The sequence below is a fragment of the Marinovum sp. 2_MG-2023 genome (genome assembly GCF_030548265.1).
Taxonomy (GTDB): Bacteria; Pseudomonadota; Alphaproteobacteria; order Rhodobacterales; family Rhodobacteraceae; genus Marinovum.
Genome location: NZ_JAUOSD010000019.1, coordinates 1 through 87,862 on the forward strand (window position 1 = coordinate 1; position 87,862 = coordinate 87,862).

Annotated in this window: 83 protein-coding genes, 1 pseudogene and 1 riboswitch; of the genes and pseudogenes, 21 read left to right on the plus strand and 63 right to left on the minus strand. The window is 59.2% G+C overall.

Annotated elements, in window-relative coordinates:
* Window positions 1-129: 129 nt before the first annotated feature.
* The 6 genes from Q4577_RS18130 to Q4577_RS18155 all read right to left on the minus strand — a co-directional run bounded on the left by Q4577_RS18130 (window position 130) and on the right by Q4577_RS18155 (window position 7,919).
* On the minus strand, window positions 130-1,305 hold the full coding sequence (locus Q4577_RS18130; RefSeq protein ID WP_303471393.1) for a peptidoglycan-binding protein: 1,176 nt from the start codon (window positions 1,303-1,305) through the stop codon (window positions 130-132).
* 55 nt (window positions 1,306-1,360) lie between these two features.
* Window positions 1,361-2,086, minus strand: a complete 726-nt coding sequence (locus Q4577_RS18135; protein ID WP_303471394.1) for a hypothetical protein — start codon at window positions 2,084-2,086, stop codon at window positions 1,361-1,363.
* Between the two features lie 73 nt (window positions 2,087-2,159).
* A complete protein-coding gene (locus Q4577_RS18140) occupies window positions 2,160-3,473 on the minus strand; it encodes a DUF3131 domain-containing protein (RefSeq protein WP_303471395.1) in 1,314 nt (437 codons plus the stop codon).
* A 13-nt stretch (window positions 3,474-3,486) separates the two neighbouring features.
* On the minus strand, window positions 3,487-5,271 hold the full coding sequence (locus Q4577_RS18145) for a glycosyltransferase (RefSeq protein ID WP_303471396.1): 1,785 nt from the start codon (window positions 5,269-5,271) through the stop codon (window positions 3,487-3,489).
* Between the two features lie 12 nt (window positions 5,272-5,283).
* Window positions 5,284-6,774, minus strand: a complete 1,491-nt coding sequence (locus Q4577_RS18150; protein WP_303471397.1) for a sugar phosphate nucleotidyltransferase — start codon at window positions 6,772-6,774, stop codon at window positions 5,284-5,286.
* The gene (locus tag Q4577_RS18155) at window positions 6,774-7,919 is read right to left on the minus strand and encodes an acyltransferase (protein ID WP_336623650.1); all 1,146 of its coding nucleotides are present in this window, start codon (window positions 7,917-7,919) and stop codon (window positions 6,774-6,776) included. The genes Q4577_RS18150 and Q4577_RS18155 overlap by 1 nt, the downstream gene beginning before the upstream one ends.
* A 424-nt stretch (window positions 7,920-8,343) precedes the next feature.
* On the opposite strand from Q4577_RS18155, the gene Q4577_RS18160 reads away from it, so the two are divergent.
* Together Q4577_RS18160 and Q4577_RS18165 are read left to right on the plus strand one after the other, a co-directional pair.
* Window positions 8,344-8,868: an OmpA family protein gene (locus Q4577_RS18160; protein ID WP_303471399.1), complete on the plus strand. Its 525-nt coding sequence runs from the start codon at window positions 8,344-8,346 to the stop codon at window positions 8,866-8,868.
* A 196-nt stretch (window positions 8,869-9,064) separates the two neighbouring features.
* Entirely contained in the window at window positions 9,065-9,775 is a 711-nt protein-coding gene (locus tag Q4577_RS18165) for a family 16 glycosylhydrolase (RefSeq protein WP_303471400.1), read from the plus strand.
* Between the two features lie 11 nt (window positions 9,776-9,786).
* On the opposite strand, the gene Q4577_RS18170 is transcribed toward Q4577_RS18165, so the two are convergent.
* The 3 genes from Q4577_RS18170 to Q4577_RS18180 form a co-directional block, all read right to left on the minus strand.
* Window positions 9,787-10,491, minus strand: coding sequence for a hypothetical protein (locus tag Q4577_RS18170; RefSeq protein ID WP_303471401.1), 705 nt, complete (start codon window positions 10,489-10,491; stop codon window positions 9,787-9,789).
* 124 nt (window positions 10,492-10,615) lie between these two features.
* Window positions 10,616-11,998: a hypothetical protein gene (locus tag Q4577_RS18175; protein WP_303471402.1), complete on the minus strand. Its 1,383-nt coding sequence runs from the start codon at window positions 11,996-11,998 to the stop codon at window positions 10,616-10,618.
* The gene (locus Q4577_RS18180; protein WP_303471403.1) at window positions 11,998-13,569 is read right to left on the minus strand and encodes a DUF3131 domain-containing protein; all 1,572 of its coding nucleotides are present in this window, start codon (window positions 13,567-13,569) and stop codon (window positions 11,998-12,000) included. Before Q4577_RS18180 ends, Q4577_RS18175 begins: the two co-directional genes overlap by 1 nt.
* Before the next feature lie 320 nt (window positions 13,570-13,889).
* Here Q4577_RS18180 and Q4577_RS18185 point away from each other — a divergent pair, with 320 nt between their 5' ends.
* Together Q4577_RS18185 and Q4577_RS18190 are read left to right on the plus strand one after the other, a co-directional pair.
* Window positions 13,890-14,432 carry an OmpA family protein gene (locus tag Q4577_RS18185; protein WP_303471404.1) on the plus strand — a complete coding sequence of 181 codons (543 nt, stop codon included), beginning with the start codon at window positions 13,890-13,892 and terminating at the stop codon, window positions 14,430-14,432.
* A 3-nt stretch (window positions 14,433-14,435) separates the two neighbouring features.
* Window positions 14,436-15,191 (plus strand): caspase family protein, encoded by a 756-nt coding sequence (locus tag Q4577_RS18190; RefSeq protein ID WP_303471405.1) that lies wholly within the window; start codon window positions 14,436-14,438, stop codon window positions 15,189-15,191.
* Window positions 15,192-15,259: 68 nt separating this feature from the next.
* Here Q4577_RS18190 and Q4577_RS18195 read toward each other — a convergent pair whose 3' ends face one another.
* From Q4577_RS18195 to Q4577_RS18215, 5 genes and pseudogenes are all read right to left on the minus strand, one after another.
* The gene (locus Q4577_RS18195) at window positions 15,260-16,585 is read right to left on the minus strand and encodes a hypothetical protein (RefSeq protein WP_303471407.1); all 1,326 of its coding nucleotides are present in this window, start codon (window positions 16,583-16,585) and stop codon (window positions 15,260-15,262) included.
* Window positions 16,566-18,419 (minus strand): ATP-binding cassette domain-containing protein, encoded by a 1,854-nt coding sequence (locus Q4577_RS18200; protein WP_303471409.1) that lies wholly within the window; start codon window positions 18,417-18,419, stop codon window positions 16,566-16,568. The genes Q4577_RS18195 and Q4577_RS18200 overlap by 20 nt, the downstream gene beginning before the upstream one ends.
* Before the next feature lie 454 nt (window positions 18,420-18,873).
* Window positions 18,874-19,335: pseudogene (locus Q4577_RS18205) on the minus strand (C4-dicarboxylate ABC transporter); the annotation flags it as partial.
* 199 nt (window positions 19,336-19,534) lie between these two features.
* Window positions 19,535-20,218 carry a class I SAM-dependent methyltransferase gene (locus Q4577_RS18210; protein WP_303471410.1) on the minus strand — a complete coding sequence of 228 codons (684 nt, stop codon included), beginning with the start codon at window positions 20,216-20,218 and terminating at the stop codon, window positions 19,535-19,537.
* The gene (locus Q4577_RS18215; protein WP_303471412.1) at window positions 20,215-21,123 is read right to left on the minus strand and encodes an NAD(P)/FAD-dependent oxidoreductase; all 909 of its coding nucleotides are present in this window, start codon (window positions 21,121-21,123) and stop codon (window positions 20,215-20,217) included. The genes Q4577_RS18210 and Q4577_RS18215 overlap by 4 nt, the downstream gene beginning before the upstream one ends.
* Before the next feature lie 200 nt (window positions 21,124-21,323).
* Here Q4577_RS18215 and Q4577_RS18220 point away from each other — a divergent pair, with 200 nt between their 5' ends.
* A complete protein-coding gene (locus Q4577_RS18220; protein WP_303471413.1) occupies window positions 21,324-21,773 on the plus strand; it encodes an Rrf2 family transcriptional regulator in 450 nt (149 codons plus the stop codon).
* Window positions 21,774-21,865: 92 nt separating this feature from the next.
* Here the strand turns inward: Q4577_RS18220 and Q4577_RS18225 are convergent, their stop codons facing one another.
* Window positions 21,866-22,585: an SDR family NAD(P)-dependent oxidoreductase gene (locus Q4577_RS18225; protein ID WP_303471415.1), complete on the minus strand. Its 720-nt coding sequence runs from the start codon at window positions 22,583-22,585 to the stop codon at window positions 21,866-21,868.
* A gap of 68 nt (window positions 22,586-22,653) precedes the next feature.
* Between Q4577_RS18225 and Q4577_RS18230 the strand changes: the two genes are divergently transcribed.
* The 5 genes from Q4577_RS18230 (at window position 22,654) to Q4577_RS18250 (ending at window position 27,751) form a co-directional block, all read left to right on the plus strand.
* On the plus strand, window positions 22,654-23,280 hold the full coding sequence (locus Q4577_RS18230; protein WP_303471416.1) for a TetR/AcrR family transcriptional regulator: 627 nt from the start codon (window positions 22,654-22,656) through the stop codon (window positions 23,278-23,280).
* Window positions 23,281-23,674: 394 nt separating this feature from the next.
* Window positions 23,675-23,995 carry a hypothetical protein gene (locus Q4577_RS18235; RefSeq protein WP_303471418.1) on the plus strand — a complete coding sequence of 107 codons (321 nt, stop codon included), beginning with the start codon at window positions 23,675-23,677 and terminating at the stop codon, window positions 23,993-23,995.
* Window positions 23,992-25,491 (plus strand): sodium:solute symporter, encoded by a 1,500-nt coding sequence (locus tag Q4577_RS18240; RefSeq protein WP_303471420.1) that lies wholly within the window; start codon window positions 23,992-23,994, stop codon window positions 25,489-25,491. Before Q4577_RS18235 ends, Q4577_RS18240 begins: the two co-directional genes overlap by 4 nt.
* Window positions 25,492-25,637: 146 nt before the next feature.
* Window positions 25,638-26,543, plus strand: coding sequence for a LysR family transcriptional regulator (locus tag Q4577_RS18245; RefSeq protein ID WP_244690641.1), 906 nt, complete (start codon window positions 25,638-25,640; stop codon window positions 26,541-26,543).
* A gap of 110 nt (window positions 26,544-26,653) precedes the next feature.
* Complete coding sequence (locus tag Q4577_RS18250; protein ID WP_303471422.1) at window positions 26,654-27,751, plus strand: carbon-nitrogen hydrolase family protein; 1,098 nt, start codon at window positions 26,654-26,656, stop codon at window positions 27,749-27,751.
* Between the two features lie 89 nt (window positions 27,752-27,840).
* Here Q4577_RS18250 and glpK read toward each other — a convergent pair whose 3' ends face one another.
* The 8 genes from glpK to glpD all read right to left on the minus strand — a co-directional run bounded on the left by glpK (window position 27,841) and on the right by glpD (window position 37,062).
* Window positions 27,841-29,319: a glycerol kinase GlpK gene (gene glpK / locus Q4577_RS18255; protein WP_244690645.1), complete on the minus strand. Its 1,479-nt coding sequence runs from the start codon at window positions 29,317-29,319 to the stop codon at window positions 27,841-27,843.
* Between the two features lie 114 nt (window positions 29,320-29,433).
* A complete protein-coding gene (locus Q4577_RS18260; RefSeq protein WP_244690647.1) occupies window positions 29,434-31,149 on the minus strand; it encodes an ABC transporter substrate-binding protein in 1,716 nt (571 codons plus the stop codon).
* A gap of 82 nt (window positions 31,150-31,231) precedes the next feature.
* Window positions 31,232-31,504, minus strand: a complete 273-nt coding sequence (locus Q4577_RS18265; RefSeq protein ID WP_244690649.1) for a DUF2160 domain-containing protein — start codon at window positions 31,502-31,504, stop codon at window positions 31,232-31,234.
* A 24-nt stretch (window positions 31,505-31,528) separates the two neighbouring features.
* Window positions 31,529-32,356 carry a carbohydrate ABC transporter permease gene (locus tag Q4577_RS18270; RefSeq protein ID WP_303471427.1) on the minus strand — a complete coding sequence of 276 codons (828 nt, stop codon included), beginning with the start codon at window positions 32,354-32,356 and terminating at the stop codon, window positions 31,529-31,531.
* 3 nt (window positions 32,357-32,359) lie between these two features.
* Entirely contained in the window at window positions 32,360-33,229 is an 870-nt protein-coding gene (locus tag Q4577_RS18275) for a carbohydrate ABC transporter permease (RefSeq protein ID WP_244690654.1), read from the minus strand.
* Window positions 33,229-34,332, minus strand: a complete 1,104-nt coding sequence (locus Q4577_RS18280; protein WP_303471429.1) for an ABC transporter ATP-binding protein — start codon at window positions 34,330-34,332, stop codon at window positions 33,229-33,231. Before Q4577_RS18280 ends, Q4577_RS18275 begins: the two co-directional genes overlap by 1 nt.
* A 12-nt stretch (window positions 34,333-34,344) precedes the next feature.
* The gene (locus Q4577_RS18285; protein ID WP_303471430.1) at window positions 34,345-35,433 is read right to left on the minus strand and encodes an ABC transporter ATP-binding protein; all 1,089 of its coding nucleotides are present in this window, start codon (window positions 35,431-35,433) and stop codon (window positions 34,345-34,347) included.
* Window positions 35,434-35,469: 36 nt separating this feature from the next.
* A complete protein-coding gene (gene glpD / locus Q4577_RS18290) occupies window positions 35,470-37,062 on the minus strand; it encodes a glycerol-3-phosphate dehydrogenase (protein ID WP_303471431.1) in 1,593 nt (530 codons plus the stop codon).
* A 282-nt stretch (window positions 37,063-37,344) separates the two neighbouring features.
* A riboswitch (FMN riboswitch) is annotated at window positions 37,345-37,475 on the plus strand.
* A 79-nt stretch (window positions 37,476-37,554) separates the two neighbouring features.
* Here glpD and Q4577_RS18295 point away from each other — a divergent pair.
* Window positions 37,555-38,022: a 6,7-dimethyl-8-ribityllumazine synthase gene (locus tag Q4577_RS18295; RefSeq protein WP_303471434.1), complete on the plus strand. Its 468-nt coding sequence runs from the start codon at window positions 37,555-37,557 to the stop codon at window positions 38,020-38,022.
* Between the two features lie 62 nt (window positions 38,023-38,084).
* Here Q4577_RS18295 and Q4577_RS18300 read toward each other — a convergent pair whose 3' ends face one another.
* The 8 genes from Q4577_RS18300 to Q4577_RS18335 form a co-directional block, all read right to left on the minus strand.
* A complete protein-coding gene (locus Q4577_RS18300; RefSeq protein ID WP_244690661.1) occupies window positions 38,085-39,071 on the minus strand; it encodes an ABC transporter substrate-binding protein in 987 nt (328 codons plus the stop codon).
* A gap of 46 nt (window positions 39,072-39,117) precedes the next feature.
* Window positions 39,118-39,963, minus strand: coding sequence for an ABC transporter permease (locus tag Q4577_RS18305; protein WP_303471437.1), 846 nt, complete (start codon window positions 39,961-39,963; stop codon window positions 39,118-39,120).
* Window positions 39,960-40,880 (minus strand): ABC transporter permease, encoded by a 921-nt coding sequence (locus Q4577_RS18310; RefSeq protein WP_303471534.1) that lies wholly within the window; start codon window positions 40,878-40,880, stop codon window positions 39,960-39,962. Before Q4577_RS18310 ends, Q4577_RS18305 begins: the two co-directional genes overlap by 4 nt.
* A 138-nt stretch (window positions 40,881-41,018) precedes the next feature.
* Window positions 41,019-41,792 (minus strand): ABC transporter ATP-binding protein, encoded by a 774-nt coding sequence (locus Q4577_RS18315; protein WP_303471439.1) that lies wholly within the window; start codon window positions 41,790-41,792, stop codon window positions 41,019-41,021.
* Window positions 41,792-42,454, minus strand: a complete 663-nt coding sequence (locus Q4577_RS18320) for an HNH endonuclease (RefSeq protein WP_303471440.1) — start codon at window positions 42,452-42,454, stop codon at window positions 41,792-41,794. Before Q4577_RS18320 ends, Q4577_RS18315 begins: the two co-directional genes overlap by 1 nt.
* Window positions 42,455-42,460: 6 nt before the next feature.
* Window positions 42,461-43,915: a dihydropyrimidinase gene (gene hydA, locus Q4577_RS18325; RefSeq protein WP_244690669.1), complete on the minus strand. Its 1,455-nt coding sequence runs from the start codon at window positions 43,913-43,915 to the stop codon at window positions 42,461-42,463.
* Between the two features lie 46 nt (window positions 43,916-43,961).
* Complete coding sequence (locus tag Q4577_RS18330) at window positions 43,962-44,252, minus strand: GIY-YIG nuclease family protein (protein WP_303471443.1); 291 nt, start codon at window positions 44,250-44,252, stop codon at window positions 43,962-43,964.
* Between the two features lie 180 nt (window positions 44,253-44,432).
* Window positions 44,433-45,683 carry a Zn-dependent hydrolase gene (locus Q4577_RS18335; RefSeq protein ID WP_303471444.1) on the minus strand — a complete coding sequence of 417 codons (1,251 nt, stop codon included), beginning with the start codon at window positions 45,681-45,683 and terminating at the stop codon, window positions 44,433-44,435.
* A gap of 158 nt (window positions 45,684-45,841) precedes the next feature.
* On the opposite strand from Q4577_RS18335, the gene Q4577_RS18340 reads away from it, so the two are divergent.
* Window positions 45,842-46,480 (plus strand): TetR family transcriptional regulator C-terminal domain-containing protein, encoded by a 639-nt coding sequence (locus Q4577_RS18340; protein WP_303471447.1) that lies wholly within the window; start codon window positions 45,842-45,844, stop codon window positions 46,478-46,480.
* A 245-nt stretch (window positions 46,481-46,725) separates the two neighbouring features.
* On the opposite strand, the gene preA is transcribed toward Q4577_RS18340, so the two are convergent.
* From preA to Q4577_RS18385, 9 genes are all read right to left on the minus strand, one after another.
* On the minus strand, window positions 46,726-48,030 hold the full coding sequence (preA, locus tag Q4577_RS18345; protein ID WP_303471449.1) for an NAD-dependent dihydropyrimidine dehydrogenase subunit PreA: 1,305 nt from the start codon (window positions 48,028-48,030) through the stop codon (window positions 46,726-46,728).
* A 3-nt stretch (window positions 48,031-48,033) separates the two neighbouring features.
* Window positions 48,034-48,534, minus strand: a complete 501-nt coding sequence (locus Q4577_RS18350) for a hypothetical protein (RefSeq protein ID WP_303471452.1) — start codon at window positions 48,532-48,534, stop codon at window positions 48,034-48,036.
* Window positions 48,531-49,850, minus strand: a complete 1,320-nt coding sequence (locus Q4577_RS18355; RefSeq protein ID WP_303471454.1) for an NAD(P)-dependent oxidoreductase — start codon at window positions 49,848-49,850, stop codon at window positions 48,531-48,533. Before Q4577_RS18355 ends, Q4577_RS18350 begins: the two co-directional genes overlap by 4 nt.
* A gap of 214 nt (window positions 49,851-50,064) precedes the next feature.
* Complete coding sequence (locus Q4577_RS18360; RefSeq protein WP_303471457.1) at window positions 50,065-51,084, minus strand: ABC transporter ATP-binding protein; 1,020 nt, start codon at window positions 51,082-51,084, stop codon at window positions 50,065-50,067.
* Entirely contained in the window at window positions 51,081-51,830 is a 750-nt protein-coding gene (locus Q4577_RS18365; protein ID WP_303471460.1) for a glycerophosphodiester phosphodiesterase family protein, read from the minus strand. The genes Q4577_RS18360 and Q4577_RS18365 overlap by 4 nt, the downstream gene beginning before the upstream one ends.
* 11 nt (window positions 51,831-51,841) lie before the next feature.
* Entirely contained in the window at window positions 51,842-52,648 is an 807-nt protein-coding gene (locus Q4577_RS18370; protein WP_244690685.1) for a carbohydrate ABC transporter permease, read from the minus strand.
* Window positions 52,638-53,507 carry a carbohydrate ABC transporter permease gene (locus tag Q4577_RS18375; RefSeq protein WP_244690687.1) on the minus strand — a complete coding sequence of 290 codons (870 nt, stop codon included), beginning with the start codon at window positions 53,505-53,507 and terminating at the stop codon, window positions 52,638-52,640. Before Q4577_RS18375 ends, Q4577_RS18370 begins: the two co-directional genes overlap by 11 nt.
* Before the next feature lie 63 nt (window positions 53,508-53,570).
* Window positions 53,571-54,821: an ABC transporter substrate-binding protein gene (locus Q4577_RS18380; RefSeq protein WP_303471464.1), complete on the minus strand. Its 1,251-nt coding sequence runs from the start codon at window positions 54,819-54,821 to the stop codon at window positions 53,571-53,573.
* Window positions 54,822-54,895: 74 nt separating this feature from the next.
* Window positions 54,896-55,777, minus strand: coding sequence for a MurR/RpiR family transcriptional regulator (locus tag Q4577_RS18385; protein WP_303471467.1), 882 nt, complete (start codon window positions 55,775-55,777; stop codon window positions 54,896-54,898).
* A 232-nt stretch (window positions 55,778-56,009) separates the two neighbouring features.
* Here Q4577_RS18385 and Q4577_RS18390 point away from each other — a divergent pair, with 232 nt between their 5' ends.
* Window positions 56,010-56,351, plus strand: a complete 342-nt coding sequence (locus Q4577_RS18390; protein ID WP_303471469.1) for a DUF1801 domain-containing protein — start codon at window positions 56,010-56,012, stop codon at window positions 56,349-56,351.
* Here the strand turns inward: Q4577_RS18390 and Q4577_RS18395 are convergent.
* The 8 genes from Q4577_RS18395 to Q4577_RS18430 form a co-directional block, all read right to left on the minus strand.
* Window positions 56,348-57,112, minus strand: coding sequence for a DeoR/GlpR family DNA-binding transcription regulator (locus Q4577_RS18395; protein WP_303471471.1), 765 nt, complete (start codon window positions 57,110-57,112; stop codon window positions 56,348-56,350). The two genes, Q4577_RS18390 and Q4577_RS18395, sit on opposite strands and share 4 nt — an antisense overlap.
* Window positions 57,113-57,211: 99 nt before the next feature.
* On the minus strand, window positions 57,212-58,357 hold the full coding sequence (locus Q4577_RS18400) for an iron-containing alcohol dehydrogenase (RefSeq protein ID WP_303471473.1): 1,146 nt from the start codon (window positions 58,355-58,357) through the stop codon (window positions 57,212-57,214).
* A gap of 3 nt (window positions 58,358-58,360) precedes the next feature.
* Window positions 58,361-59,737 (minus strand): aldehyde dehydrogenase family protein, encoded by a 1,377-nt coding sequence (locus Q4577_RS18405; RefSeq protein ID WP_303471477.1) that lies wholly within the window; start codon window positions 59,735-59,737, stop codon window positions 58,361-58,363.
* On the minus strand, window positions 59,734-61,098 hold the full coding sequence (locus Q4577_RS18410; RefSeq protein WP_303471479.1) for a glutamine synthetase family protein: 1,365 nt from the start codon (window positions 61,096-61,098) through the stop codon (window positions 59,734-59,736). Before Q4577_RS18410 ends, Q4577_RS18405 begins: the two co-directional genes overlap by 4 nt.
* A 100-nt stretch (window positions 61,099-61,198) precedes the next feature.
* Window positions 61,199-62,236 carry a TRAP transporter substrate-binding protein gene (locus Q4577_RS18415; RefSeq protein WP_303471481.1) on the minus strand — a complete coding sequence of 346 codons (1,038 nt, stop codon included), beginning with the start codon at window positions 62,234-62,236 and terminating at the stop codon, window positions 61,199-61,201.
* Window positions 62,237-62,290: 54 nt separating this feature from the next.
* Window positions 62,291-63,613 (minus strand): TRAP transporter large permease subunit, encoded by a 1,323-nt coding sequence (locus Q4577_RS18420; RefSeq protein ID WP_303471483.1) that lies wholly within the window; start codon window positions 63,611-63,613, stop codon window positions 62,291-62,293.
* Window positions 63,610-64,194, minus strand: coding sequence for a TRAP transporter small permease subunit (locus Q4577_RS18425; RefSeq protein WP_303471486.1), 585 nt, complete (start codon window positions 64,192-64,194; stop codon window positions 63,610-63,612). The genes Q4577_RS18420 and Q4577_RS18425 overlap by 4 nt, the downstream gene beginning before the upstream one ends.
* Window positions 64,191-64,979 carry an N-formylglutamate amidohydrolase gene (locus Q4577_RS18430; protein WP_303471489.1) on the minus strand — a complete coding sequence of 263 codons (789 nt, stop codon included), beginning with the start codon at window positions 64,977-64,979 and terminating at the stop codon, window positions 64,191-64,193. The genes Q4577_RS18425 and Q4577_RS18430 overlap by 4 nt, the downstream gene beginning before the upstream one ends.
* 118 nt (window positions 64,980-65,097) lie before the next feature.
* On the opposite strand from Q4577_RS18430, the gene Q4577_RS18435 reads away from it, so the two are divergent.
* On the plus strand, window positions 65,098-65,952 hold the full coding sequence (locus tag Q4577_RS18435) for a MurR/RpiR family transcriptional regulator (protein ID WP_303471492.1): 855 nt from the start codon (window positions 65,098-65,100) through the stop codon (window positions 65,950-65,952).
* Here Q4577_RS18435 and Q4577_RS18440 read toward each other — a convergent pair.
* The 3 genes from Q4577_RS18440 to Q4577_RS18450 are packed head-to-tail and all read right to left on the minus strand — an operon-like array spanning window position 65,945 to window position 68,739.
* On the minus strand, window positions 65,945-66,865 hold the full coding sequence (locus tag Q4577_RS18440) for a BadF/BadG/BcrA/BcrD ATPase family protein (RefSeq protein WP_303471494.1): 921 nt from the start codon (window positions 66,863-66,865) through the stop codon (window positions 65,945-65,947). The genes Q4577_RS18435 and Q4577_RS18440 overlap by 8 nt on opposite strands.
* 45 nt (window positions 66,866-66,910) lie before the next feature.
* Window positions 66,911-68,014 (minus strand): Gfo/Idh/MocA family protein, encoded by a 1,104-nt coding sequence (locus Q4577_RS18445; RefSeq protein WP_303471536.1) that lies wholly within the window; start codon window positions 68,012-68,014, stop codon window positions 66,911-66,913.
* A gap of 14 nt (window positions 68,015-68,028) precedes the next feature.
* Window positions 68,029-68,739 (minus strand): GntR family transcriptional regulator, encoded by a 711-nt coding sequence (locus Q4577_RS18450; protein ID WP_303471497.1) that lies wholly within the window; start codon window positions 68,737-68,739, stop codon window positions 68,029-68,031.
* 99 nt (window positions 68,740-68,838) lie between these two features.
* On the opposite strand from Q4577_RS18450, the gene Q4577_RS18455 reads away from it, so the two are divergent.
* From Q4577_RS18455 to Q4577_RS18465, 3 genes are read left to right on the plus strand one after another with little or no spacing between them, the layout of a single operon-like run.
* Window positions 68,839-69,993, plus strand: coding sequence for an LLM class flavin-dependent oxidoreductase (locus tag Q4577_RS18455; protein ID WP_303471499.1), 1,155 nt, complete (start codon window positions 68,839-68,841; stop codon window positions 69,991-69,993).
* Window positions 69,993-70,883 carry an aldo/keto reductase family oxidoreductase gene (locus tag Q4577_RS18460; RefSeq protein ID WP_303471501.1) on the plus strand — a complete coding sequence of 297 codons (891 nt, stop codon included), beginning with the start codon at window positions 69,993-69,995 and terminating at the stop codon, window positions 70,881-70,883. The genes Q4577_RS18455 and Q4577_RS18460 overlap by 1 nt, the downstream gene beginning before the upstream one ends.
* Window positions 70,883-71,404, plus strand: a complete 522-nt coding sequence (locus Q4577_RS18465) for a flavin reductase family protein (protein ID WP_303471503.1) — start codon at window positions 70,883-70,885, stop codon at window positions 71,402-71,404. The genes Q4577_RS18460 and Q4577_RS18465 overlap by 1 nt, the downstream gene beginning before the upstream one ends.
* Window positions 71,405-71,498: 94 nt before the next feature.
* On the opposite strand, the gene Q4577_RS18470 is transcribed toward Q4577_RS18465, so the two are convergent.
* The 11 genes from Q4577_RS18470 to Q4577_RS18520 all read right to left on the minus strand — a co-directional run bounded on the left by Q4577_RS18470 (window position 71,499) and on the right by Q4577_RS18520 (window position 83,904).
* Window positions 71,499-72,668, minus strand: coding sequence for a mandelate racemase/muconate lactonizing enzyme family protein (locus Q4577_RS18470; RefSeq protein WP_303471505.1), 1,170 nt, complete (start codon window positions 72,666-72,668; stop codon window positions 71,499-71,501).
* A 12-nt stretch (window positions 72,669-72,680) separates the two neighbouring features.
* Window positions 72,681-74,108 (minus strand): aldehyde dehydrogenase family protein, encoded by a 1,428-nt coding sequence (locus Q4577_RS18475; RefSeq protein WP_303471507.1) that lies wholly within the window; start codon window positions 74,106-74,108, stop codon window positions 72,681-72,683.
* A gap of 128 nt (window positions 74,109-74,236) precedes the next feature.
* A complete protein-coding gene (locus Q4577_RS18480) occupies window positions 74,237-75,016 on the minus strand; it encodes an HpcH/HpaI aldolase/citrate lyase family protein (protein ID WP_303471509.1) in 780 nt (259 codons plus the stop codon).
* A 103-nt stretch (window positions 75,017-75,119) separates the two neighbouring features.
* Window positions 75,120-75,863 carry an SDR family NAD(P)-dependent oxidoreductase gene (locus Q4577_RS18485; RefSeq protein WP_303471511.1) on the minus strand — a complete coding sequence of 248 codons (744 nt, stop codon included), beginning with the start codon at window positions 75,861-75,863 and terminating at the stop codon, window positions 75,120-75,122.
* The gene (locus Q4577_RS18490; RefSeq protein ID WP_303471513.1) at window positions 75,860-77,485 is read right to left on the minus strand and encodes an SMP-30/gluconolactonase/LRE family protein; all 1,626 of its coding nucleotides are present in this window, start codon (window positions 77,483-77,485) and stop codon (window positions 75,860-75,862) included. The genes Q4577_RS18485 and Q4577_RS18490 overlap by 4 nt, the downstream gene beginning before the upstream one ends.
* Before the next feature lie 53 nt (window positions 77,486-77,538).
* A complete protein-coding gene (locus Q4577_RS18495; RefSeq protein WP_303471516.1) occupies window positions 77,539-78,660 on the minus strand; it encodes an ABC transporter ATP-binding protein in 1,122 nt (373 codons plus the stop codon).
* Between the two features lie 12 nt (window positions 78,661-78,672).
* On the minus strand, window positions 78,673-79,506 hold the full coding sequence (locus tag Q4577_RS18500; protein ID WP_244690733.1) for a carbohydrate ABC transporter permease: 834 nt from the start codon (window positions 79,504-79,506) through the stop codon (window positions 78,673-78,675).
* A gap of 13 nt (window positions 79,507-79,519) precedes the next feature.
* Window positions 79,520-80,467, minus strand: coding sequence for a carbohydrate ABC transporter permease (locus Q4577_RS18505; RefSeq protein WP_244690735.1), 948 nt, complete (start codon window positions 80,465-80,467; stop codon window positions 79,520-79,522).
* Window positions 80,468-80,536: 69 nt separating this feature from the next.
* The gene (locus Q4577_RS18510) at window positions 80,537-81,799 is read right to left on the minus strand and encodes an ABC transporter substrate-binding protein (RefSeq protein WP_244690737.1); all 1,263 of its coding nucleotides are present in this window, start codon (window positions 81,797-81,799) and stop codon (window positions 80,537-80,539) included.
* A gap of 34 nt (window positions 81,800-81,833) precedes the next feature.
* Window positions 81,834-83,006, minus strand: a complete 1,173-nt coding sequence (locus Q4577_RS18515; RefSeq protein ID WP_303471519.1) for a mandelate racemase/muconate lactonizing enzyme family protein — start codon at window positions 83,004-83,006, stop codon at window positions 81,834-81,836.
* A complete protein-coding gene (locus tag Q4577_RS18520) occupies window positions 82,999-83,904 on the minus strand; it encodes a dihydrodipicolinate synthase family protein (RefSeq protein WP_303471522.1) in 906 nt (301 codons plus the stop codon). Before Q4577_RS18520 ends, Q4577_RS18515 begins: the two co-directional genes overlap by 8 nt.
* A 98-nt stretch (window positions 83,905-84,002) precedes the next feature.
* On the opposite strand from Q4577_RS18520, the gene Q4577_RS18525 reads away from it, so the two are divergent.
* From Q4577_RS18525 to Q4577_RS18540, 4 genes are read left to right on the plus strand one after another with little or no spacing between them, the layout of a single operon-like run.
* Window positions 84,003-84,911: a 2-dehydro-3-deoxygalactonokinase gene (locus tag Q4577_RS18525; RefSeq protein ID WP_244690743.1), complete on the plus strand. Its 909-nt coding sequence runs from the start codon at window positions 84,003-84,005 to the stop codon at window positions 84,909-84,911.
* Window positions 84,908-85,279 carry a VOC family protein gene (locus Q4577_RS18530; protein ID WP_303471526.1) on the plus strand — a complete coding sequence of 124 codons (372 nt, stop codon included), beginning with the start codon at window positions 84,908-84,910 and terminating at the stop codon, window positions 85,277-85,279. The genes Q4577_RS18525 and Q4577_RS18530 overlap by 4 nt, the downstream gene beginning before the upstream one ends.
* Entirely contained in the window at window positions 85,267-86,151 is an 885-nt protein-coding gene (locus tag Q4577_RS18535; RefSeq protein WP_303471528.1) for a DMT family transporter, read from the plus strand. The genes Q4577_RS18530 and Q4577_RS18535 overlap by 13 nt, the downstream gene beginning before the upstream one ends.
* Window positions 86,148-87,584, plus strand: coding sequence for a sulfatase (locus tag Q4577_RS18540; RefSeq protein ID WP_303471530.1), 1,437 nt, complete (start codon window positions 86,148-86,150; stop codon window positions 87,582-87,584). The genes Q4577_RS18535 and Q4577_RS18540 overlap by 4 nt, the downstream gene beginning before the upstream one ends.
* Window positions 87,585-87,649: 65 nt before the next feature.
* On the opposite strand, the gene Q4577_RS18545 is transcribed toward Q4577_RS18540, so the two are convergent.
* The coding region (locus tag Q4577_RS18545) for an SDR family oxidoreductase (RefSeq protein ID WP_303471532.1) at window positions 87,650-87,862 on the minus strand (213 nt) is incomplete at its 5' end.

An 87,862-nucleotide genomic window follows, 5' to 3' on the forward strand; every position in this document is an offset into this window, starting at 1 on the left:
TGTCAGGCTTTGCTTCCAGGCCCCACGGTGACACTTCTGCTTTGCAAACCCGGTGACATTTCAACTTGGTTGCAACACGGCGAATTCCGATTTTGGAGCTGCCCATCCTGAGTCAACACTGCCGGCCGTTCACCCACCGCCGATGTATTCGCTGATGTTGCGATATCCGCTGGTGTCTGGCGTTCTGGCTGGCGCCACTGTCACGGTTTTTGGTTTTGGTTTTCGCTTTTTGGGCGCATTCAAGGCCGCAACGGCCTTTCGCAACGCCGCCAGCGTGTCAAAATCCGGGCGGCCGCTGGCGATCAGGCCGTGTTTGGCCTGAAACTGTGACAGAACATGTTTGGTGTTCGAATCCAGCCTGCCGGTCGGCGTGGTCGAGAGCCAGCCCAGCTCCAGCAGGTGTTGCTGGGCCTCACGGATGCTGGCAGCTTCGCCACTCAGGGCGTGTTTGTATTCCTTTCTGGCATTTTTGCGGGCGAGCGTTGTGTCAAGTGACAGGCATTCCCAATACGGCACCCCGGAAAAGCGACCCAAAAGTTCGATGGTTGCCAATTCTATCAGATTGCGCACCGCTTGCCCGTTGCTTTCCAGGCTATCAATCTGAAGCGTCAGGCCAAGCGTGCCCTTGGCAATTCTGCCAGTGAACCCGGAACCGAACCCCCGCTCGGTCACCACCATGGAATTGCTGACCGAGGCCCCGGGCAACACCTCACGCGAGGGATAGGCCACGAGGTGCAGATCGACGGAAACAACTGAATTCGAACGCCCGCCACTGGGCCGCACCGAGCTTAGGTCTTCGGACCCGGTGTCATCGGCATAATAGCTGCCGTTGTAAGATAGATCGCGCACCCCGTCGTCCAGTTGGCTGATAGAGCCGCGAATGTAATAATGCGGCCAAATGGCGTCGTCGCGCCGCTTGGGGTCAACGGTCTGCAATTCATAAAGCGACCCTTCGCGGATCAGGGGTTGATCCAGAAACACAAAGGCCCGGCTGCGGCGGTTCATCTGGTTCACCGCGCTGATAAGCATGTCGTCCGCCCCGACATATATGCGCTTTGTGTCATCGGAAATCGGTGTCGCCGACAGACGGATGCGTTTGCGCGGCTTGGCGGCAAGCAGGTTATCCATACATTGCAGCGAGGCCGAGAAATTGGTGATATTTCGGGCCACTGGCGTTTTGGGCTGGGCGGCAACCGGTGCCAATTTGTCGATTGTCGGTCCACAGCCGGCCAAAGCAACCGTGGTTGCGAAGGCGATTGAAGGCCAAAACCGACGCCAGGGGGCAGGACACGCAAATAATTTCATAGGGTTACCCATAGGGTCAAAGGCTTCGATACCGGCGGAACTGCTGCGTGCGGGGTCAACTGGAATTCGCCGTCTGCCAGTCGCTGACAAAGGCTTTGACCGCCTCTTCCAAAGCGCTGCGCGGGGTGTAGTTGCTGTTGGCCAGGTTTTCCTTGACCAGTTTCGACCAGGCATTGGCCGAGAGTTTCAGCGCCGGGTTGCGGACCATTGCGACCTCTTCCGAAATCGACATCGAGATTGAAAACGGAATGATGCAGCCGGCAGATTCGCTGCGCTTGGAGAAGCGGACCCGCAATTTGGGCCGCCCCGGCGTGACTTCCATTTCCGCTTCGGTCAGGATGCGAAATCCGGCCCGTTGCAATTCGGTGGCGACATAGGTGCCGAAGCCCGCCGTCGCCTCTGTGCCATCCAAAGATTCCGGGTCAAAATAGGCACCCGGATGTGCCACCAGCGGCGCCAGTTTTTCCGACATGGGAAGCGGGTGCAGAGTCTCGATCACTTGTGGTACCGACAATTGGCTTTGCATCGCCATATCGTCAGGAATGCCACGTATCGTCGCAATCTGGTTGAGAAACTGCGTGACCGTGTCGCGATCGGAATGCGACAGATAGGCCATATTGCGCGCCAGAAGCACCGAGCGGTCGATACATTCCACAGGTTGGCTGCATTGGTTCGGCACCCGTCGGGTTTCAATCAATAACCAGTCCTGCGCAGCGGCCGCTGGCCAATGTGCCATCACGACGACAAATGCGAGTCCCAAGGTTGCGGCCAGACGTACCATTCGAAATGAATCCTGTTTTTGCCAAGTATCCGCCAGTCGGGTTAACCGCCGGTGAACCGTCTGAAATATCTGTTCAGCGCGTTTGCCACAGGGGGCCGTAAACGGTGTGATGAATGGCCTCCAGAACCACGCCGTTGGTGTTCAGGGTATAGATATCGTTGACGGTGCCGTCGGCCTCATAGATCCCGGCCGGCCACCCGCGCGAAATGTCACCAATCCCTTCGATTTGGTTGCGCAGCAACTGGGTGTAATCATTGCCATAAATCGCGTCCCAGGCGATCGCGGCCTTGACGCTCAGGGTGCGCAGGTCCGGGTGGAAGGTGCCATTTTCCGTCACAACCGCCCAGGGCGTGCCATTGGAAAACACGGAATTGTACAAGAAATGTGGCGATTGATTGATGTGGTCTTCGGACACCATCGTCAGCACGCCGGTTTCGGAAAATCGTTGTTGTTGGGCGCGAAAAACCTTGTCCGCCAACAGGCGGGTTTCGCTGTCCAACCCCAGTTCGATCGCCAGAAGCATGTAGGGCTCGCTCAGGATCGGTGTGATCGCGCCAAACGCCACAGCGCGCCGCAGGTCCATGGGCACTTCGATGCCCTGGACATCGGTCCAGCCAAGTGCGCGGCGGGCCGAGATCGCCTGGGACACGTCCATCCCCCACATCGCCGCCGCCCGCGCGCCGTATTGTTCATAGCCGATGCGGCCCTCCTGGTGGTATTGGATCTTACCCTCGATCCGTTCAGCGCCCCAAAGTTCGCCTTCAAACGCCATGGCCGACAGATCCCAGCGGGCAATCACCGCCCGCACCCGCATGCCCCGGTCCGGGAAATGCTTTTCCAAAGCCCGAAACGCCATCAACATGCGGGCGATGTCCAGCGCCGACCACCCCAACCCGTCAGGGACCGGCGTGTTTTCATAATCCACCATTGCCAGCGTGCGGGTGTCATACGCCTTGTTCGGCAGCATGCCGTCAAAAAGCGGCAATTGGTCGAAACTGTTCAACAGCCGGTCGACGCGCGTGTCAAATTCCCCGGGCCCGATGATGCCCAGACGGGCGGCGGCCACCAATGCAAACACATAAGACCCCTGATCCCAAAGCGTGGTCGAGGGGAAATCACCGACCGAATTTACCAACCCGGTTTCGTCTTGTGTATAGCGGTCGAAATAGGTCCAGGCGCGTTGCGCCGCGGCACGGTTGGCCTCGGTCAGGGGGGCGGGTGCCCGCAATTCCAACGCGCCGGTGTCAGACAGATCAAGCGACAGCGTGCCGGCACGCATCTGGTAACGCCAACCGCCGTCAATGGCCACCGCGAGGACGGCCGCCAACGCGAGCCCAAGAATGAAGATCAAGCTGGATCGTTGCGCCGGGGATTTCACAAGCATCATGACATTCTTCCCTTTATTCAGCGGGTTGTAAGAGAGTTCCATCCGGCAAACGCGGACGCCAGAACGCGGATCGGATAACCCGCACCAGCGCCAATGCGTTGATACCCAGCCAAAAGTAATTCACCAGCAAGAGCGACAGACTGTGTGTTTCGGAGCCATGTTTGAAGGCCCAGAAGCCGTAAGTCGCCGACAGGATCATCGCCGCAAGCAGGAGCAGATTTGGCACGGCATAGCGCAGAGACGCAGACACCACCGGGGTTTTGGGGGTGGGTGGAAAATGTGGCTTGTGGCCTTGCAGGACCTGGATCAATGCCCGCCATTGGATGGTCAAGGTCGCGAGTGACAAAATGCGACCCGCATGGATGTCATGGCCTTTGGCCGCCACTGTCATCGCCAGTTCATTACAGGCCAATAGTGGCAGAAGATGCAGGAAAAACGTAATGGAATAGGCATCAACCGGTGCCAGCCCGGTGACCAGGGAAAACATCGGCGCCAGAAACAGGATCGGCACCCAAAAGACCCCAAGATAGGACCAATAGGTTGACAGGTAATGCAGCTTGGTTTGCCAGGGCAGGCCCCGGCGAAAAATCAGACCGGTGCGAAACATGATGTCATAGGTGCCACCGGCATATTTCAGTTTCTGCATGGCCCAGGCCTCGGCGGTCCAAGGTGATAACATGCGCGCCAGAGGCTCTGGGTGATATACCGATTTCCAGCCGTTGGATTGTTGTTGCAAGGAGGTAAAAATATCCTCGGAGACGTGATAGCGAAACGGTTGCATGTCGAGCCGGGGCAAGAGCGCCCGGCCAGTGTTTTCAGCCACCAACTGTTCGCTGTGCTTCAATTTTCGCCCCTGTTCGAGCATCGCATTGTGAAAGATTGCCTCACGCCGATGCACCGACCCGGCACCGCAACAAAACGAGGCGTTATGCCGGTTGCGCCGCCGTTGGATCACGTCAAAGAACATGGCAGGTTCCGACAGAAACGGGTCGGCCCCCACGGTTTTCCGCCCGGACAGAAATCGCATCACCGGGGCCAAAAAACCGGCACAGGGTATCGACATACGGTCCAGAACAATTCGCCAGGAGGTGCCTTCGGGAATGTCATAAAACCAATGTGGGGTCTGGACCCAGGCGATCTCGGAATCCCGGAAATAGCCAAGTGTTTCGGTCAAAAACTGGGGGAAAAGCTGGGTATCCGCATCGCAGATCACCACAAAATCGCCCTCTGTCTGAAACAGCGCATTGGCCAGATTGCCGGCCTTGTAGCCGCGGTTTTGATCACGGCGCAGATAGGATACCCGCTTGGCGCGGCACAGGTCCTGCATTTCCGCGCGTCCACCATCATCCAAAAGATGCACGGCCACCCTTGTCCCCAAGGGCGCAATCAAGTCCTTGGCGGCGTCGATTGACGGCGCGACGATTTCCGTACCTTCGTCATATGTGGTGATAAAGACATCGACCAGAATATCGCCGCCCCCGTCCAGCCCGGCGTCGCCCCGGTTTTCAGGTGGCGGTTGGGTTGGCGTATCGCCCTCGTCCCAGATGTTGAAATAGAAGATCAGCATACCAAGAAACGCCATGGTCTCGGCCAGGGCGACGGCAACGGAAAACACCAGTGCCTCGGTGTTGAGCGAGGCACTCCACCGCCAATGCAGATACCAAATGCCCAGCCCGATGGTGACCCCGGCCAACAAATGCCACAGCTGACGCGCAGGCCCCTCAAACCTGGTGACCTTTTCCGGGGTGCGATCCAGAAAGGCGGCGAAATACGGTTGGTCTGCCGGTCGAGAAGCCATTGCCGGGTCCATTCAGGCGGATTTGCGCAGTTCGGGCGCCGGTTGACGCATGTCCTGGCGCGGGGTGACATGGTCGCCTATTGATTTGTCCAGAACGGGATTGAAGGCCTGGTTTCGATCCATCGCCCAGGCGCCGCTCAGGATCTTGTGATCGCTCCAGGCGCCTTCGCAAACGCGGGTTTCCGGCAGGACAATGCAATCTTTCAGAAGGGTCTTACCCTCAACCTCGGCTCCGGCGCCAATGACGCAGCCGCCGGAAAGATGGGCCTTGGCGGAAATGATGGCATTGGCCCCAATGTGGCAAGGCCCGTCGATCCGGGCATCCGCCGCAACCTCTGCCCCCGGAAGGGCCCAGACATTGGGGCGGATTTCCAACCCCAGCGGGCGGGCAAATGGCAATTCCCCAGACAGGCAAAGCGCCGTCGCCCGCGCGTAATCCTGGCTGCACCCAATATCAATCCATTGAAATGACTGGGAAAAAACCTGCATATTCAGCCGCGCAGCCATGACCGCAGGTAACAGATCCGTGGCGATGTCCAGCCCGATGCTGTCTGATACCAGATCCAGCACGTCCGGCTTCATGATATAGATGCCGGTATTGACTAGCTGGTTTTCAGCGAGACCCAATCGCGGCTTTTCCGCAAACCCGGTGATCCGTCCCCCGACCGAGGTTTCGATGACGCCGTATCCATGGCCTTGCTCTGGCGCAATTGATTGCACGGCAATGGTCACGGCTGCACCACTTTGCCGGTGTTGGCGCATCATTTCGGCCATATCAATGTCAACCAAGGCGTCACCGCATAACACCACGAGATCGTTGGAAAATGCCGAGGATGTCACCTGAAGCCGTTTGAGCGTGCTGGCCGTGCCAATGGGATCGCCCCGCCATTGCCCCTGATGAAAACTGCCTTCGTTGGCGAATTGAATGCGATGATCTGGCCAGGCATGGGCGCGAACGTATTCGACAACCTGATCGCCGTGGTGACCGGGGTTCAAAATCACATCTCTCAGGCCAAAACCGGCCAGATGATCCATGATCCGGTGCAAAATCGGCCGACCCACCACATCCAGCATCGGTGTTGGTGTCACATCGGTCAGCGGCGCGGCCCGCCTACCCCGGTCGGCACAGAGCAATACCGCTCGCGTCCCGCATAGGCTGCGTCCGCGAAACTCTGGCGCTTTGCATGCCGTTTCCACATCCGGAAAAATCGGCAGGCCGCGGTCCAGCCCGGATTGGCTGACCATTCGGGCGATTTTCGCAGGCAGGGCGCAGAGACCGATATCCCATTTCGGATGCCGCGCGACCAGTTCCACCACCGCCGCCAACCCCGACATGTTCATCCGGCGCACCCGCGCCATATCGATCAGGATGCCACGACGCCCGCGTTGGTTCAGGTTCTCGCAGGCCTCTGTCAGCTTCCTCAGGGAAGAGGCATGCACAAGATCCCGCGACACTGAAACAACCGCCAGGCCGTCGTCAACAAGTTGGGTGGTCAGAAGCATCAAGCAGTCTCCTTTTTCACAAACGGCAAAAGCGTGGCAAATGGCAGCGGGCCAAGGCCGATGGTCCATGCCAGAGGCCGTATTCTGGCGAGCGCGACAACCAGCGCGCTGGTTGCGGACAATGTCACCAAAACCTTGATCCCGACCTGATAAATGGGCGGTAAGTCACTGTGTTTCAGTGCAATTTCGCAGAGGTCCAGAAAAATGGGGTGGCACAGATAGATCCCAAAGGCATAGCGCGCCAACCTGGAAATCGACCCCGGCCATCGACGATGCCCGAGCGCCAGACACAATGAAAACAGCAGAACCGGGAAAAGGAAATCTGCCCAATAGGCCGGTGTATAAGTGAATTGCCATTGCCCGGTTTTCAACGTGTTCCAGATCGCGATGAGTTTGAAAAGAAACAACAATCCAGCGACGAACAGGATCGGAGCCACCCAAGCCTGCCTGTCGGCCCCATGCGTGCGCCGCCAGATACCCAGCGCGGCGCCAGCAACCATGCCATACCCGGCATAGGTCAGGATCTTGATGGCGCGCACCAAATAACCCAGCGCCTCGGTTCCCCAGAAGTTGGCATAAACAAAACTGTCCAACTCCTTGCGAATCATCAGGAAAATGACGACCGACAACCCAAGTGCGGGATGTTTGACGGCCAGTTGGAACAATGGGTAAAGCAAGACCAGCCCAAACAGGGTCGGAAGGAAATGCATGTGGTATTTCACATCGCCAAGCAACAGATAGCGCAACCATGCGCCGGGGTCGGCCAGTTCTTGCCAGACGGACGGGGAATAGCCAAAGGCCTGGGCTTTGATCAGACCGTATCCGGCGAAAAACAAAGTCCAGAACAGAAACGGAATCAACAGCCTCCGGCCCTGCTCGGCAATGGTTGCGCCGTAGCTGCGCGGTCGGCGATCCAGGGCAAGCAGCAACAAGAAAATCGAGATGATCAAAAACAATTCGGTCCGGGCGATATAGACAATCGCGCGCAGCAAAAGCGGCGCAAACCGTTCGCTTTCACTATAGTTGACCCAAGGCAGCCCATTTGGGTCCGCAGTGCTGTGCAACACCAGCATCGACACGCCCGCGATCAACCGCAAGCAATCAATCCAAATGTATCGTTCCGACCGCGACATATCGTGCCCCATTCCAATTCATATCGAATGGTATCGGCGGATCAGGTCAACAATCGGTAAGTTTTCTGCAGAAAAATTCTCGGCGGTAAACGGAACGTGAAGCGTAGAATGCGCCAAAATCTCGGTCGGGGATTTCTGTCCAATTCGGCGATTACATGGGTGAAATGTTGCGATTGACCATATTTATATAGGGGATCTTGCGTTTGTCTCGCGCCCATTCGTTGGGTGCTATATTTTATCCGTGCACGGGTGGGGCTAAATAGCGCACAAATTATATAAAGATTTACATGGTTTCTTGTGCGGGCAGTATATCCATCCGCATTTTAGCAAATTTTTAATGTGTTTCTCTTTTTCACGGAAAAATTTGAAACCACGGATCGGCGAAGTTAGGCGCTTATTAAGAACAATTGCGTAAATCGTGATGAGAAGGGTAAACATGCCAATGAAACTTGTTGTCGGAATTTTCCTTATGTCTGCATCTGCGGTAAGCGCGCAAAGCTTGACGCCCGCGGAATGTGATGAAATCCAAGCGATTTATCAGATTGTGCCCGCTGCCTGTGCCGGTACACCGCAACCATCGGCCACCGCAGCCGGTGCACCGACGCAAAAACAACTGGAAAGTAATATCTTTTTTGTGTCGGGTGGCGCCAAATTGGATCAGAAGGCGCAAGAGCAAATTGCCCGTCTTGGCCGCGTCCTGAACAGCAGGCCCATGCAAAATGCGTGTCTGCGGTTGGAGGGGCATTCCGATACCAGCGGCAGTGCGGATGTGAACACTGACCTTGCTGCCCGCAGGGTCGAGACGGTTCGCACCGCCTTGTCTCGGTTCTTGTCAGATCCGGGCCGCATTTCCGAGGTTGTCATCCGCGGAGAGGATGCGCCGTTGGCCAATATCGCTGGAAACAGCCCCTGGCAACGTCGTGTGACGCTCTGGGCGCGGACCTGTCAACACAATTCCTGAATTCTGACGATTCCAAGAATATTGCAGTCGGCTTCTGAGCTAAGGCGGAGCTTTGCCTTTCGCATCATTAGATAAAATTTTAAATTAACCAACTTTAATAATTTTCGCCCCTTTTTGTTAACCCCTTGTTAACCTTCCCCGGAAGCAACGCTTTGGGGACGTGATGTGGGGTCGCATTCTTGTACTGTTCAGTTCAATGACATTCGTCGGCGCGGTAGCTGTGGCAGAACCGACTGCTTTCAAAGAAGATTTTTCGACGATCAGTGATGATTGGCATGTGGCGCATTACGATTTTTCGCATCCGGCCTTTGATACTGATTGGCGCCGTGCGCAGGTTCAGACCGACGGTGGCCTTCTTCTGAAACTTTCGCCACAGGCCGGTGATGGCAATCGGTTCATCGGCGGGTCGATCCGGCGGAACAAGGCAACGCAATACGGGCGATACGAGGTCGTGATGCGGGCCGCGCGTGGCGAAGGGCTGGTGACCGGATTCTTCACCTATTCCGGTCCCCACTATGGAACCCGTCATGATGAGATCGACATTGAGTTTTTGGGAAAAGATACCACAAAAATGCATGTGGCCTGGTTTGTTGATGGGGAATTAACCAACAAATTCATAGACTTGGGGTTTGATGCGGCGGAAAGGGAACGCGCTTTTGCATTCGAATGGCAACCCGATCAGTTGCGGTGGTATTCCGAAGGAAAATTGATTTTCGAACATCACGCACGAGATGGGAAAATCCCGGAGGTGCCTGGCCGATTGTTCGTCAATCTTTGGGCCGCGCATCCCAGTATTTCCGAATGGGCCGGCACAACGCCGGCAAAAATTTCGGCGCAAGCCCGGGTTCAAGAAGTTCAATTTCGGCCGTTTGACACCGTCAACGATCCCCCTCGCCCTGGATTTTGAGGCGTTTGACCTCAATATCCGGCCCGACCGTTCGGGGAATAGAATGTGTCGCCCGATTGGGCCCGAACTGCAAATTCGATTTGCGGTTTGGTGGCTGGCACCAATTGTCGTTGCGCTTCCAATCTGCGGCGTTGCATGACCTGATATCGTTCGAGAACGTCCGGCGTCATGTTGTCGGTTTGCAACGGTTCGTTTTTGGGCCAAAGGCGGGCATCGCGTAATGTGCGCGCGGTTTCGCTGTTGATCCAGGCCAGATACCCGGCAACATGGGCGATCCCGGTCGTTTGCGCCCTGAGGACAACCGTGCTTTGCTCTTCGATGACCAAAAACGTGTTTTTCTGGGACAATTGCGCCAATGTATCCGCCGACAATGGGCGCGACAGGATTTCCGGCGTGTCGCGCGTATAATTTCGGGTTTGGACCGACTTTCGCGCGCCTGGATGGCTGGCGGCAATCAACCAGTGTGCGCCGTGGTCGTCGACGCGCAGGACAAGCCCGGGCGCGCGCGCCACACAACCGCGCAACGGTTGGCGGCAATCCACGGACCACAATTCACGCCGGAGGTCCTTGTCAATTTCATAGAAAATTGCCGGTCCGTCGATCGCAATTTCATCCAGGATGCGGGCGTTTTGCGGCGTATCCGGTTTGGATAAATTTGGAATCAAATTGAACGTCGCAATTGCCAGTACAAACACAAGCACCAATTTCCAGACCATAACGCACCCCCAATTCTATGGAAGGTAATTCTGGACCCACATTAGGGGCAAATTGCGTCATGAGAAGAGCAGGAATGCGTGAGAAACCAACGGTTTTAGACGAAGTGTCTCGGCATCGGTCTTGTTACTGCTGTGCCGCGACAGATTGGAAATAATCGCTCAGGATCTGAAAATCTTGCGGGTTTTCGGGTTGCGACACGGGCGTTGGCACCGTGGTGTCGGGGCTTGTGACCTGGGTCCGCAATTCTTCCAGGATGTTTTCGATAACCTGATCGTGGTTTTGGGCTGAAGCCTCTTTATAGGTGGGGTCAGATGCCGCATTTGCATGTTGCACCACCATAAGCGCCACATCCGGCGCGAGGCCAATCTCACTCATAAGGTATTCAAGCTGTCGGGCCAGACGACTTGTGTCGCCGCCCGATTGTTGCATCGGCATCGGGGGGGACACTGGGGCCGTCACCCCGGCTGAAATTGTTGGAACCTGCAAGGTTCCCGCCGCCGGTGCCGGCATTTGTGCCGCCGGGGCCCCTGGCCCTTGCAGTCGCGCAATTTCTTGCAGCAATTCGTCGGCGATCCCCTGCAACTCTGCAATGCGTGCGGCAGAGCCAGCCGCCGGAAATTCGGAACCGGTGGTCCTTTGTTGTGATGAGCCTGTTTGGCGATCCATCAACATCTCGCGCAGCACGCTCAACTCGCCTCTGACCTCGGCCACTTCGGTTTGCACACCTGAGAACGCAGGTTGCATGCGCTGGTTGGCCGGGGCGATCGCGGAAGGTTGCGGCATCGGGGATTGCCAGCTTTGAGTCTGCGTCAAGCTTGGCTCTGATTTGCCATAGCCGGAATTTGGCACCGGCCAGCCACGTGGCAATACGGTATAGTCTTGTTGTGCCGCGACCCAACGCAGGTAGGTGGTGACGGCAAACAATCCCGCCAGAGACGTGCGGCTGATTTCATTGTTTCGGCGCCGCACAATCAACTCGCCCCCCGATCCCAACAGGGTTTCGGCGCGCGATTCCAGTGGTTGCAAGATGGTGCGGGGCAAGGGAATTTCATCAATCCCCTCGGCCAATGCGAATGTGTCAGCCTCGACAACCCCTTCGATTTGCAACTGCATTTGGCCGCGGTTGGTCAAGGTGACCTGTATGGGCCCCTTGCGCCCCATACAAATAAAGGTGCGTGGGCGGCAAATCACCTCAAATACATCGGTGTCCAGACGCGGTGTTGGCGAGAACCGGGCATACCCATCCGGATCAAACCGGAAATAGACGCCCTCAACCAACCCTTCCTGAAAGGTTGGCCAGCCAAAAGCGCCGCGCAATTCCTGGCGTGCCTCATGGGCGCCAATCGCAAAAAGGATCGACGTGTCCAGCACCGCATTTTCGGATGCAAAGGAATCCTCGGGTGCCGTGAACTGTCCTTGTTGCTGCGCTTGTGCGGAAGGTACGGCAAAGCCGAAAGTTGCGCATGTCGCGAAGGCAAGTAAGATATTTGAAATTTTACGAGCCATCAGAAATCTGCCTCTCTTTGTATGGAATGACGTAGCGCCGGCAACCAGTCGTCGCGTTGCGGGGGATCCGGGTATTGTCGGCGTTCCCGAATATCCTGATCGCGATAGGCCGTGTACCACACCTCGGTTTCGCCGGTATAGGGCGTCAGGATCTTGCCCTGAACCTTGTGCAGCAGGCTGGTCAGGATGATGCCGTTGTTGTTGGCGGTATAGATTTCAACCCGGCCCTGCCCGCGTTCATACAGCCCCTCATACATGCCGTTTTCGGGATTATAGAGTTCGATGATCGCCTCGTAGAGGACATCGGTATATTCGGTGTCCCACAGCGCCCAAAGCCCAAGCGCAGCCTTGGAGGCGACGGCGGCATGATCCGGCGTGTAATCGCCGCGCGGTGTGACCGTGTTCCACGGATAGCCATCCGAAAAAATCGTGTCATAGGTAAAATACGGCGGCCCCTTGACGTTATGTTCCGAACGGGCAGTCATGAACCCGGTCCGGCGCCAGCGATTTTCCTGAACCTGATACACCCTGTCGGCAAATTCCGCCCGCCAACCATCAGACGACAGCCAATCCGGGGAATGATCGTCATGCGGCAGATCAAATCCCAGCTCCAGGCCATCCTGCAAATAGGATTCGGTAACAACGTAGTTCTGGGAATGAAACACCCTTGGATCGCGGCCATCATAGGGCACCTGGACGCCGAAAATCGACGCGGTCAGAAACGGTTCTGCCCGATGCGCGAGGATTGGCCGGAACCCCCAAAGTGCAAACCCTTTGGCGGCATATTCCTCATACCCCAAACGGCCCTCTTGCGCATAAACCGTTTCGCCGCTTTCCTTGTCAACATAGGTGCCGAACATCAGGCCTTCTTTGGAAATGATATTCGAAAAATCCCATTTCAGCAGGACGGCATCAATTGTATTGCCGAGATGCGGATAGCGGTTTTTCAGAATGCGCATCCAGACCAGGAAACGGCCAATATCAAGCGCAGAAAAGCCGATTTCGCCAGGTTTGTTGGTATAATCGACCTTTGCGCCGGTCTTGGTATGATACACCTTGTTGGGCATCTCGTCACGGAACAGGTCCAGACCCTTGATCGTGGTCAAAAGCTGGGTCATCCGGCGATCGAACTCGGGCTTTTCAATGATGCACAGCTCATAGGCTGCGGTGGCGCCGGCCATGTAGGACGCCGTATCCCACATGGTTGTGGACGGATAATTGCCGACGGAATTTGCCAGGCCGGTGGTCTCTTGAGTAAAATTCTCAAAATATTTCCAGGCCACCTCGGCGGCGCGCATTTCACGTTCGTTCAGGAAACCCCGACGCGGTCGAAATTTGCGCACATATTCATTGCGTCTGGTATAGCCGCTTTCCCGATCACGCCCCTGATCGAGGGCTGTAAAGTAATTGTCCGGCATTTCACACATGCGCGGCGGTTTGCTACGCTTTGGTTCATTGTAGAACACGCTGGTGGTGACATTCGGCACATTGCCGCGCATCAACGCAGGCAAATCATCAAGATCGCCCCCGGCAATGATGGGATCCACCTCGTCCTGTGCCTGCAGGAACATGTCACGGGCCGCCGTACCGACGCTGCCCGTCAATGCGATCGCGACCCCACCTGCCCCTGCGAGCAATAGTAGACCTGCCCATATCGGCTGTCGGCTTCTGCCTCTTTCGACCCGTTTCCTCACCAAATTCACCGTTTCTATGCTCGGAACTGGAAACAGACTTAAAGTAAGGTGATTAACAAATAGTCACGGACAACTCATTGTGGGACGTGGTCGATATAGCTTCAATATTCTAAAATTTTTCCCGAAACCTCACATATTCCATTAATAACTTTGCGATATTTCTCAAGCCCAGAGTCCAATAGGTTGCGAGACATCCAATGCGGTTATTATTGACGGCTGTTTTCGCTGTTTTGATCTCCGGATCGTCGGCGATAGCACAACCAAATCTTGCCAGTCTGCCGATCGACGCAGACCGCTGTGCTATTGCGTTTGCACTGACAGGAAAGGCGCTGACCGGCTGTGCGCCCCCCCCCGCGCCGCAGGGCATCTTTCGCAGCACGCCACCGAACGATGGCTATATGGTGCAATTTTCCTTTGATTCCGAATCGCTTTCAAAACCCTCACGGGCGCATTTGGACCGGCTTGCCGGGCTTTTGAACGGTCCGTTGTCGGACCTTTGTCTGATGTTGGTTGGTCATGCCGATAGCGTCGGCGCGGCGTCCTATAATCAAGCGCTGTCCAACAAACGCGCCGCAACGGTCCGGCTCTACATGGCGGGGCCGGGATCGGTGGCCGCGGCGCGGATTCACACCGGTGCCAAAGGCGAAAGCCAGCCTTTGCCTAATCTTGACCCCGCCGATGGTCGCAATCGTCGGGTTGAGATTCTGGCGCGGCCGCGTGGCGACGGTGGGTGTGGATAAGGGATGCATCGACGTTCCCTGCTCGCCAGACTCGCCGCGTTGCCGTTGTCGGCGGCAGCGGCGCGCGTGGTGAATGCCGCGCCGCGTCGGAACATCGCCGCGTTGTCGGTCGGGATTTCATCGTACGCACATGGCCCTGCCCTGCCCTCCGCCAATCGGGATTCGCGCCTGATGGCGGCGACATTTTTGCAATTGGGCTATGAGACCGAGCATATATCAGACCCAAGCCACCAGGAATTTCTTTTGTCTCTTGCACGGCTTCGGGTTCGGGCGGAGGCCGCCTGGACAGTGGTAATTTATGTGGCCGCGCATGGGCTTATGCGTGGTGGTGAAAGTGTCATTTTCCCCCGGGACGCAGATTTCGCCAATGCACCCTTGTCCCAGGCAGTGCCGGAAACGGTGTTGTTGCGGGCGGTGTCCGATAAACCCCGGCAAAAGGTTCTGTTCCTGGACACATGTCGCGAAGTGCCGGGATTATCCGGGTGCCCGGCTGGGGATTGCGGGGTCTATGCACCGGGTTTTTTGGCGGGAACCCATGTCAGCTATGCCACGCAACCCGGCGCCGGATCGTTGGACGGCGGTGATGGCTATAGCCCGTTTGCCCGCGGTTTGCGCGAAACACTGACAGTGCCCGGTTTGGACCTGGCGGAAGTGTCGCGGCGGGTACGGTCGGACGTCATTCGGTCGACGTCCGGATTGCAAGTCCCTTGGGACCGATCATCATTGCTTGAACCAATTGTTTTGAATGCCACCGGATAATCGAGTTTTATTTCTACTTGCGAATGCAGGTGGAAATTTTGCATAAAATTTCGAACGAATTCCAGATACTACTTTGGCCGGGTCGTCGCGAACTGCCCCTTTTCCGCGGGTTGAATGTCGGTCACCCGCGCCGCTTTCCCCGCGTCCAACATGGGATTATTGGCGGAATTTCCGCGCCTTGCAGAAATGGTACTCTGCATCATCGTTTCCCAGATGGGCAGATCCCCCAGGCGCACTTTGACCTGTGTCGCGGTCGCGCGGCCAAACAGGGCAAGCCGGTCGCTCAGTTCTAGCAAGTGCAGCTGACTTTCTGAATCCAGCGCGACGCTGATCCGAATGTCATTTGCGCCCAGAGCTTGTAAATCGGTGATTTCGCCCTGCAATGAGCGATGGGTTTCAAGTTGTCCAACAATTTTCACCGAAACCGGTCGGCCCAATGTGATGCCATTTATTTGTGACTGAGGCACATCGAAATAGGCCTGGAACTGATCACTTTCAGGCGGGCGCATTTGAATCAGGTTGATATCCGATTGCGCGGGTCCGGTTTGAACCAGATTGCGCACGCGCACGATCTCACCGTCAAAGGGTGCTGCAATCCGGGGGGTGTCCATGTGCAATTTCAGGATCTTTTGCAAATTTCGTTTGCCCTGGATCTCTTGCTCCAGTTGCTGAACGCGGTCGAGCCGCTTTGACCGAAGACTGCTTAATTCCGCGCGCTGTTCCAGTTCGTTTTCCGCCAGTTGCGAATCGAGATCTGCGCGCACCAGCGCCAGTGCCAGGGCGCGGCGCGCATCGTCTTCGCGCCGTACTTTGTCTTGATTGTCCTTGGTTGTGGTCAATACACGAATGTAATCCTCGACCAGTTTTCGTTTGCTGAGCAACGCGTCGCGATGGGTGCCAAACCGCACATGCACCTCGACCCTGTCATCTGTGAAGCCGCTGCATTCCTGCACGGCCAGTGACACCGCCGTTTGCTGATCCTCTGTGACACCTTTGATGTCCGGGGTGCCGGGTTTCTGCGTCGAAAGCAGACAATCGCGCAGAACCGTGTGATGCAACAGGCCTGCCTGAAGCTCCTTGACCGCTGCCGACATCGCCGCTTTGTCCAGGGTTGCGAGGGTCTGGCCCTGGACAATTGTGTCGCCGGGCGCAATCAGGACTTTTTCCAGAATTGCACCTTCCAAAAGGTAGATCGGCAAGGGGTCCACTTCAGGGCGCAAGGTGCCTGAAAAACTGCGATACGATCCGATGGTTGCACCCGAAACCATCGCCACGCCAAGACTGACGCCGGCGGCCATTGCGCCTGCGCCGACGGCCAGCCAGAACAATCGTTTTGGCCGAACAAACCGTTTTGGCACCGCTGTATAGCGGATTTTAGCTTTCCGGGCTGGCATTCAACGCCCCCGGTTTCGACCCTGATTTTCGTGGATCGTATGTTTCTATCTTGGCCTCGATCCAGCGATCTTCGATTTGATTGCCCATTTCAACCTCAAGACAGTGACGGCAAATCATCGCGAGGGGCGTTAATTTGGCATCGGGCATGTCGCTTTCCGATTGCTCTTTGGCCAATTTCAACTGGGCATCGGAAATCGGGGCGTCGCTGTCGTGCATGCGCAGGATGCAATGGCCGACAAAATGTTTGAACGTGAAATGTACAGGCCCGGGCATGACCGGATCCGCCGACTGGCACGACAATATCAACATGTTGGAGGCCACGACGCCAACCTTGCGACGGTTTCCATCGTCCCCACTGCGGTTGAAATTCGACCGAACCCAGAGCCGGAGACTGTCATCGCTGGTCAGCGAGCGATTGGCGATCATGCGCACCCAGCCAGATCCCAGGCGGTCGCGGACATCCTGACCATCCCCGAAATCCATCACCCGGCCATTTTGCAGCGAAATAATGCGATCGCATTTTTCGAGAATGGCACGGTCATGCGTCGCGATCACAAAGCTGCGGCCAAGTTTGGCTTCATGTTCGATCCGGCGGATCAAGACGCCGATCTGACGTGGCGGCAAACCGGTTTCCGGCCGATCCAACAGATAAAGTTGCGGACCAAGCGCAAAGAGCCGGGCCAGTACCAGCGCCTTGCGTTGCATATACGGCAAATCGCCGGCCTGCTCAGCCGCGCAGATGTTTTCCACCAGATCGGTGGAGAACAGAAATTGTTCCAGCATCCATCGTGCGCGTTCCAGAAAAGGTCCATCGTGAAAACAGGACAGGTTTTCCGCCCCGGATGCCGGCAGAATGATCAATTCTTCCGGCAGCAGCGCGGCTGACACTGTTTGCTCTTCTGCGCGGCGACGCCACAGGTCATTGCCATTCAGCCGCACCCCGCCGGCCACTTCCATGTCATTGAGCGCAAAGGGATCAATCAGGGTTTGCAACAACAGGCTTTTCCCCGCCCCGCTGTCCCCCAGAACACCGGTGACCGTGCCGGGATCGACCGAAAAGTTGATCTGCGACAGCAGGGTCGTGCCATGTTGATTGCGCACGCTCAGGTCGTGCACTAACAGGCCGGGGTGGTCTTCGTCCAGATTGACGGTGTCGCCGCTGCGCACCTCTGTGGCGGGGATCAAATGGGCCTCTCGCCGGTAGGCCCATTCATGCGCATAGTCCAAAAGCGCCTCGACCGCCCAAAGAGAGCCGATCAGAACCGGCGCCAGGGCGGCCATGCTGACATGTTCCACCGCAATGAAATAGCTTGTCGCCGCAAGCGACAGGACAATTGCCAATGCCCGCCCGGCGCGCTGCACCGTTTCGGACATTCCATGGTCGGTCGACCTCTTTTGCGCCATACGCTTGCCGATGGCGTCGCGCCCCGCCATGATGGACACCGCTTCTGATTGCAGAAAATCCCAGGCCGGTTCCCAAGAGAAATAGCGTGCCAAAACGTAATGTGCCGCGGCGCCCAGGCCGGCGGCCAGCGGCACCGCAGCACCGATCAAGGGATGCATCAAGCCGAGGCAAAGACATAGGATCAGCGCCACACCGGCCCGCCCCCGCAAGGCCATTTTGTGTCGTGCGTTCCGATGTCCGGCCAGCGCCCGCGTATAGGTATACCCCAACATCACCATGCCAAGGACAAGCGACAGCCCAACCGCAACCAGCGGCGCGATCATGTTCACTTCGCCGTTTTGGGCAACGACCGAGGCGAAGACCACACTGATCACTGCAACGGCCAGAAAACACAGCATTTCCCCGACGGAAAAAAGTGTCGCGATCAAGGAGAGCCAGCCTTCGAACGATCTGTCGCGAAGGGGCAATTGTATTTCTTGCGGCGCCGAAGCGGCCGTCTCTTCGCCGTCGCGCGTGTTCTTAAGCTCCGGGAAGTGGCGCATTATGCAGTCCCATGGATAGTTTTCCGGGACCTGAGTATCGCAAGCAAATTAATAAATTGCTTCTGTCCCCCGGCATCACGCCATCATTTGGCGATCTTGGTCAGAACAGGTGGATTTTTTGACAGCAAAAGCAGGGCCGGGTGCCCCCGAACCCCGCGATCCCGTCACATATTGGCGAAATTGCCGCCCTGGCGCTGATAGCCAAGCGTGCCCGGCTGGAACAACACCAGATCAGCAGATTGATCGACAACAAGAAGGCCAGCGGCGAAATCTTGAGATCAACCAACACGGAAGCCATCATCGACGCGATGTTGTCCGAAGCGACGATGAAGTTCAGGATCAGCGCGGTATAAACCTCGGCAAAAGACATTGGCGTCGGGTTGGCCCCCAATGCGCGCCCTAGGAACTGCCATACGTCGGTGCCCGGCATCCGCAGGCTTACACCCGCCAGATCATCCGGGGTCGAATCCGTCAATTCGTTCTTTGTCTGACGCAGGTTCCCCTGACGGCGGCCCGTGATACATTACGGCCAAAAGGTTGAAGCCCAGCTCAGTTCGTCTTCGGCTTTTTGTTTGAATGCATCCATCAGCGGATCGTTGAACACCGCAACCTGATGGGCGGCATCCTGATGCACGTATCCGGCGGTGAAAATCGAAAACTCCGGGAAGACCGTTGCCAGTTCCTACGCCGAGGTGATCGAAAATTCCAGATCGCCAACTGCGATGGCCTCAAGCTCGGTGCCTTGGGCAAACAGAGTCGCGTTCCAATGTGGTTCAAAATCAGCAACTTCGCGGACCAACGGGCCGTGGCCAGCATGGCGCGGCGCTTCAAAGAAATAGACATGTGTATTCCTCCCAAGGTCGGGCCAATCGGGCACCTGTGTTTGGTATTCCATTTCGTGGGTGGAATGATCCATGCTGTCCACGAATACCCAAGTCACCAGAAACACCCATATTTCTGTCGATTGCTGCGCCTGCATTCGGCTGGGGCCGGTCGCGCCATTAGAGGGCCCCGGCATAGGCCACCCATCCCCGAAACGACAAGGCGGCATAAAACAGCGACGGCGCGACAAATCCGGCGTCGCGCAGCAGCATCTGTTCCACATCCGGGGTCAGCAGGGTCAGCTGTTGCGCCATGGTATCGGCAGATTTGATGGCCGCCTGCGGGTCGCCCTCGGGTCCGGCAGCAAAAGCAGCGGAGCGGGCAAGCCAGTCCTTTGCCGCGCCGGCCTCTGGCGCGCAATGATGTGCGACAATCAACGGCGCGCCGGGTGCCAGACGCGCCCGCAATCCGCGCAGAACCTCAAGCCGCTCCGGGATCGACAGAAAATGCAGCGTCAACAGACAGGTCGCGCCGTCAAACGGCCAGAACGGGGCCTCGTCGATCCGGCCTTTGATCAATTCCACCTGCGCGCGTTCGGGTTCCAGGATCCTTGCGGCGAGATCAAGCATCGGCTGCGATGGGTCGACGCCGACAAAGGACCAATCCGGTCGTGCCCGGGCAAAGGCCCGAAGCTCAAGCCCGCCGCCCGCCCCCAGCACAAGGATGCAGGCCCCCGTTGCCGCCCGTTCTGACAGGAGGTTCAGCGCCATGTGATGCAGATCGGTGTAGCCCGGAACGCGGCGCGGCGTGTCCGCACAATACCGGGCCACCCGGTCGGGATCGGCAAAAGGGTCCGGCGTCATGGCGCAAAGACCAGCGTGCGATGGGCTGCGGTGCCTGCGGTGACACCGTCAGCAACCGCCCAGCTGACACTATGCGGCGCACGCGCAATATCCCCGGCGGCATAGACCCCAACGCGTGAGGTCATCTGGCTGTCATCCGTGACAATCATCGGCCCCATGGGAGAGTCTGTCATCTCCAGCCCAAGTTGGTCGGCAAGCGGGCTGGTCAGGGTGGACTGCGGCGCGACAAAAAGCGCCTCGATGTCGACCGCCTGGCCGTCTTGTAGTTGCACAGAGGTCAGCGCCTGTCCCGGCCCCTGCACCGCAGTCACCAGTCCGGGTTCGACCCGCACATCGCGGTGCGCCAGTGCGGCCTGATGGTCGTCGGACAGGGTATTTCCGTTTAAAAACAGCGTCGTCGGCCCCCATTCGGCCACCAATTGCGCCTGATGCACCGACATGTCCGTGCGATAGAGCACGCCAAGTCGGCGATTGCTGAACTCAAAGCCGTGACAATACGGACAGTGCAGAACGCTGCTGCCCCAACGCTGGGCCAGTCCCGGGATGTCGGGCAAATTGTCCTGTATCCCAAAGGCAAGGATCAGAATCCGGGCCTCGACAGGTGTCGCGCCCGGCGCGTCACCGGACAGATCGACCGCAAATCCGCCATCATGAGCAGAGGCCCTTTGCGCTGCGACCTCGCGGATTTTGACCGTGGGATAGCGGGTTAATTGGGCCTGCGCATCCGCAAGGATCGCCTGTGGCGCGCGCCCGTCATGGCCCAGAAACCCATGCGATGCGGCGGCAAACCGGTTGCGCGGGCGTCTGGTGTCCAGAACCAGCACGCGGCGCCGCGCCCGGCCAAGATAGGTGGCGGCCGCCAGACCGGCAAAGCCGCCGCCAACAACAATGGCATCATATTTCATCTTCGGTTTCCTTCGGATTTGGACCGGCGCGGTACGCTGGTCTGAAGATTGGACATCGGTGTTCTTGAGATGTATCTTTAACTGATACGAAAAGAGAGGTGATTCATGTATCAATTAAAGATACGAGAAATTCCAGGACTGTCAATCAACGTAATCAACCGTTCGCGCCGGGCCGTATCCGGCACGCGAAGGCCGTCGGCATGAACCGGGACACCCGGATGTCGGATGTGCTGCATGTCTTGCTGCATCTTGATCAGGTCGATGTGCCTGTCACCTCAGAGCGGCTGGCGCAAAGCATGGGCACCAATTCGGCGGTGTTTCGGCGCACGATGGCGGGATTGCGCAACGCTGGATATGTCCAATCGGGGCGTGGGCATGGCGGTGGCTGGTCGCTGGCGCGACCCTTGGCAGAGATTACCCTGCTGGATGTGTATGACGCGCTGGGCCGGCCGACATTGTTTGCCATTGGCATGCGCTCGGACAACCCCGACTGTCTGGTCGAGCGTAACGTGAATTTGGCCTTGAAGGACACCATGGCGCAATCCGAGGCTTTGTTCATCTCCAGCTTCGGTGCCATTACATTGGACACGTTGTTGCCGAAACTCCTGCGGCCCCGGTCGGCCGATTGCGTCACAAACCAGCCTGATTAAGCGCCCCTGTACCCTGCCCCTGAGCCCCGCTGGTGCCGGACAGATCTGTGCCAGGGGCACATATCCTGCCCGGCCCGCACATTGGGCCGCTTCTACCAGGGCGTCACCCCGGCCGGTTCGACAAATGTCCCGGTCTCCTGACCTTCCAGGGCATAGCGCACCGGCAATACCGCGCCCTCCTGCGGGGTCATGTCGCCCATACCGGTCAGGTCGGTCTTGACGAACCCCGGGCTGACGGAATTGACCTTGATGCCGCTGTCGCGCAGCTCTTCGGCCAATTGTACGGTCAGCATGTTCAGCGCGGCCTTCGAGGCATTGTAACCGATGAAGCGGGCGGCAAAATAAGGCGAGGTCGGGTCGCCATTTACCGCCAGTGAGCCCAGCGAACTGGACAGGTTCACGATCCGGCCCTGCCCCGCCGCTTTCAGCAAGGGCAGCATGGCCTGGGTCACTGTCAGAGTGCCGATGAAATTGACGTCCAATACCCTGCGCACGCTGTCGATGGCGGCGCTGCCGGGCGTACCATCGGTGAAATCGAACACACCGGCATTGTTCACAAGAATATCGAGACGCCCAAACCGCGCGGTGATGTCGGCGGCGGCATCTGTCACGCTTTTGGGGATGGCAATATCGACCAGACAGGTCTCTGCCGTCAGCCCGTCCCTGGCAAGATCTGCGAGCGCCGCCGCGCCGCGCGTGGCGTCGCGCACGCCCAGAATAACCCTGACCCCGGCCTGGGCCAGTTGGCGGGCGATCTCCAGCCCGATGCCTTTGTTTGCGCCTGTGACCAGGGCGATAGGTTGCTGTTCCATTGAAATTTTCCTTCGGTTTGACCTGTGTTCAAAATATATGAAGGATCATTCAGCTTTTGGATTCGCATATGATCGACCCGGCCCCGGCGGCCCTGACCGCCCGTAAAACACCGCGCCAAAGCCGCGCAAAGGTGACGTTGGATGCCATTTTCGAGGCCGCCATTCAGGTTTTGATTCGCGATGGCATGGCCAGCCTGACAACCACCCGCGTGGCCGAACGGGCCGGGGTGTCGGTTGGGACGATGTACCAGTATTTTCCCAACAAACAGGCGCTGATCTATGCGTTGAATGCCCGGTATCTCGAAACCTTGGCAGAGCGGATTGAGGCGACCTGCCAATCGCAGCATGGCGCAGCGATCAACCAGATGATTGACGCCCTGATCGACACCTATTGGCGGGCCAAGACCGAATGCGCCGAGGCCACCCGCGCATTGTATAAATCCGTGGTCGAGATGGACAATGACGCGTTGGTCCAGCGGTTTGCCGCCCGGACCAACGAAGCGACGCGGGCGATGCTGATCAGCGCGCCGAATGCGCGGTTTTGCACCCCGGACATTACCCATCTGACGCTTGTCACGGTCATTTTTGGCGCTGTCCGCAATGTGTTCGAACGCAATCTTGATCCGCCCGAGGCCGAGGCGCTTCGCGTGGAACTGGTTGCAATGTGTCAGGCCTATGTCGCCGCCCGGCTTTGATCTGCGACTGTTCCATTGTGTGCCTTTGTGCAGTTCTGCCCGCAGCGGCCCGCAATTCGGCGCATATTTGATTAAAAAACAGGCACCTCGATTTGATGCGGGGCAGAGGGCTGGCCGGGCCACTGACCTGCCTGCGCAACTCTGCTCAGATCCGGGTATTAGCTTAACAGGCTGAAAAATATAAATAATACCATAAAGGGCGGACACAGAAGCCCCCCAGAAGACCGGCAAATTCCACCAATCCACGGGCGGAACTGCCCTGCCGACGGTATTTGCACAGCCCCGTGCACAATCAATATCTGGCGGCCTCGCCAACTTGTGCCACGCTTAACGGATTAAGCAGACCGGGGCAGTCCCGGCGGCACTATAAAAACGGAAACAAGGGGGTTCTGCCATGTCCAACGTAACCTATTCTACGGCCGCCGGGGGGGCGACGCAGCCCGGCGGCTACCCGTGGCTCGGCATTGTGCCACAAAGCACGACCGGCCGGATGTTCCTGGCCTGGGGGCTTTTGAACGTCGTGCTGGCGTTGCTGCCGGTGTTCGACATCCTTGGCAACGGCGCGGAACAGGGGCCTTTGGCGATGCCGCTGACGATATTTTACTGCTACGCGGTGTTTTCCCTGAATTGCCTTCTGGGTGCGGTTTATTATCTGGTGCGCGGGCGCGCCTGGGTCGCACTTGAACAAAGCCAAAATGCGGGGCCCAGGACATGACCACCTTTGTGACACTTCTGGGCATTTCGCTCTATCTCGTGCTGATGTTCTATATCGCCTATCGGGCGTATAAGACCAACAAACACGACGACCCCGAGGATTGGTTCCTGATGGGGCGTGGTGCAAACACCCTGATGCTGGTCGGCACGATGTTTGCGACCTGGTTTTCCACCTTTGCCTTTCTCGGCGGGCCCGGCTTTTTCTACAAGATTGGCGTGAACTGGCTTCTGTTTGGGTTTTTCAACGCGATGGGGCCGGTCATGGTGATGGTGCTGGGGCCGCGGATCTGGGCGCTTGGCAAGAAGTTCAACTTCATCACCCCCGGCGATCTGTTGGCGACCTATTACAACAGCAGCCGCCGCATTCGTATCCTGACCGGGCTGATCTGTATTGCGGTGCTGTTCCCCTATTCCGCGATTCAGATCACCGGCATCGCCATTGCGCTGAATTCGATCTCTGGCGGATTGATTGCCTTTAACGTTGGTGTTCTGCTGATTGCGGTCTGCGTCGGGGTCTATTCCTTTGTCGGCGGCAGCCGGGCGGTGGTCTGGACCGATGTGATCCAGGGCTTCATCTTTGCCCTGCTGTTGCTGGGCACGATGTTGCTGGTGATCCGCTGGGCCGGTGGCTGGTCCGAGGGCTGGGTGGCGGCAACCACAGCACGCCCCGAGATGTTCATCTTTGACGGTGGAGCAGGCAATTACATCACGCTGATGACGCTCTGGACTTTTGGTTGGGTGCTGACCCCGCATCTGTGGCAACGTCTTTATATGGCCGACAGCCCGCAAACGCTGGTCAAAGGGGCCGCCATCACATCCTTTCTGGCGTTGTTTGTCGTCACCTTCACCGGTGTGGTGATCGGGATGATGTCGCTGGGCATGGACATCACGATCCCCGAAGGCAGCACAACCGACGCGCTGGTGCCGGAAATCTTTGCGCAATACCTGCCGGCGATGGGTGTCGTGCTGGTGATCGCGGTGTTTGCGGCGGGCATGTCGACGCTGGACAGCCAGATGATTTCCGCGACCTCCAGCTTTACCCAGGATCTGGTGCCAAGCATCAGGAATGTCGACAACAGCCAACGGATGCGGCTGGCGCGCTATTTCGAGGTGGCCTTTGTGCTGGCGCTTGTCGCATTTGCCTTCTCGCCACAGGGGCGGTCGTTGATTGCGCCGCTGGCGTCGATCGGGGTCGGGATGGCATTGTCCTTCCTGCTGCCGCTGCTGGGGGCATTGTTCTGGAACCGCGCGTCTGAACCGGCGGCCTTCTGGGGGATGTTGCTGGGCTGGGGGGTGATGGTGGCGATGCAGTTCAATCTGCTGCCGAACCCCGGTTTGATTGGCCCGCCGCTTTGGGGTCTGATTGTCAGCGCGGTGGTGTTCTTTGGCGGATCTCTGTTGCGCGATGATCCGGTTGATCCGGCCCGCCGCAAGGAATTCCAGGACGACATGGCCGACCGCTTTCCGGAAACCAACGGCAAGATCCAGACCACCTGATCCTGCCACATGACAGACAGTCGAAACGGCCCGCAGAGCGATCTGTGGGCCGTTTTTCCGTGGTTTCGGATTTCAACGCATGCGCCGCGTTCTCGTGTTACACAGGTGTCACAGGCTGCTGTATACGGGCGCAAAAGGGTAGGTTCATGGCGGATCCATTGGAAAATCTGGATTGGGACGATCTGAAGGTCTTTCTGACTTCGGTGCGGTGTCAAAGCGTCAGCGCCGCCGCGCGTGACCTTTCGGTCAGCCATTCCACCGTATCGCGGCGGTTGTCGCGGTTGGAATACACCCTGGGCGCGGCCCTGTTCGAGCGTAACCGCGAGGGGCTTGTCCTGACCACCTTTGGTCATATGGTGCTGCGGCGCGCAGAGGAGGTTGCCCTGGGCATCAACAGCCTGCGCAGCGACATGTCCGGCGAAGGTGACACCAGCGGCGTGATCCGCTTCGCCACGATGGAGGGCATCGCCTCACTTTATCTGTCGTCGCGGCTGGCCGGGTTTCAGGCCAGCTTTCCCGGTATCCGGCTGGAGCTTTTGACAACATCAAGGCAGGTCCAGATCAGCCACCGCGAAGCGGATATGTTCCTCAGCTTCTTTCGCCCCCAGGGGGACAAGATGGCGACCCAGAAATTCGGCGCCTTCGGCATCGGGCTTTATGCAGCAGAAAGCTATATTTCGAGCCACGGCGTGCCGGAAAGCCAACATGATCTCGCGGCGCATAGCTATGTTGGATACCTTGATCAATTTGTCGAACTGGATGCCGTGCGCTGGTTGGAAGAGATGGTGCATCAGCCCAATATCGTCTTCTGGAGCAACAGCATGATCGCACAGCGCAACGCCGCCCGTGGGGGTCTGGGTATTGTGGCGCTGCCGCATTTCGCCCTGTCCGATCAGGACAGTCTGATCCGCATCATGCCGGATCTGTCGGTCACGCGCACCTTGTGGCTGACAGTGCATCAGGATCTGCGCCATCTGCCGCATATCGTTGCGCTGAAGAAATTCCTCGCCCAACTGTTTCAGGAAGACGCCACATATCTCGCTGGAGAATGAATGGGGATAGCCGCGCGCTGATTGCCAAATCAGCACAGCGGCGTTCGCAAATGAATATTGGGATCACCGCCACTTTCCGGGACATTCGGTTGAACCAAAGGAGTTTGCGAATGTTCGATACCCATAGTTTCCGGGCCGCTGCCGCCCATATCGCCCCGGTTTACCTTGATCCGGTCGCAAGCGCGGAAAAGGCGGTGTCGGCCATCGCAGAGGCGGCCCGAAACGGCGCGTCCATCGTCGTCTTTGCCGAGGCATTTTTGCCGGGGTTCCCGGTGTGGGCGGCGATACATGCCCCGATCCGGTCCCATGATCTGTTTGCGCAATATGCCGCCGCATCGGTGTTTGCCGATGGTCCCGAGATCGAGATGATTCGCCAGGCCGCCGCGCGTCATGACATCATGGTGTCCATTGGCCTGTCAGAGCGCAATCCCGCCTCTGTCGGCAGTCTTTGGAATTCGAACCTGTTGATTGACGAAAGCGGCCGGGTCGTGAACCACCATCGCAAGCTGGTGCCGACATTTTATGAAAAACTGGTCTGGGATCCCGGCGACGGTGCCGGGCTGAACGTCAGCGCCAGCCGCTGCGGTCGTGTTGGGGCGCTGATTTGCGGGGAAAACACCAATCCGCTGTCGCGGTACAGCCTGATTGCCCAGGGGGAACAGGTGCATATTTCGACCTATCCGCCGATCTGGCCCACCCGCCCGCCCGAGGACAGCGGCAATTACGACAATCGCGCCGCCAATCACATCCGCGCGGCGGGCCATTGTTTTGAGGCAAAATGTTTTGGCATTGTCGTGGCGTCGCCGTTTGACAGAACCGCAACCGAGGTGGTCGCCGGCAAAGACCCCGCGCTGATCCCCTTGCTGGAGGAATGCAGCCGCGCGCCCAGTTTCTTTGTTGATCCCACCGGCCAGCTGATCGGGGAAAGCACCGTGGACGAGGGCATCGTTTATGCCGATATAGATCTGGCCCGCTGTCTGGAACCGAAACGGTTTCACGATCTGGCGGCAGGCTATAACCGGTTTGACATCTTTGATCTGGCGGTCACCCGCAAGCGCGGGGTGCCAATCCGCTTCACCGACCAGCCCCAGCCGACTGAGCCCCAGCCGCCAAAACCCCAGCGGCCAGAGTCGCAGCAGGCTGGGCCGCAGCAGGCTGGGACATCTGCGGACAGTGACACGGATGCAGCGCCGCCAACGGCGGGCTGACATCCCGCCCCCGGTTTGGTCCACCGGTCTTGCTCAGACCGGCGTCACTCAGACTGGCCTCGTTCAGCTTGGACTCCCCCAAGCGGGCGTCACGCCATCAAAGTTGCATCGACCGCGCGTTTCCATGCGGCGCATTTTGATTGGCGCAGGCCATCGTCCATTCCGGGGGTAAAATTGCGCTCCAGCGCCCAGGTCGCGGCAAATTCTTCCTGATCGGGGTAAAGCCCGACCTGCTGCCCGACCAACCAGGCCACCCCCATCGCGGTGGTTTCCAGGATCTGTGGCCGGTCGACAGGCGCGTCGATGATGTCGGCCAGGAATTGCATGGCATAATTGGATGCGCTCATCCCGCCATCCACCCGCAATGTCGCCTCGCCCGCGCCGCCCATATCGGCCTGCATCGCGGTCAATAGATCGCGGGTCTGGAACCCGACGCTTTCCAGCGCCGCCCGGGCAAATTCATTTGGTCCGCTGTCGCGCGTCAAACCAAAGATCGCGCCGCGACACTCAGGCTTCCAATATGGCGCGCCAAGCCCGGTAAAGGCCGGCACAAGGATCAGATCCTGGGTTGTGCTGGCCGCTTTGGCCATGGTTTCGCTGTCCGCTGCGTTTTCCAGCAGCCCCAAACCATCGCGCAGCCATTGCACCACCGCGCCGGCAATGAAAATCGACCCTTCCAGCGCATAGGTCGGTTTGCCGTTCAACTGATAGGCGATGGTGGTCAGCAGCCTGTTCTTGCTGGTCACGGCGGTGTCGCCGGTGTTCAACAGCGCAAAACAGCCCGTGCCATAGGTGGATTTCAACATGCCGGGCCGGAAACAGGCCTGTCCCAGCGTCGCAGCCTGTTGATCGCCCGCCACGCCAAGGATCGGCAATGCGGTGCCAAGAATGTCGGTTTCACCAAAGTTCGCCGCGCAATCCTTGACCTCTGGCAGCATCGACAGCGGAATATCCAGCATATCACACATGGTCTGTGACCAGCGGCCGCGACGGATGTCATAAAGCATGGTGCGCGCCGCATTGGTGGCGTCGGTGACATGCTGCTTGCCGCCGGTCAAATGCCAGATCAGCCAGCTGTCTACCGTGCCAAACACCAATTCCCCGGCATTGGCCCGATCACGCGCGCCATCGACATTGTTCAAAATCCAATTGACCTTGGTGGCGGAAAAATAAGGGTCCAGCAGCAGACCGGTCTTTTCGATGACCGTGGCCTCGTGGCCGGCATCCTTCAAGGATTGGCAAAAGGCCGCGGTGCGCCGATCCTGCCAGACGATGGCATTGTAAACCGGCTCTCCTGTGGTGCGATCCCAGACCAGCGTCGTCTCGCGCTGATTGGTGATGCCGATGCCGACAATCGCGTCAACCGACACGCCGGTTGTGTCCACAACCTCGCGGCAGGTGGCCAATGTCGTCGACCACAGATCGCCGGGATCATGTTCGACCCAGCCGCTTTGCGGGAAATGCTGGGCAAATTCCTGTTGCGCCGATCCCACCAGTTTCAAATCAGCGTCAAACAGGATGGCGCGGGTGGATGTGGTGCCTTGATCAATAGCAAGGGTATAGCTCATTGGACCGCGACCTCCCTCGGGTTTGGCGGAGTGGATGGTATGGGACGGATTTGGAAGGGGCAAGGGTGGCCGGGGCGATTGCGCCCCGACCGGTGTTTTGGCCTCAGATCCGGCTTACTGCCAGGATTTGATCAGCTCGTCATATGCGACGGTTTTCGGCTCTTCATCTTCGTTGGCAAGTTTCGCCTTGGGCGAACCTTCCTGCGACAACCAGTATTCCGGGTCCATTTCGTCGTTCAGTTTCGGACCGATGTCACCCTGAATGCCGGCCCGCTCCAGACGTTCCATCACACGTTCCTGATCGGAACACAGACCATCCAGCGCTTCCTGCGGGGTTTTGGCACCCGACATGGCGTCGCCGATGTTCTGCCACCACAATTGTGCCAGCTTCGGATAGTCAGGCACGTTGGTGCCGGTGGGCGACCAAGCGGTGCGCGCGGGCGAACGATAGAATTCAATCAACCCGCCAAGCTTGTCCGCACGATCGGTAAAGCTTTCGTGCTGGATGGTGCTTTCGCGGATGAATGTCAGACCGACATGGGCCTTCTTCACGTCCACGGTTTTCGAGGTGACGAATTGAGCATAAAGCCATGCGGCCTTTGCCCGATCCACCGGGGTCGATTTCATCAGCGTCCAGGATCCAACGTCCTGATACCCGATCTTGGTGCCTTCTTCCCAATATGCGCCATGCGGCGAGGGGGCCATGCGCCATTTCGGCGTGCCATCCTCGTTCATCACGGGCAGATCGGGTTCTACTGTCGCGGCGGTGAACGCCGTGTACCAGAACATCTGCTGCGCAACATTGCCCTGTGCCGGAATTGGGCCAGCCTCAGAGAATGTCATGCCAGCCGCAGCGGGGGGCGTGTATTTTTCCAGCCATTCAATGGCCTTGGTCACAGCATAAACCGCCGCCGGGCCATTGGTTGCGCCGCCACGGGCGACACAGGAACCCACAGGCTGCGAATTTTCGTTGACCCGGATACCCCATTCATCCACCGGCAGGCCGTTCGGCTCGCCTTTGGAACCGGCACCGGCCATCGACAGCCAGGCATCGGTATAACGCCAGCCAAGGCTGGGGTCTTTCTTGCCATAGTCCATGTTGCCAAAGACTTCGCCTTCGACACCCAAACGCGACAGGTCGCGACCGGTGAAGAATTCAGCAATGTCTTCATAGGCTGACCAGTTGACCGGAACGCCCAGATCATAGCCATATTTCGCTTTGAAATCCGCTTTGTTCTGTTCGTCGTTGAACCAATCGTAGCGGAACCAATAGAGGTTGGCGAACTGTTGGTCGGGCAATTGGTACAGATTGCCATCCGGTGCGGTGGTAAAGGATGTGCCGATATAATCGTCCAGATCCAGACCGGGGTTGGTCACATCTGCGCCCTCACCCGCCATCCAGTCGGTCAGGTTGCGCGCCTGTTGATAGCGCCAGTGGGTGCCGATCAGGTCACTGTCGTTGATATAGCCGTCATAGATGTTTTCGCCGGACTGCATTTGCGTTTGCAGCTTTTCGACCACGTCACCTTCGCCGATCAGATCGTGGGTGATCTTGATGCCGGTGATCGCGGTAAAGGCCGGGGCCAGAACCTGGGATTCATATTCATGGGTGGTGATGGTTTCGGACACCACCTTGATTTCCAGATCGGTGAACGGCGCGGCGGCGTCGACAAACCACTGCATTTCCGCTTCTTGTTCGGCGCGGCTCAGGGCCGATTGATCGCCGATTTCCGCGTCCAGGAATGCACGTGCCGCGTCCATGTCGGCGATTGCCGGTCCGGACATCAGGCCAAGCGCAAGCACCACGGCTGTTGTTGATTTCAAGTTCATTTGGTCCTCCCTTATATTTGAACTTGTTTCGAAGGTGCGGCCCGCCGGGTTCTCCCGCCGCCGGGTCGCAGAGGTCTGAGGTCTAGACCCAGCGGAACACCGCTGCGGCGTAGATCAGACAGACGATCAGCGCAAAAGGTTGGTTTGCGCCGACCAATCCAAGCCAGGCCAGATTTATAAAGGCCGAGCCGAGAAGCGTGATAAAAAGCCGATCCCCCCGCGTGGTTTCAATTTGCAGAACACCAACGCGGGGCGTTTCGGGGAATTTGATCGCCAGGATCGTAAAGGTGACCAAAAGCGCGGCAATCACCAGAAAGAAAGTTGCGGTCGGCCAAGTCCATGCCATCCAATCCATTGGAATTACTCCTTTTTCTCTGATTTACACACGACCCAGGGCAAAACCCTTGGCAATGTAGTTGCGCACGAAATAGATCACCAGCGCACCGGGCACGATGGTCAGGATGCCAGCCGCGGCCAGCACACCCCAGTCGATGCCGGCGGCGCCCTGGGTGCGGGTCATGATCGCGGCAATCGGCTTGGCGTCTACCGTAGTAAGTGTACGCGACAACAGTAGCTCAACCCAAGAGAACATAAAGCAAAAGAATGCCGCCACCCCGATCCCCGAGGCAATCAACGGGGTGAAGATTTTTACAAAGAACCGGCCAAAGCTATAACCGTCGATATAGGCGGTTTCGTCGATTTCCTTGGGCACGCCGCGCATGAAACCTTCCAGAATCCAGACCGCAAGCGGCACGTTGAACAGACAATGCGCAATCGCCACCGCGATATGGGTGTCGAACAACCCGACCGAGGAATAGAGCTGAAAGAATGGCAGGGCGAAGACCGCCGGCGGGGCCATCCGGTTGGTCAACAGCCAGAAAAACAGGTGTTTGTCACCAAGAAAGCTGTAGCGGCTAAAGGCATAGGCCGCCGGCAACGCCACCGCGAGGCTGATCACCGTGTTCAACACCACATAGATCAAAGAGTTGACATAACCCATGTACCACGCCGGATCGGTCAGAATGGTCACGTAATTGGCCAGGGTCAGATCACGCGGCCACAGGGTAAAGCTGTTCAGGATTTCGGTGTTGGTCTTCAGGCTCATGTTCAGCAGCCAGTAGATCGGCAGCAACAGGAACAGAAGATACAGGGTCATCACCACCATGCGGCCATTGATTCTTGGCAGACGAGTTGATTGCGTGGCCATGGATCAGCCCTCCCGCTTTTCGAGGTTGACCATCACGGTGTAGAACACCCAACTGACCAACAGGATCACAAGGAAATACATCAGGGAAAACGCCGCCGCAGGGCCAAGGTCAAACTGTCCAAGCGCCATTTTCACCAGGTCGATCGACAACAGGGTTGTGGCATTGCCGGGGCCGCCGCCGGTGACAACAAACGGTTCGGTATAGATCATGAAGCTGTCCATGAACCGCAACAGGATCGCGATCATCAACACGCCCATCATCTTGGGCAACTCGATGAAACGAAACACTTTCCAGCGCGACGCCTGATCAATTTTGGCCGCCTGGTAATAGGCGTCGGGAATGGATTTCAATCCGGCAAAGGCCAGAAGCGCCACCAGCGATGTCCAATGCCAGACGTCCATCACGATGATGGTGACCCAGGCCGCCAGCGTATCCTGGGTGTAATTGTACGATATCCCCAGCGCATCCAGCGTATGGCCCAACAGGCCAATGTCGACACGGCCGAAAATCTGCCAGATCGTACCCACCACATTCCAAGGGATCAGCAGCGGCAACGACATCAGCACAAGGCAGAAGGACGACCAAAAGCCGCTTTTGGGCATGTTCAACGCAACAAAGATACCCAGCGGAATTTCAATCGCCAGAATGATCGCCGAGAACATCAATTGCCGTCCCAGCGCATCCCACATCCGGTCGCTTTCCAGCATTTCGGCAAACCATTCCAGACCGGCCCAGAAAAACTGGTTGTTGCCGAATGTGTCCTGCACCGAGTAGTTGACCACCGTCATCAGCGGGATCACCGCCGAAAAGGCCACCAGCAATAGCACCGGCAGAACCAGGAACCATGCTTTCTGATTGACTGTTTTTTCCATTACGCCGCCTCCCCCAACGGTGCATCTGTGGCGCCAAGCGGCGCGACGCGCCAATCATCGGCATAGACATTGACGTGGGCCGGATCGAAAACGACGCGGGTCATGTCATCCGCCAGCTCAAAGCTTTCGTCGGCAATGATATTGATGTCGCGGTCAAAGAATTCGGCGCGCACGATCTTGTGGCGGCCGACATCTTCGATCCGGCGAATGCGGACCGGCAGGCCGCTGTCACGTGACAGGCGGACGAACTCTGGTCGCACCCCGATTTCAACCTTGCCCGACAGCGGGCCATAGCCTGCGCCCAGTTCGATCTCTGTGCCGTCGATCACGGCCTTGTTGCCATTGACCGTCGCCCCCAGCACATTCATGCCGGGCGAGCCGATGAAATAGCCGACAAAGGTATGTTCCGGCCGTTCAAACAATTGCTGCGGCGTGCCGATCTGGACGACACGGCCATCATACATCACCACGACCTTGTCAGCGAAGGTCAGCGCCTCTGTCTGGTCATGGGTGACATAGATCATCGTATGGCCAAATTGGTGGTGCAGCGATTTCAGCTGGGTGCGCAATTCCCATTTCATATGCGGGTCAATCACGGTCAGCGGCTCGTCAAACAGCAGCGCATTCACGTCTTCGCGCACCATGCCACGGCCCAGGCTGATCTTTTGCTTGGCATCGGCGGTCAACCCGCGTGCCTTGCGCCCCAATTCCGCCTCCATGCCGATCATCTTGCCGATCTGCTGGACCCGTTGCGCGACATAGGCCGCATCCGCGCCGCGATTGCGCAGCGGAAAGGCCAGATTGTCATGCACCGTCATCGTGTCGTAGACGACCGGAAACTGAAACACCTGGGCGATGTTGCGCTCTGCCGTGGGGGCGTTGGTCACGTCCTGGCCGTTGAACAGGATACGGCCCTGTGACGGGCGCAACAGGCCGGAAATGATGTTCAAAAGCGTCGATTTTCCGCAACCGGACGACCCCAACAGGGCATAGGCCTCGCCATCGGCCCAATCGTGGTTCAATTCCTTCAGCGCGAAATCATCTTCTGACGTCGGTTTCGCCAGATAGGAATGCGCCAGGTTGTCGAGTGTGATTTTTGCCATTGTCTCAGCCCCTTATGCCGCAGCCGCATAGGTGGCCGGAGCCACCAGATCGCCGCGCGGGTCGAAAATGTAGATATGCGCCGGATCAAGGAACACGCTCAGATCCTGACCAATCGGCAATTGATGCACGCCATGCACCAGCCCGACCCAGCGGTCGCCGTGATGATCAAGGTGCACAAAGGTTTCCGACCCGGTCAATTCCGTCACCGTCAGCGTGGCGCGAAATTCCAATGCATTTTCTGCATGGCGGTGGATTTCCAGATGGTTGGGGCGGAAACCGGCGGTATAGGTGCCATCGCCCAGCTCTGCCATTTTGCCCCAGGCCGCAATGGTCTGGCCATCCCCGAAGCTCAGCTTGCCTGCGGATTTCGTGACCTGCAAAAAGTTCATCGGCGGATCGGAAAACACCCGCGCCGTGGTGGCATTCACCGGTTGGCGATAGACCTCTGGCGTGGGGCCGAATTGGGTCACGCGCCCTTCGGACAATGTGGCGGTATTGCCGCCCAGCAGCAGCGCCTCTTCCGGTTCGGTGGTGGCATAGACGAAAATCGACCCGGCTTTTTCGAAAATCTTCGGGATTTCGACGCGCAGTTCCTCGCGCAGTTTATAATCGAGGTTGGCCAGAGGTTCGTCCAGCAACACCAGCCCGGCATCTTTGACCAGCGCACGCGCCAGGGCACAGCGTTGTTGTTGCCCCCCCGACAATTCCAGCGGCTTGCGGTCCAGCATCGGCGTCAATTGCATCAACTCGGCGGTTTCCTTGACCGCCGCGTCGATTTCCGCCGCCGTTTTGCCCAACAGCCGCATCGGCGAGGCGATATTGTCGTAAACGCTCATCGAGGGGTAGTTGATGAATTGCTGATAGACCATCGCGACCTTGCGATCCTGCACCCGCATGCCGGTGACGTCTTCGCCATCCCACAACACGCGCCCGGTGTGCGGCACATCTAAACCCGCCATCAACCGCATCAGCGATGTCTTGCCCGAGAGCGTGGGGCCCAACAGCACGTTCATCGTGCCATTGACCAGCTCCAGGTCGGTCGGGTGAATATGGGTTTCGGCCCCGACGACCTTGGACACACCTTCCAGTCGTAGTGTCATTTTCTCACTCCTCCAAATTGCAGCACGTCAGGTGGTTCAAGCCACCAAGGCATCGCGGTTTCCGCGTATCCACGTCTGCAAAGTCTCTATTTCTTCGGCACTTAGCCGCAGGCCCAATTTATTGCGCCGCCACACCACATCGTCAGCGGTGCGGGCGAATTCATGGGTGATCAGCCATTTGACCTCGGCCTCGGTCAGGGTGGCCCCGAAATCCTGACCCAGATCTGCTGCCGTTTCGGCCCCGTCCAACACAGCCCAGGCATCGGTGCCATAGGCGCGGATCAACCGCGTGGCCCAGGTGTCACTCAGAAACCCGTGATCCTTGCGCAGTTTGGTGATCAGCGCCGGTTTGTCAGCAACCGTAAAATCGCCCCCCGGCAATGCGACACCCGCGGTCCAGGGATCGGCGAGACCCGGCAGATATTCCGACAGCTTGTCCATGGCGCTTTCGGCCAGCCGACGATAGGTGGTGATCTTGCCGCCAAAGACATTCAACACCGGCGCGCCGCCCTCGGCATCGACCTTCAGCACATAGTCGCGGGTCGCCGCCGTCGCGCTGGACGCGCCGTCGTTATACAGCGGACGCACCCCGGAATAGGTCCAGACTACATCGTCGCTGGTAAGCTGTTGCTTGAAGTAATTATTGGCAAAATCAATCAGGTAATCCCGCTCTTCGTCCGTGCAGACCGGCGCGACGGATGGGTCAGAGTGGTCCTTGTCGGTGGTACCGATCAGGGTAAAATCATCCTCATAAGGGATGGAAAAGATGATCCGGCCATCCGTGCCCTGAAAGAAATAGCATTTGCCGTGGTCGTAAAGCCGCTTGATCACGATATGGCTGCCACGCACCAGACGCACGCCTTCGGTCGAGTTCGAGCGGATCTTGGTACGAATGACGTCGCCGACCCAAGGGCCGCCAGCATTGACCAGCACACGCGCCTGATGGATTTGGCGGGTGCCACTGTCGCGATCTTCAGTTTCGATCTGCCAGATGCTGTTTTGCCGTTCCGCCGACAATACCTTGGTGCGGACCATGATGTCAGCGCCGCGCAGGGCGGCGTCGCGGGCGTTCAGCGACACCAGACGCGCATCTTCGATCCAGCAATCAGAATATTCATAGGCCTTGGCGAATTTGTCGTTTAGCGGCACACCCTCGGCCCCGGCGGTCAGATCGACGGTCGAGGTGCCCGGCAGGATTTTGCGCCCGCCCAGATGGTCATACATGAACAGCCCCAGCCGGATCAGCCAGGCCGGGCGTCGCCCCTTCATCCAGGGCATGAACACATTCAAAAGTTTTGAGGTCGGCGTTTCACCCTCAAACCGCATATCTGCATGATATGGCAGGACAAATCGCATCGGCCAGCTGATATGCGGCATGGCGCGCAGAAGCGTCTCGCGCTCGATCAGCGCCTCGCGCACCAAACGGAATTCGAAATATTCCAGATAACGCAGCCCGCCGTGAAACAATTTGGTTGAGGCGCTGGATGTGGCCGAAGCCAGATCGTTCATTTCGGCCAGTTTGACCGAAAGCCCACGACCCGATGCATCCCGCGCAATGCCACAGCCATTGATGCCGCCACCAATGACAAACATGTCGCAAATACCCGAATTGGTGGATGAATCCTGCACGTTGCTCCCTCCCCGATGCGACAACACGACTCACTATGCCTGCAAACCAATCAAAAAGGAACATGTATCTTTTCGAAATTGTTCGAAATCAAGTATCACATTGACTTGCAACGTAAACATTTTAATCTACGCCGCAGTGCAGCGGCAAATCCCACCCATTCATCGCGTTTCTGCCGGTTGAAATGGTGGTCTTTTTCCGTTTCCGAAAGAAAGCGAACATTTCCGAATATTGCCCCGTCCATGTGGTTCAATTGACTTCCCCGCCACAGAGCATTAGCAAAATTTCATTCTCAGGGCGGGGTGCGATTCCCCACCGGCGGTCACAGCCCGCGAGCGCCATCCATGTGGGTGGGTCAGCAGATCCGGTGAAATTCCGGGGCCGACGGTTATAGTCCGGATGGTAGAGAATGGGGGCGTTTTGGCACGGGCTTTGATTGGGCCGGGGCGCTTCTGACGCTCTGGGATTCTGTCATGTTGAAAGGATCAAGAGCTATGACAAAATCCCCAAAATTCGCCTTTATCAAGGCGCGCTGGCACGCTGACATTGTCGATCAGGCCCTTGTCGGGTTTCGTGAACGTCTGGCCGAATTGGGCCACAGCGGCGATGTGGATGTGTTTGACGTGCCCGGCGCGTTTGAAATGCCCCTGTTGGCGCAAAAGCTGGGCGAGACCGGTGCATATGCCGCCATTGCCGCCGCTGCGCTGGTGGTCGATGGTGGTATCTATCGCCATGATTTCGTGGCCTCGGCGGTGGTGTCCGGGTTGATGGAGGCCGGCATGAAAACCGGCGTGCCGGTGCTGTCGGTGTCGCTGACGCCCCATCATTTCCAGCCGAGCGAGGCGCATCACGGCTTTTATCACAGCCATTTCGTGCAAAAAGGCCGCGAAGCCGCCGATGCCGCGCTCCAGGTGGCGGAGCTGCATGGTGCCTTGTTGCCCGCCGCATCGGTTGCCGCCTGAGCCCGCGCAAACGAAACAGGCCCCGACGTTTGCCGGGGCCTGCATCCATAGTTTGACCGCAGTTACTTCAGCGCGGCATCGGTGATGTCGAGCGTATAGGCCCCGGTCGGCTCCATCGTGATCACCGGATCGGACCCACCGGCCAGCAGCGTGGCGACCGTGCGTTGGTAATCGGCCGGGTCAAGCGCGCCGTTGGAACCGGCGGTCAGCTTGGCAACTTCGCCCATCATGCGGATCTGATGCGCTTCGGTCTGGGCGCCGGTTTCATCGTAATCCAGCACGATCATTGCCGCTTCTTCCGGGTTTTCCTCGGCCCATTTCCAACCCGCCATCGAGGCGCGCACAAATTTCTCCATCTTGGCGACAAATGCCGGATCGCTCAGGCTGTCTTCCAGCACGTAGAGGCCATCCTCCATCGTGGCGACGCCCTGATCCTGATATTTGAAGGTCACCAATTCCTCTGGCGCGACCCCGGCATCCAGAACCTGACCATATTCGTTATAGGTCATGGTCGAAATGCAATCGGCCTGCCGCTGCAACAGCGGATCAACGTTAAAGCCCTGCTTCAACACCTCGACCGAGCCTTCGGCCTTGCCATCGGTTGCATAGCCCAGATGGCTCATCCAGGACAGGAAGGGGTATTCGTTGCCAAAGAACCAGACACCCAAGGTGCGGTTGTCCAGATCGTCGGGCGTTTCAATGCCGGCATCCTTCCAGCAGGTCAGCATCATGCCCGAGCTTTTGTAAGGCTGCGCAATGTTCACCAACGGCAGCCCGTTTTCGCGCGCGGCCAGGGCGGCGGGCATCCATTCGACGATCACATCGGCCCCACCACCGGCAATCACCTGTGTCGGGGCAATGTCGGGACCACCGGGCAGCACAGTGACCTCCAGCCCCTCATCATCGTAATAGCCGTTTTCCAGCGCCACGTAATAGCCGGCGAATTGCGCCTGTGTGACCCATTTCAACTGGATCGTGACCTCTTCGGCCAATGCCGTCCCTGTCAGGGCCGTGGTCGCCATTGCGGCGGCAATAAGTGTGTTTTTCATGATTTACTCTCCTGTTGTCGTGTTTTGTTATGCCTGTCTATTGTAATCACCCGCGTTGGGACGGGTGCCAGAATGTGGTCACCCGCTCTGCCAGACTGACCAGACCGTACACCAGCGTGCCGGTGATTGCCGAGACCAAGATCGCAGACCAGACAAGGCCAAGGTCAAGCGCCCCGATTGATGTCGAGATGCGAAATCCCAAACCTTGGGTCGGCGAGCCGAAAAATTCAGCAACAATTGCCCCGATCAAGGCCAGGGTCGATGTGATTTTCAACCCGTTGAAAATGAACGGCAGCGCGGCAGGCAGGCGCAGCTTGATCAATGTCTTGCGCCATCCGGCCGCATAGGTGCGCATCAGATCCCGTTGCATCGCGCTGGTTTCCTGCAGCCCGGCGACGGTGTTCACCAACATCGGGAAATAGACCATCAACACCACCACCGCGGCCTTGGATTGCCAGCCAAAGCCGAACCACATCACAAGGATCGGTGCGGTGCCGACAATCGGCAGCGCCGCCATGAAATTGCCCAAGGGCAACAAACCCCGGCGCAGGTAGTCATAGCGATCCACCAAAAGCGCGGTCAAAAAGGCCGCACCACAGCCAGCCACCCAACCGGCCAGCGCGCCTTTCAGGATGGTTTGCACGAAATCCCCCCAAAGCAGCGCGATATTGGCCGCAAAGGTCGCGGCAATCTGACTGGGCGGCGGCAGGATCACGGTCGGCACGTTCAGCCCCGTTACAATCAATTGCCACATCGCCAGAAGCGTCGCGCCGAATATCAACGGCACCGCAAGACGCACCGCGCGGGTGTCATGCGCCGGCCCATTGGCCAGCCGCAGGTTAAGCGCAAACCCCAGCGCCCAGATCGAAATTGCGCCAACAACATGCATCATGGCTTGGCCCCCATGCGGCGCAGGGTGCGGCGCTCTGCGGCGCCAATGGCCCAGACCAGAAGCGCGGCCAAACCCGCCGCCAGAAACAACGCCGCCCAGATCTGGGCCGTTTGACCATAGTAGCTGCCCGCAAGCATCCGCGCGCCAAGACCGCCCTTTTGCACCGGCAATTCCCCCACGATCGCGCCCACCAGACTGGCCGCAATCGCGATTTTCAACGAGGCAAAGAGATAGGGCACAGAGGCCGGCAACCGCAGTTTGGTCAGCACCGTCATCGGCGCAGCATTGTAGGTGCGCATCAGATCCATCTGCATGCCGTCCGGGCTGCGCAGGCCTTTGACCATGCCGACGACCACCGGAAAAAACGAAAGATAGGCCGAAATCACCGCCTTGGGCAGCAACCCCTGTACCCCAATCGAATACAGCACAACGATGATCATCGGGGCCAGCGCGACAATCGGAATTGTCTGGCTGATAATGGCCCAGGGCATGACCGACATGTCCATGACACGGCTGTGCACGATGCCCACCGCCAACAGGATGCCAAGCGTGGAGCCAATCAGAAACCCAAGCAACGTGGCGTTCAAGGTGACCACCGTGTGATAGACCAATCCGCGATTGGACAGGCTGCCCGATTTCACAATCCCGCGGCGACCGGTGGTTTCCTCGACCCAGGTGGATTTATAAAGCTCTGCCACCACCTGATGCGGGGCGGGCAGACGCGGGCGATCCAGGCTCCAGCTTTGCCCAAGCGCATCCATGTTGGATAGCACCAAGGCCCAATTGCCAAGATCGCGACGCGCAACTGCGCTTTCAGGTGAGATGGTGACCCCGGCGCGTTCCGCCTGGGTCAGGGTGTCCTGCACATTCATCGGAACCACCGCGACATACCACAGCCCGATCACCACCAGGATCATTGCCACCACCGGCGGACACCAGCGGGCCAGCGTCCCGGACGTGCTCCGGGACCTCGTTTCAGGCGCGTCAGACATGGCAGCCCCCGTTTTTCCGGAGGTCCCAGATCAGGTCCGGGACCACGCCTTGCCCTGCGGCGCTCATTCCTCGTACCCCGACCGAAGCCCTTCGCGCACACGGTGGGCGATTTCGATGAATTCCGGTGTGTCGCGAATGTCCAGCGGCCGGTCGGTGGGAAGGGGGCTCTCGATCACATCGGTGATGCGCCCGGGACGCGGCGACATCACCACGATATGGGTCGACAGGTAAACCGCCTCGGGGATGGAATGGGTGACAAACCCAATGGTCTTGCCGGTCGCAGCCCAAAGCCGCAGCACCTCTTCGTTCAACCTGTCCCGCACGATTTCGTCCAGCGCGCCAAAGGGTTCGTCCATCAGCAAGATATCTGCATCAAACGCCAATGCGCGGGCAATACTGGCGCGCTGCTGCATCCCGCCGGACAATTGCCAGGGGAATTTCTTTTCAAACCCGGCCAGATCGACCAGGTCCAGCACCCGGCCAATCCGTTCCTTCTGTTCCACCCTTGAAAACCCCATGATTTCCAGCGGCAGCGCGATATTGCGCCCGATGGTGCGCCAGGGATACAACCCCGCCGCCTGAAACACATAACCATAGGCCCGCGCGCGGCGTGCCTCATCCGGGGTCATGCCATTGACCGTCAGGTTGCCGCCGGTCGGATGTTCCAGCGCCGCGATACAGCGCAGAAAAGTGGTCTTGCCACAGCCCGAGGGGCCAATGAAGCTGACAAATGCGCCTTTGGGAATGTCCAATGAGACATCTTTGAGCGCATGCACCGGGCCATCCCCGGTCTGGAAGGTCAGGTCCAGATTCTGCGCTTGTATGACTGCTGCCATCAATTTACTGCCTTTGATTCCTGGTATCTGGTCAAGCCGTCCCATGAGGTTTTGATAGGCGAATACTTGCGCGGATCCTCAAGCCCCAATTCCTTCAAGTGGTAATGCCACTTGCAATAATTGCAGCCAGCGCAAGTTATCACAACATTGTCAATCTCACTCGAACCTCCGAAGGAAGCTGGGATAACATGATCAAACTGGAGCCAAAGAGCTTGAAAACCCGCATGTTGCGAAGCGTTGGTCGTGCCCCAACTGACAAAGTCTGGGTAGTCCCGAACGACTGCTTTCCGGACTGACGCTGGGATAACAGGAATCCCGCAAAACCGGCACACGTACCCGTCTCGTTCCACTATCGCGGCTTTTGTTTTCGCGTTAGGCATCCTGTCTTTTGCATTTGGTATCTTCGCAGGAAGGTTGGAGACGGTACGTAGCCTCTTATAATGGACTTGTTCCGGCCAAAGAGATGCCTTCCCCCAAAGAGACTCGACATAGTCACGAACTGTGGCCAAGTCTGCTGCTCGAAAGAGGTTTCCAGCGGTCTTTCGGTCGCCATCCAAATGCGCACCGACTGCTTGGTCGAGCATCCAGGCACATTTAAACAATTCTGGAATCGGCTCGCGCAGGAAACGTCGGGGCGCAAAATAGTCGGCGTCGTTATCCATTATTGATTAGACCCCACTCGCCGGGATTCCGGTCCGTTCCACCGCGCGGGGCGAGGTCAGTGCCTTCCATTTTGAAAGCGCCGTGTTCGTTGCAGTGTTTGGCGCGCGTTTGACGAATTCACCATGGCCCTGTTGGCTGCGCAATTCACCGTCATGCACCGCCACATGGCCCCGCGTCAGGGTAAAGCGCGGCAGGCCTTTGACCTCTTTGCCCTCGAACACGTTGTAATCAATCGCGGAAACCTGCTTGTCTGCGGCAATGGTCTTGGTCTTCTCTGGATCCCAAACCACGATATCCGCATCGGCCCCCGGCAGGATCGCGCCCTTTTTCGGATAGCAGTTCAGCACCTTGGCGATATTGGTCGAGGTCACAGCGACAAATTCCTCGGGCGTCAGCCGCCCGGTGGCCACCCCATGGGTCCAGAGCATCGGCATCCGATCCTCCAACCCGCCGGTGCCATTGGGGATCTTGGTGAAATCGCCAACGCCAAAACGTTTCTGCTCGGTGGTAAAGGCACAATGGTCGGTGGCCACGACGCTGAGCGAGCCGGATTGTAACCCGGCCCAAAGGCTGTCCTGATGTTTCTGATTGCGGAAAGGCGGCGACATGACACGGCGCGCGGCATGGTCCCAATCCTTGTTGAAATATTCGCTCTCATCCAGCGTCAGATGCTGGATCAGCGGCTCGCCCCAGACACGTTTGCCCTGTTGCCGGGCGCGGCGGATGGCCTCATGTGCCTCTTCACAGGACACATGCACGATATAAAGCGGCACGCCAGCCATGTCGGCAATCATGATCGCGCGGTTGGCGGCCTCGCCCTCTACCTGGGGTGGGCGGCTATAGGCATGGGCCTCGGGCCCGGTGTTGCCTGCGGCCAGCAATTTGGCCGACAGATCGGCCACAACATCGCCGTTTTCCGCATGCACCATGGCAATAGCGCCCAGCTCGGCCAGACGTTGGAAGCTGGCGAACATCTCGTCATCCTGTACCATCAACGCGCCTTTATAGGCCATGAAATGCTTGAATGTGTTGATTCCGCGCTCTTTGACCACGGTTTCCATCTCGTTGAACACCTGTTCACCCCACCAGGTGACCGCCATGTGGAACGAGTAATCGCAATGCGCGCGGGTGGATTTGTTGTCCCACATCTTCAGCGCATCCAGCAGCCCCTGCCCGGGGCTGGGCAGGGCAAAATCCACCACCATCGTGGTGCCCCCAGAGAGCGCGGCCTGGGTGCCGCTGTCGAAATCATCGGTGGAATAGGTGCCCATGAACGGCATTTCGAGATGCGTATGCGGGTCGATGCCGCCGGGCATGACGTAACAGCCAGTGGCGTCGAGGGTTTCGTCACCCTTCAGGTCCGGGCCGATTTCGGTGATCACCCCGCCCTCGATCAGAACGTCGGAGGTATAGGTGCGATCATGGGTGACGATGGTGCCGTTTTTGATGACTGTGGTCATGATGTTTCTCCCCTGCGGTGCGCAGTCCCGGACCCGATCCGGGACCTCAGCGAAACGAGGCCTCCATCACCAGGTCGGACCAATTCGGATTGTACTCGCCGATCAGCGCGTCTTTCCAGGCGCGTCGCCAGCGTTTGAGTTTGCGTTCCCGGGCGATCGCCGCGGGCAACGTCTTGTGCGTTTCGAAATACACCAGCTTGCGAATGCGATATGTCGCGGTGTGACTGGGCCCGCGGCCGGAACGATGCTCGGCCATGCATTTTTGCAAATCCCCGGTCACACCGATGTAGATCGCGGTGTTGGAATTGCAGGCCGCAATGTAGGTATGAAATGCCATCCGGCAATTTTGCTGCCGCATGGTTAACAGAGGCATAACGCAGTCCCGGACCCGATCCGGGACCACGCATCCCACATGTGTTGAGGTCCCGGATCAGGTCCGGGACCACGACAGGGGCAACCACGGGGCCAAGCACGGGGAGGGCAACCACGGGGGCAATCACAGGAGACGCCACTGGCCTCACCCCTCGATCCCCGCCGTTTCCACCACCGCATGCAGCAGAACATCCGCCCCGGCCTTGGCCCAATCCTTGGTGATCTCTTCGGCCTCGTTATGCGACAGCCCGTCAACGCAGGGGCACATCACCATCGCGGTTGGCGCCACCTGATTGATCCAACAGGCATCATGCCCGGCGCCGGAAATAATGTCGCGATGGGAATATCCCAGCCGCTCCGCCGCATTGCGCACCGCGCTGACACAGCCCGCATCAAAGGTCACCGGATCGAAATGCCCGACCGGTTCGATTTGCAACTCCAGCCCAAGATCCGCCGCGATCTTGGCCGCTTCGGCTTCGTAAGCCGCGCGCATCGCGGTCAGCTTGCCCAGATCCGGCGAGCGGAAATCGACGGTAAACACGACCTTGCCGGGGATCACGTTGCGCGAATTGGGAAAGACATCGCATTGTCCAACCGCGCCAACCGCGTCCGGTTGATGGGCCATGGCAATCTGATGTGCCGCTTCGGTCATCCGCGCCATGCCCAGCCCGGCATTGACCCGCATACTCATCGGTGTCGACCCGGTGTGCGCATCCTTGCCCGTCACCGTGCACTCCAGCCACCACAGCCCCTGACCGTGGGTCACAACCCCGATGTCGCGGCCCTCGGCCTCAAGGATCGGGCCCTGTTCGATATGCAATTCGAAAAACGCATGCATCTTGCGCGCGCCGACCTCTTCCTCGCCTTTCCAGCCGATCCGGGCCAGTTCATCGCCAAAGGATTTGCCCTCGGCATCGGTCCGGGCATAGGCCCAATCCTGCGTATGAATGCCCGCAAACACGCCAGAGGCCAGCATCGCCGGGGCAAATCGCGTGCCTTCCTCGTTGGTCCAGTTGGTGACCACAATCGGGTGCCGGGTCTTGATGTCCATATCGTTCAGCGTGCGCAGGATTTCCACCCCGCCGAGCACGCCCAGCACCCCATCATATTTCCCGCCGGTGGGCTGGGTATCAAGGTGCGAGCCGACGTAGACCGGCAGCGCATCGGGATCGGTGCCTTCGCGTCGGGCAAACATATTGCCCATCTGGTCCAGCCCCATGGAACAGCCCGCAGCCTCGCACCATGCCTGAAACAGGGCGCGGCCCGCGCCATCCTCATCCGTTAGGGTCTGACGATTGTTGCCCCCCGCCACACCCGGCCCGATCTTGGCCATCTCCATCAAACTGTCCCAAAGACGATCAGCATTGATGGTCATGTTGGCGGCTGGTGCAGTCATGTCATCCCCCTCGGTGTGGTGGCCCTTTGGGCGCTTTGGTCGGTGTTTATGGTATTTGACCAATCGGTCAAAAGAAGGCTACCACGGGAAGCAAGTCAGTCAAGGCATTCGCTGTCCGGGCAGGCAATTGATGAAAATTTGGGCAAGGTGCTGGCAAAATGGCAGGAAGAGCCGCAAAATCGCAAACGAGCGGCACAGGCAAGCCACGTACGCGCATCCAGAAACGCAACCGTGAGATGATTTTGCGCGCCGCGTTGCAGGTGTTTTCGCAACATGGATTTCGCGGCGCGACTCTGGATCAGATCGCAAACGAGGCCGGGTTGTCCAAGCCCAATCTGCTGTATTATTTCCCGTCCAAGGATGCGATTCACCATGAATTGCTTCAAGGGCTTCTGGACACCTGGCTCGACCCATTGCGGGCGATGAACCCCGACGGGGAACCGCTGGACGAGATCCTGGCATATGTGCGCCGCAAGCTTGAACTTGCCCGCGATTTTCCGCGTGAAAGCAGGCTGTTCGCCAATGAGATCGTCCAAGGCGCGCCACGCATCCTGCCCTATCTGGAAACCGATCTGCGCACATTGGTCGCGGATACCTCTGGCCATATTGCACGTTGGATCGACGAAGGCCGCATTGCCCAGGTTGACCCGACACATCTGATTTTTTCGATCTGGGCGCTGACACAGCATTATGCCGATTTCGAGGTTCAGGTGACGGCGGTTCTGGGCAAAGGCGACCCATATGAAACCGCGGCCATACATCTAGAGACCCTGTTCCGGCGAATGCTGGCGGTATAGCGCGGTTTTCAAACAATTTTGTCACCCTGCCCCGCTGAGCTTTGTTTTACTGATGCGCCTGATCCGTCGTTCGAAAGACGCCCTTCGAACAGGGGTTAACGCGCCGCGCCCCGACCAGATTGGCCGACCTGATCCGACCGCCCTGCCCTGATCGCCCTGCACAAGCCGGTCTTCACTGGCCGACCCGCAAATGAAACTCTTTGACGAAATCAGGACCGGTCCGGGGACCGGCCCTGACCGTGCCGTTATTCAGCGGCCTGAGACATCGGATTATTGGGGTGCTTGGTCCAATTACCAGGTTCGCCGGGCACTTCGCGGCCGGTGCGTGGATCGACCACTCCGGGGGCCAGTTGCTCCATGGTGATACAATCCTCGATCGGGCAAACATCAACACAGAGGTTGCAAGCGACGCATTCGCTGTCATCCACATCGAACACCCGGTCGTCGGACATTGTAATCGCCTGGTGCGAGGTATCTTCGCAGGCGGCGTAGCAGCGCCCGCATTTGATACAAACGTCCTGATCAATCCGCGCCTTGGTGATGTAGTTGAGGTTCAGATACTGCCAATCCGTGACATTGGGCACGGCCATGCCGACGAAATCCTCGACCCGGGCGAACCCCTTTTCATCCATCCATTCCGAAAGCCCGCGCTTCATCTCTTCGACGATCTTGAACCCATAGGTCATCGCGGCGGTGCAGACCTGCACATTGCCGGCCCCCAATGCGATGAATTCCGCCGCATCGCGCCAGGTGGTGACGCCGCCAATGGCGCTGATCGGCAGACCGCGGGTCTCGGGATCGCGGGCGATTTCGGCCACCATGTTCATCGCAATCGGTTTCACCGCCGGGCCGCAATAGCCGCCATGGGTGCCCTTGCCGTCGATGGTCGGTTCCGGCGCAAAACTGTCGAGATTGACCCCGGTGATCGAGTTGATTGTGTTGATCAGACTGACCGCATCGGCCCCACCCGCATTGGCGGCGCGCGCCGGTTTGCGAATGTCGGTGATGTTTGGCGTCAACTTCACGATCACCGGTTTGTCATAGTACTTTTTGCACCATTCGGTGACCATCTGGATGTATTCCGGCACCTGGCCCACGGCGGCGCCCATGCCCCGTTCGCTCATCCCGTGCGGGCAGCCGAAATTCAGCTCGATCCCGTCACAACCGGTCGCCGCCACACGGGGCAGAATGCGTTTCCAGCTTTCCTCATCACAGGGCACCATGATCGACGCAATCAGCGCGTGATCGGGATAGTCGCGTTTGACGCGGGTCATTTCCTCTAGATTGACCTCAAGCGGGCGGTCGGTGATCAATTCGATATTGTTCAACCCCAACAGCCGCCGATCCGCGCCATAGATTGCGCCGTACCGCGGGCCATTGACGTTGACGACGGGCGGGCCCTCTTCGCCCAGGGTTTTCCACACCACGCCGCCCCAACCGGCATCAAAGGCGCGGCGGACATTGTATTCCTTGTCCGTCGGTGGCGCCGAGGCCAGCCAGAATGGATTGGGGGAGGTGATGCCGAGAAAGGTGGTTGTCAGATCTGCCATGGGTCAGCCTTCCGGTACTTCTTGAATAAGTTGTTGAACATCGGCTTGGGCGTTTTCAAGTCTCGTCCTTGCAGCAGCCTGTATCGTTCCGTCGAAAGTCTTGGGGTGGCGAAGCACAACAGCTTCGAAAGTCAGTGCCGGATGGCCCCGTTCAATGAGATTCGTAAAGCCAGTGGAGACTTCCGGCTTCAGAGTGAGGTCTGAAACGGTCTTGGCTTCCCCATCACGAGCGATTTTTTGACGCGTTCGATTTAGACGCACTGTCTTTCCACGGTCGTCCTTCAGCATTTCTTCCAATGCATGAATCGTCTGCCACACATCATGTTCCACCGTTCCAGGTGTCGCTTCAGGTTGTACGAGGCACAAACGCTGAAATGCTGCCCGTTCAATTGCAACCGAACCTACACGACGCGCGTTGGCTATCAAGTTCCTAAGTTTCTCAGGGTCTTCCAGCCTTTCAATTTGATTGAGCGCTGTTCGTTCAGCGGGACTCAGCGATTTCATGTTGCTTCACCGGCCATCAGCGCACTGTGTATATCCTCGGCAGCGTCGCGGCCCTCGGCCACGGCCACCACCGTCAAATCTTCGCCCGCGGTGCAATCGCCGCCGGCCCAGACACCATCTATGCTGGTGCGGCCCGCTTCGGTCACTGCGATCTTGCCGCGCTCCACCGCCAGACCATCAACCGGCACCAGCGTTTGGCCAATCGCGCGCAGCACCTGATCGGCGGGCAACGTCACCTGCTCGCCCGTGCCCTGCAACCGGCCATCCACATCCGCCGTATATTCCAGCGTCAATGTCCCATCTGCATAGCCGACCGGCATCACATTGGTCAGGATTTGCACACCCTTGGTCGCCGCCAGATCCTGTTCGAACTGCGACGCGCCCATGCGGTCACGACCCCGACGATAGGCCAGCGTGACACTCTGAGCGCCCAGCAATTTCGACTGCACCGCCGCATCGACCGCCGTCATGCCACCGCCAATCACCACCACATTGCGCCCAACCGGCAGATCCGCCAGATCGGCGCTTTGGCGCAGATCGGCAATGAAATCGACCGCATCCGTGGCGGCGTCATCGCCGTCGATCCCCAGCACATTCACAGCGCCCAGACCAACACCAAGGAACACCGCATCATGACCGTCGGACAGCCCCGCGAGGGTCAGATCAGACCCAAGCGCACGGCCATATTCAATCGAAATCCCGCCAATCTGCAAAAGCCAATCGACCTCGCGCGCCGCGAAATCATCGGTGGTCTTATAGGCGGCCAGACCAAATTCATTCAGCCCACCGGGCTTGGCCTGCGCTTCAAAAATCGTGACCTGATGCCCCTTCATCGCCAAACGATGCGCACAGGCAAGACCGGCCGGCCCCGCGCCCACAACCGCGACATGTTTGCCGGTGTCGGCTGCGCGCGAAAACGGATGGCCCTGACGCGCCATCAGCGCATCGGTGGCATGGCGTTGCAAACGGCCAATATCCACCGGTTTGCCTTCGGCGGTTTCGCGGACACAGGATTGTTCACAGAGCGTTTCGGTCGGACAGACCCGCGCGCACATGCCGCCAAGGATATTCTGCTCCAGAATGGTTTTGGCGGCGGCCTCGGGCATGCCGGTTGCGATCTGGCGAATGAACAACGGAATGTCGATATCCGTCGGACAGGCGGTCACGCAAGGCGCATCATGGCAAAAATAACAACGATCCGCCGCGACCAGCGCCTCATGCGGATCATACGCCGGATGCAGGTCCGAAAAATTGGCCTCGATCTCCTGGGGGGTCAATCGCGCTGCGACGACACCTGGGGTCAATGGGGTGTTCATACCGTCTCCCTGTTCTTTTGGGAAATGGTGCCACAGGTTGAAATTTTATCAAACGGTAAAAAATAGACAAAATGAAAAGTGTTTCAACTCAGGTAGTTACGGCAACTTCCCCATTCGACGCGCCCAAAACAGCCCGATCTGACGCCCTGAGGAACCTGTGAAACAGGTTGCCAGATTGCGCCAAATCGGGTGATTCGAAATCCGGCAACCCGGTTTACAGCCGCGCGCCGGTGCTGCTGTCAAACAGATGCGCCTGGCTTGCGTCATACCCCAGCCAGACATGATCCTGACCTTCCACAAGGTCACGGCGGGGGGTGGTGACCACCAGCCGGCCCGCAACGGTATCGCAGTGCAGGGTCAGATCCGATCCGGTCATTTCCGACAAAACGATCCGTGCCTCCAGCGCGCTGCCCGCCGCGTGATCCGGTTGCAGGCGCAGCGCCTCGGGGCGCAATCCAACGTGAAGCCCGTTGGTGTCCGCCCAATCCGGCAATGCGGCGGCGTCGACAAAATTCATCGGCGGTTGCCCCATGAACCCGGCAACAAACTGATTGGCGGGCCGGTCATAGATCGCCGCCGGTGTATCGAACTGCTGTAGATGCCCGTCTTTCATCACCGCCACCCGGTCGGCCAGCGACAGCGCCTCGGTCTGGTCATGGGTGACATAGACGATGGTGGCGCCCAGTTGATTGTGCAACGCCTTGATTTCCGTACGCATTTCGACGCGCAGCGAATTGTCGAGGTTCGACAGGGGTTCATCCATCAGGAACACCCCGGCGCTGCGGGCCATGGCGCGCCCCATTGCCACCCGCTGGCGCTGGCCGCCGGACAGGGCACCGGGTTTGCGGTTCAGATAGGGGTCAAGCCGCAGGGTTTTCGCCACCTCTTGCGCCCGTGCCACCCGCTCGGCACGTTTCATGCCGCGCAGCTCCAGCCCGAAGGCGATATTGTCCTGCACCGACATATGCGGATAGAGCGCATAGTTCTGAAAGATCATGGCAATGTCGCGATCCTGCGGCGCGACATCGTTGACGCGTTTGCCACCAATTTCGATATCGCCATCTTCGCAACGTTCCAGCCCGGCAATCAGCCGCAAAAGCGTGGATTTGCCACAGCCGGACGGGCCGACAATCACCACGAATTCACCGGGCTGAATGTCCAGCGATACGCCGTGCAGGACCTGCGGCCCATTGGCATAGGATTTACGAATATCCTTGAGGGAAATGCCGCTCATGCTGCGCCCCCCTGCTCAAACTTATGCCGGACCGCAATGGCCAGACTGGGGCGGTCGGTGGTGAACACCTTGATCCCCATGCGCAATGCCTTTTCGATCTGCGGCACTGTGTGGGCGGCAAAACAGCCGAAATCCAGACCCGCATCGCGCGCCCGCGCCTGTAGCGCATCATCGGCGGTGTCGATCATCACGCTGATTTCCGGGATACCATGCGCCAGCGCCATTTCCACAACGCCCGCATCACCCAATTGCCGCAGCACCGGCGGGCTGACCAGCCAGAGCCGGGGCCGGTCGCTCAGCCGGGCCAATTCATCCTGGGTTTCGATCAAAAAAGAGGAAAATGTCGTGCGTTCCAACATGCCTTCGGCCCGCAGCTTATCCAGCACCGGCGCAATGAAATCGCGATAGGGGCGGCCATTTTGATCCGGCTTGAACTCGCAGCGAAAATTGACATGGCTGTCGCGATAAATGGCGCATAACTCGGCCAGGGTCAGCGGATGACCGCCCGCACCATAGTCGATCACCGCGGCGCGCACGGTGGCGGCCTCTAGATCGGCAATCGCGCCGCATGTGTCGGTCGTGCGGTCCAACGTGGCATCATGATGCACAATGATCGCGCCATCGGATGTGGGATGCAGATCAAATTCGACCTCTTCCACCGCCAGCGCCGCCGTGGCGCGAAACCCCTGTGGGGTGCTGTCGCCAAATTCCAGCGTGCCGCCGCGATGTGATGCAATACGTGTCATGTGATGTTCCGTCATTTCACGGCCCCCATGGTGATGCCGCGCACCAGATGGCGCTCGACGAGAAAGAATCCAAACAGGATGGGAAGGATGGTGATGGTGGATGCCGCCATGACAAGGGGCCAGTTGATGACATCCTCGCCGGGGTTTTCCTTGTAAAGCCGGGCCAAACCGATTTGCAGAGTATACAGATCCTGATCGCTGATCGCGACCAAGGGCCAGATGTAATTGTTCCACTCAGAGATAAAGATATAGAGCCCCATGGACAGGATCGCGGGCCGGGCAATCGGCACGATCACCCGCCACAGCACCTGATACGGGCGGGCCCCGTCCATATAGGCGGCCTCGTCCAGCGCACGCGGAATGCCGCGAATGTATTGCCGCAGGAAAAACGCCGCAAAGCCATTGGAAATCGCCGGCAGGATCAATCCGGCATAGGTGTCCAGCAACCCGACCTTGGCCAATGTCAGATAATTGGGGATCAGCGTGATATGGCTGGGGATCATCAGCGTCGCCACGACAGCGGCAAACAGGAAATCCCCGCCCGGAAAGGTAAACCGCGCAAAGGCAAAGGCCGCCATGGTCGCCATCGCCAACCCGCCCAGGGTCACGACCCCGGACACCAGAATGCTGTTCCACAGATAGCGGACAAAATCATACTGGCCAAAGGCCTCGGCATAATTTTCCAGGGTGAAATGCGCGCCACCGGAATAATAGGCATCCACCGTCTGAAACGAGATCCAGATAGTATACAGCACCGGTGACAGGAATATCAGCCCGGCAACCAACGCGGCCCAGGCCCAAAGTGTCTCAGGCTTCATAATGCACCTTTCGTCCCAGCACGCGGGATTTGAAAATGGCCAATCCGATCAGCAGGATGAACAACATGACCGCCAGCGCCGACCCCATGCCGATGTCAAACAGGGTAAAGCCGACCCGATAGAGCATGTTGACCAGCATATCGGTCGCGCCCGCCGGGCCGCCCTTGGTCATCACATCGACGACGGTGAAAACCTGAAAGGCCTCGATCACCGAAATCACCAAAAGGAAATAGGTCGTCGGCATCACCAGCGGAAATGTCACCCGGCGAAACACATGCCGCTTGCGCCCGCCATCGACGGCGGCGGCGTCATAGAGTTCCTGCGGGATCGCCTGAAGCCCGGCGATATAGATCACGATGTCATAACCCAGTTGTTTCCAGGTGTTGACGATGATGATCACCCAAAGCGCCAATTGCGGGTTTTGCAGCCAATAGACCTTGGGGATGCCGAACATCGCAAGAAAGGCATTGATGATGCCGTAATCGGTGGCGAACAGCCAGGAAAACACCACCGCAATCGCCACGGTCGAGGTCACAGACGGCAGGAACAGCGCCCCGCGCAACAGGCGCTGCGGCAAAGCCTCACGCACCAGATAGCTGGCGATCGCCATCGCAAGACAAAGCCGCAATGGCACCGAAATCAGCGCGAAAATCGCCGTCACCCGCAACGAATTCCAGAACTCGTTCGACGACATGATCAGCCGGTAATTGTCCAGCCCGACCCAGGGTTTGTTATCGCTGAGGAAATCCCATTCGCGAAACGACAGATTCACGCTGGTCACGATCGGAATATAAGTAAAGACCGCGATGAACGCGATCAGCGGCAGAACGAAAAGATAGGGCGTAAATCTGGAATGCATGGCAATCCCCATGGGAAACGCCGGGCCAGTTTTGGCGGCCCGGCGTTGTCAGGTTGTGCAGATTTAGTTGGTCCGGGCTTCTTCGCCGCGGGTCCGCTCTGCGAAATCGTTCAGGGTCTCACGCACATCGGCCTGACCCAGGGCCATCGCCTGCCATTGGTCATATTCGCTGGCGCGCATCCATGTCACAACCGGCGGGCGCGGACGGCCACGGGCCACATCCAATTGGTTGATCGCAACGGTGATCCCCGGCTCGCCCTCAAGCGCGGCGGCGGCAACCGGTTGATCCTTGGTCTTTTTGTTGATCGGCATATAGCCGGTGCCCGCAAACCATTTGGCGTTGGATTCGGCGCCGGCCGCATAGCTGATGAACTTGTAAGCGACCTCTTTCACGTCATCGTCAGAGGTCGACAGGATACCAATCCCGGCACCACCAATCGGCGCGGCGCAGGTTTTGTTGCAGGGCATCGGCAGCACCAACAAATCATCGCCAAGCGCGGTTTTCGAACGGCGATAGTTGCCGGTCGAATTCATCATCATGCCGACCTTGCCCGCAAGAAACGCGTCACGGCCATTGTTTTCCTTGGTTACACCATCCACCGAGGCAACGCCGTGTTCATGCACCAGCGACGCCATCCATTCATAGGCTTCAACGGTGTTGTCGGCATCAATCAGGATCTCGCCCGAAACGCTGTCGATCAGGTCGCTGTCATTGGCCATGATCAGACCCCAACGCGCGAACTGGCCCGGTGCGGCGATGCCCGAAATACCCTGATCGCCCAGATTTTCCTGTACCGCTTTCGCGGCTTCCAGGATCTCGTCAAAGTTGGTCAATGGCGGAATGTCGGACATGCCCGCATCGGCAAAGATCGCGGTGTTGACATACATCACCGGCGTCGAAGAGTTGAAGGGCACGATATAGTTCTTGCCTTCGAACACACCCACTTCGCGGGCGAAATCGAACAGGTCGTCTTTCAGCGGATCTGCTTCAAGATACCCGGTCAGATCGGTCAGAACACCCCGGTCCGCAAACAGACCATAGCGGGTCACTTCCATGATCACCGCATCCGGCGCGCGACGCGCGGGAATGGCGGCCTGAAGCTTGGTCACGATGTCATTGTAGTTGCCGATATGTTGCGCGTCGATTTCGATACCGGGGTTTTCCGCTTCGAAATCCGCAATGATGCCATCCAGAACTTCGCCGCTGGCGTTGTTGAAGCTGTGCCAGAATTCAACGGTCGTGTCCGCCATGGCGCCAGTGGCGACAAGGCCCATCAGCCCGGTCAGGGCGGTCGTTTTCAGAGTGATCGACATGAGTATATCCTCAGAAGATTTACGATTGAAAGTGAGTGACTTTTTTTGTTGTTATCGGTGGGTTGCGGGGCGGGTCATTGCCAGGGATCCGGCAAAGTGCCGCGAAATTTTCGGTAATTTTCCAACGCGCGCAGCGACCGGCCTTCGTCGATGCCAGCCAGATCAAGGATGATGGCGTTGGCGATGCTCATCGGCACCACAAGTGACTGGCTTTCGCCGGGGCGGCCGCGTGTGGCCTGGATCAGGTGATCGGGGGCCGGGGTGATCGGTTTGCTTAAAACGTCGGTCAGCGCGAGGAAGGTTGCCCCCTGCGCGGCCGCCACATCGCGCAATATGCGCACGGCGGGTTTCGGGCCGCGAAACGACAGTGCCCAGATCACGTCCTGCGCGTTCAAATCGGTCAGGGCCGTGCTCATCCGATTGGCATGTTCGCCAAGGTCGGTGGCATTGTATCCCGACCGGCCCAGCCGCAGCGCAATCAGCGACGCCAAACTGGCGGCATGGCCCTGGCCAAAGACAAAGATCCGTCGGGCCCCGCGCAAGGCGGTGGAAAATGTTCGGATATGCGGATCGGACAGCGTATCGCGCAGCTGTTCCAGCGCGGCAATTTCACCGGCGATCACCGAAGAGAGCACCCCGCCCTCCTCTGCCTCCACCAGACGTGCCGCCATCCGGGCCGAGGCGCTGGTGAAATCGCCGTCCCCTTCGACCAGATTGTTTTGCAGGAAACTGCGGAACGCCGGATAGCCGTCAAACCCCAACCGACGCGCAAGCCGGATCGCCGAGGCCGGGTGAACCCCGGCGCGGTTCGACACCTCTTTGCCGTTTTCCATCGCCGCGCGCACCGGGTCGCGCATCAACACGTCCAGCAAACGGCTGTCCGCCCCGGTCAATCTGTCCGAGTTGCGGGATACCAGGTCATGAAGACCGGCGATTCTGCGGGGTTGCTGTGTCATCGCAATCGAAATTGCACCTGCAATATGAATTGCAGGCGTCAGTTTTTTGAAGGTTTGACGAAACCCAAACGGGCCGGCATCCCGGCTTGCCATTGCCGAACGCGCGCCACAGACCTAGTCTGAACACATCCCGACAGACCGGAGCCGCCGCCGTGATCCTGCCATGACCCCACCGCCGCCAGAGGTGCAAGCCCTGTTTGATCAAATGCCCACCCCGGCATGCAACAGGCTGATGCAATTGAGAAAACTGATCATCAATGCGGCCGAGGCCAGCGCCGCCGCGCCGCTTGAGGAATGCCTGAAATGGGGTCAGCCCGCCTATCTGCCGCGCCGCAAACGGCTGGGCACAACCATTCGGCTGGGCTGGTCAGCAAAACGCCCGGACCTGTGTTCGGTCTATGTGCCGTGCAGCACCAATCTGCTGGATCAATACCGCGACCGGTTTCCCGGGCTCTTTGACTATCATGGTGCGCGCGAGGTCACCCTGCCGCTGGAAGGGCCAATTGACACCGCAGCATTGCAGCAGATGGCCGCAATGGCGCTGACCTATCACCGCATGAAAAACAGTTGCTAGTCTTTAGCGATCACCACCTCGGTGTTCCACGCAACGCAGGCCGCTGCCAGATCATCGGGCAAGGGCACATCGGTGACAAATACATCGACCTCGGATAACGACCCGATGCGCGCCGGGGCGCTGCGCGAAAACTTGGAATGATCCGCCACCAGAATTACCTTGCGCGACTGGCGCAGAATGGCCTGGCTGACGTTGACCTCTTGAATATCGAAATCCAGCAGGTCACCGTCACGGTCCAGCGCCGAACAGCCGATCACCGCGAGATCGAATTTGAAGCTGCGAATAGTGTCAGCCGCCAGATTGCCGACCAACCCACCATCTGCCCGGCGCAAATGGCCGCCGGTGACGATGATTTCGCATTCCGGGTTATCCACCAGAATCGACGCGACATTCACGTTGTTGGTGACCACCATCATTGTCTTGTGATGGCGCAGCTCCTGGGCCACGGCCTCGGTCGAGGTGCCAATGTTCAGAAACAGCGAAATATCATCCGGCACCAACGCCGCACAGGCCCGCGCAATGGCGGATTTCGCGGCGGGGTTCAGGGACCGGCGTTCCTCATATCCGATATTGGTTGTGCCCGACGGCAACACCGCACCGCCATGCACCCGTTCCAGCCGACCAGAATTCGCCAGATCGGTCAGGTCGCGGCGGATGGTTTGCAGCGTGACCCCAAAATGATCCGCCAGCCCCTCGACCGTCACCTTGCCATCACGGCGGGCAATTTCGACAATCTCGGGGTGGCGAAAGGTCTGGGACACGGGCGGGCTGCTTTCTGAGTGATATGTCCTGCATCATGGCAGAACATATCGGCAAAAAGCAACCAAACGCGCGCAACCGAACATTTTACGGCGTGAATGTTACAACACCCGATCCAGCAGGGCCGCGGTAGTGTCGCGGGTCATTTCAATCGGATTGCCGCCACAGCTCGGGTCTTTCAGCGCGCCTTCCAGAATTGCGGCCCGGTCGGGATTGGTGACCCCCATAGCGGCAAGATTGGCAGGAATGCCCAAGGTGGCATTGATCTCGCCGACAAAGGCGTGGAAGCCATCAAAGCCACCATCAATCCCCAGATAGGCCGCCGCCAACGCCAGCCGGTCGGCAATGGCGGGGCGGTTGAAGTCCAGCACCGCCTGCATCACCACCGCATTCGTGGTGCCGTGATGGGTGTGATACAGCGCGCCAATGGGATGCGAAATCGCATGGATCGCGCCCAACCCTTTTTGGAACGCGGTTGCGCCCATCATCGCCGCCGACATCATATGCGCCCGCGCCTCGATATCATCGGGGGTGGCAAAAGCCCGTGGCAGGTTGTCCTTGACCAGCCGCATCCCTTCCAGCGCGATGCCCTGGCTCATCGGGTGATAATGCGGCGAACAATACGCCTCAAGACAATGGGCGAATGCATCCATGCCGGTCCCGGCGGTGATCATCGCGGGCATGCCAACCGTCAGTTCAGGATCGGCAATCACGATCTGCGGCAACACCTTGGGGTGAAAGATGATTTTCTTCTCATGGGTCACTTCATTGGTCAGAACGCTGGCGCGGCCAACCTCGGACCCGGTGCCGGCGGTGGTCGGCACGGCAATGATCGGGGCAATCACATCGGCATCGGCGCGGGTCCACCAATCGCCAATATCCTCGAAATCCCAGACCGGGCGGGTTTGACCGGCCATAAAGGCCACCATCTTGGCCAGATCAAGGCCGGAACCGCCGCCAAAGGCGATCACCCCATCGTGGCCGCCGGATTTATAGACAGCGACACCCGCCATCAGGTTCGCCTCATTCGGGTTGGGATCTACCTCGGCAAAAATCGCCCGGCCAAGGCCGGCCGCCTCTAGCAGATCCAGCGTTTTCAGGGTGATCGGCAGGTTGGCCAACCCGCGATCCGTGACCAAAAGCGGCTTTGTGATCCCGGCCGTGGCACAGGCATCGGCGATCTCGGTAATCCGCCCCGCCCCGAAACGAATGGCGGTGGGGTATGACCAATTTGCAGTCAGGGACATGGTTCAGGCTTTCTTCAGATGATAGGATTTGGGCCGGGTCAACGATTGATAGCCCAGCGACGACAGCGCCGCACCACGCCCGGTGTCCTTGCACCCGGTCCAGCACAGCGCCGGATCAAGATAATCACAGCGGTTCATGAAAATGGTGCCAGTCTCAACCCGCGCGCCAATTGCTGCTGCGCGATCGGCATCCGCCGTCCAAAGCGATGCGGTCAGGCCGAAATCGCTGTCGTTCATCAGCGCCACCGCTTCGTCATCCGACGACACCGGCATGATGCCGAGCACCGGGCCAAAGCTTTCTTCGCGCATCACCGACATGTCGTGGTTGACGTTGATCAGGATCTGCGGCGCAAGGTATGCGCCACCGTCATCGGCAAACTTGCTGTCATCAATCACCCGCGTCGCGCCCTTGGCCAGCGCATCGGCAATCTGGTCGCGCACGGTACGGGCGAAGCGCACATTGGCCATCGGTCCCATCGTTGTGTCCGGGTCCAGCGGATTGCCAAGGACATACCCGTCGACGACTGCTTTGGCCTTTTCCACGAAATCCTCAAACAGGCTGTCATGCACATAGACGCGCTCAATACCGCAACAACACTGGCCGGAATTGAACATCGCCCCGTCGATCAGCGTATCGACAGCAGCGTCAAGGTTGGCATCCGCCATGACGTAGCCGGGATCTTTGCCGCCCAGCTCTGTGCCGACGCCGGTAAAGGTGCCCGCCGCCGCGCGTTCAATCGCCCGGCCGCCGCCGACCGAACCGGTGAAATTCACAAAGCCGAAGTTGCGCGCGGAAATCAGCGCCGATGTGGTGTCATGATCCAGAAACAGGTTCTGGAACACATCCTCGGGCACGCCCGCCGCATGAAACGCCGCCGCGAGCCGTTCGCCGGCCAAAAGCGTCTGGGTCGCCCCTTTGAGCACCACGGCATTGCCGGCAATCAGCGCCGGGGCAACCGTGTTGATCGCGGTCATATATGGATAGTTCCACGGCGACACGACCAGCACCACCCCCGCAGGTTCACGCAGAATGCGGCGCTCGAAATTGGGGCTGTCCTCGATCACCAATGGGGCCAATGCGCCCTCGGCAATGTCGGCCATATAGCTGGCGCGTTCGTTCACGCCGCCGAATTCGCCGCCATAGCGCACCGGGCGGCCCATCATATGTGCCAGTTCGACCGTCACCGCGTCGCCCATCGCGCCCAGCTTCGCCACGCCAGCCCGCACCAGGGCGATACGGTCGGCCAATGGCCGCGCGGCCCATGATTTTTGCGCGATCCGCGCCCTGGCACAGGCGGCTTCGGCCAAATCCAGCGCCATCGCGGGGCGTTCGGCAAACACCGATCCATCAATGGGTGAGATACATTGCAACATGGTCATGCCCTTTCAAACCCGCGTGCGATTTCCCAGTCGGTCACAGCGCGGTCAAATTCTTCCAGTTCCCACTCGGCGGCGCGCGCATAGTGATCAATCACCGCATCACCAAAGGCCGCGCGCAACATCTCTGATCCCGTCATCGCCGCCCGCGCATCGCGCAGGTTTCGCGGAATGTGGTCAGCGCTCTGTTTGGCATAGGCATCGCCGGTAAAGGCCGCACCCAGCGGCAATTCATCTTCGATGCCTTTCAGCCCCGCCGCCAGCATCGCGGCCTGCGCCAGATAGGGGTTCATATCCGCCCCCGGCGTGCGGCATTCCACCCGCACCCCGCGCGTATCCGCCCCCACCAGACGATAGGCGGCGGTGCGGTTATCGACCGACCAGACCACCTGGGTCGGGGCAAAGGTGCCCTTGGCAAAGCGTTTGTAACTGTTGACATAGGGCGCCAGCATACAGGTGTAGTCGGCGGCATATTTGATCAGCCCGGCCATGTAATGATCCATCAGCGCGGATTTGGCCAAGGGGCGGTCGGGGTCGTAAAACGCATTTGCGCCGTCCCGCCAAAGCGATTGATGCACATGCGCGGCGCTGCCGACGCGATCACGATGCCATTTCGGCAAAAAGGTCGCGGCATAGCCCTGTTGATGGGCGATTTCCTTGACCGCGTGCTTGGCAATCGTGTGGTGATCGGCGGTGGCCAGCGCATCGGCGTATTTGATGTTCAGCTCTTCTTGCCCCGCCTCGGCCTCGCCCTTGGACCCCTCTACCGGCACGCCCATTGCGCGCAAATGGTTGCGGATCGGGCGCATGACCGGCTCTTCCTTGCTGGTCTGAAAGATATGGTAATCTTCGTTGTAGTTCGAAATCGGACGCAGCGTGCGGAAACCGCCATTGGCAATTTCATCATGGGTGCCGTGGAACAGGAAGAATTCCAACTCTGTCGCCGTCACCGGCGTCAGGCCCATCGCGGCGGCACGGGCCAGTTGGGTTTTCAACATTTCGCGCGGCGCATGGGCCACCGGCGCGTGATCGTGGTGATCCAACACGTCACACAGCACCATCGCCGTCCCGTCGAGCCAGGGCACCGGGCGCAGGGTGGCCAGATCGGGTTTCAGGATATAATCGCCATATCCAGTGTCCCAGCTGGTGGCGGCGAAACCTTCGGGTGTGGCCATTTCCAGATCAGTGGCCAGCAAATAGGTGCAACAATGGGTCTCGCCCTCGGCGATCTCAAGAAAGGCTTCGGCATGGAACCTCTTGCCCATCAACCGGCCCTGCATGTCGATGGTGCAGGTCAGCACTGTATCAATGTCGCCGCTGGCCACCTTTTGTGTCAGCGTCTCAAGCGTCAGGGTCGGGGCCATGCGCCACACCTCATTTCTTCACGGTCGCAGCCCCGGGCATGACCCGGGGCCTCATAATATTTGACGTGAGACCCCGGATCAGGTCCGGGGTCCGTCTGGATCAGCCGTAGCGATAGGGCCGACCAGCTTTCTGCATGTCGGCGTTGTACTTCTTGATGATCTCGACGACCTTGGCCTTTGTCGGGCTTTCGGCGGCGATTTCATCCCAGAACACGGTGGCGGCCTCTTCGACCTTGGCCCATTCGGCGTCGGGGATGGTGGTCAGCTCCATCTTGGGGCCATTGACCCGCAACGATGCTTCGCCACCCCAATACCACCACTGACGATAGTAATGCGACTGGTCACAGCAGACCCGGAACAGGGTTTGCAGATCTTCGGGCAGCTCGTTCCAACGGTCCATATTGGCAAAGAACGACCCGGCCCATGCGCCGGAAATGTTGTTGGTCAGGAAGTAGTTGGTCACATCCGCCCAGCCGACGGTGTAGTCTTCGGTGATGCCCGACCATGCGATGCCGTCCAGCTCGCCGGTTTGTACCGCGACCTCGATGTCCTCCCATGGCAGGGTGACGGGCACGACGCCGAATTGCGCGAGGAACCGACCGGCGGTGGGGAAGGTGAAGACCCGCTTGCCTTTCAGATCTTCCAGCGAACGGATCGGATCCTTGGTGGCGAAATGGCAGGGATCCCAGGCGCCGGCGCTGATGTGTTTCACACCAACGGCCGAATATTCCTCGTCCCAGATCTCGTTCAGACCATATTGGTTGAACAGCACCGGCACATCGAGGCTATAGCGCGAGGCAAAGGGGAAATAACCGCCAAAGACCGTGACATCGGTGGGCGAGGCCATGGAATCGTCATCCGATTGCACCGCATCAATCGTGCCGCGTTGCAGCGCCCGGAACAATTCGCCCGTGGGCACCAGCTGATCGGCATAAAACAGTTCGATCTGCATGCGATCGCCAGCGATCTTGTTGAACATTTCAATCGCCGGGTCGATCACATGCGCGGCCAGTGCCGGGCCGGCATAGGTCTGCATCCGCCATGTGATCTTGCCCTGGGCAATCGCGGGTGTGGCCAGCGGCGCGGCGGCGGCCCCGGCGGCGGCAGTGGTCAAAAACTTGCGTCTGGTGGTGGTCATGAGACTTCTCCTTGTTGCAAATGATTGGTTTCCTTGGCGAAACTCTTGGTTTTGTTATTTGTCATAGACATATTCCGGCAGCCAAAGCGCGATCTGCGGGAACAGCATGATCAGGCTCAGCGCCAGCACCATCACACCCACAAACGGAATGATGGAGATATAGATGTCGCGCAGGGTGATTTCCGGCGGCGCCATCGCCCGCATCAGGAACAGGTTATAGCCAAACGGCGGCGTCATATAGGCAATTTGCGTGGTGATCGTATAAAGCACCCCATACCAGATCAGATCAAATCCCAGCGCGCCGACCAATGGCACATACAGCGGCGCGACAATCACCAGCATCGCGGTGTCATCCAGAAAGGTGCCCATCAGGATGAAGCTCAGCTGCATCAGGATCAGGATGACCCAGGGGCTCAGCCCCAATTGTTCGGTAAAGAGGTCCTCGATCGCGCTGACCGCGCCCAGGCCATCGAACACCGCGCCAAAGCCGAGGGCCGCCAGAATGATCCACATGAACATGCAGGAAATGCCCAGCGTCTGGCGCACCGATGTTTCGAACACCTGCCAGGACATTCGCCGTTTTGCCACCGCCGCGAAAAACGCCGCCAGCGCGCCAATCGCCGAGCTTTCCACCAGCGAGGTCCAGCCGTTCACAAAGGGCACCATCATCACCGCAAAAATCATCAGCGGCAAAAGCCCCGCGCCCAACAGGCGGATTTTCTCGGCCCGGGGCACGTCACCCGCGTCGGGCAGCGCCGGGCCCAGCTCTGGTTGCAACCGACAGCGCAGCCAGATGTAGAACACAAACATCGCCGCCATCATCAGCCCCGGCAGCACGCCGGCCAGCCACAATTGGCCCACCGGTTGCCGCGCGATCATCGCATAAAGCACCAGCACGACCGAGGGCGGCACAAGAATGCCAAGGCTGGACCCGGCCTGAATGACCCCCGTCACCATGCGTTTGTCATAGTTCCGGCGCAGCAGTTCCGGCAGCGCAATCGTCGCGCCAATCGCCATCCCCGCCACCGACAGCCCGTTCATCGCGGAAATCAGCACCATCAGGCCAATGGTCCCCATCGCCAGCCCGCCATTCACATTGCCGAACCAGACGTGAAACATCTTGTACAGATCATCGGCCAGCTTGCTTTCGCTCAGCACGTAGCCCATGAAAATGAACATCGGCAGCGTCAGCAGCGGATACCATTTCATCAGCTTCATCGCGGCGGTGAACGGGATGTCATAGCCCCCCGTACCGCCCCAAAGCGCCAGCGCCGCAATCGCGGCAATCGCGCCGATGGCACCAAACACCCGCTGGCCGGTCAGCAGCATCAACATCATCGAGGCGAACATGAAGAGCGCGATATATTCCTGGCTCATATGCGGGCCTCCGGGATGTCATGGCCGTTCAGCCGGGCAATATCCTTGAACAATTCCGAAATCGCCTGCAACAGCATCAGGAAAAGCCCCAGAACCATGATCGCCTTGGCCGGCCAGATAAAGGGCCGCCATGCGGTGGACGACCGTTCCAGACGGCCAATTTCCTCGGACCCGGTCAGAAGTCCGGCGAAAAATCCAAGTGGGTCAAGCCCCCAGTAGCCCAGCGAATAGGCGGTCGAGCCAAGCCCGCCATAGAGCAGCACAGCCAGATAGAAGATCAAAAAGAAGACGGTCATACAGTCAATCGCCGCTTTGCGCCGCGTGCTCCAACCGCCGTAAAACAGATCCATGCGCACGTTCGATCCCATCTGGATCGCATAAGGCCCGCCAATCATGTAATAGGCGACCATGGCAAATTGCGCGACTTCCAACGTCCAGAGCGAGGGCAGGAAAAAGGTCTTGGAAATCGACGACCACAGCAGGATCGCCATCATCACAAACAACCCATACATGGCCAGCCGCCCGATGCGGCGGTTGATGGCATCCACCACGCGAACATAGCCCAGAAGCACAGCGATCATGCCGCCGCCCCACTTTGGTAACTGGTCAATGTCTGTCTGATCCAGGGCGCCAGAAGATCGGCCATCGCCGCCTGATCCGCAGCGGTGGTCAGCAAGTCATTGCGGATTTCCAGCATGACAGAGGGCAGGCCATTGACCGCCCCGTGCAGATCCAGCGTATGCGCCACACCGTCGGCGGCGCTGTAGGGGTCGTTCAATCGGGTCACATAGTCCAGCCCTTCTGGCGCATTGCGCAGCATCGCCTCGGCAAATTTGGCATCGCGGCCATGCAACAGGCCAATCTGGACGTCGCGCGGCACGCCGCGATAGCGCGGTGTAAAGGAATGCACCGTCACCAACAGCGCCAGCGCCCTGCGCCGTGCCGCGATTTCATCGGCAAGCCGCGCGCGAAACGGCAGATATACCGTATCAATCCGCGCCTGACGTTCCGCGCCGCTCATCATTGCGTTGCCGGGAATATCATACACCTCGCTGGCGGCGGGGATGGCATCCCGCGCCTCTGGCGGGCGGTTGCAATCATAAACCAGCCGCGACACGCAGCCATGCACCAGGGGCGCCGCCAGCTGTGCGGCCAGCCCCGTCGCCACACCCAGCGCACCGGGATCCCAGGCCACATGGGTGTCCAACACCGCCCGGTCCAACCCCAATCCGCCAAAACCGACCGGCATCGCGTTAGAGGCATGTTCACAGACCAAAAGAATATCTGCCGCCGCCGGGGCGTCCACGACCCGCACAACCGGGCCAAAATCTGTGCCAAAACTGGAATCGTTGCGTGCTGTACTCATATGTAAAATATTCTCCAGCCTATCGAAGACTGTCAAGATTGTTTCTGAAACGAATTGAAAAGTCCTGTCACGACCTGAAACTTCTGCTACCATTGCTGGAAAAATATGCGGAAGACCGATGTCGATTGCCGAAAAAATCCAAGGGAAGACCGGCGAAATGACCCGGTCAGAGCTTCAGCTGGCGGAAACCATTCTGAACGATTACCCGATCTCTGGTCTGGGCAGCATTACCGAAATCGCGGAAAAGGCCGGGGTGTCGACGCCGACGGTGTTGCGGATGGTGCGCAAGCTGGGGTTTGGCGGCTATACGGATTTTCAATCCTCGCTGCGCGCCGAGCTGGGCGAGGTGATTTCCAACCCGATTGCCAAACACACCGCCTGGAAATCCGATCTGCCGGACCAGCATATCATTTCGCGCTATTCGCGCGCGGCCTCGGACAACCATCGCGCCACGATGGAACATCTCGATCTGGCGCAATTCGATGCCCTGTGCCAGCTGATTGCCGACCGCGAGCGGCGGGTTTTCATTGCCGGTGGACGTATCACCGGGGCGCTGGCGCAATATATGTACCTGCATCTTCAGATGATCCGCCCCGATGTCCGCTTGTTGCCGGGCAATTCGGCCTGGGCGCATGACCTGCTCGATATTCGCACCGATGATCTGTTGATCGTGTTTGATGTGCGGCGCTATCAGAATGATTCCTTGCTGATGGCCCAGATGGCCGCAGACCGGGGTGCGGTGCTGGCCCTGTTTACCGATCAATGGCGGTCGCCGATCCATCGTCTGGCGCGGCTGACCTTTGGGGCGCGGATCGCGGTGCCCTCGGCCTGGGATTCCAATCTGGCGCTGATGCTGTTGGTTGAATGCACCATCGCGGCGGTTCAGGAAATGCTGTGGGACAGCGTCAAAGAGCGCACCGATGCGCTGGAAACCGCGTTTGATCAGACAAAGCTGTTTCGCAAATTCACCTGAGAGGCCGCTTTTCCGCCGCTTGATCCCGCCGGTCTCGCGCCAGCGCCAGCGCCCCGTCCAACGCCGTTCCGGCCAGTGGCACATGCCGATCACGCGCCTCCTGTGGCAGGAAAGCGGCGTAATGCGGCCCCAATCCGCCTCCCAGACAAAGGACATCACCACCCCCAAGCCCCAGCACTCTGAGCGCGCGGATCAGATGGTCAGCGCCGCGCTGCATCAACAGCCTGGCCACGGCATCGTCGGTGGCTTCTGCGGTCACAATGCCCATCGCATATCCGGCATACTCAGCGGGCCGCGCCCGGGTGGCAAAATCGACGATCCGGGCCGGATCATTGCCAAACTCGGCCAGGACCGTCCCGGTCAGGTCACTGCCCTCGGCCAAACCATCCACCACCAGCAGGGCATGTTCCAACAATGCCCGCCCCAGCCAGGCGCCAGAGCCCTGATCGCTGAGGTTCAACCCCCAGCCCCCGATCCGGCGAATGTCACCAGCGCGCCGCACCGCCAGCAAAGCCCCCGTGCCAATCGCCAGCAGCACACCGTCACGCGGGCCAAGCGCCCCGGCCAGTGAGGTCACGCAATCATCGCTGACAATCACGCCCTGCGGCGGCAGGGCAATTTGCAATGACAATGCGGTGGTGATTTCAGTGCCGGTCTCTGGCCCCAGCACCCCGGCCAAGCCGATATGGGCCACCGCGTCATGCAACACGGCTGGTGCCAACCCGGCATCTTTGATCGCGGCCATCACCGCCGCGGCGACATTGGCAATCGCCTGCGCCAGATCCGTGGTGGCATTGGCCGGTCCCGCCGCCCCCTGCCCGATCATGCGCCCCGACGGATCTGCGACGGCGGCCCGACAACCGGTGCCGCCACCATCCACACCAATCAGATATCTTGCATTGTTCTGGGTCATCCCAGTCTTCTAGACCAAGCCATGCGCCGCCAAAAGCCCAGGGATCTAGGCCAGATCGGCCATCAACACCGCCGCCCCGGTTGCAATCGACTGTTGCGCGGCCTGCCCCATGCGCACGGCCCAGGCCCCGTCGTTCAACGTCACCTCGGGGTCGGCGGTGCCCCGCACGACCTCCAGAAATCTTTGGTGTTGATAGAACGTCGATCCGTTGTGATCACCGGCCTCCAGCAATGCGGCCGGCACCGGGATGTCGCGATCCACCGGCCCTTTGGGATTGCGCGGGCTGATGATCAGACGCGGCACCGGCGCAGGCCCCAGATCCTCTGGCCAGAACCGCCCCGGCCCTGGCACCAGCGCCTCGATCTTGCCCGCCGGACCCACGGCCGAGACCTCCTCCTGATAGCGCGCGCCTTCGGCAAACATGCACAATTCCAGCATGGCCCGCGCGCCATTTTCAAAATCAACAATCACATACCCATGGTCGAGGATATCCGGCACCTCGCCGTCATAGCTTTCCCCAAGATGGTTCGCGGCCTGCCCGCCGGATGCCATCACCCGCAGCGGATCAGACCCAAGGATAAGCCGCATCAAATCAAAGAAGTGGCAACATTTTTCCACGAATGTGCCGCCGGAATTGCGGTTGAAGCGGTTCCAGTTGCCGACCTTTTCCAGAAACGGAAACCGGTGCTCGCGGATCGTCAGCATGCGCACTCCGCCGGTGGCCGCTTCGGCCGCCTCAAGCAGGGCAGTGATCGGCGGCATATACCGGTATTCCATCGCCACCCAGACCGGCGCGGCATAGCTGTCGCGAAACGCGGTCAATCGGGCGAAATCCGCCGGATCGGTAAACAGCGGCTTTTCCACCAGGATCGGCAGGGTGCGGCTGGCGGCGATCTCCTCCAACTGCGCCATATGGCAATGGTTGGGGCTGACGATCACCAGACACGCCAGATCCTCGATCGCCAAAAGGTCGGCGATGGATTCCACCAGCACCGCATCGGGGGCCAAAGCGGCGGCAGCCCGCGCCATGGCGGCATCCGGTTCAAAAATCGCCGCCACCTGGGCGCCATCCAACAATGCAATATTGCGCAGATGTTCCTGCCCCATCATGCCACAGCCGATGATACCGTATTTCACGATCTGCGCCATGCGCTGCTCCTTTTTCATTTTAGCCTCTGCACATAGATCGCCCGTGTCGGATCGAACCATGTGCGCGAAAATTCCACGGCTGCGGCGGGTTCGGCCCAGCTGAACCGTTCGATATAGCCCACCGTTGCGCCGGGGGGATGGGAAAACGCCGTCGGCGCCCATTCGGGCACCTGACCAATCGACACCCGGTCCTCGGCCCGGCGGATCCAGAACCCCAGCCGGGCCTTGTAGTAGCGATAGAGCGAGTCTGACAACAGCGCCGGGTCGATGATTCCCGCCGCGCCGTCCAGCCAGATTTCTTCGACCGCGATGATTGTATCATTCAGATAGCGCAGCCGCCGGACCCGCGATGCATGTGTCGCACTGCCAAAGGTCGGCAGATCCGCAGGTTTGTCCATGTGATCCACCGCCAGCACATCGGCGCGCGGCAACCCGCCCCCCTGGGGCAATTCAAGCCGGAACATCGCATAGATGCTGCTGCTTGGCGCGCCGTCGCGGATGTAATTGCCAGAGCCCTGAACACGTTCCAGCATGTCCTTTTTTTCCAGCTCGCGGAGCGACTTGCGCAATGTTCCGACCGAAACCCCCAGCTCTGCCGCCATCTCGCGCTCTGGCGCGAGCCGCTCGCCGTCGATCAGACGCCCGGCCGCGATATCGCGGATCAGCATTTCCGCAATCTCTATATAGACAGGCAGGGCAGTGGCGTTGCGGGCGGATCTGGGCACGGGCTTCACAGGTTTGCAGGAAAATTGATACACCATTGATCTACATCAAAGCGCCTGTTATGCAAGTGGAAATACAATTCCAATCCCCGGAGCCCCCATATGACAATCGTTCCCGTCACCTCTGCCGATCTCGACGCGGTCGAAGTGTCGTGGTTTTCCGCGCTCTGCTCGGATGACTATCAATTCCTTGGCGTGCCGGATGGCGCGTTGCGGTCAAGCTGGGACCATTGTTCGGCGATCGTAAAAGAGGCCGAAGCGCAAGGGTTCCGCAATATCCTCTGCCCGTCATCCTATCAGGTGGGTCAGGACACGCTGTCGTTCGTCGCCGGATGTGCGCCGATCACCGAAAAAATCAACATGCTGGCCGCCGTGCGCTGTGGCGAGATGCAGCCCATCATGCTGGCACGCACGCTGGCCACGCTGGACCACATGCTGAAGGGGCGGTTGACGGTCAATATCATTTCGTCCGATTTCCCCGGCCAGAAAGAGGACAGCGCCTATCGCTATCAACGCTCGCGCGAGGTGGTGGAAATCCTGAAACAGGCCTGGACGCAGGACGAAATCAACTACAAGGGCGAGGTCTATGATTTTGCCGGGCTGACCACCGATCCGGTGCGCCCCTATCAGACCGGTGGCCCGCTTCTCTATTTCGGCGGCTATTCGCCATCGGCGCTGGAACTCTGCGGCGAACATTGCGACGTGTATCTGATGTGGCCAGAGACCAAGGACCAACTGGCCGAGCGGATGAAGGCGGTGCATGCGGTGGCCGAGGAAAAGGGCCGCACGCTGGATTATGGCCTGCGCGTCCACATGATCGTGCGCGATACCGAGGCCGAGGCGCGTGAATATGCCGATTACATCGTGTCGAAACTGGATGACGAATACGGCCAATTGATCCGCGACCGGGCGCTGGATTCCACCTCGCTTGGGGTGTCGCATCAGGCCAAGGCGCGTGAGCTGGCCGATAAATTCGGCTATGTCGAACCCGGTCTGTGGACCGGTGTGGGCCGGGCGCGGTCGGGCTGTGGTGCGGCGCTGGTCGGATCAACCGATCAGGTCATGAGCAAGATCGAAGACTACCGCAAGATGGGCATGCGCGCCTTTATCTTCTCTGGCTATCCGCATCTGGAAGAGGCCCGCCATTTTGGCGCCCGCGTGCTGCCCAACCTCAACACCTGTTCGCTGCCACATGCCTATGGCCGCGTCCCCGACACCACCCCGGCGACCCCGCTGGGCACAGGAGAGCGCCGCTGATGGATCGCGTACAAATCACCAAAGACCTTGATTTCAGCCGCATTGTTTATGGCATGTGGCGCTTGGGCGACGATGCCGATACCACGTCCGCGCATGTCGAGGCCAAGATCAAATCCTGTCTCGATCAGGGGATTACCACGCTGGATCAGGCCGACATCTATGGCGGTTACGCCGCCGAGGCGGTGCTGGGCGGTGCATTCCGCGCCAACCCTGGATTGCGCAACAGCGTCGAGATCGTGACCAAATGCGATATTGTCGCGCCGGTGGGGCGTTACGCCGATGTGCCGGTGAAATACTATGACACCAGCCGCGCCCATATCGAAAAATCCGTCGATCTGTCGCTTGCCGACATGGCCATCGACCATATCGACCTGTTGCTAATCCACCGTCCCGATCCCTTCATGGACCACCATGAAACCGGGGCGGCGCTGGATGATCTGGTGGCCTCGGGCAAGGTGCGCGCCGTGGGCGTGTCGAACTTCCGCCCCTGGGACTGGTCCCTGTTGCAATCGGCAATGAAGACCCCGCTGGCCACCAACCAGATCGAGATTTCGCTGGCGGAGATCGCGCCCTTTACCAATGGCGACCTCGCGTTTCACCAACAGCACGGCAATCCCTTGATGGCATGGTCACCGCTTGGCGGTGGCAGCCTGATGGCGGCGGACAGCGCCGCGGGCAAGGTTGCGGATGAGATCGCCACCGAATTCGGCGTTGATCGTGCCGCGGTTGCGGTTGCCTTCCTTCTGGCGCATCCCGCGCAAATCCTGCCGGTCATGGGCACCAACAACCTGACCCGCATCGCCCAGATTTCAGACGCGCTGAAGGTCAAACTTGATCGCCAAAACTGGTTCCGGCTGTACGAAGCCGCCCTGGGGCAAGAGGTCGCTTGATGAACGCCATGACACATTTCGCTGACATGGATCGGCATTTTTCACCGGCCTTGGAAGACCCGCGCGCCCTGCGCGATGCTTTTGGCAAATTTGCCACCGGGGTGACAATCATCACCTGCAACAGCGACGAAGGGCCGGTGTGCATCACCGCCAACAGCTTCTCCTCGCTGTCGCTTGATCCGGCGTTGGTGATGTGGGCGGCGGGCGTGACATCGCGCCGGTTCCCCTATTTCCGCGAAGCCCAGCATTATGCGGTGCATGTGCTGTCAGCAGAGCAAACCGACCTGTGCTTTGCCTGTTCGCGCGATGCCTTTGCCCTGCGTGATTTGCCGCATGCGACCAGCGCCAGCGGCGTGCCGCTGCTGGCTGGCTGTCTGGCGCGGTTTGAATGCGACGCCTTTGCCAACCATCCCGCTGGTGATCACCGGATCTTTGTCGGTCAGGTCACCAATGTCGGGATCACCGACGGCGATGCGCTGGCGTTTTACGCCGGGAAATTCGGCGAAATGGCCGACCAATAGGCGCCGTTTCGCCGGGGGTTTGCGCCCCTGTGATGGTGTGCGCCAAGATAGCCTGCCGCACCGCAAGTTGCGCGATGCGGCGGTCAGATTTCTATCAGATGTCCATTGCGTATTTGCGCAGGAAATCGCGGTCCGGCTCGACCCCCAGACCGGGGCCGGTCGGGATCACGATCTTGCCGCCGTTGCGCGCGACCTGACCCTGGATGTCCAACGGTTCAGCCAGCATGTGATCGCGGAACCGGTTTTCCGTGGTGTCAAATTCCAACCACGGCTCACGCGGGAACAAACCGCCGGGCATTGGCGGCATCGCCGCCAGCAATTGCAGGTTGGTCGCCACCGCAATGGCCGAGCCCCAGACATGGTTGAACACCGGGGTGAAATGCGCGTGACACAAGGCCAGGACCCGCAGATATTCGGTGATCCCGCCCAATGCGCAGACCTCGGGCTGGGCAATGTCCAACCCGCGATTTTCCAGAATCGCCCGCCAACCCCAGCGATTGAATTCCGCTTCGCCGCCGGAAATGTTGACCTTTAGCCCGGCGCGCAATTCGCGGTAGCCATCATGGTCTTCGGGCGCGACCGGCTCTTCGAACCAGAACGCCCCGAGGTCTTCCAACGCGCGCCCGACATAAAACGCATCCGCAGTGTTATAGGCATGGTTGGCGTCGGCCATGAAATCGAAATCATCGCCCACACCGCGCCGCACCGCTTCGGCCAGTTTGACGTCGTCCTTTGCGCCCAGCCCGATCTTCATCTTGGTGGCGGCAAAGCCCATGCCCTTGATCGCGGCGGCCTCATCCACGAACCGCGCCACATGATCCGCAACGCTTTCGCGTTTCAGCATCATGCCATAGCCATATGCGCCCACTTCGCTGCGATGGGCACCGCCGATCAATTTGTGGATCGGCTGGCCCGTGATCTTGCCCGCAATATCCCAAAGCGCGATATCAACGCCGGACAGCGATTGCAGCGGCATCCCCTTTTGGCCGTGGTCGCGCAACAGGTTGTAAACCTTGTGCCAGATCACATCGCGGTCCATCGGGTCCATGCCCAGAACCAGCGGCTGAATGACCTTTTCCACAATGGTCTTGTTGGCGATGGCGACATTGCCGGGGCCAAAACATTCGCCCCAGCCGGTGATGCCTTCGTCGGTTTCCACCTCGACAATATGGGCCGTACGCTTGGCATAATATTGCTGCGAATAGCCCAATTCCTCGGGCATATCGCATTGCAGGACGTGGCTGGTGATACGGGTGATTTTCATCTTTGGGCTCCTTTAAACCAGCGCGCGGCTGATACGTTTGACGACGAGGTAATCGTTCAACGCCAACCGAGAGCAATCATGGCCAATGCCCGATTGTCCGATGCCGCCATGCGGTAGATAGATGTCGTATTTCACCCCGTTGACCTGCACCTCGCCATAGCGCAATCCGTGCGCCATCTGTTCGGCCAATGCCAGATCGGCGGTAAAGATATAAGAGGCCAACCCGCCTTCGTCGCCTTCGTTGGCGCGGTCCAGGATGGTGTCGCGGTCGTCAAACGGGATCAGGCTGACCACCGGGCCAAAGATTTCATTCTGATAGATCTGCATCTCGGCTGTGACACCGTCCAGCACCGTCGGCGCAAGGAAATGACCCTTTTCCAACCCGGCCGGGCGATCGCCCCCCGCCAGAACGGTTGCGCCCTTGGCCACCGCATCGTCGATCAGACCCTTGACCCGTTTCCAGGCGCGGCCATCAATCATCGGCCCGGTCAGAATATCGGCGTTGCGGTCAAATCCGACCTTGGCCGCCTTGGCGCGCGCCACCACCTTGTCGCGGAATGCGTCATAGACGCCACGTTCGACAAACACCCGGTTCGGTGTCACACAGATCTGGCCTGCGTTGTTGAATTTCACGGCGGTCACGATATCCGCCGCGCGATCCAGATCGGCATCGTTGAACACCAGAACCGGCGCATTGCCGCCCAGCTCCATCGAGAATTTCTTTATCGAGGTCGCGGCGGTCTTCATCAAATGCTTGCCGGTGTTGGTCGAACCGATCAACGTGATGACATTGGGAATGGTCGAAGCCGCAAGCGCATCGGAGGGGCCATAGCCATCGGTCGTCAGGATGTTGACCACCCCGGCCGGCAGGCCGATCTGGTGGCACAATTCGCCCACCGCATAGGCCGACACCGGCGTCGCCGCTGACGGGCGAATGACAATCGGACAGCCCGCCGCCATCGCCGGGGCGATTTTATACGCCAGGTTCAACAGCGGAAAATTCCACGCCAGATAGGCCACGGCCACACCCGCCGGTTCATAGACAATGCGGTGATCATGGGTGCCTTCAAGATCGCGCAGGGTTTCGTCGTGCACGCGCTGGATTTCTTCGGCATAGAATTTCAGCGACCGTTCCAGCAGATCGAAATCTTCCTGCGTGCCACCCCAGGGCTTGCCCATCTCCTGATGGATGCAATCGCGCAGCATGTCTTCGTTTGCGATCACCGCATCGCGCAGCTTCAACATCCAACGCTGGCGTTCCGCAACCGGTGTTGCGGCCCATGCGGGGGCTGCGGCTTTGGCGGCCTGAAGCGCCGTTTCCACATCGTCAAGACCAGCGGCGGCCACGGTTGCGACGCGGTCCTCTGTGGCTGGGTTGATAATATCCAATGTTGCCTGGCCGTCCACAAGACCACCACCAATGTACATCTTCTTGTGCATGACCTGTTTTGGCTCCTCGATCACTTGTTTAATCATAATATGTTTATACGAAACGGGATTGGTTTGTCGACAAAAAAACGCACCCGGAAATCAGGTGCGTTCATGGGTTGTCATGCAAAGCTGGGCTGTCAGCCTTGTTTGATCTTGCCCTGGACCGTCGCCAAAAGCGTGTCGGAACCACGCGCCAGAAGGCCGGTATCTGTGCCGCAGGCCACAAAGGTGAACCCGTCGTTCAACAGGTCGGCGGCAAGTTCCACATCCGAGACCAAAGTGCCCACCGGCACCCCCATATCCATCACCCGGCGTGCCACGGGGCGGATTTCATCCCAGACCTCTTTTGATGTCGGCTGTCCCAACAGACCGATATCTGCGGCGATATCAGCCGGGCCAAAAAACAATCCCGTCACGCCATCAACCGCCGCAATGGCTTCGGCTTGTTCCAGCGCTGCGCGGGTCTCGATCTGAAGCAGGACGGCGGTCTCTTTTTCGACGTTTTCCGCGTAATCCTTGACCCGGCCGAACTTCGTCGCCCGCGTTCCACCGGCAACGCCCCTGATTCCACGGGGCGGGTATCGGGTGGCGGCGACGGCGCGCTCTGCCTCTTCCACACTTTGAATCATCGGAAACAAGAAGCCCGGCGCACCAATATCCATCAACCGTTTGACGGCAATCGCGTCGTTCCAATCCGGGCGCACGATGGGCACGGTGTCATAGGGGGCAAAAGCCTGTAACTGGCTAAGAACGCAGGCATAATCATTGTGCCCATGTTCCATGTCGATCAGCGCCCAATCAAATCCCGCAGGCGCGACCACCTCGGCGGCAAAGTTGCTGGCCAACGAGATCCACAGACCGACCTGTTTGTCCCCACGCCGCAAGGAATGGGTGAATTCGTTTCTGGGATAATCCATAAGAGGTCCGCCTGTGTATCGAAATAAGAGCGCGCCAAGCGCGCGCTATTCATACATTGATATTATCATTATCTCAATACATCAACGCGCCAGGACCGGTATCCTAGACCACGCCACCATCGACAACGATACATTGCCCGGTGACCATACGCGCCGCATCCGAGGCCAGCCAAAGGGCGCAATCCGCAATATCTTCGGGCCGGATCAGATCGGGAATACATTGCAACGCATGGGTTTCCGCCACCCAATCCGCACCGACCTGACCGGCCACACGTTCGGTCACTACACGCCCCGGCGCGATGGCATTGGCGCGAATGCCCTGCGGCCCCAGATCCCGCGCCAATCCCCGTGTCAGGCCGACAATCCCCGATTTTGCCGCGTGATAGGCCGTCAGATTGCCCGCCAGCTTCATCCAGGCGGTTGAGGACAGGTTGACGATTGCACCGCCCCCGGCCTGGGCCATATCCGGGGCGACCAGCCCCGACAAAAGCGCATGATGATCCAGATTGACCGCCATCATCCAGCGCCAATCCTCGGCTGTCAGCTGATCAAAGGGGATGCGCCGATCAACGCCCGCATTGTTGACCAGAACCGTGACCGGCCCCCGCGCCAAGACCGCTTCGGTTTGCATCGCCTTCATCGCCGCGCCATCCGCAAGGTCACAGACCTGCGGTGCGATGCCATGGGCCAAGGCCGCCGTATCCGCCAGCCCATCTGCATTCAGATCGACCGCAGTCACCTGTGCGCCCTGCGCGGCAAATGCCAGCGCCGTCGCGCGACCAATACCCGAGGCCGCGCCGGTGACCATCACATGGCGACCGGAAAATTCAGAATATGTCACGCTCATAATACAACCTCGGACACCGGTTGCCCGGCGACATCTACATCAATGGCAAAAAGGGCCCCCGACAGCGGCGCTTCTTCCAGCACACTGGCCGGCAAACGGATCGAGGCGCTGGTGATAAACAGCCGCTTCAAATCCGGGCCGCCAAAACAACAGCTTGTCGGGCGCGGCACCGGCATGTCGATTTCGCGCTTCAACCTGCCGTCAGCCCCGTAACAGGCCACACGCCAACCATCCCAGATCGCAACCCAGAGATTGCCCTCGCTGTCGACACAAAGCCCGTCGGGCTTGCCGTCGGACGGCTCCAGCGACAGGAAACTGCGGCGATTGGACAGCGCGCCGGACTCAACGTCGAAATCATAGGCAAAGATGATCCCAAGCGCCGTATCGGTGAAATAAAACGTGCGCCCATCCGGGCTCCAGTCCAGACCGTTGGACACCTGGAACCCGCCATCCACCGCCTTGGCCGCGTTGACGGTGTCAAACCGATACAGCGACCCCGACGGCATCGAGGCATCAAGGCTCATCGAGCCGGCCCAGACCCGGCCCTTGGGGTCGGTCTTGGCGTCGTTGAACCGGTTCGAAGGCATATGGGCCTCGGGGTTATAGATCGTGTCCAGCTTGGCCGTGACCGGATCGTAATGTTCCAATCCGTTCTGGGTGACCGCGACCATGCCATTGCCCGGCCCCGGCAGCACGGCGCTGACCAGATAGGGCGCCTGCAACATGCGGTCTTCGCCGCGTTTGGGATCATAGGTGTGAAAAGCCGGCGCCGCGACATCGACCCAATGCAACACGCCTTCGCGTGCGTCCCAAACCGGGCCTTCGCCAACGATGGCCCCGGCGGCAGACAGGCATTCAAGCCCTTCTTCGACATGCGCTGTGCGGCGCGGATTTGGCGTAATGCTCACGGGGGCGCTTCCGATATTGCCCATGACCCGGCGCGCGGCCTCCATAAGGTCACGACCGATCACGTGGCGGCGTTCATAAGGCAGGCGGCTGGCCAGCGCGGTGACAACAATCGCGCCGTGGCCCATGCCCGGTGGTCCGCTGACCGGCACGGCGATGACAACAACGCCCTCCAGACTGCGGGAATTGGCCAGCGAATATCCCCGCGACCGGCTGATGGCGAAATCGGCCAGCAAAACGGATTGATCGTCCGACGGCAGCCGCCCGATGATACTGTTGACCTGATGCGGTGGCATCGCCGACAGGATGGCATGGCCCGACGCGCTTTCCAGTGCCGACAATTCACGGCCGATTTCAACGCCAATGGCCAGCGGGTTGGACGGGCGGCGCACATCGACATATATGATGCGATCGCCCTCCATCACTGTCAGGCTGACGGTTTCGTTCAATTCCTGGGACAGGCGCAGCACCTCGGCCTCGGCCGCGGTGCGCAGGTCAAAAGACGCCATGGATTTGCCCGCCAGTTCGATCAACCGATGACCCAGCGCATAGGTTTTCAACCGCGTATCATGGCGCACATAGCCAAATTCGATCAGCGCCCCAAGCAAACGGTAGAATGTCGCCTTGGGCAGACCCGACGCCGACAGCAATTCTGCCGAGGTGCCGGGCCGTCCGATGTGATCGAGGATTTCCAGGATCTGCAATCCTTTGACCAAGGTGCCGGCCCCCGGAAATCTTTCGGCTATTTTATCGAACCTGTCCAATTGCCCTACCTTGCGACTTCATGTGTATCCGGGTGGAATACATGAATTTTATCCACCGGAAAAGCGAGGCTGAGCGTATCACCGTCGTTGTAGCGATGATCGTCGATCACCCGGATCAGCATGGTCTGGGCATCGCGTTCCTCGTCATTGGCCATGACAGTGCGGTCCAGTTCCAGCACATTTTCCCCCGGTGTGTGGAAATGCAGGATCTTTTCCGTGCCAAGATTTTCCACCAGCGACAGACCGACATGCGGGCCGCTGTCACCGACGCGAATATGTTCGGGGCGAATTCCGAACACCATATCGCGCCCCACAACCGAGGCACAGTGATCCGGCAGGGCAATCTCCTGGCCGCCAAAGCGGGTGACGGGACCGCGCGCGCCGGTTTCGACCCGACCATGGAAAAAGTTCATGCCGGGCGAGCCGATAAAACCCGCCACAAAGATGTTCTTTGGAGAGTGGAACAGGTCTTCGGCGCTGCCGATCTGCTGGATCAGCCCGCCGCGCATCACCACGATTTTATCCGCCATGGTCAGGGCTTCGGTCTGGTCGTGGGTGACATAGATCGTGGTCACCCCAAGACGCTTTTGCAGTTTGACGATTTCCGACCGCGTCTGCACCCGCAGTTTCGCATCCAGATTGGACAAGGGTTCATCCATCAGAAACGCCTTGGGCTCGCGCACAATGGCCCGTCCCAGCGCCACCCGCTGACGTTGACCGCCCGACAGGGCGCGGGGCTTGCGGTCCAGATAGGGCGTCAGCTCCAGCACCCGCGCGGCCTCTTCCACGCGGGAATTGATGTCGTCGGCGGGCATTCCGGCCATTTTCAGACCAAAGCCGATATTCTTGCGCACCGACATATGCGGATAGAGCGCATAGTTCTGAAACACCATTGCGATGTCGCGTTTGCCGGGGCCAAGTTCGGTGACATCGCGGCCGCCGATCTGGATTGTGCCACCCGATGTGGCCTCCAGCCCCGCCAGCATTTTCAGCGCAGTGGATTTGCCACAGCCCGACGGCCCGACAAAGACACAGAATTCACCATCCTCGATATGCAGGTTGAAATCGCTGATGGCCTCGACGCCACCATAGTTCTTTTTGATATGTTCAAATTCGACGGTTGCCATGGTTTTGCTCCGTTACTTCTCGGATCCGGCGGCGAGACCACCGACGAGAAACCGTTCAAGGAAAAGGTAGACGATGATGATCGGCACAGAGGCCATAAGCGAGCCGGCCATGATCACATTCCATTCGGTCACAAATTCGCCCTTGAGCGAGGCAATGCCCATCTGCAACGTCCAGTTTTCATCATTTGTCGTTAGGAAGGTGCGCCCGAACAGAAAGTCAGACCAGCTGACCACAAAGGCATAAAGCGCAGTTGCCGCAAGCCCCGGTGCCGCCACCGGCAGCACGATACGAAAGATCGTGCCAAGCGGCGAACAGCCATCCACCAATGCGGCCTGTTCCAGCTCTGGCGGGATGGTGTCGAAATATCCCTTCAGCATCCAGGTACAGAACGGCACGATCAATGTCGCCTGGGCAATCACCACCGACCAGAGCGACCCCACCAGGCCGACGGATTTGAAGATCGCAAACAGCGGAATGATCATCAGCGTCGCAGGCAGCATTTTCGAGGTCAGGATGAACAGGCCCAATCCGGTGCCACCCTTCAGCCGAAAGCGCGACAGCGCATAAGCGGCAAGGATCGACACCGCCAGCGACATGATCATGGTCGCCAGCGCGATCAGGATCGAATTCATGAACCACATCGCATAGGGATGTTTTGCCAGAATATCGCCAAACACATTCCATTGCGGCGCCGCGGGCCAGAATTGCGGCGGATAGGACCGCAGGTTGGTGGCGGGTTGCAGCGCCGTGACGATCATCCAGTAGATCGGGAACAACAGGATCGCACAGGCCGATATCGCCGCAGCATATAGGCCGAATGTGGCGAGGGGGGATCTTTTTTCCATGGTCTCGCTCTCCTCAGTGAACCGATTTGGCCATGCGGCCCACCAGCGCGCGGCTGATGATGGCACAGAATATCATGGTGATCACACCGACGGTTGCGCCCTGTCCCATGCGGAAGAATTCAAACGATTGTTCGAACGTCAGGATCGACAGCGTGGTTGTCGCGCCAATTGGCCCACCCTGGGTCAGCACGTGGATAATGGCGAAATCGCGGAACACCCAAAGCGTTGTCATCACCAGCGTCACACCGACCACCGGCAACATGTTGGGCATGGTGATATAGAAAAACCGCTGCCATGGGCCTGCGCCGTCCACCTTGGCGGCCTGAATCTGTTCTTCCGGGATGGATTGCAGCCCCGCAAGCAACATGATCGACATCAGGGGATAGCCCTTCCAGATCATGACGAAACACACGGCGGCAAAGGCCGCACCGGGGTTCGAGGCAAATTGGATCGGCTCGGCCACAAAGCCCAGCTTCAACAGGCTCCAGTTCACGACACCAAACGAACTGTCCAGCATCCAGGCCCAGATCACCGTCGCCACGACCTCTGGCACCGCCCAGGGCAGCGCCACGAACAGGCGCACGGCGGTGCGGCCACGGAATTTCTGATTGACCAGCATCGCAGTGGCAAAACCGATCACAACGGACAAACCGCCCACAACAGCAACCAGTTTGAAGGTCACCCAAATGGCGTGCCAGAATTCGGACGATCCAAACAGCCAGGCGTAATTCTTTAACGTCCAGGGTTCGCCAGTGGCCCCGACGCGGGCAATGCGCACGTCCTGAAGGCTGATATTCACCGACAAAAGGATCGGATAGACAATAATTCCGGCCATCAAAAGGACGGCGGGGGCAAGTAACAGATAGCCAAACTTGGCCCGGTGACGCGGGGCGCTGAAATCAATCGACGGGATCAACCCGGCCAGTGATCTGCCCTGCCGCTGTGTGCTGGTGTCGCTCATGTATTCATGGTCCTTATGTGGCCGGCATCCCGGGGGAGGCACAGGATACCGGCCGATCAGACGCTCGGATCAGCCTTTGATCCGGGTGACTTCTTCTTGCAGGATTTTCGCGGCTTCTTCGGGCGAAAGATCCTTGATCATCATTTGTTGGGCCACATTAAAGAAGATTTTCACAACTTCATTGTTTTCCAGCTCCAAGCCTTTGGGAAGACGATCAACATTGGCCGCAGCGGCATCTGCGGCGGCAGCCGCCAGAACTTCGAACGATGGGTTGTCAGCCTTCAACTGGGTGTAATCCAGGCCCGGACGCGGCGCAGGTGTCTTGCCCCATTCGGCAAAGCGTTGCTGATATTTCTGCGATGCTGTCAGCTCGATGAAATCCCAGACCAGCTGTTTCTTTTCGTCCGAAATATCCGACGGCATGCCAAGCACATTGGACGTGCCCCCCAGCGGCGGCGTAAACGGCGATTTGGCGATTTTCAGGTGCTGCTGCACTTCTGGTGCTGCACTGCGGAAGGTGTTGTTGATCCAGCCGCCATCGACGGTCATGCCCAGACGCCCCTCAAGCAGGAACTGGCGCACATCGGCCGATGTCAGCTCTTTGGGTGTCAGACCTTCGTCAAACAGCTGTTTCCAGCGGCGCAGACCTTCGATCACTTCGGGGCGGTCAAACGCCGGTTCGCCATCAAGTGTCCAGCTGCCACCGGCATCCAGCACATAGTTCAGCGCCTCTTGCATCACGCTGGCATCACCCACAAACGGCAGGGCAATCCCAAGCTGGTCGTTGATGCCATCGCCATCGGTGTCTTTTTTCAGCTTGCGCGCCGCATCCAGATAGCTTTCCCAATCGGTGGGAATATCCAGCCCGGCCTCTTCAAACAGCTTCTCGTTATAGGCAAGCACAAACCCGGTATAAAGCAGCATGACACAGACGGTTTCGCCGTCCCATTCACAGGTCGATTGCCCGGCCCAGTCGGTCATGTCCATGCCGGCCTTTTCGATCCACGGGCCCAGCGGCTCCATCCAGCCCTCATTGGCGAAGGGTTGGAATTCGAACGCCGCCAGATGCACGATGTCGGGCGGGTTGCCGCCGGCAAACATGGTGAACATGGTGTTGGCATATTCGTCGCGCGACACCCGGCTCATGTTGATGTCGACACCTTCGTGTGTGGCTTCGAATTCGGCGATGATTTCATTCCACCAATCGCCATAGCCCGGCTCGTCCTTCATCCAGCTGACAAAGGTCAGCGTTTCTGCGGATGCGGGCAGCGCGGTCAGCATTGTGCTGGCGGCCAGCAGGGCGCTGATTGCGGTTTTCCTTAGGGTTTTCATGACTTTCTCCTCCAAGTTGTCGTTCTGATAAGTGTTAGATCGTAAGAAGCGGTTTAAGATGCGCCATGCCGTCCTGGTTTGGCGTAACGCCATGACCGGCCGTGTCCGGGATCATGAACTGGCCGTTTTCGACGGGGGCCGCACCGTCCAGCAATGCGGCGTTGGGGCCATAAATGGTGTGCTGGAATTCATGTGCCTCTGCCCCGACGGCAAGCCCCGCCCGCAGGCTGGCAGACATGAAGATGCCCATGCCGATCGTGGCATGCGGGATCACCTGCGCGCCGGATTTGCGGGCGTGTTTGGCGATGCGCATGAACTGGGTGATGCCGGTGTGGCCCATTTCGGGTTGCACAATCGCGGCCACACCTTCGCGGGCAATCACATCCCATTCCGTGCGCCATTCCTCGCCAAGGGCCAGCGGACAGGAAATCCCCTGCCCCACCTTGCCTTGGGCGGCGATGTCTTCCGGGGCGACCGGGGCCTCAAGGAACCAGGGATCAAAAGGCGCAATCTCGTTTGCCAGGGCAATCGCTTCGTCGGCGGAACAGGTCCAATGCACATCTACCGCGATTTTCTGGGCATCCCCCAAACCATTGCGCAGGCTTTCGAATTCGCCGCGCACATCCCCCGCGTCACTATGGCTGACCGGGATTTTGACCATGTCAAAACCCTTGGCCTGCCAGCTTTGCGCCAGCGCCAGTCGGGTTTCCTTTGTCGGTTCCGGAAGGCCGGACACATAGGCGGAAATATGGCCCGCACCACCCTTGCCCAGAGCGCTCTGGATGCTTTCGCCGCCACTGCGGGAATACAAATCCCACAGCGCAATATCCAATGCCGCCAGGGTATCGGCCAGATAGCCACCCCAATAGCCGCGCACGCGCTGCAATTCATAAAGCTTGTCCCAGGTTTCATCGGGGCGCATCGGGTCGAGCATCTTGAGGTATGGCCCCAAAAGATCCTCGACCAAGGCCGCGACGATCCCCGGCGCAACCAGACCATAGGTTTCACCCCAGCCGACAGCGCCATCGCTGTCGGTCAGCCGCACCACAACCGACCGGTCCATCCGCGGATAGACCGTGCCGTTGAACCGGCGCACGATATGATGTGTGCCAAGCGCAAATTCACCGTCCCCCAGATCGCCAAGATAAGCGGTGCCGCGTTTTCGCTCGAAGGCAAAGACATCAATCTTTTCAATACGCTTATGCATCTGCCATCTCCGGTGTCATGGCGGCGCGTTCATAAAGTTCCAGCGCCAGCTCCTGCAATTCCTTGTCCATCTCGGGCAGAGGTTCGCGCACGTCGTCACAGTCAATCAAGCCGCGATTTTTCAGGATCAGCTTGGTCAAGCGCATCCGGTACGGCGCCTGAATCAGCAACAGCGGCAGGCTGCGCTCATAAAGCCGCAGCGCCTCGGCGCGGTCATGGGCCGTATAGGCGCGCATCAGGGCGACATGCAGTTCCAGCAATTCGATGGCCGGCATCGTGGCAATCGCGCCGCGATCCAGTTCTTCCAACAGATAGCGCGCGCCGCCACCGCCAATCACCCCGTCCAGATCCGGGCCACAGCCCGCCACCAACTGCGACACTTTGGGGCCAGAGGGGATGCCCTCTTCCTTGACATAGCGGATGGCGGGGATTTCTGCGGCCAGGGTCAGCATGTCATCGGCGCTGAGGTCGGCACCGCGCGGTTTGAACAGGTTTTGCAGAATGATCGGGCGATCCGCGCCCAGGGCATCGGCGATCCGGGCGAACCATGTGCCGGTCTCTTCGCCCATGGCGGGCACGGCCATTGCCATGACGCCATCGGCCCCGGCCTCGGTCGCCATCTTGGCGATTTCGACCATTTCGGCGGGATCGGCAGAGTTCACCCCAGCGATCACCGGCAGGCGATCCTTGGCCATTCGGGCAACAAGACCCAGACAACTGCGCCGTTCATCGGTGGTCAGGAAAAGATCTTCGCTGGCCACACCCGGGAATACGAGAGCCGAGGCGCCGGCCTCGATGGCATGGGTCACCACCCGTTTCAAAGACAACTCGTCCGTCTGGCCATTTTGGTCAAATGGGGTCGGTACGATGGGCAAGACACCCTTTAGCGATCTACTCATAGTGTATTCCCAATATATGCAACTGACGTTTCATAGTTGAAACATAGATGAGAAATTCGTAGCCTGTCAACGCGTTTTGCAGAAAAAGGATTCCAACCATGCCAGACATCTCTTTCATCGCGGTCGATTGGGGCAGCTCGTCTTTTCGGGCTTGGGCCATGGATCAAACCGGTGCCGTGATCGACGGGCGCAACGGGCCGGACGGCCTTAGGACGGTTGAAAACAAACAGTTTTCCAGCGTCCTCGCCCGGCACTGCGCCGATTGGTTCGCCGCCGCGCCAAAGGCCCCGGTCCTGATGCAGGGCATGGTCGGGTCGCGCACGGGCTGGGTCGAAGCGGCCTATGCCCCCTGTCCGGTGCGGTTTTCGCAAATCGCCGAGCAAGCCACAGTTTTCGAGGACAACGGCCGTCAAATTGTGATTCTGCCCGGCGCAACCGCCGAAGATGACACCGGCGGCAACGATGTGATGCGCGGCGAAGAGGTCCAGATCTTTGGCGCAGCGGCGCTGACCGGACGCGACAGCGCCACCATCTGCATCCCCGGCACGCACAGCAAATGGGCCTATCTGGCGCAGGGCGCGCTGACCGGATTCCGCACCTTTGTCACCGGCGAATTGTATCAGATCCTGCTTAACAACAGTCTGGTGGGTGCGCTGGCAACCGGCGACAGCTTCAACGAGGCGGCCTTTCGGCGCGGTCTTGATCGCGGCGCGGCCCAGCCCCTGTCACATGCGGTATTCGCCGCACGCGCCAGCACGCTGACCGGCACGCTCGCCCCCGAAGACGTCGCATCGCTGATGTCGGGTGTCCTGATCGGTTCGGAATGCGCGGCCCAGGACATCACGGGGCCGGTGTTGCTGATGGCCAGCGGGGTGCTCGCGCAACGATACGAGGCCGCCTTGACCCATTTCGGCACGGATTTCGACAAGGTTGATGCCGATGATGCCACCCTCGCGGGGTTGACCCATGCCGCGCGCGGTCTCTGGCCGCAGCGGGTTGCCGCATGAGTGACGCGCCAGAGCTGACATTGAACCATGTCGCCATTGCCGCGCCCGATCCCGAAAGCAGCATGGCGTTTTATGCCGCTTTCGGGTTTCAGCCGGGGTTCACCCGCCGCGATGACACCGGCCAGATCACGCTGCAACAAATGTGGCGGGGGGCGGTGTTTGTCGAACTTCTGGCCGACACGGACGCCTGTGCGCCCGGCCATTTCGGCCTGCACACCGCCGACATTGCGCCGCTGCTGTCGCATTTGGCACCGCAGGGGATCACGCCGCTGCATCCGCCCCGGCGCGGGGTTTCCGGCGTGCTGTGGACGTTCTTTCGCGACCCGGCCGGCAATATGGTTGAGGTAACGTCACCTTGGCCGAGCTGAAATCAAACTGGCTTGGGCTGGACAGCGGCCAATCCTTTGCGCTGGTTGCGCTGTTCAGCGGCGTCGCCTCTGGTGTTGCGCTAAAGACCATCGGCCCCATCCCCTCTGGCGAGGCGATCGCCATCCGATCCTTGCTGGCCTTTGGCTTGATCGCGGTGATCGTGGTCGCGCGCCGCCCTTCCGCAGACCGGTTGATTGGCCGCCGCGGATTGGCGCGGGCGATGCTGGATGCTTTGGCGGGGCTGACCTTTTCGCTGGCGATCTTTGAAATCCCGCTCTCGCTTCTGGCAAGCATCCACGCGACCCTGCCGGTGATTTCGGTGATCCTGTCCGGTATCCTGTTGAAAGAGCGCCTGCGCCCCGGCAATTGGATTGCACTGGCGCTGGCCTGTGGCGGCACCTTGCTGATCCTGCAACCGGGGCTGTCGTTTTCGCCGCTGGGGGTGAGCCTTGCACTGGTTTCGACATTGGCCTATGCCTTCCGCGACATCACCACCAGATTGCTGCCGCCGCAAACCGATACATTTCGTATTGCTCTGGTCGCGCTTGCCATGGCGGGGGGTGTGGCGGCGATGCTGCCGTCCGAGGGCGGATGGGTCTGGCCCAGCGCCCTAGATTATACGCTTTTGACATTGGCGGCGATCGGGTTCGTGGCTGCCAATGTGTTGATCATTGCGGCCCTGCGTCGGTCCGAACTCAGCCGCATTGCGCCGCTTCGCTATTCCAGCGTGCTGTGGTCGTTGGCCTTTGACGCCGCGATCTGGGGGTATGTCCCCGGTCTGGCCGGGGCGGTCGGGATCATTCTGATCCTGCTGGCCGGAACCGTTCAGATGCGCACACATTCCACAAAACCACATAGGGACACATTATGACGACTCCGCCCAATATCCTCTTTCTTCTGCCTGACCAACTGCGCCCGGATTTTCTTGGCTGTTATGGCGCGGATTTTCTGCGCACCCCGGCGATTGATTCACTGGCCGCACATGGCCGCCGGTTTGATGCGGCGATTTCGCCGTCGCCGATCTGTGTCCCGGCGCGGGCCTCGATGTTGACCGGGCAACACGCCCATTCCACCGGCATCATGCATAATATGGGCTGGCTGCGCCCCGACCGCCGCGCCATGGGCATTCAGACCTGGCCCGAAATCCTCTCGGCTGCGGGGTATTACACCGCTGCGATTGGCAAGATGCATTTCTATCCCTGGGATCTGTCCGAAGGTTTCCAGCACCGCATCATTGGCGAAGACAAACGCCATATTCATGTGCGCGATGATTATCATCATGCGCTGGTGTCCGAAGGCAAGGCCAAGCTGCACGGCAAGGACATGCCGGGCTATTACGAAACCAAGGGCGCCGGCACCAATCCGTTGCCTGATCATCTGCAACCGGATCGCTGGGTGGCCCATCGGGCGGCGGATCATCTGCGCACGCTCAAGGGCGATCAACCCTTTGCCATGATGGTCGGCTTTCCCGGGCCCCATTGCCCCTATGACCCACCCGCAGAGGAGCTGTCGCGGGTTGATCCGGCCGCCATGCCAGAGGCGCTGCCGCGCACCGAAGAAAGCGAAAAGCATCTGCCCGGTCTGGTGGCGGGCTACAAACGCGATTGGGCGGATCTGGATTACAGCACGCTCACCGACGACCAAATCCGCGCCATCCGCCATCATTACGCGGTGTCGGTCGAACGGCTGGACGAAGATGTCGCAATGCTGATCGACACCCTGCGCGAGACCGGAAAACTGGACAATACGATCATTGTCTTTGCCTCGGATCACGGCGACTACCTTGGCGATTTCGGCCTGATGGGCAAAGGCTTCTTTCACGAAGCCTCTATTCGTGTGCCGATGATTGTTGCCGATTTCCGCGCGCCCGCGCCAGAGCATGGGGCCGGGGTGGAACCCGCGCCGGTGTCCCTTCTGGATATTTTCTCCAGCTTTATCGACTGGGCCGGGCTGGACCCCGCCCCGCAGGCCCAAGGCCGGCCGCTGGACGATCCGGATGCAAATCGCACGATTGCCGGCGCGACCTCGAATGGCTTCATGTTGCGCGATGCGCGTTGGAAACTGGTGCGCTATGCCAATGGCGTTCAGGCCCTGTTCGATCTGGAAACCGATCCCGGCGAACAGGTCAATGTGATGGAGGCCCATCCCGACATAACCGCCCGGCTTGATCTGGCTTTGACCCAAAGCCTGCTGGATGGCTTTGCCGCCGGACATGCCGACAAAATGGTGCCGGATGCCAAATCGCCGCCCGAAGGGGCGTTTCATGATCGCTATTGGCAACGCCCCTATCCGGCGCACGGCTAAGACCGCCCGCCGGTAGACCGGTGTTTGGTTGGGTCGGCAGAAACCCCTTCTGCCGACCCGTTATCTCAGCGGCCCATCCAGCCGCCATCGACCACCAGGATCTCGCCGTTGACGTAATCCGACGCCGGGGATGCAAGGAACACGGCCGGGCCTGCGAAGTCCTGTGGGGTGCCCCAGCGACCGGCGGGGATACGTTCGAGAATGGATTTCGACCGGTCCGGGTCATCCTGCAACGCCTGGGTGTTGTCGGTGGCGATATAGCCGGGCGCGATGGCGTT

Bases quoted from the DNA above. Each gene is read 5' to 3' on its own strand.
- Q4577_RS18130 (WP_303471393.1), bottom strand. From the start codon at position 1,305: ATGAAATTATTTGCGTGTCCTGCCCCCTGGCGTCGGTTTTGGCCTTCA.
- Q4577_RS18135 (WP_303471394.1), bottom strand. From the start codon at position 2,086: ATGGTACGTCTGGCCGCAACCTTGGGACTCGCATTTGTCGTCGTGATG.
- Q4577_RS18140 (WP_303471395.1), bottom strand. From the start codon at position 3,473: ATGATGCTTGTGAAATCCCCGGCGCAACGATCCAGCTTGATCTTCATT.
- Q4577_RS18145 (WP_303471396.1), bottom strand. From the start codon at position 5,271: ATGGCTTCTCGACCGGCAGACCAACCGTATTTCGCCGCCTTTCTGGAT.
- Q4577_RS18150 (WP_303471397.1), bottom strand. From the start codon at position 6,774: ATGCTTCTGACCACCCAACTTGTTGACGACGGCCTGGCGGTTGTTTCA.
- Q4577_RS18155 (WP_336623650.1), bottom strand. From the start codon at position 7,919: ATGGGGCACGATATGTCGCGGTCGGAACGATACATTTGGATTGATTGC.
- Q4577_RS18160 (WP_303471399.1), top strand. From the start codon at position 8,344: ATGCCAATGAAACTTGTTGTCGGAATTTTCCTTATGTCTGCATCTGCG.
- Q4577_RS18165 (WP_303471400.1), top strand. From the start codon at position 9,065: ATGACATTCGTCGGCGCGGTAGCTGTGGCAGAACCGACTGCTTTCAAA.
- Q4577_RS18170 (WP_303471401.1), bottom strand. From the start codon at position 10,491: ATGGTCTGGAAATTGGTGCTTGTGTTTGTACTGGCAATTGCGACGTTC.
- Q4577_RS18175 (WP_303471402.1), bottom strand. From the start codon at position 11,998: ATGGCTCGTAAAATTTCAAATATCTTACTTGCCTTCGCGACATGCGCA.
- Q4577_RS18180 (WP_303471403.1), bottom strand. From the start codon at position 13,569: ATGTTCCTGCAGGCACAGGACGAGGTGGATCCCATCATTGCCGGGGGC.
- Q4577_RS18185 (WP_303471404.1), top strand. From the start codon at position 13,890: ATGCGGTTATTATTGACGGCTGTTTTCGCTGTTTTGATCTCCGGATCG.
- Q4577_RS18190 (WP_303471405.1), top strand. From the start codon at position 14,436: ATGCATCGACGTTCCCTGCTCGCCAGACTCGCCGCGTTGCCGTTGTCG.
- Q4577_RS18195 (WP_303471407.1), bottom strand. From the start codon at position 16,585: ATGCCAGCCCGGAAAGCTAAAATCCGCTATACAGCGGTGCCAAAACGG.
- Q4577_RS18210 (WP_303471410.1), bottom strand. From the start codon at position 20,218: ATGACGCCGGACCCTTTTGCCGATCCCGACCGGGTGGCCCGGTATTGT.
- Q4577_RS18215 (WP_303471412.1), bottom strand. From the start codon at position 21,123: ATGAAATATGATGCCATTGTTGTTGGCGGCGGCTTTGCCGGTCTGGCG.
- Q4577_RS18220 (WP_303471413.1), top strand. From the start codon at position 21,324: ATGAACCGGGACACCCGGATGTCGGATGTGCTGCATGTCTTGCTGCAT.
- Q4577_RS18225 (WP_303471415.1), bottom strand. From the start codon at position 22,585: ATGGAACAGCAACCTATCGCCCTGGTCACAGGCGCAAACAAAGGCATC.
- Q4577_RS18230 (WP_303471416.1), top strand. From the start codon at position 22,654: ATGATCGACCCGGCCCCGGCGGCCCTGACCGCCCGTAAAACACCGCGC.
- Q4577_RS18235 (WP_303471418.1), top strand. From the start codon at position 23,675: ATGTCCAACGTAACCTATTCTACGGCCGCCGGGGGGGCGACGCAGCCC.
- Q4577_RS18240 (WP_303471420.1), top strand. From the start codon at position 23,992: ATGACCACCTTTGTGACACTTCTGGGCATTTCGCTCTATCTCGTGCTG.
- Q4577_RS18245 (WP_244690641.1), top strand. From the start codon at position 25,638: ATGGCGGATCCATTGGAAAATCTGGATTGGGACGATCTGAAGGTCTTT.
- Q4577_RS18250 (WP_303471422.1), top strand. From the start codon at position 26,654: ATGTTCGATACCCATAGTTTCCGGGCCGCTGCCGCCCATATCGCCCCG.
- glpK (WP_244690645.1), bottom strand. From the start codon at position 29,319: ATGAGCTATACCCTTGCTATTGATCAAGGCACCACATCCACCCGCGCC.
- Q4577_RS18260 (WP_244690647.1), bottom strand. From the start codon at position 31,149: ATGAACTTGAAATCAACAACAGCCGTGGTGCTTGCGCTTGGCCTGATG.
- Q4577_RS18265 (WP_244690649.1), bottom strand. From the start codon at position 31,504: ATGGATTGGATGGCATGGACTTGGCCGACCGCAACTTTCTTTCTGGTG.
- Q4577_RS18270 (WP_303471427.1), bottom strand. From the start codon at position 32,356: ATGGCCACGCAATCAACTCGTCTGCCAAGAATCAATGGCCGCATGGTG.
- Q4577_RS18275 (WP_244690654.1), bottom strand. From the start codon at position 33,229: ATGGAAAAAACAGTCAATCAGAAAGCATGGTTCCTGGTTCTGCCGGTG.
- Q4577_RS18280 (WP_303471429.1), bottom strand. From the start codon at position 34,332: ATGGCAAAAATCACACTCGACAACCTGGCGCATTCCTATCTGGCGAAA.
- Q4577_RS18285 (WP_303471430.1), bottom strand. From the start codon at position 35,433: ATGACACTACGACTGGAAGGTGTGTCCAAGGTCGTCGGGGCCGAAACC.
- Q4577_RS18295 (WP_303471434.1), top strand. From the start codon at position 37,555: ATGACAAAATCCCCAAAATTCGCCTTTATCAAGGCGCGCTGGCACGCT.
- Q4577_RS18300 (WP_244690661.1), bottom strand. From the start codon at position 39,071: ATGAAAAACACACTTATTGCCGCCGCAATGGCGACCACGGCCCTGACA.
- Q4577_RS18305 (WP_303471437.1), bottom strand. From the start codon at position 39,963: ATGATGCATGTTGTTGGCGCAATTTCGATCTGGGCGCTGGGGTTTGCG.
- Q4577_RS18310 (WP_303471534.1), bottom strand. From the start codon at position 40,880: ATGATCCTGGTGGTGATCGGGCTGTGGTATGTCGCGGTGGTTCCGATG.
- Q4577_RS18315 (WP_303471439.1), bottom strand. From the start codon at position 41,792: ATGGCAGCAGTCATACAAGCGCAGAATCTGGACCTGACCTTCCAGACC.
- Q4577_RS18320 (WP_303471440.1), bottom strand. From the start codon at position 42,454: ATGGATAACGACGCCGACTATTTTGCGCCCCGACGTTTCCTGCGCGAG.
- hydA (WP_244690669.1), bottom strand. From the start codon at position 43,915: ATGACCACAGTCATCAAAAACGGCACCATCGTCACCCATGATCGCACC.
- Q4577_RS18330 (WP_303471443.1), bottom strand. From the start codon at position 44,252: ATGGCATTTCATACCTACATTGCGGCCTGCAATTCCAACACCGCGATC.
- Q4577_RS18335 (WP_303471444.1), bottom strand. From the start codon at position 45,683: ATGACTGCACCAGCCGCCAACATGACCATCAATGCTGATCGTCTTTGG.
- Q4577_RS18340 (WP_303471447.1), top strand. From the start codon at position 45,842: ATGGCAGGAAGAGCCGCAAAATCGCAAACGAGCGGCACAGGCAAGCCA.
- preA (WP_303471449.1), bottom strand. From the start codon at position 48,030: ATGGCAGATCTGACAACCACCTTTCTCGGCATCACCTCCCCCAATCCA.
- Q4577_RS18350 (WP_303471452.1), bottom strand. From the start codon at position 48,534: ATGAAATCGCTGAGTCCCGCTGAACGAACAGCGCTCAATCAAATTGAA.
- Q4577_RS18355 (WP_303471454.1), bottom strand. From the start codon at position 49,850: ATGAACACCCCATTGACCCCAGGTGTCGTCGCAGCGCGATTGACCCCC.
- Q4577_RS18360 (WP_303471457.1), bottom strand. From the start codon at position 51,084: ATGAGCGGCATTTCCCTCAAGGATATTCGTAAATCCTATGCCAATGGG.
- Q4577_RS18365 (WP_303471460.1), bottom strand. From the start codon at position 51,830: ATGACACGTATTGCATCACATCGCGGCGGCACGCTGGAATTTGGCGAC.
- Q4577_RS18370 (WP_244690685.1), bottom strand. From the start codon at position 52,648: ATGAAGCCTGAGACACTTTGGGCCTGGGCCGCGTTGGTTGCCGGGCTG.
- Q4577_RS18375 (WP_244690687.1), bottom strand. From the start codon at position 53,507: ATGCATTCCAGATTTACGCCCTATCTTTTCGTTCTGCCGCTGATCGCG.
- Q4577_RS18380 (WP_303471464.1), bottom strand. From the start codon at position 54,821: ATGTCGATCACTCTGAAAACGACCGCCCTGACCGGGCTGATGGGCCTT.
- Q4577_RS18385 (WP_303471467.1), bottom strand. From the start codon at position 55,777: ATGACACAGCAACCCCGCAGAATCGCCGGTCTTCATGACCTGGTATCC.
- Q4577_RS18390 (WP_303471469.1), top strand. From the start codon at position 56,010: ATGCAATTGAGAAAACTGATCATCAATGCGGCCGAGGCCAGCGCCGCC.
- Q4577_RS18400 (WP_303471473.1), bottom strand. From the start codon at position 58,357: ATGTCCCTGACTGCAAATTGGTCATACCCCACCGCCATTCGTTTCGGG.
- Q4577_RS18405 (WP_303471477.1), bottom strand. From the start codon at position 59,737: ATGACCATGTTGCAATGTATCTCACCCATTGATGGATCGGTGTTTGCC.
- Q4577_RS18410 (WP_303471479.1), bottom strand. From the start codon at position 61,098: ATGGCCCCGACCCTGACGCTTGAGACGCTGACACAAAAGGTGGCCAGC.
- Q4577_RS18415 (WP_303471481.1), bottom strand. From the start codon at position 62,236: ATGACCACCACCAGACGCAAGTTTTTGACCACTGCCGCCGCCGGGGCC.
- Q4577_RS18420 (WP_303471483.1), bottom strand. From the start codon at position 63,613: ATGAGCCAGGAATATATCGCGCTCTTCATGTTCGCCTCGATGATGTTG.
- Q4577_RS18425 (WP_303471486.1), bottom strand. From the start codon at position 64,194: ATGATCGCTGTGCTTCTGGGCTATGTTCGCGTGGTGGATGCCATCAAC.
- Q4577_RS18430 (WP_303471489.1), bottom strand. From the start codon at position 64,979: ATGAGTACAGCACGCAACGATTCCAGTTTTGGCACAGATTTTGGCCCG.
- Q4577_RS18435 (WP_303471492.1), top strand. From the start codon at position 65,098: ATGTCGATTGCCGAAAAAATCCAAGGGAAGACCGGCGAAATGACCCGG.
- Q4577_RS18440 (WP_303471494.1), bottom strand. From the start codon at position 66,865: ATGACCCAGAACAATGCAAGATATCTGATTGGTGTGGATGGTGGCGGC.
- Q4577_RS18445 (WP_303471536.1), bottom strand. From the start codon at position 68,014: ATGGCGCAGATCGTGAAATACGGTATCATCGGCTGTGGCATGATGGGG.
- Q4577_RS18455 (WP_303471499.1), top strand. From the start codon at position 68,839: ATGACAATCGTTCCCGTCACCTCTGCCGATCTCGACGCGGTCGAAGTG.
- Q4577_RS18460 (WP_303471501.1), top strand. From the start codon at position 69,993: ATGGATCGCGTACAAATCACCAAAGACCTTGATTTCAGCCGCATTGTT.
- Q4577_RS18465 (WP_303471503.1), top strand. From the start codon at position 70,883: ATGAACGCCATGACACATTTCGCTGACATGGATCGGCATTTTTCACCG.
- Q4577_RS18470 (WP_303471505.1), bottom strand. From the start codon at position 72,668: ATGAAAATCACCCGTATCACCAGCCACGTCCTGCAATGCGATATGCCC.
- Q4577_RS18475 (WP_303471507.1), bottom strand. From the start codon at position 74,108: ATGCACAAGAAGATGTACATTGGTGGTGGTCTTGTGGACGGCCAGGCA.
- Q4577_RS18480 (WP_303471509.1), bottom strand. From the start codon at position 75,016: ATGGATTATCCCAGAAACGAATTCACCCATTCCTTGCGGCGTGGGGAC.
- Q4577_RS18485 (WP_303471511.1), bottom strand. From the start codon at position 75,863: ATGAGCGTGACATATTCTGAATTTTCCGGTCGCCATGTGATGGTCACC.
- Q4577_RS18495 (WP_303471516.1), bottom strand. From the start codon at position 78,660: ATGGCAACCGTCGAATTTGAACATATCAAAAAGAACTATGGTGGCGTC.
- Q4577_RS18500 (WP_244690733.1), bottom strand. From the start codon at position 79,506: ATGGAAAAAAGATCCCCCCTCGCCACATTCGGCCTATATGCTGCGGCG.
- Q4577_RS18505 (WP_244690735.1), bottom strand. From the start codon at position 80,467: ATGAGCGACACCAGCACACAGCGGCAGGGCAGATCACTGGCCGGGTTG.
- Q4577_RS18510 (WP_244690737.1), bottom strand. From the start codon at position 81,799: ATGAAAACCCTAAGGAAAACCGCAATCAGCGCCCTGCTGGCCGCCAGC.
- Q4577_RS18515 (WP_303471519.1), bottom strand. From the start codon at position 83,006: ATGCATAAGCGTATTGAAAAGATTGATGTCTTTGCCTTCGAGCGAAAA.
- Q4577_RS18520 (WP_303471522.1), bottom strand. From the start codon at position 83,904: ATGAGTAGATCGCTAAAGGGTGTCTTGCCCATCGTACCGACCCCATTT.
- Q4577_RS18525 (WP_244690743.1), top strand. From the start codon at position 84,003: ATGCCAGACATCTCTTTCATCGCGGTCGATTGGGGCAGCTCGTCTTTT.
- Q4577_RS18530 (WP_303471526.1), top strand. From the start codon at position 84,908: ATGAGTGACGCGCCAGAGCTGACATTGAACCATGTCGCCATTGCCGCG.
- Q4577_RS18540 (WP_303471530.1), top strand. From the start codon at position 86,148: ATGACGACTCCGCCCAATATCCTCTTTCTTCTGCCTGACCAACTGCGC.